The following is a 110,156-nucleotide window of genomic DNA, read 5'->3' as shown; positions in this document are numbered from 1 at the left end:
CCGGGCCAGTTGTCGACTTCGACGGTGGTGGTGAGCTGGCCACCGGCCTGCAGACCGGAAATGACCACGGGTTTGAGGTTGGCGCGGGCAGCATAAACCGCGGCGCTGTAACCGGCCGGGCCGGAGCCAAGGATGATCAGGCGTGAATGCTTCGCTACGTTCATCAAATACACCTCATAAGCCTTTGTCACAAAAGGTAATGCATGCTCAAATTGAACCGCAGCTTCTGCGCGCTTGGCTATGCTAAACACTGGGTTGCGAAGCATGGCATCAGACGCACAAACCCGTACAATGCCGGGCTGTTACAGAATATTCGCTGTGCGCCGTGTTTATAAAAGCCGCAGCGCAGTGTTAAAAGTAGTCTCAGTTGTGCCCGTCAACTTTTTTACCTGCCTGGATTGGGCAGTTTTTTATCGTCATTCAATAGATGGACGCGCCTCGGGCGCAGGAAAAGTAGCGTTTTGAAGAAATCCACCGCAGCACCAAAAACAGTTGTTCCGCTCTGGCGCCAACAGTTGCACTACCGGCTCAAGGAAGGTGCATTGATCGCCATCGGCGCCTTGTGCCTGTTCCTGATGATGGCTTTGCTGACCTACGGCAAGGACGATCCGGGCTGGAGCCATAACAGCAAGATCGACGATGTGCAGAATTTCGGCGGCCCGGCGGGCTCCTACAGCGCCGACATTCTGTTCATGGTGCTCGGCTACTTCGCCTATATCTTCCCGCTGCTGCTGGCGATCAAGGCTTATCAAATCTTCCGTCAGCGCCACGAACCGTGGCAGTGGAGCGGCTGGCTGTTTTCCTGGCGCCTGATCGGTCTGGTGTTTCTGGTGCTGTCCGGCGCTGCGCTGGCGCATATCCATTTCCATGCCGCGACCGGTCTGCCGGCCGGCGCCGGTGGCGCGTTGGGCGAAAGCCTCGGCGACCTGGCGAAGAACGCGCTGAATATTCAGGGCAGCACTTTGCTGTTCATCGCACTGTTTCTGTTCGGTCTGACGGTGTTCACCGACCTGTCCTGGTTCAAGGTGATGGACGTCACCGGCAAGATCACCCTCGACCTGTTCGAGCTGTTTCAGGGCGCGCTCAATCGCTGGTGGTCGGCGCGTACCGAACGCAAACAACTGGTCGCGCAACTGCGTGAAGTCGATGATCGCGTGCATGACGTGGTCGCACCGACGGTCACTGACAAGCGTGAACAAGCCAAAGTCAAAGAACGCCTGATCGAACGCGAGCAAGCCCTGAGCAAGCACATGTCCGATCGCGAAAAACAGGTGCCACCGGTCATTGCTCCGGCGCCAGCCAAGGCCCCCGAGCCAAGCAAACGCGTACAGAAAGAGAAACAGGCGCCGCTGTTCGTCGACAGCGCGGTCGAAGGCACTTTGCCGCCGATCTCGATTCTCGACCCGGCAGAAAAGAAACAACTCAATTATTCGCCGGAATCCCTGGCAGCGGTCGGCCATTTGCTGGAGATCAAGCTCAAGGAGTTCGGTGTTGAGGTCACGGTGGATTCGATCCACCCGGGCCCGGTGATTACCCGTTACGAAATCCAACCGGCCGCCGGCGTAAAAGTCAGCCGTATCGCCAACCTGGCGAAAGACCTCGCGCGTTCGCTGGCGGTGACCAGTGTGCGGGTGGTTGAGGTGATTCCGGGCAAGACCACCGTCGGTATCGAGATCCCGAACGAAGACCGGCAGATCGTGCGCTTCTCCGAAGTGCTGTCGACGCCTGAGTACGACAACTTCAAATCGCCGGTCACCCTGGCGCTGGGGCATGATATCGGCGGCAAACCGGTGATCACTGACCTGGCGAAGATGCCGCACTTGCTGGTGGCCGGTACTACCGGTTCCGGTAAATCGGTGGGTGTCAATGCGATGATTCTGTCGATTCTGTTCAAGTCCGGCCCGGAAGACGCCAAGCTGATCATGATCGACCCGAAGATGTTGGAACTGTCGATCTACGAAGGCATTCCGCATCTGCTGTGCCCGGTTGTGACGGACATGAAGGACGCCGCCAACGCCCTGCGCTGGAGCGTGGCCGAGATGGAACGCCGCTACAAGCTGATGGCGAAGATGGGCGTGCGCAACCTGTCCGGCTTCAACGCCAAGGTCAAGGAAGCGCAGGATGCCGGCGAGCCGTTGAGCGATCCGCTGTACAAGCGCGAAAGCATTCACGACGAAGCACCGCTGTTGCAGAAGCTGCCAACCATCGTGGTGGTCGTCGACGAATTCGCCGACATGATGATGATCGTCGGCAAGAAGGTTGAAGAACTGATCGCCCGTATCGCCCAGAAGGCGCGTGCGGCGGGTATTCACTTGATCCTCGCCACTCAGCGACCATCGGTGGACGTGATCACCGGCCTGATCAAGGCCAACATTCCGACGCGTATGGCGTTCCAGGTGTCGAGCAAGATCGACTCGCGAACCATCATCGATCAGGGCGGCGCCGAACAACTGCTCGGTCACGGTGACATGCTCTACATGCCGCCCGGCACCAGCCTGCCGATCCGCGTTCACGGCGCCTTCGTTTCCGACGATGAAGTACACCGCGTGGTCGAAGCGTGGAAACTGCGCGGCGCCCCGGAATACAACGACGACATCCTCAACGGTGTCGAAGAAGCCGGCAGCGGTTTCGAAGGCAGCAGCGGTGGTGGCGACGGCGATGATCCGGAAGCCGACGCGCTGTATGACGAAGCCGTACAGTTCGTACTGGAAAGCCGTCGCGCCTCGATTTCCGCGGTACAGCGCAAGCTGAAAATCGGCTACAACCGCGCCGCACGGATGATCGAAGCCATGGAAATGGCCGGGGTCGTCACGTCGATGAACACCAACGGTTCGCGTGAAGTGCTGGCCCCGGGCCCGGTACGCGACTGATTGCAAACGCAAGAGGCGGGACAATGATGTGCCGCCGCTCTCCCAACGAGTATTCAAGAGGACTCCCATGCGTCTTATCCGCATGCTGCTGCCAGTATTGGCTCTGACCACACTCACGGCCCACGCCGATGACAAGGACGTGGCGCGTCTGACCCAACTGCTGGAAACTTCCAAGACCCTGAGCGCGAACTTCTCGCAGCTGACCCTCGACGGCAGCGGCACGCAGTTGCAGGAAACCACCGGCGACATGACCCTGCAGCGTCCGGGCCTGTTCTACTGGCACACCAATGCGCCGGCCGAACAGACCATGGTCTCCGATGGCAAGAAAGTCACCCTGTGGGACCCGGATCTGGAGCAGGCAACCATCAAGAAGCTCGACGAGCGTCTGACCCAGACCCCGGCACTGCTGCTGTCCGGTGATGTGTCGAAGATCAGCCAGAGCTTCGACATCAGCGCGAAAGAGGCGGGCGGCGTGATCGATTTCACCCTCAAGCCAAAAACCAAGGACACCCTGTTCGACAACCTGCGTCTGTCGTTCCGTAACGGTCTGCTGAACGATATGCAACTGATCGACAGCGTCGGCCAGCGCACCAACATCCTGTTCACCGGGGTCAAGGCCAACGAGCCGGTACCGGCATCGAAGTTCAAGTTCGACATCCCCAAGGGTGCCGACGTGATCCAGGAATAAACCCAAAACCCTGTGGGACAATGATCTGCTCCAGATCAAATAGAGGTTTCAACGCTACGTGATGGATCTGTTTCGCAGTGCACCGATTGCCCAGCCACTGGCCGCGCGTTTGCGCGCAACCAATCTGGATGAGTACGTCGGTCAGGAACACCTGCTCGCTCGCGGCAAGCCTCTGCGTGAGGCGCTGGAGCAGGGTGCCCTGCATTCGATGATCTTCTGGGGCCCGCCGGGCGTGGGTAAAACCACCCTGGCGCGATTGCTCGCGGAAGTCTCCGATGCGCATTTCGAAACGGTCTCGGCAGTACTCGCCGGGGTCAAGGAGATCCGTCAGGCCGTTGAAATCGCCAAGCAGCAGGCCGGCCAGTACGGCAAGCGCACGATTCTGTTTGTCGATGAAGTGCACCGTTTCAACAAATCCCAGCAGGATGCGTTCCTGCCGTACGTGGAAGACGGCACGCTGATTTTCATCGGCGCCACCACCGAAAACCCTTCGTTTGAACTCAACAACGCTCTGTTGTCGCGCGCCCGTGTCTACGTGCTGAAAAGCCTCGACGAAGCAGCGCTGCGCAAACTGGTGCACCGTGCGCTCACAGAAGAACGTGGCTTGGGCAAGCGCAATCTGACGCTTAACGACGAAGGCTTCCAGATGTTGCTGTCGGCTGCCGATGGCGATGGCCGGCGTCTGCTCAATCTGCTGGAAAACGCCTCGGATCTGGCCGAAGACAACAGTGAGATCGGCACTGAGTTGCTGCAAAGCCTGCTCGGCGATACCCGTCGGCGTTTCGACAAGGGCGGCGAAGCGTTCTACGACCAGATCTCGGCGCTGCACAAATCGGTACGCGGCTCCAACCCCGACGGCGCGCTGTACTGGTTTGCGCGAATGATCGACGGCGGTTGCGACCCGCTGTACCTGGCCCGGCGCGTGGTGCGCATGGCCAGCGAAGACATCGGCAACGCCGACCCGCGCGCGCTGAGCCTGTGCCTCGCGGCGTGGGAAGTGCAGGAGCGTCTCGGCAGCCCGGAAGGCGAGTTGGCCGTGGCCCAAGCCATCACCTATCTGGCCTGTGCGCCAAAAAGCAACGCGGTGTACATGGGCTTCAAAACCGCTTTGCGCGCCGCCGCTGAAAACGGCTCGCTGGAAGTGCCGCTGCACCTGCGCAACGCGCCGACCAAGCTGATGAAACAGTTGGGTTACGGCGACGAATACCGTTACGCCCATGATGAGCCGGACGCTTACGCCGCCGGTGAAGACTATTTCCCGGAAGAACTCGACCCCATCCCGTTCTATCAACCGGTGCCGCGCGGGCTGGAGTTGAAGATCGGCGAGAAGCTCAACCATCTCGCCCAACTCGATCGTTTAAGCCCTCGGCAACGGAGAAAATAGTGCTTCCATTGATCATTGCGGTCTCCGCCGGCGGCATGGCCGGCACCTTGTTGCGCTTCGCCACCGGCAATTGGATCAGCGCCAATTGGCCGCGGCACTTCTATACCGCGACGCTGGCCGTTAATATCGTGGGCTGTCTGTTGATTGGCGTGTTGTACGGCCTGTTTTTGATACGCCCGGAAGTACCGATTGAGGTGCGCGCCGGGTTGATGGTCGGCTTCCTCGGGGGGCTGACGACTTTTTCATCCTTTTCACTGGATACGGTGCGCCTGCTGGAAAGCGGGCAAGTGCCGCTGGCCTTGGGCTATGCGGCACTCAGCGTATTCGGCGGGCTGCTCGCGACGTGGGCTGGCCTGTCTTTGACCAAACTTTGATAACGAGAAACCGACATGCTCGATTCCAAACTGTTACGTAGCAACCTTCAGGACGTAGCGGACCGCCTGGCTTCCCGTGGCTTTGCCCTGGACACCGCGCGCATCGAAGCGCTGGAAGAACAGCGCAAGACCGTCCAGACCCGCACCGAAGCACTGCAGGCTGAGCGTAACGCGCGTTCCAAATCCATCGGGCAGGCCAAGCAGCGCGGCGAAGACATCGCGCCGTTGATGGCGGACGTCGAGCGCATGGCGGGCGAACTGAGCGCCGGTAAAGTCGAGCTGGACGCGATCCAGACCGAACTGGACTCGATCCTGCTCGGCATTCCGAACCTGCCGCACGAATCCGTGCCGGTCGGCAAAGACGAAGACGACAACGTTGAAGTGCGCCGCTGGGGCACGCCGACGGCTTTCGATTTCGAAGTGAAAGACCACGTTGCCCTGGGCGAGAAATTCGGCTGGCTGGATTTCGAAACCGCTGCCAAGTTGTCCGGCGCCCGTTTCGCTCTGCTGCGCGGCCCGATCGCTCGTCTGCACCGCGCACTGGCGCAGTTCATGATCAACCTGCACGTCAACGAGCACGGCTACGAAGAGGCGTACACGCCTTATCTGGTTCAGGCACCGGCACTGCAAGGCACCGGTCAACTGCCGAAGTTCGAAGAAGACCTGTTCAAGATCGCTCGCGAAGGCGAAGCCGATCTGTACCTGATCCCGACCGCTGAAGTGTCGCTGACTAACATCGTTGCCGGCGAAATCGTCGATTCGAAACTGCTGCCGATCAAGTTCGTCGCGCACACTCCGTGCTTCCGCAGTGAAGCCGGGGCATCGGGTCGCGATACGCGCGGCATGATCCGTCAGCACCAGTTCGACAAAGTTGAAATGGTCCAGATCGTTGAGCCTTCGACCTCGATGGAAGCGCTGGAAGGCCTGACCGCCAACGCCGAAAAAGTCCTGCAACTGCTCGGTCTGCCGTACCGCACCCTGGCGCTGTGCACCGGCGACATGGGCTTCAGCGCGGTCAAGACTTACGACCTCGAAGTGTGGATTCCGAGCCAGGACAAGTACCGCGAAATCTCCTCGTGCTCGAACTGCGGCGACTTCCAGGCCCGTCGCATGCAAGCGCGTTTCCGTAACCCGGAAACCGGCAAGCCTGAGCTGGTGCACACCTTGAACGGTTCCGGCCTCGCGGTCGGTCGTACCCTGGTGGCGGTGCTGGAAAACTACCAGCAGGCCGACGGCTCGATCCGTGTGCCGGACGTGCTGAAGCCGTACATGGGTGGCCTTGAGGTCATCGGCTAAATGAAATATCTGCCGCTGTTTCACAACCTGCGCGGCAGTCGTGTGTTGGTCGTCGGTGGGGGGGAAATTGCCTTGCGCAAATCCCGCCTGCTGGCCGATGCCGGTGCGCTGCTGCGGGTGGTCGCACCTGAAATCGAAGCGCAACTGCGTGAACTGGTCGTCGCCTCTGGCGGTGAATGCCTGTTGCGCGGTTACGTCGAGGCCGATCTGGACGGTTGCGGGCTGATCATCGCCGCCACCGACGATGAGACGCTCAATGCGCAAGTTTCCACCGATGCTCACAAGCGTTGCGTGCCGGTCAATGTGGTCGATGCGCCGGCCTTGTGCAGCGTGATCTTCCCGGCGATCGTCGATCGTTCGCCGCTGATCATCGCGGTGTCCAGCGGCGGCGATGCGCCGGTGCTGGCGCGCTTGATCCGGGCCAAGATCGAAACCTGGATTCCGTCGACTTACGGTCAGTTGGCCGGGCTGGCTGCGCGTTTCCGTAATCAGGTGAAGAGCCTGTTCCCGGATGTGCAGCAGCGTCGTGGCTTCTGGGAAGACGTGTTTCAGGGGCCGATTGCCGACCGCCAACTGGCCGGGCAGGGCGCTGAAGCCGAGCGTTTGCTGCAAGCCAAGATTGATGGCGAAGCCATGGTCACCACCGGCGAGGTGTATCTGGTTGGCGCAGGTCCGGGCGATCCGGATCTGCTGACCTTCAAGGCCTTGCGTCTGATGCAGCAAGCCGACGTGGTGTTGTACGACCGTTTGGTTGCGCCGGCGATTCTTGAACTGTGTCGTCGCGATGCCGAGCGGGTTTACGTCGGCAAGCGTCGCGCTGATCACGCCGTGCCGCAGGATCAGATCAACCAGCAACTGGTCGATCTGGCCAAGGCTGGCAAGCGTGTGGTGCGGTTGAAGGGCGGCGATCCATTCATCTTCGGCCGTGGCGGCGAAGAGATCGAAGAACTGGCCGCTCACGGCATTCCGTTTCAGGTGGTGCCAGGTATCACAGCGGCCAGCGGTTGCGCGGCGTATGCCGGGATTCCGCTGACCCATCGTGATCACGCGCAGTCGGTGCGCTTTGTCACCGGGCATTTGAAGGACGGTTCCACCGATCTGCCATGGGCCGACCTTGTCGCGCCGGCGCAGACGCTGGTGTTCTACATGGGCCTGGTCGGGCTGCCGGTTATTTGCGAACAACTGATCAAACACGGTCGTTCAGCGGACACCCCGGCGGCATTGATTCAGCAGGGCACCACGGTCAATCAGCGGGTTTTCACCGGCACGCTGGCCGATCTGCCGCGATTGGTGGCGGAGCATGAAGTGCATGCGCCGACACTGGTGATTGTCGGTGAAGTGGTGCAACTGCGCGAGAAACTGGCGTGGTTCGAAGGGGCTCAGGCGCAAGTCTGAAAAACCGAGTCGCCCCCAATCGCTGGCAAGCCAGCTCCCACAGGTTTTGTGTTGAAGCTACAATCTTCAGTACCACCAAAATCCCTGTGGGAGCTGGCTTGCCAGCGATGGGGCCCTCAAAAACAATACAAATCTCAGCCCCGGCGCCAAACCCCTTTGCTGCTCAACCGCGCACGATCATGGGCCACGGTAAAGTCCTGCGCCGGCCCCTTCGGCACAACCCCTGTCGGGTTAATGGTCTTGTGACTGCCGTAGTAGTGATTCTTGATGTGCTGGAAGTCCACCGTCTCGGCAATCCCCGGCCACTGATACAGCTCACGCAACCAGTTCGACAGATTCGGGTAATCGGCGATCCGTCGCAGGTTGCACTTGAAGTGCCCGTGATAGACCGCGTCGAAACGAATCATCGTGGTGAACAGACGCACGTCCGCTTCGGTCAGGTATTCGCCGGTCAAATAGCGGTTGGCGCCTAACACGCGCTCCAGATGATCGAGTTCGGCAAACACCTCATCGAACGCTTCTTCATAAGCCTGTTGCGACGTTGCAAAGCCTGCGCGATACACGCCGTTGTTCACGGCTGGATAAATACGCTCGTTCAACGCATCAATTTCTTCGCGTAACGGCGCAGGGTAGAAATCGAGATCGTTGCCAGTCAAACCATCGAATGCGCCATTGAACATGCGGATGATTTCCGCCGATTCATTGCTGACGATACGCTTGAGCTTTTTGTCCCACAGCACGGGCACAGTGACGCGACCCGTGTAATCGGCAGTGTCGGCGGTGTACCGCTGATGCATGAAGTCGAAGCCGTCGAGTTTGTCGCCGGTCGAGCCGTGGGTCTTGTCGAAGGTCCAGCCGTTTTCCAGCATCAACCAACTGACCACCGAAACGTCGATCAGACTTTCCAGGCCCTTGAGCTTGCGCAGGATCAGCGTGCGATGCGCCCACGGGCAGGCGAGAGAAACATAGAGGTGATAGCGCCCGGCTTCAGCGGCAAAACCGCCTTCACCGCTCGGGCCGGGCTGGCCATCGGCGGTGACCCAGTTGCGGCGCTTGGCCTGTTCGCGCTGGAACGCGCCGTCCTTGCTGCTTTCGTACCACTTGTCCTGCCAGTGGCCATCGACGAGTAAACCCATGATCAAGACTCCGTAAACCAATAATCGTTGGAGTCGAGTCTATTCCGATGAGTTCGAACAAAAAGCGCAAAGATCGGGCGCGAATGATCGGTTAAATCGATTTGTTGCGCGCAGCCCAATATTGCTCCGCAGTGTCGAAGGCCTGCTCACGCGATTGGCCAAGGCCGCGCAGGGCCAGCGCCATCGTCGAGATCAGCGCCATTTGTGGGTAGCTGTCGACCACGTCACCGCGCCACACCGCTTTCAGGTGTTCCACGTCCAGAGTTGCCGGTTTGACGTGACGTTGCGCCGACAATTGCGGCCATTCCTCGTCCCAGCTATCGCCGCCGCTGGTGCCGTAGAGGTGGCTGTCGGCATCCGGGTTGATCTCGATTTCGCCGCCGTCACCCTTGACCACAATCGCCGTGTCGCCGAGCAAACCGCTGGCATCGCGGTGCACCGCCTGATAGCCCGGGTGGAAGATGCTTTGCAGGCCGCAACGCGCACGCAGTGGGTTGAGAATCCGTGCCAGCGAGTGGATCGGCGAGCGCAGGCCCATGGTGTTACGCAGGTCAATCATCTTTTGCAGCTGCGGCGCCCAGTCCATCAGCGGCATGAATGCCAGCTCGCCGTTATCCAGAGCGCTGCCCACCTGTTGCCAGGTGCGGCACAGGGGAATATTCAGCTCGCCGAGCAGTTGTTCGGTGTACAGCCGCCCAGCGGTGTGCGCGCCGCCGCCGTGCATGAAAATGCGCACGCCGTTCTGTGCCAGACACTTGGCCGCGAGCAGATACCACGGCAGATGGCGCTTCTTGCCGGCGTAAGTCGGCCAGTCCAGATCGACATTCAATGCCGGCGCCTGCAAGCGCTCGCGCAGGGCCTCGGTGAAACCGGCCATCTCCTCGGCGCTTTCTTCCTTGTGGCGCAGCAACATCAAGAATGCGCCGAGCTGGGTGTCCTCGACCTTGTCGTCGAGGACCATGCCCATGGCTTCGCGGGCTTCTGCACGGCTCAGGTCGCGCGCACCGCGCTTGCCCTTGCCGAGTATCCGCACGAACTGAGCGAACGGGTGCTCGGCAGGGGTTTCGAGGGTCAGTGCTGGAAAGTCGGTCATAAGCAATTCGTCGGTTTGGGCAGGCCCGCCAGTTTCGCGGCGAGTTTGGCGGGGGTGCCTTTGAACAGTCGGTTCAGGTGCAGGCTGTTGCCTTTGTCCGGGCCGAGTTTCAACGCGGTGTACTTGATCAGCGGCCGCGTGGCCGGAGACAACTGGAATTCTGCATAGAAGCTGCGCAGCAGTTCGAGGATTTCCCAGTGCTCCGGGGTCAACTCGATCTCTTCGGCAGCGGCGAGGGCGCTGGCGACATCAGCCGACCAGTCGCTGAGGTCGACGAGAAAGCCATCCTTGTCCAGTTCGATGGCGCGGGCGCCGACGGTCATGGAATTCATAGCCAGCTGTTGACCTTGTCGTGGTGAATCGACAGTTCGACGAAGGCCGGGTAATCGATGGCCTCGGCCCAGTCTGGAACCTCGATGGCGCGGGCCTGGGCATCCTCGGCAAGTACCAACAGTTTCAGCTGACGGCTTTGCAGTGCGCTGAATGGCGCGGTGCCCGGTTGCAACGCGTAGACCGCATCGCCGGACAACAACAAGGCATCCGTGCTACCGATCAAACGCAGGCAACTGTTCAGGCGATCGTCGCCAAACGGGGAATGAGACAACACGTGCAAGGTCGACATCAGAGGGTGATCACCTGGTCGTAACGGTCAATGAGGGCGGTGATGTGCTCGGCGGCGAGCGGTTGCGCCTCGTCCAGCGACAGGTCGCCGAGACCGCGCATGCTGGCGCTGTCGGCGCAGTAGAACAATTCTTCTACACCAAACATCGGCAGCGCCTGCAGGTTGGCGCTGAGATCTTTCTGTTGCAGCGCCTTGGCGTTCTGCCCGGCAGCCAGTTGCAACACGCCGTCATCGAGAAACAACAAACCGATCGGCAGATCGAACGCGCCACCGGCCAGCACGATGTCCAGCGCTTCGCGGGCGCCGGGGCCGGACCACGGCGACTGGCGGCTGATGATCAACAGCGATTTGGCCATCTCACGCACCTCCGAAGCAGATCAGGCGGTCAGCGTCTTGCACCGCATCATGCAATTGGCCGAGGCCGGACAATTCCCACGGCGCGCTGACCGAAACCGCTGCGCGCTGATAACGCTTGGCTTCTTCACCATTGAGCGCGCCACGGCGCAGGGCCGCGGCAATGCACACCACGCCGTCGAGCTTTTGCTCGCTGATGAACATGCGCCATTGTTTGGGCAGGTCCAGTTCGTCCTGCGGCGTGACCACCGCGTCGGAAGCGTTATAGACGCCGTCCTGATAGAAAAACAGCCGGACAATCTCATGCCCAGCGGCCAGCGCAGCCTGCGCAAACAGCAGGGCGCGGCGCGAGGAGGGCGCATGGGCGGCGGAAAACAGCGCAATGGCGAACTTCATGACGGACTCGATCAGCAAAACTGCGGCCATGATAAAGCTTTATCGAGGCCGCCGCGAAACCTTGTAGGCCCTCGCCTGCTCGCTCCAGAGATTTTGTTGTCCTCGGTTAGCGCGGCATATAGCCCAGTTGCCAGCGCCGCGGGATTTTCAGCGAGAGCAGCCCGATCATCGCCGCCAGCACACCGCTGACAAACATCGCTTTGAGCCCCAGATGATGTTCCAGCACAGCCCCCAGAATCGCGCCGATAAACATCCCGCTCCAGGGCACCAGTTGCACTCGCCAGCCGCTGCGCCGTTCGCCGAGCATCCAGCGGCCCAGTCCTCGTCCGAATCGCGACAGCGCGCCGGTGACATAGGTCAAACCGACCGGCAAGCCATTCACTTCTTCGACCGCCGCGTTGAGCATGCCCATCGCAATAATCGCCGCCAGCAACGCCGGCAGTTGTACATCGAATGGCCAGACCGCCGCCGCGCACAGCAGGGTGGCGATGCACAGCAGCAGGGGCAGCGCCCGACGTCCGCCGAGGCGCGCGACGACAACGCCCAAGGCATTACCGACAATAAAAGTCGCAACGAGGATCAGCAAACGCACGGTCAACCCGACATCGCCATCGCTGATCGCCACGGCGAGTCGGGTGGTATTGCCGCTCATGAACGAGACGAAGTCGCCGCTGGCCATAAAGCCGATGGCGTCGGTCATCCCGGCCAGTACCGAGAGGCTGGCAACCAGCGCCAGACCCACCCGTCCGCGCCACTTCTGTGTGTGCAGATGGCCGGGACTGGCGCGGTGAGTCGAGGCGGATGGCAGCATCGGTGGCGGGTATCCTTTTGCGACAATTACGGTTCTATGCCATACAAATCGCAATATTCCAGCCAATCCATTCCGGCCATCTCCGCGACTTCACGATGTACGTCCAAGCGCTGCGCCTGATACTCCTCAGGTGAATCAGCGGTCAGTTGCAAGGTCAACTCCCAGGCGAACAACCCAAGCTTTTCCGCTTCCTCTTCAAATGCTTCATGCAGTCGCTCTTCGCGATACTGCGCTTGCGTTTCGCCCTTGGCCTGGGCCAGCAACGGGTTGAGGTGATCGAGGGTTTCGCGCAGTTCGGGGCGCGCATCGAGAAACACTTTCAGAGCATGTTCATGTCGCTGGTCGGTAGGCGCCATGGGTTTTCCTTGTGGGGCTGATGACCTTAGGTTGCCGCAGCGGCTGGCGTGTGTCGCGCTATAAATGCAGTAAAGCAGAACGATTCCCGCTGCTGCGATGATACAGTCCGGTTTTTTCTGAATGAGCGAATGCAATGCGAATGCTGATGGTAGCGCTGGCCGCAACGGTATTGGCCGGTTGCGCGGGTTCGGTGATGGACGATGCTCGCACGAAAGCCCCGTACAAGGTGTTGACGTCGGACAAAGCCGAAAAAGACGTGGCGCGGTGCGTGCAGTTTGGCTGGCAGGACGAAGCTGTTTTTGACGTTGACGCGGCAGCGTACCTGGAGCCGCGCAAATCGGGCGGTACGACGGTATATACGCGTTCGGCAGAGTCGTTTGTCGACGTGATTACCGAAGCCTCGGGCACGACGCTGAATTACTACGCGCAGAAAGACGACTTTGTCGCCAAGCGCCGGTTGGCGGCGTTGGCGACCTGCCTCTGATCATGCGTTGAAACGGCTGCCACCTTCGTCGGAACGCTGCCCGGCGTTCCGACGAAGGGGCCGCAACATTCAACCGATCAATCGCTTCTGGAAAAAATGCCGTTTATGCCCCAGGGGGTAATCCAGAATCTCTCCGCATTCGCTGAATCCAAGCTTCTTGTAAAACTCCGGCGCCTGGAAGGAGAAGGTGTCGAGCCAGATGCCAACGCAGTCTTTTTCCCGTGCCAGATCTTCCGCCCTCTGCATCAACTGCGAGCCGATACCTTTGCCGCGACCCTGTTCCGGCACGGCCAGTAACTCAATGAACAGCCAACGATAAAACGTGTGGGCATACAAGCCGCCGAGGATCGCATCGTGTTCATCACGCACTAACAGAGCGATCGGCTCGAAGGTCGACGGTCCGGCTTTGGCTACGTTGTGCGCACGCAGCGGCGCGAGGATGGCTGTGCGTTCTTCTTCGGTCGGGTTTTGCGACAACTCGATACGCAAGTTCATGCAAGACTTCCTTGTGGTTTGAACCCGCAGACTATCCTGCCCGGCGCCTGTCTTCCAAGCCCTGCCTCAACCCGGTGGAACTGCCGCTTACACGCTGCGGTCTAGCCTTTACAGCGTCATTCCAGCACGCGGTTGATGAGGACACCCCATGAATATTTTCGAAGCCCTTCGCGAAAGCCATGACCGCCAGCGCAGCTACGCCAAAACCTTGATCGAGACCAGCGGCGATACGCCGGAACGGGTCGAAGCCTACAAGCAGCTCAAAGCCGAACTGCAAGCCCACGAAACCGCAGAAGAACGGCATTTCTACATCCCGTTGATGGAGTTCGACAACGGCGTCGATCTCAGTCGCCACGCGATTGCCGAGCACCATGAAATGGACGAGATGATGGAGGAACTCGACGAGACCGAGATGTCCAGCCCGGCGTGGCTTGCCACCGCGAAAAAGCTCTCCGACAAGGTTCACCACCATCTCAAGGAAGAAGAACAGAAGTTCTTCCAGATGGCCGGCAAGCTGCTCAACGAAAAACAGAAAGTACAGCTCGCCGGGCAGTACGAAAAGGAGTTCAAGGCGCAACTTCCGTGAGTCTCCAATGCAGGATTTCATGACCTCGACGTGTAGGCCTTTGGCTATAAGTCAGGTGCGAGGCTTCATAATGCACTGTGTTTATATACAGTGTTTTCGGTGTTTTACCGGGTGTGACCGATCAGCCTGCGACAAAACCGCCGATGGACAAAAAATCCGTCTCCGTTAGCTTGAAGGCCTCTCCTCGGAATGGAGAGTTCTTAAATCAACGGAGTGAAAAACATGAACCAACCACAAGCACACACCCAACTGCGACACGGTCGCGTGATCTCCCCGGCAAGCCGCGGTGCGGTGGCGATCGAGCAAGGATTGCTCGGCGCCTGGCAGGTCAACGAGATGGAAGGCGGGAAGAATTTTCCGGCACTGGCGGCGGGGCCATTTCCGGCGCCATACCAGAGCGACTCGGACAGCGTTACGCCACCGGCCGATGGCTACATTCTCAGTGGCGGCAAAACCGATGCCCGTGACTGCGTAAACTTCACCAGTGAAGAAATGAGCAATAAGCTCGGTCGCTCGTTCACCTGGCCGCTGCTCAACGTCACTCCCGGTCAAACCCTCGAGATCAAATGGGAATACACCGCGCCACACACCACGCGCGGCTATCGCTGGCTGATCACCAAGGACGGCTGGGATCCGAAACAACGCATTACTCGTGCGCAACTGGAGGCTCAACCTTTCCTGGAGGACTTCTACACTCAGGTGCCTTATTACAGCTACCCGAACGAGTTGAAGGCCAAGGTCAATCACGCGGTGAAACTGCCAGCTAACAAAAAAGGCCACCACGTCATCGTGCTGATGTGGATCGTTGCCAACACCGGCAACGCCTTCTATCAGGCGTTCGACGTCGACTTCAAATAAGCGGGCATTCGCCTCAATACACACGTTCTGAAGGATTAGAACATGTCAAAAATCGATTTCTCTTTAGTGCCAACCGCGGCGAGCGACGCCGCCTCGCTGATGCCGAGCATCGCCGGCAAGAAGATCCTCATGGGCTTCTGGCACAACTGGCCGGCGGGGCCGAGTGACGGTTATCGCCAGGGCCGCTTCGCCAGCCTCTCGCTGGAAGAAGTGCCGAAGGAATACAACGTGGTGGCGGTGGCCTTCATGAAGGGCAGCGGCATTCCGACCTTCAAGCCGTTCAACGTTTCCGATGCCGAGTTCCGCCGCCAGGTCGGCGTGCTCAACAGTCAGGGCCGGGCGGTACTGATTTCCCTCGGCGGCGCCGACGCGCACATCGAGTTGCACAGCGGCCAGGAACAGCCGCTGGCCAATGAAATCATCCGTCTGGTGGAAACCTACGGCTTCGACGGACTGGACATCGATCTTGAACAAAGCGCGATTGATTTCGCTGCCAACAAGACCGTCCTGCCGGCTGCGCTGAAACGGGTCAAGGACCACTACGCAGGTCAGGGCAAGCACTTCATCATCAGCATGGCCCCGGAGTTTCCGTACCTGACCAGCAGCGGTAAATATGTCGGTTACCTGCAGGCCCTCGAAGGCTATTACGACTTCATCGCGCCGCAGTTCTACAACCAGGGTGGTGACGGTGTCTGGGTGCCTGAGGCCAACAACGGCGCCGGTGCGTGGATCGCGCAGAACAACGATGTGCTGAAGGAGGACTTCCTCTATTACCTGACCGAAAGTCTGGTGACCGGTACTCGCGGCTTTACGCGGATCCCGGCAGACCAGTTCGTCATCGGCCTGCCGGCCAACAACGACGCGGCGGCTACCGGTTATGTGATCGACAAAACCGTGGTCGGCAATGTACTCAAACGTCTGGCGATCAAGGGGCTGCCGATCAAAGGCTTGATGACCTGGTCAGTGAACTGGGACAACGGCAGCAGCAAGGATGGCGTGCCGTACAACTGGGAATTCAGCCGGCGTTATGGACCGCTGATTCACGGGGCGGCGCTGTCTGATGAGGCTGCGGATACCGCAATGGCGCGATAGCGCTAGATGAACAAAGAGCCCGGTAGCGCTGCCGGGCTCTTTTTTTTTAAAAACCTTCGAGGCGGCCAGTCCCCGGCCGTTGCCCACCTTCCAGAACCAACAACCGCTCCTTGGCCTCAAGCCCACCGGCAAACCCGGTCAACTTCCCGGAGGCACCAATCACTCGATGACACGGCGCCACGATGGACAGCGGATTACGCCCGTTGGCGGCACCCACTGCGCGCACTGCCGAAGGATGACCGATCTGCTCGGCGATCTGGCTGTAGGTGCGAGTCTCGCCAAACGGGATGGTCAGTAACGCTGCCCAGACCTTTTTCTGAAATTCGGTGCCGACAAAATCCAGTTCCAGATCGAAGCCATTGCGCGTTCCGGCAAAATATTCTTCAAGTTGCCGGGCGGTTTTCATCAGCACCGGATTGTCCGGGGCCTCAACCATCGGCCCGAGGCGCACGCGATTCGGTTTGTCGTTTTCCCAGAGGATGGCCACCAGTCGTGAACCGTTCGCGACCAGCTTCAGTTCACCGACGGGTGAGGGCAGGGTGATGAACGTGCAGGACATGACGGCAGGCTCCGGAGCAAGGTGTGGACAGCGCTCAGCATACTGCCTGATGGGGGAGGCGCAATGCGCAAACCCGACCATACTGCTTGTTGCTCTTGAAGCGTTCCCCTCTGTTTTGCACAGACCCTAAAAACAAAAAAAGAGATCGACTCATGAAGTACGAACCTTTTGCCAAATCGCTGATAGCGACCTCGCTGGCGCTCAGCTGCCTCATGGCTCACGCCGCTTCGGTGGCGCCGGTCGCTGCGGAAAACGGCATGGTGGTCACCGCGCAACACCTGGCCACGCATGTCGGTGTCGACGTATTGAAAAGCGGCGGCAATGCGGTGGATGCCGCCGTTGCGGTGGGTTATGCGCTGGCGGTGGTGTACCCCGCAGCGGGCAACCTCGGCGGTGGCGGTTTCATGACCATTCAACTGGCGGACGGGCGCAAGACCTTCCTCGACTTCCGCGAAAAAGCCCCGCTGGCGGCGACAGCCAACATGTACCTGGACAAGGATGGCAATGTCATTCCTGATCTGAGTACCCGTGGCCACTTGGCCGTCGGCGTGCCGGGCACCGTCTCCGGTATGGAACTGGCCCTGAGCAAGTACGGCACCAAACCGCGCAAGGAGATGATCGCCCCGGCGATCAAACTGGCTGAAGACGGCTTTGCCCTTGAGCAGGGCGATGTCGAATTGCTGGAATACGCCACCGATGTGTTCAAGAAAGACATGCGCGATTCCGGCTCGATCTTCCTGCATAACGGCGAGCCGATGCAGGTCGGGCAGAAACTGGTGCAGAAAGACCTCGGCAAAACCCTGCGGAGCATTTCCGAGAAGGGCGCCGATGGTTTCTATAAAGGCTGGGTGGCCGATGCGATCGTCACCTCCAGTCAGGCCAACAAGGGCATCATCACCCAGGCCGACCTCGACAAATACAAGACCCGTGAACTCGCCCCGGTGGAGTGCGATTACCGCGGCTACCACGTGGTCTCGGCGCCGCCGCCAAGTTCCGGTGGTGTGGTGATCTGCCAGATCATGAACATCCTCGAAGGCTATCCGATGAAGGATCTGGGCTTCCATTCGGCCCAAGGCATGCACTACCAGATCGAAGCGATGCGCCACGCTTATGTCGATCGCAACAGCTACCTCGGCGATCCGGACTTCGTGAAAAACCCGATCGAACACCTGCTCGACAAAAACTACGCGACCAAACTGCGTGACGCGATCCAGCCACAGAAGGCCGGTGTCTCGGCTGAACTGAAGCCCGGCGTCGCGCCGCACGAGGGCAGCAACACCACCCACTATTCGATCGTCGACAAGTGGGGCAATGCGGTGTCGGTGACATACACCCTCAACGACTGGTTCGGTGCGGGCGTGATGGCGAGCAAGACCGGGGTGATCCTCAACGACGAGATGGACGACTTCACCTCCAAGGTCGGCGTGCCGAACATGTACGGTCTGGTGCAGGGTGAAGCCAACGCCATCGCCCCGGGCAAGGCGCCGCTGTCGTCGATGAGCCCGACCATCGTCACCAAGGACGGCAAAGTGGTCATGGTGGTCGGCACCCCGGGTGGTAGCCGGATCATCACCGCGACCTTGCTGACCATGCTCAACGTCATCGACTACGGCATGGGCTTGCAGGAAGCGGTCGATGCGCCACGCTTCCACCAGCAATGGATGCCGGAGGAAACCAACCTCGAAGACTTCGCCGCCAGCCCCGATACGAAGAAGATCCTCGAGAGCTGGGGCCACAAGTTTGCAGGTCCTCAGGATGCCAACCACATCGCCGCGATTCTGGTCGGCGCGCCGTCGCTGGGCGGCAAACCGGTCGGCAAAAACCGCTTCTATGGCGCCAACGATCCACGGCGCAATACCGGCTTGTCACTGGGTTACTGAGGGCGTAAAAAAGGGGCGGGCTTACGTCCGCCCCTGTCTCAAGGACTGATCAAGGAAGGCTCATCATGACCACCGCATTACTGATCATCGACGTCCAGCGCGCCCTCTGCTCGGGCGAATATCAGTGCCATGACATCCACCGCGTGATCGACACCCTCAACGGACTCAGCGCTCGCGCGCGCAAGGCGGGTGTGCCTGTTGTGTTGATCCAGCACGAAGAGAAGGACAGCCCGTTGGCCCATGGCGCTGAAGGCTGGCAATTGGCCGAAGGGCTTGAGACCTCAGCGAAAGATCTGCGCGTACGCAAGACCACCCCGGATGCGTTCTACCAGACCGACCTGGGCAAACTGCTGCCGAGTGAAGACTTCGAGCGCTTGGTCATCTGCGGTCTGCAAACCGATTACTGCGTCAACGCCACCGTGCGTCAGGCCCATCATCTGGGTTACGACGTGGTGCTCGCCGAAGACGCGCACTCCACCGTCGACAACGGCAACATGACTGCCGAAGACATCATCGCCGAACACAATAAGGACCTGGCCCACCTGACCGGCGCTACTGGCCGTATCGACGTCAAACCCGCAGCCGACATCACCTTCTGACAGCGCACACAAAGCCCTAAGGGTTTACGACATCAGGGATTTCCGGCAGCAGCGCTGGCATACTGCGCGCCGTCCGAAGAATGGAATCTCTCGATGTTCGCTACCTCCCTGCGTCACGCCTTGGTGCTGGCCGCTCTTGCGCTTGCCTGCACCGCCCACGCCAGCAGTTTCGATTGCGCCAGCGCCGCCAGCAAAACTGAAAAAGCCATTTGCGCCGAGGCGGATCTCTCGCAACTCGACGAGCAACTGGCAGAGCGCTGGCGCTCAACCCTGGCCAAGGTTCCCGATCCGCAAGCGCTGAAGACCGATCAGCGCCAATGGCTGAAAAGTCGTAACGCCTGTGGCGACCGGACGGCCTGCTTGCGCCGCCAGTATTTGATGCGTCTGAGCGAACTCGAACACGCGACCCAGCCCTTCAGTTGGGACGCGACCTGGCAACTGATCCCGCCAGGCACCTCCACGGCGGCGACCCTGACCACTCGGCGTCGTGATGCTGCCCACATCAGCTTTGACATTGAGGCGGCCGAGGGGGCCAACTCCGGAAATCTCGACGGCTTGGCCACGCTGAAAAACGGCGAAGCGCATTACGTGAAGGGTGAGTGCGCATTGAACTTCACCCCCATCAATGGCGTATTGAATATTTCGCAAGCTGGCGCGGATGCCGATTGCGGCGGCGGAATGGGCGTGTACTACTCCGGCACTTATGTCGCATCGCAGCAAGCGCTGACGCTGGATTACGACATGCTCAGCCTGGGCCTGGCGCGCACACCGGCGGAGAACCAGATGCTGCACACGTTACTCAAGGGCGATTATCAAACGCTGGTGGAAAAATCCGGCTCGTTGATGGCCGCTGAACCTTCAAACGACGTGCCGGGCAGTGAAGTTGCCGAGATGTGGATGCGCGGCCTGGGCGCCACCGGCGTTGTAATGAGAGCCAGCGACGCGCGTTTCTGGGTGCTGTTGGTGACTTACGACGAAACCGGGCACTCGCGCCTGCGCTACTACACCAACGCAGCGCCGTGGAAAACCCGCCTGCCTGAGGCCTTGCAAGCGTGGCATGAACGCATGAAAGATCATCTGCAACTGCCCGTGGACTTCATGCCCTGAGGCGCACTCACGTCGCAAACAAAACCCCGCGAATCTCGCCGGCCCGCGGCGCCATCACCACGCCCTCCAATACCATTCGGGTAATCGTGTCCGCCGCAGTCTGATAATCCTCATCCTGCGGCTCGGGCCGCCCGGTGATGCAGCCCATCTGCCAGCCAATGTTGGTGTAGGTGCGCGTCGCCGACCAAATGAACAGCATCAGATGCTCCGGATCCACCGGCGCCAGCAAGCCGCGCTCGATCCAGCTGCGTAAACACTCGACGTTGCGCCGTGCCTCGGCGTGCAGCAGGTCGCGACATTCGTCGGGCAACTGGCGGCCGCCCAGCAGCAATTCACCACTGAACACCTTGGCAATCGCCGGATGCTCACGGGCAATGCGAATCCGCGCGGCGACGTAGGCGCGCAAGCCAATCAGCGGGTCATCGCTTTCGCGCAACACCGCCGAGGCTTCCAGCAACGGTTCGACAAACCCCAGCAGCACTTTGCCGTAAAGGTTTTCCTTGGTCTGGAAGTAGTAATACAGATTGGCCTTGGGCACCCCGGCGCGGGCCGCGATGTCGCGGGTCTGGGTGGCGTCGAAGCCGTTGGCGGCGAATTCTTCGCTGGCGGCGGCAAGGATCAACTGCTCGTTGCGCACTCGTATGGCGCTCATGGAAACACGGAATAAATGGACGGCATGGCAAGGTTCTGACGATTTTGGTTTCGTAATATACAAAACTATATAGCGGTCGATCCAGCGAAGTCGACGGGCAGCGCTATGCTGGTTCGATCATTTAATGGCAAACGAGGCGCGGACATGAGTATTCAGGTACAGCGGGCGAGCTCGGCACAGCTGGAAGCTGTCGCGCAATTGTTCGATGCGTATCGGGGCTTCTATGAGCAACTGCCGAACCTTGAGCAATCACGCGCTTTCATCGCCGAGCGCATGGCCGGCAATGAATCTGCGATTTTTCTCGCCCTGGATGACAGGGGTGCCGCGTTGGGATTCGTCCAACTGTACCCGACGTTTTCCTCTATCGACGCCCATCGCACCTGGCTGCTCAGCGACCTGTTCACCGCTCCCGCCGCCCGAGGGCAGGGCGTCGGACGGTTGCTGATGAACACCGCGCGGGACTTTGCCCGGCAAACGGGGGCCAAAGGACTGGTGCTGGAAACCGCCACCGATAACGTCACCGCGCAAGGTTTGTATGAGTCATTGGGGTATGTGCGCGATACGGGCTATTACACCTATCTGCTCGACTTGCGTCAGGGTTGAGTCGCCTCGGTCAACAAGCGCTCGATCTGCGCCAGTTCCCAGGTGCTGAGCAAACTCACCGGATCGGTGCCGTAACGCTGCCAGGTATCGAGCGTGCCTTGCTGGCCAGCGCAACTGTGGGCAAATTCACAGTGATGTAACCGACCACCGGCAAAATCCAGCAGCAGGCGCCAACCCTCGATGTCGACCGTGACCATTGCGGTTTCGCCAGGTGCCTGGCAGACCTTGAACTGCAACACGCCCAACGCCGCGTCACGCAAACGCTGCGACACTTGGCGGGCAGTCAGAAAAGACGACATGTTTGCACTCAATGGCTGTTCCAGCGCGTCAGCATAAAGCGCAGATCGACAAGTGTCAGCGATCACTGGCCCGCTCCCCGACAATTCCGTAACATTCGCCACCCCTTTTTTGCGAACACTCGCGGTCGCGCTCGTCGGCCGCTCAGTCAGGTAAACCATGAAACCGATCCGTCTGCGCGCCGATGTCCTGGCCGGACTCACCACCTCGTTTGCCCTGTTGCCCGAATGCATTGCGTTTGCGCTGGTGGCTCACCTCAACCCGCTGATGGGCCTGTACGGCGCCTTCATCATTTGTACGTTGACGGCATTGTTCGGCGGCCGGCCGGGCATGGTCTCCGGTGCGGCGGGCTCGATGGCGGTGGTCATCGTCGCGCTGGTGGTGCAACACGGCGTGCAATACCTGCTGGCGACGGTGCTGCTGGGCGGTTTGATCATGATGGCCTTTGGGTTGCTGCGCCTGGGCAAACTGGTGCGCATGGTGCCGCACCCGGTGATGCTCGGCTTCGTCAACGGCCTGGCGATCATCATTGCGCTGGCGCAGCTGGAACATTTCAAGAACGGTGAAGCGTGGCTCAGTGGCACGCCGCTGTACCTGATGACCGGGCTGGTGCTGCTGACCATGGCCATCGTTTATATCCTGCCGCGCCTGACCCGTGCAGTGCCGCCGGCACTGGTGGCGATTCTTGGCGTCGGTCTGCTGGTCTACCTGTTCGGCCTGCCGACGCGCACCCTCGGCGACATGGCGCACATCGCCGGTGGCTTGCCGACCCTGGCGTTGCCGGACATTCCATGGACTTTTGAAACCCTGCGCATCATTGCGCCTTACGCAATCCTGATGGCGCTGGTCGGTCTGCTGGAAACCCTGCTGACCCTCAACCTCACCGATGAAATCACCGAAAGCCGTGGCTACCCGGATCGCGAGTGCGTGGCACTGGGCGCGGCGAACATGGTCAGTGGCGCGTTCGGAGGCATGGGCGGTTGCGCGATGATCGGCCAGACCGTGATCAACCTCAGCTCCGGCGGGCGCGGGCGTTTGTCGGGTGTGGTCGCTGGCGTGCTGATTCTGCTGTTCATCCTGTTTCTGTCGCCGCTGATCGAGCGAATCCCGCTGGCGGCGTTGGTCGGGGTGATGTTCGTGGTGGCGCAGCAGACCTTCGCCTGGGCCTCGTTGCGCGTGATCAACAAAGTGCCGCTCAACGATGTGCTGGTGATCATCGCGGTGACCACCATCACCGTGTTCACCGATCTGGCCACGGCGGTGCTGTGCGGCATCATCATCGCCGCGCTGAACTTTGCCTGGCAGCAGGCGCGCGAGTTGTATGCCGATGAACATCTGGAGGCCGACGGCAGCAAACTCTATCGCCTGCACGGCACGTTGTTTTTCGCCTCGACCACGCCGTTTCTCAATCAGTTCGACCCGGCCAATGATCCGGCCAAGGTGACGCTGGACTGCCGGCATTTGAGCTTTGTCGATTACTCGGCGATTGCCGCTTTGCAAACCCTGCGTGAGCGCTACGCCAAGGCGGGCAAGCATTTGCAGGTGTTTCATCTGTCCGAACGCTGCAAGAAACTGCTCAAGCGCGCGGGTGAAGTACACCAGTAATTAAGGGTGGGAACGAGCCTGCTCGCGAAGGCGGCCGGTCATTCAACATTGATGTTGGCTGATCCGACGCTTTCGCGAGCAGGCTCGCTTGGTTTGTGTATTTCAGATGCTGTTGTCGATGGCCGGGAAGTCGATGTCGGTCAGCGCCGCATTGTTCAGGTAGTTGGTCAGGCTCTGCACCGCGACCAGTGCGATCACTTCAATGATCTTCACGTCGTCGATACCGGCAGCGCGGGCCGCGGCTATCTGCTCGTCACTCAAATGGCCGCGGCCTTCGGTCAATTGACGGGCGAGGGCGGCGTAGGCGTTGAGTTCACCGTGACGCGCCGCAACAATATCGTCTGCCGACAAACCGGCCTTGCCGGCAAACAGCGTGTGCGCCGCCAGGCAATAATCGCAACCGTTGACCTGCGACGTGGCGAGGTACACCGCTTCTTTTTCCTTGGCGCTCAGCGAGGTTTTGCCGAGGATCGCCGAAGCCTGCACGTAGGTTTCCAGGGCCACCGGGGCCTTGGCCAGTGTGGTGAAGACGTTGGGCAGGAAACCGATTTTCTTCTTCACGCCTTCCAGCACAGGGCGGCTGGCGTCGGTGGCGGTGTCGAGGCTGATAGCGTGGATGCGGCTCATGGTGATGCTCCGAAAGTCCGGTGCGAAGTGCGCCGGGGATGGAGGCCATGTTATGGGTCGAAGCTGGCGCATTGGCGGCAAATCGTCGAGGATATGCGGCAGATCGTCCAGATATGTTTGTCGGAGTCACCCATGGATCGCCTGTCTACGTTACTCAGCCACTTCGGCGTCAATGCCGGCACTTTCCACAGCGGCACGTTGTGCGGCATCGCGGTTCATGAAGACGAGCCGGTCGGGCATGTACACCTGTTGCGGGCCGGTGAATTGCTGGTCAAACCCGGCCATGAACGCGAGATCAGGCTCAGCGAACCGTCGCTGATCTTCTTTCCCCGACCCTTTCCCCATCGGATGTTTGCCGACGAGGCCATGCACAGCGAAGTGGTCTGCGCGACGCTGACCTTTGACGGCGGTTCCGGCAATGCTTTAGCGGCGGCGCTGCCGGATTATCTGGTGCTGAAACTCACGGAAATTCCAGAGCTGACGGGCACCCTCGAATGGCTGTTCAAGGAGGCCTTCGAAGCCCATTGCGGGCGGGTGGCGGTGATGGATCGGCTGTTCGAATTGCTGGTGATTCTGCTGCTGCGCCACCTCATCGGCCGCAGCGAGCAATCGCCGGGGATGATGGCCGGGCTGGCCGACCCGCGCCTGTCGCGCGCCCTGAATGCGATGCACGAACAACCGGAAAAACCTTGGAGCGTGGCCGAACTGGCGGCCATGGCCAACTTGTCCCGCGCCGGTTTTGCCGAGCAGTTTCGCCGTGTTGTCGGGCAAACCCCGGCCGATTACCTGCTGAGCTGGCGGGTCAGCCTCGCGCAGAAACGTCTGCGCGAGGGCAGGCCGATGGCGTTGATCGCCGAAGAGGTCGGCTATGAAAACCCTTCGGCGCTGGCCCGGGCGTTTCGCCGCAAGACCGGGCTCAGCCCGCGAGAATGGAAGGCCGGTTCCTGAGGGATTATCTGGCGAATTTCTTCGCCCCGGCGACACAGCCGATGACGCCCAACGTCACGGCCAGCATGCCGGCGCTGACGTGTTCGTGCAGCAGCGTCGCGGCCAGCGCCAAACCGAAAAACGGTTGCAGCAACTGCAACTGACCGACCGCCGCGATACCGCCCTGAGCGAGGCCGCGATACCAGAACACAAAACCGATCAACATGCTGAACAGCGAGACGTAGCCCAGGCACAACCACGCGGACAGGCTGATAGCGCTGAACGAAGCGGGCGCCAGCCACAGACTCAGCAGCGCCATCGCCGGCAGCGACAACACCAGCGCCCAGCAGATCACCTGCCAGCCACCGAGGGTGCGCGACAGTTTTGCGCCTTCGGCATAGCCGAGGCCGCAGGCCAGAATCGCCGCGAGCATCAACAAATCACCGGTCGGCGAAGCACGCAAACCTTGCGACAGGGCGAAGCCAACCACCAGTGCGCTACCGAGAATCGAGAAGATCCAGAACACCGGACGCGGTCGTTCACCGCCACGCAGTACGCCGAAAATCGCCGTGGCCAGCGGCAGCAACCCGACAAACACAATCGAATGCGCCGACGTCACGTGTTGCAGCGCCAACGCGGTCAGCAACGGGAAACCGAGCACCACGCCGAGCGCGACGATCACCAACGACCACCACTGCTGACGCGCCGGGCGCCGTTCGCGAAACAGCCACAACAGCGCCACTGCGCACAGCCCGGCGATGGCTGCGCGCGCCACCGTGAGAAACACCGGGTCGAACTCTAGCACCGCCAGGCGCGTGGCCGGCAGTGAGCCGCTGAAGATCACCACACCGATAAAGCCATTGAGCCAGCCGCTGGTTTTTTCCATGGCCGGGTCGGTCAGATTCGAGGTTCGTTCCATACGCAGTTGTGCTCGGAAGTGGGGTTGCGTTGCAGGTATCTTGGGACCGAGAATCAGCACAATCAAAAAATTGTCATGGATACATCTCGACATGCCGCGCGCTCGCTACAAGACACTGGTAGATGCTTACGCAGCGGACATCCGCGCGGGGCGATTGGCACCGGGCACACGCTTGCCGACGCACCGTGAACTGGCGGCCAGCGCAGGCCTGGCGTTGGTCACCGCCTCGCGGGTGTACGCCGAGCTGGAGGCGATGGGCCTGGTCAGCGGTGAAACCGGACGCGGCACCTTCGTGCGCGAAACCGCGTTGTCACCGGCGCAGGGCATCGACCAGAAGGACGTGGCGGTCGGCATGGTCGACCTCAACTTCAACTACCCGTCGCTGCCCGGTCAGGCCGAACTGTTGCGCACCGCGTTGCGCCAGTTGGCTCTGTCCGGCGACCTTGAAGCGTTGTTGCGTTATCAGCCGCACGCCGGTCGCCAGCACGAACGCGCTTCGGTGGCGCGACACCTGCTGAGCCGCGGGGTGTGCGTCGACGCCGGGCAAGTGTTGATCGTCAACGGCGCGCAGCAGGGCCTGGCGGTAACGCTGATGGCCCTGCTCAAACCTGGCGATGTGATCGCAGCGGATGCGCTGACCTATTCCGGCTTCAAGGTGCTGGCCGAAGCGCTGCATCTGGAGGTGGTGGCGATCCCGGTCAATAACCACGGTCCGGACCTTGCCGCGCTGGAAAAGCTCTGCCGCAGCCGTTCGGTACGTGCCGTTTACAGCATGCCGACTCTGCACAATCCGCTGGGGTGGGTCATGCCCAGTGAACAGCGCGAGCAACTGGTGGCGATTGCCCGCCGGCATGACCTGACGATCATTGAAGACGCGGCCTACGCCTTTCTGGTGGACAACCCGCCGCGTACGCTGATCGACATGGCGCCGGAGCGCACGGTGTACGTTTCCGGGCTGTCGAAAAACATCGCTACCGGTTTGCGCGTCGGCTTCATTGCCGCGCCGATCGAAACCGTGCCGGCGCTGGAACGGATCATTCGCGCCACGACTTGGAACACCCCCGGGGTGATGACCGCAATGGCCTGCGGCTGGCTCGACGACGGCACGGTGATCCTGCTTGAAGAGCAAAAACGCAACGACGCCAGAGCCCGTCAGGCGTTGGCCGCCGAGTTATTGCAAGGCTTGCCGTGCATCGGCCACCCGTCCTCATACTTTCTATGGCTGCCGTTGCCGGAAGATGTGCGTGCCGATCAGATTGTCATGGAGTTGATGCACGAACAGATTTCGGTGACCACGGCCGAACCGTTTTCGGTGTCGGCGCATGTGCCGCATGCGATCCGTCTGGCACTCGGTTCGGTGGCGTTGGACGTGTTGCGCCAAGCACTGACCACGGTCAGAAAAGTCATTGCCGCTTACCTGTAAAAAGCCACCCCGGCGGCGCGAGCACAAGCGGCCCCGCCACAAATGGTAGCCTTGCCACCTTTGCACGACATTGTTTGGATTGCCCGATGAAAAACACCGTTGCTCTGACGCTTACCCTGATCTTCACCGCAGGCCTGTTCAGCACATCCGCCGACGCCGCCGGCGACCCGGAGGCCGGGGGAAAAATCTTCCCGCGCTTGTGCGGTGGCTGCCATCAGGTCGGCGAGTCCGCCCGTCCGGGATTCGGCCCGCAACTCAACGGCATCATTGGCCGCAAGGCTGGCACTTCGGCGAACTACGTGTATTCCGATGCGATGAAAAACTCCGGCCTGACCTGGGACCGGGAAACGCTGACGGCGTACCTCAAGGACCCGAAAGCTGTGGTGCCGGGCACGCGGATGATTTTCTGGGGGCTCAGCGACGAGGAAAAACTCGACAACCTGTTGGCGTATCTGCAGAGCTTTTCGCCGGCGGACGTGCAGCAGGTCCCATAATCCTCGCAAGCGCAGGCCGATCCTACTGGGGCAGGCTGGTGTTTTCCTGGCAAGCCACCTGGTTGCGACCTGCCGCTTTCGCCTGATACAGCAATTGATCGGCGCGCTTGATCAGGGCCGTGGGGCTGTTGTCCGCCGGGTCGGTCAGGGCCACGCCGATGCTCACGGTGACCCGTTCGACGACCGGGAAGTGCGCGCCGGCAATCGCCGCGCGAATCTTTTCCGCAACCACTTCTGGCGTGTCGGGTTGCGCGATTTCCGGCAGCAGCACGGCGAACTCTTCACCGCCATAACGCGCAACGAAATCGGTGGTGCGCAGGGTGCTGCCAATCAACGCGGCCAATTGCTTGAGTACGTCATCGCCCACCGCATGGCCGTGGTTGTCGTTGATGCGTTTGAAGTGGTCGGCGTCGATCAACAGCAGCGCGAACGGGCGCCCGGTGCGGCGTGACAGCAGGGTGTATTCGGTGAGTTTTTCGTCGAAGCGCCGACGGTTGTAAACGCCGGTCAGCGCGTCGTGCGTCGCCAGGCTGAGCAGTTCGGCATTGGCTTGCATCAGGTCGGCGGTGCGTTGCGCCACGGTGGCTTCCAGCGATGCATTGGCCTCTTGCAATTCGCGCTCCTTGCCGAGCAACGATTGCGTCATGGCGTCGATTGACTGGCCAAGTTGGGCAATCTCGCGCACCGGATGCTGCAACGGGAAGTGCGCGCCGGGCTGATTGTTCTGCACCTGCTTGGCCGAGCGCGCGAGTTGCTCGATCGGACGGCTCAAGTACAACGCCAGGTAATAGGCGACCAGACCGAACAGCACAGCGGCGAACACACCCAGCGAGAGCAATTTATACAGCAGCAGACGCGCCGGTTGCAGGGCGGTTTCCAGAGGCTGGCGTACCGCGATCGACCACGACAGCGCGGTGCCCGACGGTGTCGGCACGGTGACCATGCTGGTCAGATAACCATTGCCCACCGACCAGCCGGGCGCCCGTGAGTCAGTCACTGGCAACTGCTGGCCCATCAGTGCTTCGGGGTACAACACTTTACCGTCGTGATCGACGATCAGCGCTTCGATGTCCGGCGCGCTGTTTTTATGCGAGAGCGCTGCCGATTCGACAATGCGCGTCACCCAACTCCAGTGTGCATGCGCGCCCAGCACACCGATGACTTGCCCGTCAGCGTTACGGATCGGCGCGGCAAAATCGATGAAACGCAACGGTTCGCCGTTCGGCGTTCCCGGCAGCAATTTGGCCAACAGCACCGCTTCATGCGGGTCACCGGTGTATTCGCCACGCACACCGGCCTGAAACCATGGTCGCTGCGCCACCGATTGACCGACCAGCAAACCGTTCACCGCTTGATGCACGTTGCCGTCAGCGTCGGTGACACCCATCCATGCATACTCGGCGCGGGCCTGGGTGCGCAGTTGCATCGATTTGAGAATCGCCGGGTTATCCAGATCGCCGCGTTCCAGGTGCGGCGCGCGGCTGAGCAGATACACCTCCAGTTGCCGTTCGCGCAACTGTTCACCCAACAACGAGGCGGCCGAGCGCGCGGTATTGAGCAACGCATTGCCGCTGGCCTGCTTCATTTGTTCGGTGGCGATATGACCAACGTAAAAGCCCACGCTCAACAGCGTCAGCAAGGACAAACCGGCAAACCACAGGGTGAGATGGCTACGCAGACTGGCTTTGAGCATGGGCGAGGTCTGTTCTTATTAAAAAGTGCGGCCATGGTATGCGACATCGTCAACCGCCTGCCAGCCAACGGCTTGATGAAAACTCGCCAGCATTGATGTTAATGAGCCAGCATTTTCGGTAGAGTGTGCGCCGCTCGAGAGATGGATCCCGGGCGTTTTCCCATGGAGTTTTGCAGTGAAATACCTCAGCAAAGTAGTCGCCGCCGCACTGTTCGGTGTGGTTCTGGCAGGTTGCACCGGCACCCCGATGAACACCCAGCATTACGACAGCAGCCAATACACCGTGATTGGCCATAGCGAAGCGACCGCCACCGGCCTGCTGCTGTTCGGCGTGATCCCGATCCAGCAGAACAGCCGCTTCGTCCGCGCACAGAATGCCGCGATCAAAGCCAAGGGCGGCGACGCAATGATCAACACTCAGGTTCAGGAAAACTGGTTCTGGGCATGGGTTCTGACCGGTTACACCACCAAGATCTCCGGTGACGTGGTCAAGCTGAAAACCGTGCAATAAGCACCGTTTGAACGCAAAAAAGCCCGGCTGATCAGGCCGGGCTTTTTATTGGGATTGCGCTTGAAACAGTGATTCAAGCGACGCGACGTTCGAGCAGACGATCCGAACCACCTTCAGCAACGCGGCGTTCCAGCAGACGATCCGAGCCACCTTCGGCAACGCGGCGTTCCAGCAAGCGATCCGAGCCACCTTCAGCGACGCGGCGTTCGATCAGACGATCCGAGCCACCCTCGGCAACACGACTTTCAATCAACTTGTCCGAGCCGCCTTCAGCGACCATGGTATGAGCCGGGGTTGCGGCAAATGCGTTAACTGCGAAAACCGAGAATGCGATGCCGAGAAGGGTTTGGCGTTTCATGATCGTGTGCTCCAGGGTAGTTGTTTGTCTGGAGCCGATGTTACGCCGCGGATTTTTTATGAGAACTTCATTGCCGTGATGGTGAACATCGACAGCAATGATGGTTGCCCGAACCCGCGGCAAGCGCGTGCAGGAATGGCTTCAGGCTGTGGCTCAGGACGGCTTCACCGCTCGCACACACAACTCCCCCGTCGCACGCACCAGCGCCAACTCATGCAGCGCATCCCGTGTCAGGCCACGACGCGCCTCGGCCAGCCACACCGGGCATTGCGGATCATGCCGATACGGCGCGAAGTCAGCGTATTGCTGCAACAGCCGGGTTTGCAGCTCATCCAGCCGTGGGCGAATCTGTTTGCCGAGATCCGGGCGCTGTGTATCCGGCGCTGCGCCTGCTGCTTGCCATTGCGCCAACAGGCCGTATTGCACCAGTTTATTGGCCTCCATTTGCGCCGCGAGCAATGGCGCGACATCCTCGGGATCGAGCGCATGCTCGGCGGCGAGCGCGCGGGCATTGGCCAGCACTTGCGCCTCGCGCGGTGTGTCCTGAATCGGCTTGCCACTGTCCCACTTGGTCAACGCCACCAGGTCGCCGATGTTCAGGCGCTCGTTCAGCGTCGTCAGCAATGGCAGCAGCGACTGGGGCGCGGGGGCGGCATGAGCGGTGCTGGCGACCAGTGCGAGCAAGGCGCCGCTCAGCAGGCGTGACGGTTGCAACATGGGCAGGATCTCGATTGGCCTTCAAGGGCGTGTTGTTTATCACGGTTTCGCGGGTGAGGGCATCAACGTCTTTCCCTCAACTGATGGCGCCTGCGACCGATACAGACTTGTCACAACGCCACGATCGATGTTGATTTCTCCACAGAGCCAGGAAGCACAATGTCCCGAATACTCATGCTGTTGATGGTTGCGCTGTTCTGTTCCAGCGCTGTCGCGCAAGCCACCGCACCCGGAAGTCAGGCCTTCGATCAGTTCCAGACGGCGTTTTGGCAGTGGCAGGGCAACGTACAAACGCTGGTGGCCATGGCGGCGGAAAAAACACCCGACAAAGCCAAGGGACTGGCCCTGGTTGAACAGATCAAGCAGGACAAGATCGAGACCGATCGTTACTTGCAGCAAGCCATTGACGACGGCAGTGCGGCGGCTCTGTATACCAAGGCGCGCATGGTCCTGTTCGCTGATCCGGGCAACCTCGATCTGACCAAAAAGCGCGAAACCGCGTGTGGGCTGTATGGCGAAGCGGCGCAGAAAGGCCTGATCATCGGCGCCATCGCTTACGTGAACTGCAGCAACACGATCCCGAAGACCTCGCGCTACGACGAGAGTCGAACCTTGCTGCGCAAAGCGTTGAACGCCGGCGATGTTTATCAGGACGTTTATCCGTTTGCGATCAATCATGCGTACTGTTTCGAGCGAGTCATCGAACCGCTGAAGGAGGGCGAAGACGCTCTGGAAAAAATGAAGGTCTGGGCTCAGCCGACCCTGCTGGAAGCCGAAGAGGCGCGGGCGGAAGGTTTCTACTTGCTGGCCGCTGACTATTCCTCGCCGACCAGCCAACAGTCGCAGGAGGATCTGGACAATGCCTGGCGTGCCGGTTGCAAGACCGATGGTCTGCGCCTGAAACCGAAGCGTTGAAAGGGCAGCTGATCGGCCTGTGCGGGGTTTGAAAACCGGCCCTGATGCGCCGGCCCGTGATCGGCTGTCTTGCCATGTCAGCTTCACGCCGGGTTTATCAGGAAATATAAACGCCGCGCGGAAATGTTAATTGCACCGCGTCGGCATCTCACCGAAGCTATCCTCCAGTTAGCCCTTCAGCCGTCGAGATGGACCTCCATTCAAATGCAAATCCCCACCGCTGGCAAACCGCTCTGGCACACCTACCTGCTGTTTCTGGCGCCGATGGTGTTGTCCAACTTCCTGCAATCGATGTCGGGCACGGTCAACAGCATCTACATCGGCCAGATGCTCGGGACCCAGGCATTGGCGGCGGTGTCGGGCATGTTCCCGATCGTGTTCTTTTTCATTGCTCTGGTGATTGGCCTCGGCGCTGGCGCGGGTGTGTTGATCGGTCAGGCCTGGGGCGCGCGTGAAGCGCACACGGTGAAAGCGATCGCCGGGGCGACGTTGCTGCTCGGGGTGTTGATCGGTCTGCTGGCCGCGGTGCTCGGCAGTGTCTTCGCGCGACAGGCGTTGGCGGGGTTGGGGACGCCGGCCGATGTCCTCGACGATGCGGTGGCGTATGCGCATGTGATGATGTGGATTTTGCCGTCGATGCTGGTGTTCGTCCTGTTCACTCAACTGCTGCGCGGCGTCAGCGATACGCTGTCGCCGTTGCTGGCGCTGATCGTCTCGACGAGCGTCGGCCTGGCGCTGACGCCGGCGTTGATCCGTGGCTGGTTCGGCTTGCCGCAGATGGGCATTCAGAGCGCGGCGTATGCGGGGCTGGCGGGTAACCTGGCCGCGATGGCGTGGCTGGCGTGGCGCTTGATTCGCAAGGGCCATCCACTGGCGCCGGACCGCGAGTTCTTCGCCGCGTTGCGTCTGGATGGCGCAATCCTCGGCAAGGTGTTGCGCATCGGTTTGCCGACCGGCGTGCAGATGATCGTGCTGTCGTTGTCCGAACTGGTGATTCTGGCGCTGGTCAACCAGCACGGCTCGCAAGCGACAGCGGCTTATGGCGCGGTCACGCAAATCGTCAACTACGTGCAGTTCCCGGCGTTGTCGATCGCCATTACCGCGTCGATCCTCGGTGCACAGGCCATTGGCGCCGGGCGCCTGGAACGACTCGGACCGATCCTGCGCACCGGGCTGTTGATCAACGTGTGTCTGACCGGTGGTTTGATCGTGCTGGGCTATTTGCTCTCGCACTGGCTGCTGGGCCTGTTCCTCACCGAGGATTCGACGCGCGCAATGGCTGAGCATCTGCTGCACATCATGCTGTGGAGCCTGTTGGTATTTGGTTTCCAGGCGATCATCGGCGGGATCATGCGCGCCAGCGGCACCGTGCTGGTGCCGGTGGTCATCGCGATTATCTGTGTGGTCGGCGTGCAGTTGCCGGCTGCGTACTGGCTGGATGGGCAGTACGGTTTGCAGGGTGTGTGGATGGCGTTCCCAGTGGCGTACCTGGGCATGCTGGTGCTGCAGACCCTGTATTACAAACTGGTCTGGCAGCATCAGAAAATCGAACGTCTGGTTTGATCGACTTGCAGAGTGGGCTCGTGTCTGCGCGCGTTAAGGCTGTGGAAGTGGCATAACCGCACAATGTTTGCTTAAGTCAATCGAGACCCCCGACGACCAAGCGCTGCCCGGAGAACCCCATGTCGATCCGCATGCTGCTGGCAGTCGCGTTAACCCTGTGCGTTATCCCCGCCGCGCAGGCCGTCGAATACACCCGGGTCAACACTAACGCCAGTCAGATCAGTTTCACTTACAACCAGATGGGCTCGCGGATGTACGGGACATTCGGCAAGTTTGAGGCGACGCTGGACTTCGACACCGACAACCTCGCCAGTGCCCACACCAGCTTGCACATCGATCTCACCAGCATTGACGCCGGCAGTGAAGACGCCAATACCGAGTTGGTAAAACCGGCGTGGTTCGACACGGAAAAATTTCCCGTGGCGGTGTTCGAGTCGAGCCGTTTCACACAGCTTGCCGAGCACCGTTATCTGATCGCCGGCCAGCTCACCCTCAAGGGCATTACCCGCGAAGTGCAGGTGCCGGTGGAGTTGAAGCCGGACAGCAACATCGGCATTTTCGACGGTGAACTGCTGCTCAAACGCGACGAGTTCGGTCTGGGCGCGGGGGAGTGGGCGGACAGCGTGGTGTCCAAGGACATCGCCATCAAGTTCAAGGTGGTGGCGCCACAGCAGTGACGCCACCTGCCCGATCAATATGCGTCGCGAGCCGATCGAATCATCAACGCACCCAATGCCCTTCAACCCAGAACCAGTTCGGCCCGCGTGCCTGCCAGTGCCCCGGCTTCCAGCGCGCGCCATATCTCACCGGCTGCCAATGCCCGGGCATCCACACATAACCGCGTCCTTGCCAGCGCCAATGGCCCTGGTCCCAGACATAACCGGGACGCGCGCCGGGCATCACTTCCATGCGCATGGGCGGCGGGGCCTGCTGCACGATCACCACCGGTTGCGCAAACACCGGCGCGCTGGCCAGCGTCGCCAGGGTCAGCGGCACCCACAGCAAGGTTTTTCGCCATTTGGACAGGGAACGCAAAACGCTCATGACAACTCCTCAAGGCCTGCGTCGCAAAAGTGAACGCAGCTGAACAGTTGGACGCCGAATCGGCAAAAGATCCTGCCGGCCGCGGATGAAATTTTTGTCAGGCGCCACGACAACCCCAGTGGGAGCGAGCCAGCTCGCTCCCACCTTCGATTTGTCGTTGCCAATGCGGGCTGGCTCAGCCCACAGGGTATGATGTCGCGGTTTTCCGCCGGAGTTCAGCTGTCATGCCACGCATCACCCATTACCAATCCCCATGCCCCGAAGGCGTCAACAGCCAGATTCTGCAGATGGTCGTCGACTACCTGACCGACATCAGCGCGGTCGGCCTCGGCCCGAGCAACCTGCTGTACAACGTCTATCAGTACGCGGTTGGCTATGAGGTGCATCTGTATCTGGAAGCGTTGAATGGCGAGAAGGGCACCGAGGTGCAATTGCTGGTGGCGACTGCTGATGACGATCCCGAGCAAGTGACTGGTTTTCTGCTGTACCTGCCGGTGCAGGGTGATTGGGAGGCGTGCAGCGTGGCCTATATGGCAGTGCGCGAAGGGCATCGTCGCCAAGGCGTGGCGCGGGCGCTGATTGCTGAAATGGTCGCGCGTTTTCCCCATGTCGAACTGGCCTGTACGGTTGGCAAAGTGCCGTACTTCGAAGCGCTGGGTTTTCAAGTGATCGGCCAGCGCGAGACGCAAGTGCTGATGAGTACCCGCCATTACCGCAGCAACGGCTTGCGTGGATTTATCGATACCACGCCGATCTACCGCTCGTTGGAAGTGCAGCAGATCCACACGTATCTCCTGCAGAAAAACGGCAAGCGCGCGATGCTCGACGCCGAGAAACAGCGCGACCGCCACCTCGATCAAACCACCCGTCACACCGAAGAATTCGTGCGTCAGCGCCTCACCGTGCACTGATTGCTTATGCCTCAAAAAGCTGATTTGCGCAGACAAAAAAACAGCCTCAAAGCTCTTTGATGGGAGGAAGTGGAGAGCGTGAGGCTCAAGTACCGCCAGTCGCATGGTTCGCGGCACGCCGACGCGCCGGATGTTCACATGATTCCTTGTGGGAGCAAGCTTGCTCCCACAAGGAAATGTGGTGTTAGCGAGCGCCGGGCCAGCCGGACTTGGCGAGGGCGGCGAGCAGGGTTTGGGCATCGAGTCCCGGCACCGAATGGCCATTGCCCTCGGCGCTGTCGCTGGCGAGCAGGGCGTTGATGATTGCTTCTTCAACCGCCTCGGTCGCGGCGAGGAACAACTCGCTGATGTGGTCGTTGTTGACCATGCGCAAGCCGTCGCAGGTCGGTGCACCTTTACCTTCGTAGGCCGCCGGCGGCACGTGATCATTACCGATGGCGAAAGCGATAAAGATGTCGCCGCTGTGGTCTTCATTGCCACCGCCGGTACGCGCCAACCCCAGGCTGGCCCGTTGCGCCAGACGCGTGCATTGATGCGGCAACAGCGGCGCATCGGTCGCCAGACAGACGACGATCGAGCCCATGCCCGGATGCGGCAGCGCGGCGCGCAGGAACGGCGAATCCTTCTGTTCCATATAACGCCCGACCGGGTAACCGTCGACGCGCAATTCACTGCGAATGCCGTGGTTGGCCTGGACGATGGCGCCGACTGTCCAGCCCCCCTGAGCCTCGCTTAAACGGCGCGAGGCAGTGCCGATGCCGCCCTTGAATTCATGGCAGATCATCCCGCTGCCACCGCCGACGGCACCTTCCTCGACCGGGCCGTCGACAGCGGCGCCCAACGCTTCGGCGACGTGTTCAGGCTGGACGTGAAAGCCGTTGATGTCGTTGAGCAAACCGTCAAAGGTTTCCAGCACCACCGGCATGTTCCAGTAGAGCCGACCGTCATCGGGTTGCTGCTGGCGATCCAGGGCAATCAACGCATCGCGCACCACACCGAGGCTGTGGGTGTTGGTGAAGGCGATCGGACTGGTCAGCAAACCAGCCTCGCGAATCCACTCAAGCCCGGTGGCATCACCGTTGCCGTTGAGCACATGCACACCGGCGAAACACGGTTGCTGGTTGGTCGAACCCCGGCGCGGTTCGATCAGCGTGACGCCGCTACAAATGTCGCGGCCGGCGCTGCTGCGCCCGCGCACATTGCTGTGGCCGACGCGCACGCCGGGAACATCGGTGATCGCATTGAGCGGGCCGGGTGGCAGTTGACCGATGCGAATGTTGAGGTCGCGGGCACGAGGTTTCATCGATTTCTATCTCTCTAAAAGAAGTGGGTTGTTCACCGACTCTGTGGGAGCGAGCTTGCTCGCGAATGCGGCCGCGCAGTCGACATCCATGTTGAATGCCAGATTGCTTTCGCAAGCAAGCTCGCTCCCACAGGGGGAAATGCGTTGTTCTACTGGCCGTTCTTGACCTTGCTCCACACTCGCGTACGCACGCGTTCCGTGGCTTTGGGCAAAGGTTCGAGGGTGTACAACGTGGCCATCGCCGCCGCCGAGGGATAAACCGCCGGGTTGTCGCGAGTCGCTTCGGCCACCAGCGGCGTGGCCGCGCGATTGCCGTTGGGGTAGGACAGATGATCACTGACCGGCGCGATCACTTCCGGGCGCAACAGGTAATCAATGAATGCCAGGCCCTGAGTGCGATTCGGCGCGTCCTTGAGCAACACCAGCGTGTCGAACCACACCGGCGCGCCTTCCTTCGGCAGGCTGTAGGCGATCTTCACGCCGTTGCCGGCCTGCTCGGCATTGGTCTTGGCTTCGAGCATCGCGCCTGACCAGCCGACCGCCACGCAGATGTTGCCGTTGGACAGGTCACTGATGAATTTCGAGGAGTTGAAGTAGGCGATGTGCGGGCGCAGTTTGAGCAGCAGCGCCTCGGCTTTCTTGTAGTCCTCGGGGTCGGTGCTGTTCGGCGGCAAGCCCAGATAGTGCAGGGCCACGGGGAGCATTTCCGAGGGCGAGTCGAGCATCGCCACGCCGCACTGGCCAAGCTTGGCGAGGTTGTCTTCGTTGAACACCAGGTCCCAGGAATCCACCGGCGCCTTGTCGCCCAGCGCCGCGCGGACCTTGTCGACGTTGTAGCCGATGCCGTTGGTGCCCCACAGATAAGGCACCGCGTATTGGTTACCGGGATCGTTGTTGGCGAGTTTTTTCAGCAGGTCGCTGTCGAGGTTCTTCCAGCCCGGCAACTGCTCGCGGGGCAGCGGGGCGAGGGCGCCAGCCTTGATCAGCGTCGGCAGGCTGAAGTTGCTCGCCACCACCACGTCGTAACCGCTGCGGCTGGTCATCAATTTGCCTTCGAGCACTTCGGCGCTGTCGAAGGTGTCGTACACCGGCTCGATACCGCTGTCGCGCTTGAAGTCGGTCAGCGTGTTCGGGCCGATGTAGTCGTACCAGTTGTAGACATGCACGCTCGGCGCATCCGCGGCCATGACGGACGCCGAGGCGCCCAGACAGGCGAGCAAGCTCAAGTTGATATAGCCACGGTGACGACGCATGATGCGGCACTCCTGGCCTGTGCAGGCCGGTGATGAACAGGAGTGCTCAGCCTATCGGGGCGGTCACGTCTGACCCATTCCCATCATGGGTTACTCAAAAGGGGTAGTGCGTGGACGCGTTGTTGCAGGAATTGCCGGTGCATCAAAGCCTGGCGCGGATGTTCAGCTGCGTCGGCCAGGACGGCTTCTGGCGCGCGCTGGTCGATACGTTGCGCTTGCTGGTGCCGTTCGACAATGCGCTGGTGGCCGTGATGCAGGCCGGTCAGCCACCGCAATTGCTGATCGACTTCGACAGCAAAGGCGGCACCGACGAGCAGGCCGAACTGGCCGGCTACAGCGCCGGGATGTACTTGCTCGATCCGTTTTACCAAGCCGCCTCGACCGGCATTGGCGATGGTTTGCACAGCCTGGCCTCGGTGGCGCCGGACCAGTTTCTGCACAGCGAGTATTACCTGAGCTATTTCCGTTCGGTGGTCGGCGAGGATGAGTTGCAGTTCATGCTCAACGTCGAGGCCGGCGTGCTGGGTTTGTCATTGGGCCGGGCGACGACCTTCGAACTGGCCGAGCAGGGCCGGCTGCTGTGTCTGCGCGATTGGGTGTTGGCGGCGATGCGCCGGCATGTGCAACTGCTGCCGCCGCAGGGCCCCAGCGCCGAAGCGCCGGTGGGCGATCTGGCGACCTTGCTCGATCGCTTTGACGCGCGCCTGACGGTGCGCGAGATCGACACGGCGCGCCTGATCCTGCAGGGCTTCTCCAGCAAAGCGATGGCCCAGCAAATGGGCATTTCCCCGGAGACGGTCAAAGTGCATCGGCGCAATCTGTATCACAAGCTCAATGTCACCGGGCATGGTGAGCTGTTTGCGCTGGTGTTGCGCCCTCACTAAAGATCATCGGTCGTACACATAAATCTGTGGGAGCGTGTTGTTCAGGGGATCTTCGGGGTGTCAGGGAGTGCGTTGGAAGACCAGGGCCTTGAGGCCGCTTTGCGGGTCGATGTCGGGGAACTCCGGCGGATTGTCCAGACGCTGCTCAAAGCGCAAAGTCGGCGCTTCCTGCGTCACGCCATCAATCAAGAAGTCCGCGCCAAACGCCGGATCATTCATGCACGCCAGCACCGTGCCTTGCGCTGTCAGCAATTCCGGCAGCCGCCGCAGCACCCGCTGATAATCCTTGGTCAGCAGAAAACTGCCTTTCTGAAACGACGGCGGATCGATGATCACCAGATCGTATGGACCACTGTTGATCACCTTGCCCCACGACTTGAACAGGTCGTGGCCGAGGAAACTGACTTTGCTCAGGTCATGGCCGTTCAAACGGTGATTGTCACGGCCACGGCTCAGCGCCGCGCGCGACATGTCGAGGTTGACCACATGGCTGGCGCCACCCTCGATGGCGGCCACGGAAAAACCGCAGGTGTAGGCGAACAGGTTCAGCACGCGTTTGCCGTTGGCCTCTTCGCGCACCCAGTTGCGCCCGTAACGCATGTCGAGAAACAGCCCGGCGTTCTGCTTGCGACCGAGATCGACGCGATACTGCAAGCCGCCCTCGACGACGGTCATTTCGTCGATCTCATCCCCCAGCAACCATTCGGCGGTGCTTTGCGGCAGGTAGCGATGCTGGATCAGCAGAGTATGCGCGCCCGATTGCTTCCATTCGTCGCCGGCGCTGATGTCCAGCAGCAACCCTTTGAGATGATCCAGTTGATCAGGAGCAGGCTCTTTGAACAGCGAGACCAGCACCACGCCTTGCAGCCAATCGACGGTCAACTGCTCCAGCCCCGGCCAGCAACGTCCGCGCCCGTGGAACAGGCGGCGGGTTTCGCTCGGTGCGGCCGCGAGTGCCGGCAGCAGATGGGCGTGGAGGGTGGCGAGGGCTTCAGGGTTCATCGGTCACGGTCGGCAAGCAAAAGGGCCGGCATTTTAACCACAATTACGCCGCCGCGAACGATTGCCGCTGACGGGCAAAAATACGGTTTCGCAAAAGACCTGTATCAAAAATGAATTTCTGCAGAGCCCGCCGCTCATACCAGATAAGCAGCGGATTCAAGCCGCTAAATCGTTAATGCAATTCAGGGAGTGCAGTTCCATGTGCCCAACACCGACGGCGGACGCGCACCTTCCTGACGGATTGATTCTGGTGGTTGAGGATGATCCGTTGATTCTGGAGTTTCTCTGCGAAATTCTTCAGGAGGAAGGTTTCAAGGTCGAGCCGCAGACCAGCGCGGACGCGGCTTCGCAATATCTTGAGGAGCACGCGCCGGAAGTGGCGCTGTTGCTGACCGACATCACCATGCCCGGCACGCTCAACGGAGCTGATCTGGCCAATCTGGTCGGCGATCGCTGGCCGGAAAAACCAGTGATGGTGATGTCCGGTTATGAAACGCCGGAGACCTCCGGGGTCAAGCATTCGGTGGCGTTCATCAAGAAGCCCTGGGCCATCGGCCAGTTGCTCGACTGCGTGGACAGTGCGTTCAAGTCCAAGGCACCGCGCCTGCACTGACAAGTGCTACATTGCCGGGCACATTTGCCCGGTCCCTTGCCAGAGGAAGCGAACTTTTGCCTGCACACGACACCGTTTTCAATCGCCCATTCGCCGCGTTTCTGTTCGACATGGACGGCACTGTCCTTAATTCCATCGCCGCCGCCGAGCGCATCTGGTCCGCCTGGGCCGTGCGCCACGGCGTGGATGTCGAGACGTTTCTGCCGACCATTCATGGTGCGCGCGCCATCGACACGATCAATCGCCTGAACCTGCCGGGTGTCGATGCCGAGGCGCAAGCGGCGTTCATTACCACAGCGGAAATTGCAGACGTTGAAGGGATTGTCGAGATTCCCGGGGCGGCGGCGTTTCTCAAGTGTCTGCCGGCGGATCGTTGGGCCATGGTGACGTCGGCGCCAAGGGATCTGGCGTTGCGGCGGATGGCGGCGGCGGGGATTACGGAACCGGCGGTGATGATTACCGCCGAAGATGTGAAGGCGGGCAAACCAGATCCGGCGGGCTATTTACTGGCGGCCAAACGCCTTGGCGTGGAACCGCGTGATTGCCTGATCTTTGAAGATGCTGCCGTGGGTATTCAGGCTGCCGAAGCGGCTGACGCGACGCTGATGATCATCACGACGACGCATCAGCATCCGCTGCAAACGGCCCATGCGACGTTGGCCAGTTATGCTGCGGTGCAGGTCAAGGTCGACAGCGACGGCAAACTTCACCTGCAAAAAAACTGACACAACACTTAACCCTGTGGTCAGTAAATCCCCGGCACCAAACGCCAACTCCGCGCGCAGTAAGCATCGTACTCCGCCCCAAACTGCCCCCGCAGCAGCGCTTCTTCGGAATGAATCCGCGCGATCAACGGGATCAGCGTCAGCGCTGCCAGCATCAAGCCCACCACCGAACGAAACGCCAACGCCCAGCCCACGGCATTGATCACCAGCCCTAGATAACTCGGATTACGCAGCCGCTGGTAAATCCCGTCGGTGACCAACCGATGCCCCGGCTGAATCGCCACCAGCCCGCTGAAGCGCCGCCCCAGGACAAACACCGGCCACAACCGCAGCGCGCCGCCGACAATAAACAACAAGGCGCCAAGCCAACGCATGCCTTCACCGCCCACCGTCCAGAAATTCACCCGGTCGCAATACGCCGGCAAAAAACCACTGGCCAGGCCAATTACCCCGAATGCCGGAAGCACCCAGCGATTGGCGCGATCCTCACGCTCGCCGGAACTGAGGTTGACCTCGCTGAACAGCGAGACGATCACCATCGCCACCGTTGCCAATGCCACGATCACCAGCGACCCGTGGGAAAAGAACAGCGCCACACCGCCAATGCCCCACACCGCCAGGCCCAGATAGGCGAGGGTGGCGAGGACTGCGACGACGGTCATTTGCGCAGACATTTTCATGGCGATCTCTCGGCAGATGGCTGATCCTTTGAGTGTAGAACGCTCGAGGGCAATGGTTGTGGCTGCTGGCCTCATCGCGGACAAGCCCGCTCCCACAGGGATTTGCGGCGTATACAAAGTTCAGGCTCACCCAAGAACCTGTGGGAGCGGGCTTGCCCGCGATGAGGCCCTTTCAGTCAGCGGAAATCTCATTACCCGTCAAAACGGTGCGGAAGGTCTCGACCAGCGGCCGCAAATTGATCCGGTGCCACGCCGCCCACAACGGGGTGGTCAATGTCAGCCACGGCAATTCACGCAACACCACACCCGGCGGCGCATTGTGGCTCAAGCCTTTCTGAATCATCGCAATCCCCAACCCCGACGCCACCAGCCCCAATGCGGTAAACGGCTCGGTCGCCTGCATGCGCACGTCCGGGGTGAAACCTGCACGGATGCAGGCGCTGACGAATTCATCGCTGGCATCCTGCCGCGGCTGCACACCGATCCATTCCTGCTCGGCCAGATCCTCAGGGTTTAACGCGGCTTGCTGTGCCAGCGGATGTCGTTCGGGCAGCGCCAGCAGCATCGGGTCATCGAGCACCTGGAAGCCCAGCAGGTCCGGATCGTCATCGGTCGGCGGCTCACTCACCAAGGCGATATCGAGACTACGCTGTCGCAAGCCTTCCAATTGCTCGACCGAACTGAGGTTGTACAGCGCGACATGCACATTCGGCCGATCCACGCGCAGTACGCGCAAGGCATTGGGCAGGACGCCGGCGTGCATGGCGTTCTCGATATAGCCGATGCACAGGCCGCCTTCTTCACCGCGACCGAGGCGTTTGCCAAGGGATTCCAGGCGATTGGCATGGGTGAGCAGGGCGCGGGTTTCGGCGAGAAAGGTCTGCCCATCACGGGTCAGACGGATGCGTTGCTGGCTGCGCTCGAACAGCGTCAGGCCCAGACGTTCTTCGAGCTGGGCGATCTGCCGGCTCAGCGGCGACTGGGAAATGTGCAGCCGTTCGGCGGCACGGCCGACGTGTTCTTCCTCGGCGACTACAACGAAGTAGCGCAATTGGCGGATGTCGATCATGTCAGACCTATAGGGACTCAAGTGCTGCGCATTATGTCTTGGACGGTCTCGGTGTCGCAATCTAGGATCTGCTCAACGGTCACACAGACCCAGAACCTATCGAGGAAAAACCAATGAGCTTGAAAGACAAACTGCCCGGCCAACTGGGCTTCGGCACCGCACCACTGGGCAACATGTTCCGCGCCATTCCCGAAGAAGAAGCACAGGCCACCGTGCATGCCGCGTGGGATGCCGGCGTGCGCTACTTCGACACCGCGCCGTTCTACGGCTCGGGCCTGTCGGAGATCCGCCTCGGCGAAGCGCTGAAGCAATACAAGCGCGACGACTACGTGCTCAGCAGCAAGGTCGGCCGGGTGATTCTCGATGAGGTCGAAGACGCCGCCGCCCGCGATCTCGGTGAAAAAAGTGGCGTATTCGAACACGGTCGCCCGAACAAGATCGTCAACGACTACAGCGCCGACGCCACCCTGCGCTCGATTGAAGACAGCCTCAAACGCCTGCAAACCGATCGTCTCGACATCGTCTGGGTGCACGACATCGCTCAGGATTTCTACGGTGATCAATGGCTGGAATACTTCAACCAGGCCCGCACCGGCGCGTTCAAAGTGCTGACCCGCTTGCGCGAAGAAGGCGTGATCAAGGGCTGGGGCCTGGGCGTGAACAAAGTCGAGCCGTGTGAACTGACCCTCGACCTCACTGAAGCGCAACCGGATGGCTTTCTATTGGCTGGCCGCTACACGCTGCTCGACCACGAACGTCCGTTGCAACGGCTGATGGATTCGGCCCTGGCGCAAAACGTTGAAATCGTCGTCGGCGGCCCTTACAGCTCGGGCATTCTCGCCGGCGGTTCGCACTTCGAATACCAGCAGGCCAGCCCTGAAGTCATCGCCAAAGTGGAGCAGATCAAACGCATCGCCGCTGCTTACAACGTTGATATCAAAGCCGCTGCGCTACAGTTCTCGCTGGCCAATCCTGCGGTTGCGGCGGTGATTCCCGGCGCCAGCAAACCCGGCCGAATTGCTGAAGACGTCGCCGCACTGTCAGCCGTTATTCCTGCCGGTTTCTGGCAGGCGATGCGCGACGCCCAACTGGTTTCTGAACGTGCACCATTGCCAATCGATGAGGTGAAAGCATGAAGATTGATCTGAGTGGAAAACTGGCCATTGTCAGCGGCAGCACTGCTGGTATCGGCTTGGGCATCAGCCAGTCGCTGGCCGAAGCGGGCGCCACGGTGGTGGTGATCGGCCGCGACACTGGCAAAGTTGAACAGGCGTTGGCGAGTATTCGCGAGAAGGTGCCGGGTGCGCAGTTGCGTGGTCTGGCTGGCGATCTGGGCACAGCGGAGGGCGCGCAAAAGCTGTTCGCCGCTGAACCGCGCGCGGACATTCTGGTGAACAACCTCGGCATCTTCGACGCCGTCGATTTCTTCGAAGCGCCGGACAGCGAGTGGACGCGTTTCTATGAGGTCAACGTGATTTCCGGCGTGCGCCTGGCACGGCATTATGTGCCGGCGATGGTCGAGCAAGGCTGGGGCCGGGTGATCTTCCTGTCTTCGGAATCCGGCGTGGCGACACCGGCTGACATGATCAACTATGGCGTGACCAAAAGTGCCAATCTGGCGGTGTCCCACGGTTTGGCCAAACGTCTGGCTGGCACTGGTGTGACGGTCAATGCGATCCTGCCGGGGCCGACCTTCACCGATGGTCTGCAAGACATGCTCAAGGATGCCGCCGCCGAATCCGGGCGCAACCTGCGCGATGAAGCCGACGCCTTTGTGCTCAAGGCCCGCCCGACCTCGATCATCCAGCGTGTGGCGGATGTTGAAGAGGTCGCGCATCTGGTGACCTACATTGCTTCGCCGCTGTCCTCGGCCACCACCGGCGCCGCATTGCGCGTCGATGGCGGCGTGGTCGACAGCCTGACCATCTGAATTCTGGAGAGACGTTTATTTATGCCAACAGCATCCGCAACCATCGACATTCCGGCCTCGGCCGATCAGGTCTGGCAATTGATCGGCGGCTTCAACACGCTGCCGGACTGGCTGCCGTTCATTCCCAACAGTGAGCTGAGCGACGGTGGCCGTGTGCGCACCTTGCAAACGGCCGACGGCGCTGTGGTGATCGAGCGTCTGCAAGCGTTCGACAACACAGCGAAGACCTACAGCTATTCGATCGAACAGGCGCCGTTCCCGGCCACTGATTACCTGGCGACGATCAAGGTCGAAGCCCAGGGGCAGGGCGCACGGGTGACGTGGTCGGGGCGCTTCAACGCCAAAGGCGTGAGTGATGAGGAAGTGGTGGCGCTGTTTCGCGGCATCTATCAGGGTGGACTTGAGGCACTGCGAGCCAATTACCCAACCTGAGTTGATGATCGTTCCCACGCTCTGCGTGGGAATGCAGCCCGGGACGCTCCGCGTCCCTTTCGCAAGCTGGAACGCGGAGCGTCCCTTGAGGCATTCCCACGCAGAGCGTGGGAACGATCATGTCGGGAATCAGGAATTCTCGATCAGGCTCTGCCGGCAATCGAGCGCCAGTTTCGCCCCGCCCAGATCACTGCTGCCGACTTCAAGACTGAAGCCATGCAAGCTGACAATCGCCGCGACAATCGACAGTCCCAAACCAAAACCACCCTGCGGTTGCCCGCCCTCAGCGCGATAGAACCGCTGGAACACCGCCTCACGCTCCGCCTCGGGAATGCCTGGCCCGGAGTCGTGCACTTCAATCCGCGTCTGCCCGCCCGCATTCACCCCACGCAACAGCACCGTGCCACCGACCGGGGTGAACTTGATCGAGTTGCTCAGCAGATTCGCCAGCGCCTCGAATAACAATGCCCGATCGCCATTGAGCGGCGGCAACGTCTCCGGCATGTTCAGTTCAAAACGCAGCTCGCCTTCTTCAGCCAGCGGCAGGTAAAACTCATGCAATTCTTCCAGCAATTGCACCGGATCCAGTTCGACAAAACCCGAGCGCCGCTGCCGATCCTCCAGCTCGGAAATTCGCAACAAGCCGCGAAACCGCGCCATCAGCGTGTCCGCTTCAGCCAGCACCAGATCCAGTTGCGCCGCTTCCTGCGAGCCTTCGCCGGCCTGCTGCTGCATGCGATACAACTGCGCGCGCAGGCGCGTCAGCGGGGTGCGCAAGTCATGGGCGATGTTGTCGCAGACGCCTTTGACTTCGTTCATCAAGCGTTCGATGCGCTCAAGCATGGCGTTGACGATGGCGGCGAGCATGTCCAGTTCGTCACGGCGATTGGACAGCGGCAAACGATGGGTCAGGTCGCCGGCGACAATCGCCTGGGCGCTGGCCTGAATCGCGCGGATGCGCCGCAACGGCCGGCGCCGCAGCAAGTGCCAGCCGGCAATCCCCGGCAGAATCGTCAGCGACACGCCCCAGAACAACGCATGCAAAATGATCCGCGTAACGGCGAACAACGAGCCATTGTCACGCAGCAACACCAGCCAGCGGCCGTCGCGGGTTTGCGTGGCGACCGCATCGCAACTGTCATTGGGCAGGGTCGGGTCATCGGAGTCGGCGCATTCGGCGAGCATGTGGATCTTGCCGTCCAGCGGCAGGCCTTCGGGGATCTGCTGGAGCGCGCCGCCGAGGTACACGCCGTCGGCGTCGAACAGGCCATAGGCGTCGATGCCGCGAATGTCGAAGGTCATGCTGGCGGCGAGCGCTTCTTCCAGTTGCTCACCGCGAAAGTGCGAAAACAGATGCTGACGTTGCATCAGCGAATGTTTGGCGAGGTTGTCGAGGTAGCCGGACACCTCGTAATACATGACCCCCATGAGGATCGCGCTCCAGGCCACGAACAGCGAACTGTACAGCGCCAGCAAGCGGCTGCTGGAGGAACGCCAGCCGTCAGACGGGTTCGGCAATGACATAACCCGAGCCCCGTACCGTGCGGATCAGCGGCACATTGCCGGCCGCGTCGATCTTCTTGCGCAGACGGCCGATGTGCACGTCGATCAGGTTGGTGCCGGGGTCGAAGTGATAACCCCAGACCTCTTCGAAAATCATCATTCGCGAGAGGATCTGGCCGCTGTTGCGCATGAGGAATTCGAGCAGTTTGTATTCGGTCGGCAGCAGCGTCAGCACTTGCTCGGCGCGGCGCGCTTCGTGGCTGATCAAATCCAGCTCAAGGTCGGCCACTTGCAAGGTCGTCGCCTGAGTCGCGCCGCTGTTCTGCCGACGCAACAACACTTCGACCCGCGCGGCCATTTCGTCGGTGGCGAAGGGTTTGGTCAGGTAATCATCGCCGCCGGCACGCAAGCCGCGCACGCGCTCGTCGACATCGGAGAGGGCGCTGATCATCAGAATTGGCGTGGCCACGCCCATGGTGCGCAGGGTAGTGACGATGGCCAGGCCATCGAGTTCGGGCAGCATGCGGTCGAGGGTGATCAGGTCGTAATTGCCGCTGACGGCGCGGTCGAGGCCTTCGCGGCCATTGTCGACCCAGTCGACGTCGAGCCCGTGGCTGCTCAGTTCGGCGACGATCTCCCGGGCGGTCACGGCGTCGTCTTCGATGGTCAAGATACGAGTCATAGGCAGGCCTGCTGATCGGTTCAAACGGAATGGCTGCATTTTGCCAAGAAAATCCGCTGACGCTTTAAATTAACTTTCATGTTGACCTGTCACAAACGCAAATTTCGCGCGCTAACGATAGAGGAGGCTAATGCATAAAACCCGCTGTTATCGGGCAGTTGTTGCAATTTGCATGGTCCTGGGAAGTTCATTCTTTGTAACTGATTGAAATCAAACGACTTATTTTATTTCTACGACTGGCACGGTCGCTGCAATTCCTCTCATGACGAGTTGTAACACCATTTTTCATGCCTGGAGCAGAACAACAATGAATAGATCCCCTGATGGGTTTTATCCCGCCGTTGAAGAGTCGAGCAGCGTTTCGGGCGTGTCCTGGGGCGCGATTTTCGCCGGTGCTGCGGCTGCCGCTGCCCTGTCGATGATTTTGGTCCTGCTCGGGTTCGGTTTGGGTTTCTCTGCCGTTTCACCGTGGGCCGGAGAGGGCGTCAGCGCCAAGGGCCTGGGCATTTCAACGATTGTCTGGCTGGCATTGACGCAAATCATCGCTTCCGGCATGGGCGGTTACATCGCCGGTCGTCTGCGGGTGAAGTGGGCGAACATGCACGGTGACGAAGTGTATTTCCGCGATACCGCGCACGGCTTCCTGGCCTGGTGTGTGGCGACGCTGGTCACCGCCGTTCTGGTGGTCGGCTCGGTCAGCAGCGTGATCAGTGGTGGTGTGCAGGCCGGTGCCAGCGTTGCTGGCGGTGCTGCCAGTGCCATGACTCAGGCGGCCGGCACTGCCGCGGCCAACACCGACAGCAACCAGTACGGTTACTACATCGACAGCCTGTTCCGCGATGACCGTCCGGCGTCCGTCAGTGACGATGCTGCACATGGCGCCGTGGCCCGTATCTTCGCGCAAAGCCTGGCCAACGGTCAGTTGAGTGCCGAAGACCGTACCTACCTTGCGCAACTGGTCGCACAACGGACCAACCTGACTCAGGCCGACGCTGAACGTCGTGTTGATGAGATCTACGCTCGCACCCAGAAAGCCCTGGCCGACGCCAAGCTGAAAGCTCAACAAGCGGCTGACACCGCTGCGAAAGTCGCTGCCTTGACCTCGCTGTGGATGTTCGTCTCGCTGTTGGCCGGTGCGTTCTTCGCCAGCTTCGCGGCCACCTTCGGCGGTCGTCGCCGGGATGCGGTCGAGTACGTTGAAGTCGACACCTACACCACGACCACTCCGGTCCGTTAAACAAGGAGAACCACCATGCGCTCACTTCTGCTGTTTTTCCTCGGCGTACCGATCCCGATCATCATCCTGATCGCCCTGTTCGTGCACTGATTGCTCCATTGAGGCCCATGCCTCGGCCGCTTCCACCTTCGGGTGGAAGCGGCTTTTTGCTTTCTGCGGGGCCAACGGCGAGAATCGCCGCCGGAAGTGGATTGGCCGCTTTTATCTCTCTTTAAGGATGAACACGTTGGACAAGAAGGAAATCAAACGCCAGTTGGTGGAAATGCTCGAAGCCGGTCGGTCGAAAACCGAAACGTTCAAAGCGTTATCGGGCGGTGCGGTCAAAGATCGCGTGTTGGCAGCCTGGATTGGGGGGCGTCCCGATCCGGCCCTCAGAGCAAAGCATTCACTCAAAGTCACTCTGCTGGTCGTGTTGACCTGTATCCAGGCATTGATCGGTGCAGCCATCGTTTTCTTCATGTTCAATGACGCAGGCGCCGGTTGGGCACTGACCATGTTGCTGATCGCGGGTGGCATTCCGTTGTTGTTTGCATGGGGTTTCTACAAGAACGTTGCGGCGGCTTACACCGTTTACGTCATCCTGACCATCAGTCAGATTTCACGCATGTTCAAGGGCTATGAGGAAGATCCACTGTCGACGGTGATTGCCGTCGGTATCACTCTGGCCATTGTGTTCTACGCCGCCTGGATCAAATCCCTGCTGTTCCCGGACCTGGGTTTCATCGGTGCGAAAAAGATCAAGGGGCAGTTCGTCTTTTCCAACTGATCGTTGGACAATCCAACCGCTTTCACTGGCCTGGATCAATATTTGCTGCGGCGAGATCGCCTAACGTAAATGATCCCGGCCTTTGCTGAGGTATGAACTACAGTGCTTCACGCGCACCTTGTTGCGCTGACGAAGTCCCCGCGTCGACGCCGCAATCACAGCAACAATAAAGGCGTCGACACGCTGTAGTGCAGCAAGGAGCTGACATCACCTCAACCGAACCTTCACGGATGAACATCGCAATGCACTGCCAACAAAGAACCTTCGATATCCAGCCCTTGGCGCAGGCGGATATGACCGTGCACATCAACGGTCAAGCGGTCACCGCTGCTATCGGCGAAACCGTACTCAGCGTCATTCAATCCCTCGGCGTACGCCAGATTGCCCGCAACGATCATGATCAGATCACTGGCGCCTACTGCGGCATGGGCGTGTGCCAATGCTGCCTGGTGAAAATCAACGGCCGGCACAAGCGCCGCGCCTGTCAGACCGTGGTGCGTGACGGCATGCGCATCGAAACCCAGGTCAACCGCATCACCGCGCAGGAGGTCGTATGAACCTGCAACCGGTGATTGTCGGCGGCGGCCCGGCGGGAATGGCAGCGGCCATCGAACTGGCCCGTCATGGCGTGCGATGCACCTTGCTGGAAGAGGCTTCGCGCCTCGGCGGGGTGGTCTATCGCGGGCCGCTGCGTGACGGCGTGCAACTGGATTATCTGGGGCCGCGCTACTCCGAGGCACTGGGCAAACTGCACGGTGATTTTCAGGAACAGGCCGGGTTGATCGACGTGCGCCTCAACCATCGTGTGGTCGGCGCCGAAGGCACTCGCGCCTTGGTCGTGCTCGATGGCGACGAGCGACTGCACGAGATCGAGTATCCGCAGTTGTTGCTGGCCGCCGGTTGCCACGAACGCAGCGTGCCGTTTCCCGGCTGGACCTTGCCGGGCGTGATCATGCTCGGCGGTCTGCAACTGCAAATCAAAAGTGGCGTGGTCAAGCCGCAAGGGCCGGTGATCATCGCCGGCACCGGGCCGTTGCTGCCGCTGGTGGCGACCCAGCTGCATGCTGCTGGCGTCACTGTCGCGGGCGTGTATGAAGCCTGTGCGTTCGGCAAGATCGCCCGCGAAAGTCTGGCGCTGCTGAACAAGCCGCAACTGTTTCTAGATGGCTTGAGCATGCTCGCCTATCTGAAGTTGCACGGCATCCCGATGAACTACGGTTGGGGCGTGGTCGAGGCCCATGGCGAAGGCGAGCTGAAAAGCGTCAGCGTCGCGCCATACTCGGCGACGTGGGAGCCGGATATGAGCCGCGTCGAGCGCTTCGAAGCCAAGACCTTGGCGGTCGGTTACGGCTTTATTCCGCGCACGCAACTGAGCCAGCAAATGGGCCTGGATCACGGTTTCAGCGACGACGGTTACCTGCGTGCCAATGCCAACATCTGGCAGCAAAGCAACGAACCTCATGTGCACATGGCCGGTGACATGGGCGGGATTCGTGGCGGTGAAGCAGCGATGCTCGCCGGCAAGATCGCCGCGACCTCGATCCTGTTGCAGCGTGGCGTGCTTGAAGAAGAACTGGCGCGGGTGCGTCGCGACCGCTACTTGAGCAAACTCAAAGCCATCGTGCGTTTCCGCGCCGCCGTGGATCGCTACACCGAACGCGGCGTCGGCCAGACCGCACTGCCTGCCGCCGACACGGTGATCTGCCGCTGCGAACACGCGACTCGCGCCGACATCGATCTGGCCCTGGAGCAGGGCGTGCAAGACATCGCCAGCCTGAAAATGCGCACCCGCGTGAGCATGGGCGATTGTCAGGGGCGCATGTGCGTCGGCTACTGCAGCGACCGCTTGCGCCAGGCCACCGGACGCAAGGATGTCGGTTGGCTGCGCCCGCGTTTCCCGATCGATCCGATTCCCTTTTCCGCATTCCAGTCCATCGGCACGGAGGCCGCTGCCCATGAGTAAGTTCTATGACGTGATCATCGCCGGCGGCGGCGTGATCGGGGCGTCCTGCGCCTATCAATTGTCCAAGCGCAAAAACCTCAAGGTTGCGGTCATCGATGCCAAACGCCCGGGCAACGCGACCCGCGCCTCGGCCGGTGGTTTGTGGGCGATCGGTGAGTCGGTCGGGCTTGGCTGCGGGGTGATTTTCTTCCGCATGATGTCGGCCAACCGCAAGCGTGAAACCCAGGGCGCGGCGGTGGCGGTGGATGCGAGTACGCCGCACATTCTGCCGGAGTCGTTTTTCGATTTCGCCTTGCAGTCCAACGCGCTGTACCCGGCGTTGCACCGCGAGCTGAAAGACCACCACGGGATGGATTTCAAGTTCGAAAAGACCGGGCTGAAGTTCGTCATTTATGACGACGAAGACCGGCTCTATGCCGAGCACATCGTCAGCTGCATTCCGCACCTCGCCGACCAGGTACGCTGGCTCGATCAGGCGGCGTTGCGCGAGGCCGAGCCGAGCGTCAGCCATGAGGCGCGCGGGGCGCTGGAATTTCTCTGCGACCATCAGGTCAGCCCGTTCCGCCTCGCCGATGCCTATGCCGAAGGCGCGCGACAAAATGGCGTCGACTTTTACGTCAATACCAACGTCACCGGCGTGTTGCATCACGGCACGCGCGTGACCGGCGTGCAAACGGCCGAGGAGGGCGTGTTCCACTGCAAGACGCTGATCAACGCCGGCGGTGCCTGGGCGGCTGATCTGAGCGAATGGGCGACGGGCATTCGCATCCCGGTGAAACCGGTGAAGGGCCAGATTCTGCTCACCGAGCGCATGCCGAAGATTCTCAACGGCTGCCTGACCACCAGCGATTGCTACGTGGCGCAAAAGGACAACGGCGAGATCCTGATCGGCAGCACCACCGAAGACAAAGGCTTCGATGTCACCACCACCTACCCGGAAATCGCCGGGCTGGTGCAGGGCGCGGTGCGCTGCCTGCCGGAACTCAAAGACGTCAATCTGAAACGCACCTGGGCCGGGCTGCGGCCGGGCTCGCCGGATGAGTTGCCGATCCTCGGGCCGATGCGTGGCGTGGAAGGCTATCTGAATGCCTGCGGACACTTCCGCACCGGCATTCTGACCTCGGCGATTACCGGTGTGCTGCTGGACAAACTGGTCAACGATGAGCCGTTGCCGCTGGATATCACACCGTTTCTGGCGGACCGCTTTGAAGTGGCATCGGTCAAACCGACACCCGAACTCGAACTGGCCTGACATAAGTCCCTTGTGGGAGCGAGCTTGCTCGCGAATGCAATCTGTCAGTCATTTAGATGTTGACTGACACACTGCCTTCGCGAGCAAGCTCGCTCCCACACGGGGTTTTGTGTGTGGCTCAGGTGTTGCGGGATTCTTCTTCCAGTTGATCCGATTCAAACAACCGCGCCAATTCCGCCCGGGCTTCCTGGGCGGTTTGCAGGACTTTGGCGGCGTCGTCGTAAACCGCGTGCTGTGCCTCCAGCACCTGTTCGTCGTGGTGCTTGAAGCGCTTGATTCGCGCATCGGCCTGGGCCTGGGTCAGACCGAGGCCGACCAGCGTGCGTCGGCTCATTTCCAGGCTTGAATAGTAGGTCTCACGAATCGCCTCCGCGCCAACGTCCACCAAGCGATGCACGTGCTGACGGTTGCGGGCGCGGGCGATGATCTTCATGTGCGGATAGAGCTTGCGCACCACCTCGGCGGTCTTGATGTTGGTCTCCGGATCATCCGTGGCAATCACGAAGTACTCCGCCTCACCGACCTTGGCCGCATTGAGGATTTCCGGGCGCATCGGGTCGCCGTAAAACACCGGCACACCGCCAAAACTGCGCGACAGTTCGATGGTTTCCACCGACGTATCCAGCGCGACGAACTTGATGTTCTGCGCACGCAGAATCCGCGCGACGATCTGGCCCATCCGGCCCATGCCGGCGATCACCACGCGTGGGGTTTCAGTGTCGATCTGACGGAAATTCTCCGGCACTTCCACCGGCTGCACTTTCGGGCTGACCAGCCGCGCGCAGATCAACAGCAGCAGCGGCGTCACCGCCATCGACAAGGTAATCGTCAGCACCAGCAGGTCGTACAGACGCGGTTCGAACAGACCCTGATCACGCCCGATCTTGAACACCACAAAGGCAAATTCACCACCCGCCGCCAAGACGATACCGAGGCGAATCGCACTGACCTTGTTCAAGCCACCGGCCAGACGCCCGACGACGAACAGCAGCGGCAATTTCAGACCGATCAACAGCAGCGTCAGCCCCAGCACGGTGACCGGCGCACTGAGCAGCAAACTGAGGTTGGCGCCCATGCCGACGCTGATGAAAAATAGCCCGAGCAGCAGACCTTTGAACGGCTCAATCTGCGCTTCCAGTTCATGGCGATATTCCGAATCCGCCAACAGCAAACCGGCAAGAAACGCCCCCAGCGCCATCGACACACCGACCAGATCCATCAACCACGCCGTGCCGATCACCACCAACAACGCCGTGGCGGTGGACACTTCCGGCAAACCGGTTTTCGCCACCACGCGGAACACCGGGCGCAACAGATAACGGCCACCGACCACCACCACGGCGATACCGCCGAGGACCTGCAAACCGTGATTCAGACTGCCGGCGTTGCTGGTGTCGTGAGCACCACCGGCAAGCATCGGCACCAGCGCGATCAACGGGATCGCCGCGATGTCCTGGAACAGCAAAATCGCAAACGCCAGACGTCCGTGCGGGCTGGTCAGTTCTTTGCGCTCGGCAAGGCTTTGCAACCCGAATGCCGTCGAGGACAGCGCCAGGCCGAGACCCAACACAATCGCGCTGTTCAGCGGCTGGCCAAACACCGAAAGGGCCAGCACGCCAATCACCGACGCCGTCAGCAGCACCTGCGCCAGACCGACGCCGAACACCGATTTGCGCATCACCCACAAACGTCGCGGCGATAACTCCAGGCCGATGATGAACAGCAGCAACACCACGCCCAGCTCGGAGATGTGCGCCACGCTCTGCGGGTTGCCGATCAGGCCCAGCACCGACGGGCCGATGATCACCCCGGCAAACAGATAACCGAGCACCGCGCCCAGTTGCAGACGTTTGGCCAAAGGCACGGTTAGCACGGCCGCGAACAGAAAGACGACGGCGGCTTGCAACAGATTGCCTTCATGGGGCATGGGGGGTTACTCCTGACAACGGTACGGCGGGGGTGACAAGGATAAGGGTTACAAAGACCTATAGGCCACTGGAGATCCAATGTGGGAGCGAGCTTGCTCGCGAAAGCGGAGCGTCAGCCAATAGTGTTTTCACTGACAGATTGCATTCGCGAGCAAGCTCGCTCCCACAGGGGATTTGATGTCGAGTCTGTAATAATTTGCATCAATTGGTTACATTCATAACCTCTACGTATCAATCTCCCGAGTCTCGCCATGGCCATCAACTTCGACCTCAACGACCTGCAAGCCTTTCGCGCCGTGGTCGAGCAGGGCAGTTTCCGCAAGGCCGCCGACACCGTGCGCCTGTCGCAACCGGCGCTGAGCCGGCGCATTGAAAAACTCGAAGACGCCCTCGGCGTCAAACTCTTCGAACGCACCACGCGCAAGGTCAGCCTGACCCAGGCCGGGCGCGGTTTCATGCCCAGCGTCGAACGTTTGCTCGATGATCTCGACGTGGCGCTGTTGGGCATCAGCGAAGTCGGCTCGACGCGTTTGGGCCACGTCACCGTCGCCTGCGTGCCCTCGGCGGCGTACTACTTCATGCCCCGGGTGGTCGCGCGCTATCACCAGCAATTCCCGCGCATCAAAGTCAAAGTGCTCGACTCCAGCGCCCATGACGTGTTGAGCGCAGTGGTCAACGGCGAGGCGGATTTCGGCTTGAGTTTCTTGGGCACGCAGGATGCCAAGGTTGATTTCGAAGCGCTTGTGCAGGAGTGCTACGTGGTCGCCTGTCGTCGCGATCACCCGTTGGCCGGGCGCAGCAGCGTGACGTGGGACGAGTTTTACCAGCAGGATTACATCTCGCTGGACAAGACCTCCGGCAACCGCTTTCTGCTCGATCAGGCGTTGAGCAGCGTGACGCCGCAGCGCCAGAGCATCTGCGAAACGCGGCATGTGACGACGATGATTGGTTTGGTGGAGGCGGGGTTGGGTGTGGCGGCGGTGCCGCTGATGGCGATGCCCGGGCCGGATCATCCGATCCTGACGCGGGTGCCACTGACCGATCCGCAAGTGATGCGCAGCGTTGGCATCATCAAGCGCCGGGGTCGTACGTTGACCCCGGCGGCACTGGAGCTGGAGCGGCTGGTGGTGGAGATGAAAGTCCAGCCGCCAACGATCAGCGCTTGACCGAGTCCAGCCCGGTGGCCTGCACGTCCGCTTGTGCGGCGGGCGCGGCGAGGTAGGCGAGCAAGGCTTTGGCTTCTTGTGGATGTTGCGCGCCGACCGGAATGCCGGCGGCAAAGCGCGTTACCGACTGCACCGATTCCGGAATCTTCGCGACGAAACTCACCCCCGGCACCGGCAGCAATTCGCTGACCTGCTGGAAGCCCAATTGGTAGTCGCCAGTGGCAACCACCGAGCCGACCGGGATTTTCGCGATCATCTTGGCCTTCGGTTTCAGCTGATCTTCGATGCCCAGTTTTTTGAACAACTGCTGCTCGATGTAGACGCCGCTGGCGCTGTCGGAGTAAGCCACCGACTGTGCGTCGAGCAGGGTTTTCTTCAAGCCGTCGACGCTGCTGATGTCCGGTTTCGGTGCGCCTTCACGCACCACCAGACCGATCCGCGAATCGGCCAGTTCAACACGCGAGGCCGGGTCGACCTTGCCTTGTTTGATCAGGTCATCGAGGGCGTAGCCGACCATGATCACCACGTCGGCGTGCTCGCCGCGCGCGAGGCGATTGGGGATCGCCTCCGGCGCCTTGCCCATCGACGGGCCGAGGCTGGTGGTCAGCGTGTTGCCGCTGGCGGCGGCGAATTTCGGGCCGAGAATCTTGTAGGCAGCGGTGAAGCCGCCGGAGGTCATCACGCTCAATTCTTCGGCCTGGGCCGCGAGGTTGAACGCGAGACCGGCGAGCAGGGCGGTGACAGTCAACAGTTTTTTCATGGCGAGTTTTCCTCAGGCCGCGACAGGTTGCAGACGACCACCGGCACGGCGGTACAGGTAAAGAGTGGCGCACAACGCGCACAGCGCGCCGATGCTCATCCAGTAACCCGGCGCGGCTTTGTCGCCGGTGTACTGAATCAGGAAAGTCGACATCGCCGGAGTAAACCCGCCGAAAATCGCCGTGGCCAGGCTGTAGGCGAGGGAGAAACCGGCAACCCGCACTTCCACCGGCATGATCTCGGTCAGCGCCGGAATCATCGCGCCGTTGTACAAACCGTAGATAAACGACAGCCACAACAGCGACAGCAGCATGTGGCTGAAACTCGGCGCCTGCACCAGATACGACAGCGCCGGATAGGTGGTGGCCAGGGCCAGCAACGACATCGCGATCAGCACCGGACGACGGCCGATACGGTCGGACAACATGCCGCCAATCGGCAACCAGAAAAAGTTCGACACACCGACCAGCAAGGTCACCAGCAGCGCATCGGACGTGCTCAGGTGCAGCACGGTTTTACCGAAGGTCGGCGCGTACACGGTGATCAGGTAAAACGCGGTGGTGGTCAGCGCGACCATCAACATCCCGCCGAGTACCACGCCCCAGTTTTGGCCAAGGGTGCGGAACACTTCGCCCATGCTCGGACGGTGTTTGCGTGCGGCGAACTCTTCGGTTTCCGCCAGGTTACGGCGCAGGAAAAAGATGAACGGCACGATCATGCAGCCGACGAAAAACGGAATCCGCCAGCCCCAATCGGCAATCACGTCCGGCGCCATCCACGCGTTCAAGGCGTAGCCCAACGCGGCGGCGACAATGATCGCCACTTGCTGACTGGCCGACTGCCAAGCGGTGAAGAAACCCTTGCGACCCGGTGTGGCGATCTCGGCGAGGTACACCGACACACCGCCCAATTCCGCGCCGGCGGAGAAGCCTTGCAGCAGGCGCCCGATCAACACCAGCGCCGGTGCGAACAGGCCAATGCTTTCGTATCCGGGCACCAGCACAATCAGGATCGTGCCGCTGGCCATGATCGACAGCGTGACGATCAGACCTTTACGCCGCCCGACATCATCGATGTACGCACCGAGCACGATGGCGCCCAGCGGACGCATCAGAAAGCCTGCGCCGAACACCGCAAACGTCATCATCAGGGAAGCGAACTCACTGCTCGCCGGAAAGAACACCGCCGCGATCTGCGTGGCGTAGAAACCGAACAGAAAGAAGTCGAACTGTTCGAGGAAGTTACCCGAGGTCACCCGGAAAATGGCGCCGGCCCGCGAGCCGCCGTGTGGGATTGAGGCTGTCATAGCAAAGGACTCCACCGCTTTTATGACGTGCGCCACGGAGAGGCAGCGCACGGTTCTTATTGAGGCGGATGGTGGCCTAGGTGTAACTGGATGTTAATTGCATTATTGGCATGGATTGATGTGCGAAGCGGATCAATCCCTTGGATCTGCGCAACACCGGTTCCCCTGTGGGAGCCAACCTGCTGGCGATAGCGGCTTGTCAGCCAATGAAAATGTTGCCTGTACCGACGCCATCGCTGGCAAGCCAGCTCCCACATTGTCTGCGGTGTGCCTTCTATTCTTGGCAATACGACAAAACCCTGTGGGAGCCAGCCAGCCAGCCAACCTGCTGGCGATAGCGGCTTGTCAGCCAATGAAAATGTTGCCTGTACCGACGCTATCGCTGGCAAGCCAGCTCCCACACTGTCTGCGGTGTGCCTTCCCATTCTTGTCAACCCCACAAAACCCTGTGGGAGCTGGCTTGCCAGCGATGGCGGCCCGACTGACGACTACAATCCCTCCAGCCATCCAAGGCAAAAAATCAAGGAATGATTTCCGAACCCGGCAGTCCGAGTTCAGGTATCACACATCAATGGAGGTTCACCGATGAACAGCAAAACCCTAATCGCCAGCCTGGCCCTCGTCGCCGGCATTGCCGGGATCAGCCCACTTGTTCAAGCGGCGCAAACCTCAAACGACCAGGCCGTCCAGTCCCCGACCAGCGACCGCGAACTAAAGGTCAATGACCGCGCCCCGGACATTTATCAACGCAGCGAAAAAGCCATCGACTGGAAAACCAAAGGCCTGAAAAAACCGGTCGATCAGGCACAGTGGGTGCAAATCAATGACCAGTACGTCATGGTGATGATCACCAACGGCACCATTGTCGAGATGAAACCGGTTCCGCGTTAAGCCCAGGGTTTCAAAAGCCCTGCGCGTTCAGACGCGCGGGGTTGTCTCCCCCCAACCGATACTGATTATTGCCACTGCGCTTGGCCTCATACATCGCCAGATCGGCAATGTGCAGCAGCCGGTCCATCGCGGTCGCATGATCCGGGTACACCGCGACCCCAAGGCTGGTGCCGATGTGGCGTTGTTCGTTGCCGATGCTGATCGGCGGGGACAGTTCGACGAAAATTTTCTGACAGATGCGCCGGGCCTCGTCCTGCAGATCGAGGCCCGGGGCCAGGCCTTGCAGGATCACCACGAACTCGTCGCCACCGATGCGCGCGACGGTGTCGGTGCTGCGCAGCACGCGTTTCAGGCGGGTGGCCATGGTGATCAGCACGCGGTCGCCGGCGGCGTGGCCGAAGTGATCGTTGATGGTTTTGAAACCGTTGAGGTCGACGAATACCAGTGCCGCCCGGGTATTGGTCTGGCGAGCGTGCTCCAGTGCGTCGGCCAGGCGCTCTTCCAGCACCAGCCGATTGGGCAACCCAGTCAATGGATCGAAGTGAGCGAGGTGCTGGAGATAACTGGCCGAGGCTTTTTCTTCAGTGATGTCGCGCACCACGCCCATCATCTTGATCACCGCGTCGTGATCGTTGCGCACCACGTTGCCGGTTTCCCGTAGCCAGCGAATCGTGCCGTCGGGCCAGACCACGCGGTATTCCTCGTCATGGTTCTCGCCAGTTTCCAGACAACGCAATTCACCGTCGCGCACCCTGACGCGGTCATCCGGGTGTACGCAGGAGCAGAAGAGGGCGTAGGACGGCGTGACCTCACCGATCTTGAAACCGAACATGCCGTAGATCGCGTCCGACCAGTACAGCCGATCCGTGTCGACCTCCCAGTCCCACGTGCCGATGCGGGCAAAGTACTGGCTACGCTTGAAGCGTTCGGCGTCGGCGTCCTGATGAATATTCCGACCCTCGGCCGCACGGCTGAGCAGGTCACGGTATTCGGCGAGTTGCCGACGTAAACCACGCTCGCGACGGATCAGTACGGCAATCACGGTCAACATCGCCGCGCCCACGACAAGGCCGATCCAGAGTTGAATCATCGAGAAGCTGCCGGCATTGCGAATCGATCCGTGGAGTGGTGGCGGTTGGCTATGTTAATGCTTCATCACTCAGTGCGGATACAGGGTTGATCTGCGCGTGCGGGTTGCCAATGACCGGCAATTCTGGGAAAACGGCGGCCTGCTGAACAATAGAGTGAATGTTATGAATGATGAACTGCAGGTAATCGATATTCAGGTGGGCGAAGGCAAAGCCGCGGTCAAAGGCGCGCTGATCACCACCCAATACACCGGCTGGCTGGAAGACGGCAGCGAGTTCGATTCTTCCTACAGCCGTGGCAAACCTTTTCAGTGCGTGATTGGCACCGGCCGGGTCATCAAAGGTTGGGATCAAGGGCTGATGGGCATGCAGGTGGGCGGCAAACGTAAATTGCGGGTGCCGGCGCATCTGGGCTATGGCGAGCGGACGATGGGCAAGATTCCACCGAATTCGAATTTGCTGTTCGAGATTGAGTTGCTGGAAGTGCTGACGCGGGAGGATTGATCAACAGGACATCGTTCGGGAGACGGATAAATGGATGTTGATCAGATTATTTACAAGGCAGTCGCGTGGCTGAGTCAGGGGCATGAAGGGCGGCGAGGTCCGATTCACAACATCGAAATCGTGTTGATTGTGGCGGCGTGCATTTTCGCATGGGTCGTATCGAAAAATGCCTTGGCACAACGCAAAGCTTTTACGGCCAGCACTGAGCAGATCTTGAAAGTGGCAACCCTGAAGGCGACGTCCTTTACCGAGAAAAGTGGACAGCGGGTCAAAATTTCAGGCGAGTTGCTTGAGGAGAATGACGCCTACATCGTCAAGGTGTCGCACGACGATGAAGAGGGTAAAACCGAATCCAGTGATTTACTCCCTTCGCTGGAAGATGTCGAAGCTTATCTCAGGGCCCATACGCCGTTCATCCTGGCGGATTTTCGGCGGTGAATGCGCCGATATCGTCAAGTGTGTCCTCGATAGACCCGATCAGAGAGGGAAATTTCCCCTTGGTTATTTCGAGCGCTTGGTTAACCGCCATGCCGATTTTTTGAGCTTGATCGGGTGTCAGCAACCACTCGCCGTCGGGACTTTCACCTAGGGTTTTCCAGCCCATTGCAGCCAGGACTGCGGATTCAAATTCCAGCCCAACTGTCAGTTCGTATTTTAAGGCGTCGCCTTCGTCGTCACCTTTCAAGAAACCGCTAATCCATAAAAACATATGAAGACTCCTGTTTAAGAACGCTTTCGCGAGCAAGCTCGCTCCCACATTGGAGCGACGGTGTACTCAAATGCTGTGAGCCACCGAGAAACTGTGGGAGCGAGCTTGCTCGCGAAGAACGATTACGCGGTCAATCAGGCTGCGTGCGCCATCTCGGCCAGTGTGTCGGCCACGGTTTTTTGCAGTGAGGGGAACCGGCGGGTCACGCGGCGCAGTGCGGGTAGCACGGCGTCGATTTCCAGTTCATCGAGTTGGGGAAGGACGGTGACGGCGGAGACGACGATGGATTCGCGTTCGCTTTCGAAGAGCACCAAGCAGGCGTTCTGTGCCCAGCGTCCGTCCCGCTCGTTGAAACCCATGGCCACCAGTGCCGCGACGACTTGTGCATCTGTTTTGTGGGTCATGGTTATTGCCTCAGGGCGGGGTCGATTTTGTCGAGGGCGCGGTTGACCGCGAGTTCGCCGAGCATGACCACTTGCTGGATGCCGAGCACGGTGTTGCGGTAGGGCGAGTCGAGCAGGGCGGCGAAGTCGCTGAGCATGACGCTGGCCGAAGCCATTGATTCGCAGGCATGGGCCATGAGGTCTTCGGCGCCGGTGTTGGGGTCGACGAGGAACATGGTGCTGGGTCTGCGCGGTGGTGAAGGCGGTGTGGGTTTCAGGTAGTGGTCGAGGGCGCGTTCGGCGGCTTCGTGGAGTTTTCTGGAGCCCGGTGTGGAATAGGGGGACGTTGGATTTGGATCGATTTCCGCGTCTGTTTCGGGCGGATTTGGCGTTATCTTGAACATATGCTGGGAACCTCAATGAGGCTGACACCGTTCTGCGACTAAACATTAGGTGGCAGCTATACGCAGGTTAGTCGACCGGCATCCCAAGCATTACCGGCGCGCTCGAAAGCGCCCTGCGCACAGCCGCCATTGAGTGCAGGCATCGAAATGCCAGACTGAATAACAGCTTGCGAACTTGAGAAAACACCGAGCGACTAAACCCGATCACTGAACATTCAGTGACGCGAACCAAGTTACCGGCGACCCCCAAGCCGCACAAGCGGCGGATTCTGGCTTAGTTGTAGGCAAAGGCGCAAGGCGCTGTAGCCTGCTGGATGATGCCGAAATGATGCTGCGTTTTTCCGCTCGCCAGCGCCGAGCACATAGCTTCAGACACCACAAAAACCTGTGGGAGCGGGCTTGCCCGCGAAGGGGCCGGCACATCCAGCATTTATAGCGTCAGACCCACCGCTTTCGCGGGCAAGCCCGCTCCCACAGGGATTGAAGTCGTTCACAACGTCCCGTTCCTGACCCGAACTTCTCGTCGATCTTGCGATGGATGCTGCAATTGACGATCATCCTTGCCATATCAGGGGTAGCGTTCAGGCGATCGAGAAGGCGCTGGAGGGCAAGGCCTTGAGGAGTCGCTGCGAGCAATCCTTCGTTTCTCCAAATAGAGCGCAAACATCATGACATTGACTCCCAAGGCTGACCGCTTCAGCCACGATCACCAGTTTCTCGGCGCCTCGCACGATGAAAACGCCCGCCGCACGCTGTGGGTGGTGGTGCTGACTTTTGTGATGATGATTGCCGAGATCGCCGCCGGTTACATCACCGGTTCCATGGCCTTGCTGGCCGACGGTTTTCACATGGCAACCCACGCTGGCGCCTTGGGGATCGCGGCGGCGGCTTATGGTTTCGCCCGACGCCACGCCAACAATCGGCGCTACAGTTTCGGCACCGGTAAAGTCGGCGATCTGGCCGGTTTTGCCTCGGCGATGATTCTCGGGCTGGTGTCGCTGGGCATCGCCGGTGAATCCGTTTTGCGTCTGTTCCAGCCAACCACGGTGGCGTTTGGCGAGGCGACGGTGATTGCGATCGTGGGCCTGGCGGTAAACCTGATCAGCGCTTTTCTGCTGATGGGCCAGCATGGCCACGACCATGGACACTTGCATGATCACGGCCACGATCATCACCATCATCACGACAACAATCTGCGTTCGGCCTATGTCCATGTGCTCGCCGATGCCTTGACCTCGGTGCTGGCGATTGCCGCACTGTTGGCCGGGCGTTATCTGGGCTGGGTCTGGCTGGACCCGGTGATGGGCATTGTCGGCGCCATCGTCATTGCCAAGTGGGCGTACAACCTGATGCGCGACAGTGCGGCCGTGCTGCTCGACGCCACCGATGAGCCGGTCGCGGCGCAGATCCGCGAGCTGCTGGAAACCTCGAATGATGTGCGCATCAGCGACCTGCACGTGTGGCAAGTCGGCCCGCAGGCGCGGGCGGCGATCGTCAGTGTGGTCGCGGCAGCAGGTGTCACGGCGGAGGTGATTCGCGAACGGCTGGCGCCGGTGCATGAGCTGTCGCACCTGACCATCGAGCTGCGCAGCGCTTAAGCCGTTGCCTCGCTGAACATCGGGATGCGGCCGTTGAGTGACGGGCGGTAATGCCAGTTCAGCCGGTTCAAGTCGACCCCGTGGGCGAGGATTTCACTCACCGTGGCGCTGGCGATGCTCATTGCCAGCGCCTGCCCCGGACACTGATGCCGGGCACTGCCAAAACTGAAACTGCGCCGGTTCGGCCGCTCCAGCAAAAACTCATCGGGACGTTCATTGAGGGCCGGATCGCGATTGGCCGAGGCCAGCAGCACGAGTATCACGTCCCCCGCTTCGACGCGCACACCGTCAATTTCGCAAGGCTGAACGACAAAGCGCCGGGTGTTCTGCACCGATGGATCGAAGCGCTGAACTTCAGCCAACAGAGCATGCATTGGGGCCGTGCCCAACGCCGGTTGCCGCCGCAGCGCCACCAGCGTATTGCCGATCAACCCGGCCGTGGCTTCATGGGTCTGCGAACACAGGCCAATCAGATTGGCGATCAGCGTGTCCTCGTCGCCCTCAAATCGCTGCTCAATAGCCGTCAACAAATCGCTGTTCGATTCGGCGAGCAACTCGATGAAATACCCGCGCAATTGCTCTGCCGCTGCATGCGCCGCTGCCAGTTGCACATCGTTGCTCAGCGGCGACAGGCACGCGACGAAGTCCGCCGTCAGCTCACTGATCGCCCGGCCCTGCGCCGGCGTGAAACCAAGCAGCGCCGCCACCACGCAGACCGGCCCGCGAAACATGGCTTTATAGAGGCCGTCGGCGTCTTCGGTGAGCAGGCGCGCCGCCACCAGTGCGCGAATCTGCGCCGGATCAATCAAGCCCAGCGCGGGCTCGATCGCCGAGCGTGGGCAGCGCTGACGTTCGCCATCATTCATCCGCATCAACTGCCCAAAGACCTTGCCGGCCATGCCCGAGGTGATCGCCTTGGGCACCGGCTCCTGAGGCGGACGCACCCTGCACTCGGCACTGGCCAGCACGGCACACACCGAGCGGGCGCTGCTGGCGACCCACAATTTAAGGTCGTGATGAAAGGACAGTCCGCCCTGAGCACGCAGTTCCGCGTAATAAGGATAAGGGTCGGCATGAGTCGCAGCGATGATCGGGTCCATGGTTCGCAGCCTTGTCGTCGGGAAAGTGATGCGAGTATCTTCAGTGGGCAACAACGACGATTCGTCCGGGAGCGAAATATGCACGCAGAACATCAAGACATCGGCGTCTCGCAAGTGGCGGCGGCCATCGCGGAGCCGGCGCGAACCAAAATCCTCTGCTCGCTGATGGACGGTCACGCTCGCACCAGCACCGAATTGGCGGCCATCGCCGAAGTCAGCGCCTCCACTGCCAGCGCGCATTTGGCCAAACTCAAGGACCTGGCGCTGGTGCGCCTGCACGTGCAGGGCCGCCATCGTTATTACAGCCTCGCCGATAAACGCGTGGCTCAGGCCCTCGAAGCCCTGATGGTGATCGGCCAGAGCGCCGCGCCGACCTTCAAGCCGCACACGCCGGATCGACTGCAATTCGCCCGCACCTGTTACGACCATATGGCCGGCACCCTCGCGGTGTTGCTGCATGATCGGTTGATTGAGGCGGGGTGGTTGCTGGAGACGGACGAGCAGGTGTATCGCTCGAGTGAGAGGGGCGAGGCGTTGTTTGAAGGGCTGGGTATTGAAGTGCAGGATTTGAGTACGTTGCGGCGCAAGTTTGCCTGCCCGTGCCTGGACTGGAGCATGCGCCGGCCGCATCTGGGTGGGTCGCTGGGTGCGGCGCTGTTGCAAGCGGCGTTGAAGCGCAAATGGCTGACGCAGGATCTGGACAGTCGGGCGTTGGCATTGACGGCGCTGGGCAGAAAGGAAATCGGCGCGCGGTTTGGTTTGGCGTTGCCTGCGGCTGACGCGCTGAGGGTGTCGGGCAGTCGGACGTCCGTTGCTGCAACGATCAACGTTAGGTAGATAAAATCGCCTGACCGACGAAGGGCAAAATTTGCCCTTGAACCCTGCACGCGGGCTCTATACTGTATATGCACACAGTATAGAGCCCGCGCCATGCAAATCATCGACAAGCTGAGCATCCTCGCCGACGCCGCCAAGTACGACGCCTCTTGCGCCAGCAGTGGCGCGCCCAAGCGCAGTTCCGAGGGCAAGAGCGGGCTGGGCTCGACCGATGGCATGGGCATCTGCCACAGCTACACGCCGGACGGGCGTTGCGTCTCGCTGCTGAAGATCTTGCTGACCAACTTCTGCCTCTACGATTGCCAATACTGCGTCAACCGCCGGTCCAGCGATGTGCCGCGCGCCCGTTTCACCCCTGAAGAAGTCGTGGCGCTGACCATGGATTTCTACCGCCGCAACTGCGTCAGCGGGCTGTTCCTCAGTTCCGGGATCATCCGCTCGGCGGACTACACCATGGAGCAATTGGTGCGGGTCGCCAAGCTGTTGCGCGAAGAGCATGAGTTTCGTGGCTACATCCACCTCAAGACCATCCCCGAAGCGGATCCGGCGTTGATCGAGGAGGCGGGGCGCTACGCCGATCGTCTGAGCGTCAACATCGAATTGCCCACCGACGCCAGCCTGCAAGTGTTGGCGCCGGAGAAGGACATCGCTTCGATCAAACAAGCGATGAACACCATCTACACCGGCGTGCAGACCGTGTTGAACGAGCCGCGCTCGGCGAAATTCGCCCCGGCCGGGCAGAGCACGCAGTTGATCGTCGGTGCCGATGACACCGACGACAGCACGATCTTGCACAGTGCCCAGTCGCTGTACGGCAATTTCCGTCTACGCCGGGTCTACTATTCGGCCTTCAGCCCGATCCCCGACAGCCCGAAAAGCGTGCCGCTGGCCGCACCACCGCTGATGCGCGAGCACCGTTTGTATCAGGCCGATTTTCTCTTGCGCAGCTACGGTTACAGCGCCGATGAATTGCTCAAGGGGCCGGGTAATCTGGCCTTGGACATTGACCCGAAACTGGCCTGGGCGCTGCAGAATCGCGAGGTGTTCCCGCTGGATCTCAACCGCGCCGACGCGTCGTTGATCGCGCGTATTCCCGGCATCGGCTTGCGCACCACCGAACGCTTGGTCGAGCTACGCCGACAGCGGCGGATCCGCTACGAAGATGTCGCGCGTATGCGCTGCGTACTGGCCAAAGCCAAGCCGTTCATCATCACCAGCGATTACCACCCGCAGCAGGCCGAGGTCACCAGCCATTTGCTCTATCAGCAATTGCGCGACCGGCCGATGCCGCAGCAGATGGGGCTGTGGGGATGATCAACCTCGATTGCGACGACCTGTTCGACACCTGGCGGCAACAGGCGCGCTGGCTGCTCAGCCATGAAGTCGACCCCAGTCTGGTCAGTTGGGCCTCGGAAGGCGTGGGTGATTTGTTCGCCAGTGATGACCCGCTGCCTGAAGGGCAGGGGCCGTTTATGGCGCGCATTCCGCGCGTGCTGCTCGACACGCTGGCACAAGCCGCGCAATACCGAGGCGAGCAACGCTGGAGTTTGCTTTACGAGGTGTTGTGGCGCGTCAGCCACGGAGACCGCACGGCGATGATGGCCGGCGACAAACTGGGCAGCGAATTGCAGCGGCGAATTAAACAGGTGAATCGGGAAGCGCACCACTTGCATGCGTTTGTGCGCTTCATCGAACGCCCGTCATCCAGCGCAGGCCCGCAATATGTGGCTTGGCACGAGCCGGCCCATGACATCCTGCGCAGTGCCAGTGAGCATTTTGTCGGGCGCATGGGCCGCCACCGTTGGTTGATCGCCACGCCGCGCGACGGGGTTTATTACGATGGCGAGCAACTGATCCATCAGCGGCAATGCCCACTGGAATGGCAGCAACTGGCGCAGAACGTCGACGATCCCCATGGTGATCTGTGGCTGACCTATTACAGCCACATCTTTAACCCGGCGCGGTTGAACGAGAAGGTCATGCAGGGGCATCTGCCGGCGCGGTTCTGGAAGAATCTGCCGGAGGGGGAGTTGATTCCCGGGTTGATTACGCAGGCGCGGATGGGCAAACAGCAGAATGGGCAGGCGAGCGGGATTGCTGATCGGCTTGGTAAACGGATTGCCTTGAAGAGCGAAAAGCCTACCCTCACCCCAGCCCTCTCCCGGAGGGAGAGGGAGCTGACCGAGGTGTTCTCCCGCCCTACATCGACCTGAAGGTTCGCGTCGAACTTCTGTCTGGAGAACAACCGAGATCGGCCCCCTTTCCCCTCGCCCCCTTGGGGGAGAGGGCTGGGGTGAGGGGGAAAAAATCTCCAGCCTTACCCAAATAAAACCAACAACCACCATCAAAAAAGCCCCCCACCAATCACTCGGTGGAGGGCCTTTCTACATCAACCGCCGTCAGATCAAACCTTGACGATCCAACCCGCTGGCGCTTCGATGTCGCCGGTCTGCACGCCCGTCAGCTCTTTATAGAGCTTCTGAGTCACCGGACCCACTTCAGTTTCACTGTGGAACACATGCAGATGGTCGTTGTAGCTGATGCCGCCAATCGGCGTAATCACCGCTGCGGTACCGCAAGCGCCGGCTTCTTTGAAGTCCGACAGCTTGTCGATCAGCACGTCGCCTTCAACCACTTCCAGGCCCAGACGCGATTTCGCCAGTTCGATCAGCGACAGGCGGGTGATGCCTGGCAGAACGGACGGCGAGTTCGGGGTGATGAACTTGTTGTCGTGGGTGATCCCGAAGAAGTTGGCCGAGCCGACTTCTTCGATCTTGGTGTGGGTCATCGGGTCCAGGTAGATCGCGTCAGCGAAGTTGGCTTTCTTCGCTTTCGAGCCCGGCATCAGGCTGGCCGCGTAGTTGCCACCGACCTTGGCCGCGCCGGTGCCTTGTGGGGCGGCGCGGTCGTAGCTGGAGATCTGGAAGTTGTGCGGGGTCAGGCCGCCCTTGAAGTAGGCGCCGACCGGGATGCAGAAGATCGAGAAGATGAACTCGGGTGCGGTGCGCACGCCGATGTTGTCACCCACGCCGATCACGAACGGGCGCAGGTACAGCGCGCCGCCAGTGCCGTAAGGCGGGATGAAGCGCTCGTTGGCACGCACCACTTCTTTACAGGCTTCGATGAACTGCTCGGTGTCGACCGTCGGCATCAGCAGACGCGCGCAGCTGCGTTGCATACGCAGGGCGTTCTGGTCCGGGCGGAACAGGTTGATCGAGCCGTCCTTGCAACGATAGGCCTTCATGCCTTCGAAGCACTGCTGGCCATAGTGAAGGGCCGTCGAGCCTTCGCTTATGTGCAGCACGTTATCTTCGGTCAGGGTGCCTTTGTCCCACTCGCCATCGCGAAAGTACGACAGATAGCGTTTGTCGGTCTTGATGTAGTCAAAACCCAGCTTGTCCCAATTGATGCTTTCGTTACCCATGACACCCTCTATCACTGAACAACCGCCGAAACGGTTCAAGGCTTCTGACGTTTTTTGGATGGGCACAACAATACTTCATTCTTGAGCGGTTTCGCAGCCCGGACTATCGGATGACACACAGATAAATCGTGTTGCCCTCAGGAATTCGCGAGCAAGCTCGCTCCCACAGGGGAATGCATTCCAAATGTGGGAGCGAGCTTGCTCGCGAAGGGGCCTACAGGTGCAATGCATGCCCGAGGGCCCGCAACGCCGCTTCCTGCACCGCTTCACCCAAGGTCGGATGCGCATGAATGGTGCCGCCGATGTCTTCCAGCCGCGCGCCCATTTCCAGGCTTTGCGCAAACGCCGTCGACAACTCCGAAACACCTACACCCACTGCTTGCCAGCCGACAATTACATGGTTATCCCGACGAGCGACCACGCGCACGAAGCCGCTTTTCGACTCCAGCGTCATCGCCCGGCCATTGGCGGCGAACGGGAAACTGGAGACGATGCAATCCAGCCCCGCAGCCTTGGCCTCGTCCGGGGTCTTGCCGACTACCACCAGTTCCGGGTCGGTGAAGCACACGGCGGCAATGGCAGTCGGGTTGAATTCACGGGTTTTACCGCTGATCAACTCGGCGACCATTTCGCCCTGCGCCATGGCACGGTGAGCGAGCATCGGCTCGCCGCTCAAGTCACCAATGGCGTAAACGTTGCGCATGCTGGTCTGGCAGCGGGTGTCGATCTTGATTGCCGAACCGTTCATGTCCAGATTCAGCGCTTCGAGGTTCCAGCCCTGGGTATTCGGTTTGCGACCGACCGCGACCAGTACCTGATCGGTTTCCAGATTGAGGGTTTCGCCTTCCGGATCGCGCACCTGTAAGGTGCCGTCGAAACCCAGCACGCTGTGTTTCAGATACAGCTTCACACCCAGTTGCTTCAACGCGTCATGCACCGGTTGCGTCAGTTCAGCGTCGTACGCCGGCAGAATGCGATCCTGTGCCTCGACCACACTGACTTCAGCGCCGAGCTTGCGATAAGCAATGCCCAGCTCCAGACCAATGTAACCACCGCCGACCACGACCAGACGTTTCGGCACGGATGTCGGCGCCAGCGCTTCGGTGGAGGAGATGACCGGCCCGCCAATCGGCAGAATCGGTAGATTGACGCTGGTCGAACCGGTGGCCAGCACCAGGTGCTCGCACTGGATGCGCGTATCGCCGACGTCGACGGTTTTGCCGTCGATGACTTTGGCCCAGCCATTGATGACCTGAACCTTGTTCTTCTTCAGCAGCGCAGCCACGCCGGTGGTCAGGCGATCAACGATGCCGTCCTTCCACTCGACGCTTTTAGTGATGTCGAGCGTCGGCGCGGAAACGCTGATGCCCAGTGCCGAATGCTGACTGTGATGTTGCGTCTGGTGAAACTGCTCAGCCACATGGATCAGCGCTTTCGACGGAATGCAGCCGATATTCAGGCAGGTGCCGCCCAACGATTGGCCTTCGACCAGAATCGTCGGGATGCCCAGTTGCCCGGCGCGGATCGCCGTCACATAACCGCCGGGGCCGCCGCCGATGATCAGCAGCGTAGTGTTCAGAGATTGCATGCGCGCCTTACTCCACAAACAAAGTGGCAGGTTGTTCGATCAAGCCGCGAATGGCCTGGATGAAGAGTGCCGCGTCCATGCCATCGACCACGCGGTGATCGAAGGAGCTGGAGAGGTTCATCATCTTGCGAATCACCACCTGGCCTTTGACGACCATTGGCCGTTCGACGATTTTGTTGACGCCGACGATCGCCACTTCCGGCAGGTTCAGCACTGGCGTGCTGACGATGCCGCCCAGCGCACCGAGGCTGGTCAGGGTGATGGTCGAGCCGGACAGCTCATCGCGACTGGCTTTGCCATTGCGTGCGGCGTTGGCCAAACGCGAGATTTCCGCAGCGCTGTCCCACAGGCTGCGCGCCTCGGCGTGACGCACCACCGGCACCATCAGACCGACATCGCTTTGCGTGGCGACACCGACATGCACGGCGCCGAGGCGGGTGATGACTTGGGCTTCGTCATCGTAACGGGCGTTCATCTGCGGAAATTCGCGCAGGGCGACGACCAGAGCGCGGACGAGGAACGGCAGCAAGGTCAACTTGCCACGGCTCGCGCCGTGTTTTTCATTCAGGTGTGCACGCAGTTCTTCAATCGCAGTGACGTCGATTTCTTCGACATAGCTGAAGTGTGCGGCACGCTGAGTGGCGTCCTGCATACGCTGGGCGATCTTGCGGCGCATGCCGATCACTTGAATCTGTTTTTCGTCATCACGCTGTGCGTAAGCAGCGGCAACCGGCGCCGAAGCGTTCGACTGACCTTGTGCGAGATAAGCCTCAAGGTCTTCGTGCAACACACGGCCGGCCGGGCCGGAACCGCGCACCAGGCGCAATTGAATCCCCAGATCCAGCGCATGTTTGCGCACGGCTGGCGAAGCGAGTGGGCGTTCGTCCGCTTCGCGAGCAACCATCGGGCCTTGGCAAGCAGCAGCCGGACGCGGGGCGGCTGGAGCAGGTTTGTTCTCAACGACTGCTTCAACTTTCGGCGCAACCGGCGCTTCTTTGGCTGGAGCAGGCGCGGCCGATTCTTTCAGATTGCCGGCACCCTCAACCTCGATGCTGATCAGCACACTGCCAACCGCCATCACTTCACCCGGCTGACCGCCGAGGGCAATCACCTTGCCGTGCACTGGCGACGGAATATCGACCATGGCCTTGTCGGTCATCACGTCCGCCAGCACCTGGTCTTCAACCACCAGATCGCCAACCTTGACGTGCCACTGCGACAGTTCTACTTCTGCGATGCCTTCGCCGATGTCCGGCATCTTGATAACGTGCGTGCCCATTCAGACCTCCATAACCCGTTTCAACGCCGCGCCCACTCGGGACGGCCCAGGGAAATACGCCCACTCTTGCGCGTGCGGGTAGGGGGTGTCCCAACCGGTGACGCGTTCGATCGGCGCTTCCAGATGATGGAAGCAATGCTCTTGCACCAGCGACACCAGTTCGGCGCCGAAACCGCAGGTGCGGGTGGCTTCGTGAACCACCACGCAGCGGCCGGTTTTCTTCACCGACTTGACGATGGTGTCCAGGTCCAGCGGCCACAGGCTGCGCAGGTCGATGACTTCGGCATCCACGCCGGATTCTTCGGCAGCGACTTGTGACACGTAAACGGTGGTGCCGTAAGTCAGCACCGTCACGTCCTTGCCCGGACGGGTGATGGCGGCAACGTCCAGCGGTACGGTGTAGTAACCGTCCGGAACCTGCGCTTGCGGGTGTTTCGACCACGGGGTTACCGGGCGGTCGTGGTGGCCATCGAACGGGCCGTTGTACAGGCGTTTTGGCTCAAGAAAGATCACCGGGTCATCGTTTTCGATGGAGGCGATCAGCAGGCCTTTGGCGTCATACGGGTTGGATGGCATGACCGTGCGCAAGCCGCAAACCTGAGTGAACATCGCCTCGATGCTCTGGCTGTGGGTCTGGCCGCCGTAGATGCCGCCGCCGCAGGGCATGCGCAGAGTCATCGGCGCGGTGAACTCGCCGGCCGAGCGATAACGCAGGCGCGCGGCTTCGGAAATGATCTGGTCGGAGGCCGGGTAGACGTAGTCGGCGAACTGAATTTCGGCGACCGGACGCAGACCGTAAGCCCCCATGCCGACGGCGACGCCGACGATGCCACTTTCCGAGATCGGCGCATCGAACACGCGCGAGGTGCCGTACTTGGTTTGCAGGCCTTCGGTGCAACGGAACACGCCGCCGAAGTAGCCGACGTCCTGACCGAACACGACGACGTTGTCATCACGCTCAAGCATCACATCCATGGCCGAGCGCAGGGCCTGGATCATGGTCATGGTGGTCGTGGTCATGGCGGTTTCCAACTGAATATTGTTGTTGTGATCGTTCATGTCAGATCCCCAACTGCTGACGCTGGCGCTTCAAGTGCTCCGGCATCTCTTTGTAGACGTCTTCGAACATGGTTGCGGCGCTTGGAATCTGGCCGCCGGCGAGGGTGCCGTACTGTTCGGCCTGTTTCTGCGCGGCAATCACTTCGGCTTCGAGCTCGGCGCTGACGGCAGCGTGCTCTTCGTCCGACCAGTGACCGACCTTGATCAGGTGCTGTTTCAGACGCGCGATCGGGTCGCCGAGCGGGAAGTGGCTCCAGTCATCGGCAGGGCGGTATTTCGATGGATCGTCGGAGGTCGAGTGCGGGCCGGCGCGGTAGGTGACCCATTCGATCATGGTCGGGCCGAGGTTGCGGCGGGCGCGTTCGGCGGCCCAGGCAGAGGCGGCGTAGACCGCGTAGAAGTCGTTGCCGTCCACGCGCAGCGAGGCGATGCCGCAACCGACGCCGCGTCCGGCGAAAGTCGTGGCTTCACCACCGGCGATGGCCTGGAAGGTGGAAATCGCCCATTGGTTGTTGACGACGTTGAGGATCACCGGCGCCCGATAAACGTGAGCGAAGGTGAGGGCGGTGTGGAAGTCCGATTCGGCGGTAGCGCCGTCGCCGATCCACGCCGAGGCGATTTTGGTGTCGCCCTTGATCGCTGAAGCCATGCCCCAGCCCACGCCCTGAATGAACTGCGTGGCGAGGTTGCCGGAAATAGTGAAGAAACCCGCGTCCTTGACCGAGTACATGATTGGCAACTGCCGGCCCTTGAGCGGATCGCGCTCGTTGGACAGCAGTTGGCAGATCAGGTCGACCAGCGGCACATCGCGGGCCATCAGAATGCTTTGCTGGCGATAGGTCGGGAAGCACATGTCGTCGATGTTCAAGGCCAGCGCCTGAGCACTGCCGATGGCTTCTTCGCCAAGGCTCTGCATGTAGAACGACATTTTTTTCTGCCGCTGGGCGACGACCATGCGGTTGTCGTAGATGCGCGTCTTGAGCATGGCGCGCATGCCTTTACGCAGGATCTCGACCGGCACGTTTTCAGCCCAAGGGCCGAGGGCGTTGCCCTGATCGTCGAGCACACGAATCAGCCCACGCGCCAGGTCGGCGGTGTCGGCTGGTTCTACATCGACAGGAGGTTTGCGCACCGTACCGGCATCGGTCAGATGCAGGTAGGAGAAGTCGGTTTTGCAGCCGGGACGGCCCGAGGGTTCAGGGACGTGCAGGCGCAGCGGTTCGTACGCTTGGGTCATGGCTTCTACGCTCGATCTTGTGAATTTCTTGTAGTGAGCTGGCAGTCATTCTTCGGTAGAAGAAATCTTGTCCTACAACAATCATAGGCCCGGGCAAGAAGAATATTTATCTCTGTTTCGTTGCGCTGGAGATGATTTGCAGATAGAAATTCTGCATAAACATAAAAAACAGGTGGTTTTGTCTCATGCGCAAACTGGACCGTACCGACATCGGCATTCTCAACAGCCTTCAGGAGAACGCGCGCATCACCAACGCCGACCTCGCGCGCTCGGTGAATCTGTCGCCGACGCCGTGCTTCAATCGGGTCAAGGCGATGGAAGAATTAGGCCTGATTCGCGAGCAGGTGACGCTGCTTGATGCCGACCTGCTGGGGCTGCACGTGAACGTGTTCATTCACGTCAGCCTGGAAAAACAGGTGGAGGAAGCGCTGCAGCATTTCGAGGAGGCGATTTCCGATCGCCCCGAGGTGATGGAGTGCTACCTCATGGCCGGAGACCCGGACTACCTCATCCGGGTCCTGGTGCCGACGATTCAGTCGCTCGAACGCTTCATGATGGATTTCCTGACCAAAGTGCCGGGCGTGGCGAACATTCGTTCGAGCTTTGCGCTGAAGCAGGTGCGCTACAAGACGGCACTGCCGTTGCCGGCGAATGGCTTGACCTTGGGCAGTTGAGCGTCAGACCTCGTCGTAATGGTAGTCGAGCTCAGTGGTGTAGAGGGTTTGTTGAACGGTGTAGGTCTGTGCCCAGGGCGGCGGTTCATTGACCGGGTGGAAGACCAGCAGCGTGTCGCTCATGTCCGGCAAGCCCGCCGCGCTGGCAAACCCCGGTGTGGTGGGATGTTGATGTTTCCAGCGCTCCCACAGCAGATCGAGATAACAGTGGTGCAGGAAGAATATCGGGTCGTTGGGAGAGGTCGCTTGCGCCATGCTGCCACCCATCCAGGCATGAACCGGATTGTGCAGTTCGCTTTCCGAAAAGTTCTCCCAACCCGGCCAGTAAGGCGTCCTGTTAAGCGCGGCGATGACCTGCAGCGGCGTGGGCAGCGCGCCGGCCGCCCCAAGGTTGCGCAGAATGCCTGAATTACCGATGCCTTCGTCCCAGACATTTACGACGAACTGAGACTGCTCCCTGGAAAACGGGCCACTGGTGACGCGCTGTTCTTGCAGGCTGTCGCCGTTTGAACCCATGAAGTTCGAGGTGAAGGGGTTGTCGGCCCCGCTCAGTTGCCAGTTCCAGTAGGGCAGCGTGATGTTCCGATCATTGGCCGCGGATTGCAGGGCCAGTTCGAATTGGCGGATCAGAATTCGGTGCCACGGATAGAACAGGGGACTTTGATGGGGGTTGGGGACCAGCGGATTGCCGCGGCCCATCGAATTTTTGTGGATCTGCACAAAATCATCGTAGCGGCTTTGCTGTCCCGGTCGCAGCACGCTGTCGACGTTGTTTTTCAGGATCAGGATGGCCTCGATGAACGAAGACTTCTGTTGCGGGGTCATGTCACGGTGATTACGACGGATATCCATATTGCGAAAACTCCATTGAATGTTTGCCCAATGGAGTCTGATCGCTGTGCGGATTTTCACCAGTTCATCGCTATCGCCAGCGTTCGTAGGAAAAATAAACGGGCAGCCGCGCGAGTGGTTTTTTCCTATAGGGAATTGAGCGGAATCTTCAGGTAAACCACGCCATTGTCTTCCGCCGCCGGCAAATTCCCCGCCCGCACATTGACTTGAATCGCTGGCAGCAACAGCGTCGGCATGCCGAGCCCGGCGTCACGCTTTGTGCGCATCTCGACGAACGCCGCCTCATCGATCCCGTCATGTACATGAATATTGCTTTTGCGCTGTTCGCCAACCGTGGTCTGGCACTGCGATTCGCGGCCTTCTGGCGGGTAATCGTGGCAAACGTAGAGCTTCACACTGGCCGGGAAGGCCAGCAGTTTGTGGATCGAGGCGTACAGTTGATGGGCGTTGCCGCCGGGAAAGTCGCAGCGCGCGGTGCCGACATCGGGCATGAACAGCGTGTCGCCGACCAGAATCTGCTCGCCGTCGATCAAATAAGCCATGTCCGCCGGCGTATGCCCGGGCACATGCAGGGCGGTGGCTTTGAGGTTGCCGATGCGGAAAGACGCGTTCGGCGCAAACAGATGATCGAACTGCGAGCCATCGACGCAAAACTCCGGCTCGAGATTGAATAGCGCCTTGAACACGTTCTGCACTTTGCTGATCGACTCGCCAATGGCGATTTTGCCGCCCAGTTCCCGGCGCAGGTACGGCGCGGCGGACAGGTGATCGGCGTGGGCGTGGGTTTCCAGCAGCCATTGCACTTGCAGGTTGTGTGCGCGGACGAAGGCGATGATTTTGTCGGCCTGCGCGGTGCAGGTGCGGCCGGCGGCGCCGTCGTAATCGAGCACCGGGTCGACGATTGCGCACTGTCCGCCATCGTCTTCATAGACCACGTAGCTGTAGGTCGAGGAGGCGGGGTCGAGGAAAGCTTCAATCTGTGCGGGCATGGACACCAACCTGAACAAGGAAAATGGGTTGCAACACTTTATCTAAAAACATAATGTTCGCAGCTTAAGTGACCTTGAAGGCCTCGTGCAAATGCAATCCAGTCTGACCGAATGTGAAGTCGCCCAACTGCGCGCCTCGGCCTCCAAGGCCTGCGCATTGCTCAAGGCCCTGGCCAATGAGGATCGCTTGTTGATCCTCTGTCAATTGACCCAGGGCGAACGCAATGTCGGCGAACTGGAAAAAATGACCGGCGTGCGCCAGCCGACCCTGTCTCAGCAACTGGGCATTTTGCGTGACGAAGGGCTGGTCGCGACCCGGCGCGAAGGCAAGTACATTTTTTACGGCCTGGCCAGTCATGAAGTGATTCAGGTGATGAAGACTCTTTCAGGGCTGTATTGCGGCGCTGTTCTCAAGAGCTGGGAACTGCAATAAAAAGTCAGCCAGATCACATTTCCACTGTGGGAGCGATGTATTGGCTGAGAAATCCTTGCGTGCAGCAAAAGGAACAAGCAATGAACAACGATCAACACTGGGGCCCATCCATCAGTGCAGACATCGTGGTCATCGGCGGCGGTACGGCCGGCATCGGTTTCGTCGCCAGCCTGCTCAAGCGTGACCCGAGCCTCAACATCACGGTGATCGAGCCGAGTACCCACCATTACTACCAACCGGCGTGGACGCTGGTCGGCGGTGGCGCCTATGACGTGAAAAACACCGCCAGACCAATGAGCAAGGTCATGCCCCGGCACGCGAACTGGCTGCAAGCGGCGGTCACCGCGATCGACCCGGACAAACGCCAACTGACCCTCAACGATCAACGCACGGTCAGCTATCAGAACCTGATCGTCTGCTCCGGCCTGCGCCTGGCCTGGGAGAAGATCGAAGGCCTGCAGGAGAGCCTCGGTCAGCACGGCGTCACCTCCAACTACAGCTATCAGCACGCACAATACACCTGGGATCAGGTGCAGAAACTGCGTGGTGGCAAGGCGCTGTTCACCCAACCGGCGATGCCGATCAAATGCGCCGGCGCACCACAAAAGGCGCTGTACCTGTCCTGTGATCACTGGCGCAAAACCGCCGTGTTGAACAACATCAATGTCGAATTCAATCTGGCCGGCGCTGCGCTGTTCGGGGTGGCGACGTTCGTGCCGCCGTTGATGAAGTACATCGAAAAGTACAACGCGCAACTGGCGTTCAATTCGAATCTGGTCAAGGTCGACGGCCCGGCGAAAACCGCCTGGTTCGAGATCAAGGACGCCGACGGCAACGTCAGCCGCCTAGCAAAAACCTTCGATCTGTTGCACGTGGTGCCGCCGCAGGTTTCGCCGGATTTCATCGCGCAAAGCGCATTGGCCGATGCGGCCGGCTGGTGCGAAGTCAATCCGCACAGCCTGCAGCACCCGCGTTATCCCGAGGTGTTCGCGCTGGGTGATATCTGCGGCACCAGCAATGCGAAAACCGCCGCAGCCGTGCGCAAACAAGTTGTGGTGGTCGCGGAAAACCTGCTCGCCCTGCGCAAACACCAACCGCTGCCGCTGAAGTACGACGGTTACGGCTCCTGCCCGCTGACGGTTGCGAACGGCAAGGTGATCCTCGCCGAGTTCGGTTATGCCGGCAAGTTGCTGCCGACCCTTCCCGATGGACCCGACCGTGGCCCGGCGTTCGGCGTGGTTTCTCAAGGCAACCTTGCTGCCGTGGTTCTACTGGAACGGCATGCTCAAGGGTCGCGAGTGGCTGACAAGCCTGTCCAAGGTCGACTGAGAAAACCCTATGTTGCTGGCAAGTCTGTTTGGCGTGGTGATGGGGTTGGTGCTCGGCTTGACCGGCGCCGGCGGCGGCATTCTCGCGGTGCCGGCGCTGGTGCTCGGGCTGGGCTGGACGATGACCCAGGCCGCGCCGGTGGCGTTGTTCGCGGTGGGCAGTGCGGCGGCGGTCGGTGCCATCGACGGCCTGCGCCATGGCCTGGTGCGCTATCGCGCGGCGCTGCTGATTGCCGCGTTGGGCGCAGTGTTTTCGCCGCTGGGGATCTACTTTGCGCATCAGTTGCCGGAGAAAATCCTGATGATTCTGTTCAGCCTGCTGATGGTCATGGTCGCCTGGCGCATGCTGCGGCGCGAGCGTCAGCAGGAGGGGCCGAGCGATCACGGGCATGCCAGTTGGGGCCAGAAGAATTGCATGCTCAATGCCGAAACCGGGCGCTTCGACTGGACCGCCAAATGCACCGCGACCTTGGCTGCTTTGGGTGCGATAACTGGCGTGGTCTCCGGATTGCTCGGCGTCGGTGGCGGTTTTCTGATCGTGCCGGCGTTCAAGCAACTGACCGACGTGCAGATGCGCGGGATTGTCGCGACGTCGTTGATGGTGATCAGTCTGATTTCGGTGATTGGCGTGATCGGCTCGTTTCACGCCGGTGTACGGATTGACGGGCAGGGGGCGGCGTTTATCGTTGCCAGCATCGTCGGCATGATCATCGGCCGCAAGCTGTGCGCACGGGTGCCGGCGCGGGCGTTGCAGGTGGGATTTGCCAGTGTCTGTCTGGTGGTGGCGGGGTATATGTTGTTGCGGGCTTGAGTCTCAAAAGAAACCGCAGCCCATCAAAGGCTGCGGTTTTTTATTGGCTTACAACACCAGATGCGGCAACCACAGCGAAATCGCCGGCACGTAGGTCACCAGCATCAACACCAGAAACAGCACCGCGTAAAACGGCAGCAGCGCCTTCACCGTGCTTTCAATGCTGACCTTGCCCACCGCCGAACCGACAAACAACACCGCGCCCACCGGCGGCGTTATCAAGCCGATGCCCAGGTTGACCAGCATGATCATGCCGAACTGCACCGGATCGACACCGATGCCGAGAATCACCGGCATCAGGATCGGCGTGAGGATCAGGATCAGCGGCGCCATGTCCATCACGGTGCCGAGCAACAGCAGCATGACGTTGATGCACATCAGGATCACGTAGCGGTTGTCCGACAGGGTCAGGAACAGCGTGGTGATCTTCGCCGGGATCTGCATCAGCGTCATGATGTAGCCGAAGCTCGCCGCGAAGCCGATCAGGATCATCACGATCGAAATCGTCCGCACGGTGCGGTGCATCAGTTTCGGCAGTTCGCTCCACTTGTAGTCGCGGTAGATGAACATGGTGACGAAGAACGCCCAGAGCACGGCGATCGCTGCCGACTCGGTCGCGGTGAAGATCCCGGACAGAATCCCGCCGAGGATGATCACCATGGCCATCATGCCCCACAGCGCTTCGCCGACGATTTTCAACGCCTGGCGCATCGGGATCACTTCACCCTTGGGGTAGTTGCGTTTTTTCGCGAAGATCAGGCACAGCACCATCAGGCAGGCGCTCATCATCAGTCCGGGGACGATGCCGGCCATGAACAGCGAGGCAATCGAGACCGTGCCGCCGGCGGCCAGCGAGTAAAGCACCGAGTTGTGGCTTGGCGGGGTCAGCAGCGCTTGCACCGAACCGCTTACAGTCACGGCGGTGGAGAAATCCCGTGGATAGCCCTTGCGTTCCATTTCCGGAATCAGCACCGAACCCACCGATGCGGTGTCGGCCACCGATGAACCGGAGATCGCGCCGAAAAAGGTCGAGGCGACAATGTTGACCAGTGACAGACCGCCGCGGACAAAACCCACCAGCACCCCGGCACACGCCACCAATCGACGGGACATGCCGCCCTCGGCCATGATCGCCCCGGCCAGCACGAAGAACGGAATGGCCAGCAGCGAGAATTTGTTCACCCCCGACGCGACCTGAATCATTACCGCCTGGAACGGAATGTCGATCCACCATGCACCGATCAGCGCCGCCGCGCCGAGCGCGTAGGCGACCGGCATGCCGACCAGGATCAATACGATAAAACTGCCCAGCAGAATCAGAGCGTCCATTAAGCGGCACCTTCACTTTCTTCAACCAGATCGAACTGCACGACCCGCCGTTTGCTCTGGTCACCGAGCAAGAGTTTTTCCAACACAAAAACCAGCGTCAGCAAGCCGCCCACGGGAATCGGCAAGTAGGTCACGCCAACACGCAGATCGGGCAGGGACGCCATGAACTGGTTCCAGGTGGACATGCACAGCTTGGCGCCCCAGATCGTCATGAAGATGCAGATCGCCGCCATGAGCAGCTGTGAAAATATCGCCGCTGCAGATCTCAGTTGTGCAGGCATGCGATCGGTGAGCATGGCCACGGCCATGTGCGCGCCGGCGCGGTAACTGGCGGCGGCGCCGATGAAGGTAAACACCATCATCAGCAGGATCGCCGTGGGCTCGGGCCAGCTCGAACCGGTGCCCAGCACGTAGCGGGCGAACACGCCCCAGGGAATCATCAGGGAAATCGCCAGGACGGAAAGGCCGGCGACCCAGATGCACGTCATGTAGATCTTGTCGTTGATACGCAGCAGTAGATTCTTCATCGGGTTCCACCGTAACCGGGTGCGCCGCAGTCATCGGGCGCACCGGGCCTTGTTCATGAGGACGGAGCGGGAGGCGTTACTGAACGGCTTCGATTTTCTTGATCAGGTCGGCATACTTCGCGCCGTACTTTTCCCGCACCGGTGCGGTGGCGTCGTAGAAGGGTTTTTTGTCGACCTCGATGAACTCGACGCCGGCGGCCTTGAGTTTTTCTTCACTGGCAGCGGACTTCTTGTCCCACAGCACGCGCTCTTCGGCCTGGGCAGCCTTGGCGGCTGTTTTGACCAGCGCCTGTTGATCCGGCGTCAGTTTTTCCCAGGTGATTTTCGACATCACGATCGGCTCTGGCAGGATCAGGTGACCGGTCAGGCTGTAGTACTTCGCATTCTGGAAGTGGTTGTGTTCGAGCAAGGTTGGCGGGTTGTTTTCCGCGCCGTCGATCACGCCGGTCTGCAGGGCACTGAAGATCTCGCCGGTGTCCATGGCAATACCGTTACCGCCCATGGCGTTCATCATGTCGATGAACATCGGGTTGCCTTGCACGCGGATTTTCATACCCTTGAGGTCTTCGAGCTTGCGTACCGGTTTTTTGGTGTAGATGTTGCGCGTGCCGCCGTCCATCCAGGCCAGGGCCACCAGGCCGAACTCAGAGTTGGTGATTTTGTCGAGGATCTCGTCGCCCACTGCGCCGTCGATGACGTTACGCATGTGTTGGTGATCGCGGAAGATGAACGGCATGTTGAACACGTTCACGTCCGGAACCACCGGGCCGACGATCCCCAGGCTGACGCGAGACAGCTGTACGGCGCCGACTTGCATCTGCTCGATGACTTCTTTTTCGGAGCCCAGCACACCGCCGGGGAAGTATTGGAAGGTCAGTTCGCCGTTGGTCTCCTTGGTCAGTGTCTTGCCCATGTTTTCTTCGGCCACCACGGTTGGATAACCGGCGGGGTGAATGTCGGCGAATTTGAGTTGCAGTGCCTGAGCGGCGCCAGTGAAGGTAAACATCAGCGGAAGTGCAGCGGCCAGCAAGGTGCGTTTGAAGTCCATTGGGGGTGTCTCCAGTCTTGTTATTGTTGTGTTCAAGGCGCAGCGGTGCAGCAGAGGCGGGTGTTACAGCAAAGCGTCGAACATCGGCTCCGGCAGGCCTTTGACGTTAGGGTTCAGGGCGAACACGCCACCGGCCAGGGATTGCGGATCGTGGTCGTCGCCGGGGCGAATCGAGGTCACGAAGAGGGTGTCCATGCGGCTGCCGCCGAAGGCACACATGGTCGGTTTTTTCACCGGCACGGCCAGCGAGAAGTCGAGTCGACCGTCCGGCGCGAAGCGGTGTATCAGGCCGGCGTCGTTGGCGCAGATCCAGTAGAAACCTTCGGCGTCCACGGCGGCGCCATCGGGCCGACCGGGGAAGTGGTTCATGTCGACGAAGACGCGACGGTTCGACGGCGTGCCGCTATCGGTGTCGTAATCGAACGCCCAGATCAGTTGTACGTCGGGGTGCGAATCGGACAGGTACATCGTCTTGCCGTCAGGGCTGAAGCCGAGGCCGTTGGGCACGATGAAACCGTCGAGCTGTGCTTCGATCACGCCAGACTGCCCGGCGCCGTAGCGGTAGAGGCGGCCTTCGGGCGCATTCAGTCCCATGTTCAAGACCATGCTGCCGGCCCAGAACCGGCCCTGACGGTCGCAGCGACCATCGTTGAGACGCATGTCTTCGCGGCTGTGTGCAACGCGGGCGAGTTGCTCACTGTCGAGGCTGCCGTCGCTGTGCGGCTGTAGATGAAAGAAGCCGCTCTCCATGCCGGCCACCCAGCCTCCACCACTATGGCGGGTGATACAGGCGAGCATTTGCGGGGTTTTCCAGGCATGTACGTGGCCGCTGTCAGCGCTCCAGCGTTGCAGGCCGCCGTTAGGTATGTCGACCCAGTAAAGTGCGTTTTCCTCTGCTACCCAGACCGGGCTTTCGCCCACGGCGTTGCGCGCATCGACGATCAATTCGGCTTGCATACTCATTCCTTTGCGTCGTTGTCAGAGTGATCAGTCGCCAAACGGACCGGCCGCGACAAACGCGCCGCCCTGATAGATCCGCGCCGGGTCATCGGTCGCCGGCATCGGCTGCGCCTCGACTTTTTCGCGGAACACTTCGGAGCTGTCCTTCGCCTCGAAGCCGAGGTGGCTGGCGAATGTGTTGTCCCACCAGACGTCCTTGTTGGCGGACATGCCGTAGACCACGGTGTGGCCGACGTTCTCGGTGTACAGCGCGCGCTCGAGCAATTGCGTGAGGTCGTCGAAGCTCAGCCAGGTGTGCATCATTCGGCGGTTTTGCGGCTCGGGGAACGAGGAGCCGATGCGAATGCTGACGGACTCGATGCCGTAGCGATCGAAATAGAAACTGGCCATGTCTTCGCCGTAGGACTTGGACAAACCGTAGTAGCCGTCAGGTCGGCGCGCCGAGCTGGCGTCGAGTTGTTCGTCCTGTTTGTAGAAGCCGATAACGTGGTTGGAACTGGCGAAGATCACTCGCTTGACGCCATGGCGGCGCGCCGCTTCGTAGATGTGAAACACGCCACAGATGTTGGCGCCGAGGATTTCTTCGAATGGCCGCTCGACGGAGACACCGCCAAAATGCAGGATCGCGTCGACGCCTTCGACCAGTTGGTGCACGGCGTGTTTGTCGGCCAGATCGCAGACGACAATTTCTTCGCGATCATCGACGGCCGGGGCGAGGGTGGCAATGTCTGACAGACGCAGGACATTGGCGTAAGGGCGCATACGTTCGCGCAGGACTTGGCCCAGGCCACCGGCAGCGCCGGTCAGCAGCAGGCGATTGAATGGAGCGCGGGGAGTAGAGGTAGACGTCATGGCAATCCCTGGACACATTGTTATTAGGTTTGTTGTAGGTTGTCGTATGACTGCGCTGAAGTATCGGTAGGGTTTCCGGAACTTGTCAACGCGACTTTCGGTGTAAATGACGGAAGGCCTAGCCCAGTCTTCAATCACCACAATTGCCTGTTTGGTAATGCAACTCCACTGTGGGAGCGAGCTTGCTCGCGAAAGCGGTGCGTCATTGAAAGATGAATTGACTGACTCAACGCATTCGCGAGCAAGCTCGCTCCCACAGGGAAACCCGGTGTGGCGACTGGCTTTACAACAACGAAATCGGATAACTGATAAAGATCCGGTTCTCGTCAAACTCGTTGGTGCTGAAGTCACGGCGCATGGTCGCGTTGCGCCATTTCACGTTGAGGTTCTTCAGTGGCCCGCTCTGCACCGTGTAGGCCAGTTCCGATTCGCGGCCCCATTCCTTGCCGTCAGTGATAGTGCCGGTGTGCACGTTGTCGCCGCTGATGTAGCGGTTCATCAAGGTCAGGCCGGGGATGCCGAGGGCGACGAAGTTGTAATCGTGGCGCAACTGCCAGGAGCGTTCCTTGGCGTTGTCGTAACTGGCGTTGTAACTGTCGTTGGCGAGGGTGCCGCCGCTGGTGCCGTTGACCCGCATCCAGGCATCGTCGCCGCTGAGTTTTTGCAGGCCGACGTAGAAGGTGTTGCCACCGTATTTGGCCGAAAGCAGGGCGAATGCGGTCTTGTTGTCGAGATCGCCGGCCTGGGCGCTGCCGTCCTCCTTGCCGGTGAAGAAACCGAGGTTGGCGCCCAGGGTCCAGTCGCCCAGCGGCTGGCTGTGGCTGAGGTTGAAATACTGCTGTTGGTAGATGTCGCTGAGTTCGGCATACCACACGCCGACCAGGGTGCGCTTGTCGTTGAAGCTGTATTCACCGCCGCCGAAGTTGAAGCGATCCGAAGTGAACGCACCGCGGCCGTTCATCGACATGTCTTCCATGCTCGCGTCGTTGCGCGGGCTGTTGCCACGGAACTGGCCGCCGTAGACGGTCAGGCCGTTGATCTCGGTGGAGGTGATCTGGCCGCCGCGAAAGGTCTGCGGCAGGGAGCGGCCATCGTCGGAGCGCAGGATCGGCAGCACCGGCATCCATTCGCCGACCTTCAGTTCAGTCTTCGACACCTTGGCTTTCAGCGCCACACCGAGGCGGCCGAAGTTGTCCGCCGGACGTCCGTCATCGTGGATCGGCAATAGCTGCGTGCCGCCCGTGCCTTTGCCGCCATCGAGCTTTTGCGAATACAGCCCCAGTACATCGAGGCCGAAACCGACGGTGCCCTGAGTGAAACCGGACTTGGCGTCGAGGATAAAGTTTTGCGTCCACTCCTCAGCCTTGCCCTGCGGGTTGGCCGGGTTGACGAAGTTACGGTTGAAGTAGGCGTTGCGCAGGTTCAGCGTGGCTTTGCTGTCTTCGAGAAAGCCTTCGGCATCGGCGCTCATCGGCAAGGCCAGAGCCAGGCTGCTGCAGCCGATCAGACTTAGCGTGGAACGCGGACGAAGTGTGCAAAAGCGGGAAGGGCGGACGGAATTGCGGACGAGTGTGCTCACTGTGACGTTCCCTGTTTCGTTTGTTGTTTTTATTATTTGTCATACGTCGTCGTACAACATGGTTGCGGATATTTCCTAGGTTTTACGGGAATGTCAACAGCAAGTTATACGATGACTCCCAGTCATCACACCGAACCCTTGTGGGAGCGAGCTTGCTCGCGAATGCGGACTTTCATCCGCCGATGTTGTCGACTGACACACCGCTTTCGCGAGCAAGCTCGCTCCCACAGGGGGAAAAGTGTTTTAGCAATGAATTTGCGGCAAACTTCACCCACCTACCGCACAAGGCCTTTCAATGGACCAATACGCCCCGCGCAACTGGCAGCCGCACGAGAAGCCCAGTCTGCCCGGTTCCCCCTCGACACCGTTGCACTCCACCCCCAAGCGCCTGGCCTATGCGCTGGTCGGCGTGCTGGTGGCGGTGACCGGTGGCTTGGGCAACTCGCTGGTGGTGGCCAACCTGCCTTATCTGCAAGGCGCGCTCGGCGCGACCACGGCGGAAATGGCCTGGCTGCCGGCGGCGTACGTGATGACCAACGTGTCGATGAACCTGCTGCTGGTGAAGTTTCGCCAGCAGTTCGGTTTGCGCGCGTTCACCGAGGTGTTCCTGGTGTTGTATGCGCTGGTGACCTTCGGCCATCTGTTCGTCAACGACCTGAATTCAGCGGTGGCGGTGCGGGCGGCCCATGGCATGGTCGGCGCGGCGCTGAGTTCTCTGGGGTTGTATTACATGGTCCAGGCGTTCCCGGCGAAGTGGCGGCTGAAGGCGCTGGTGCTCGGCCTCGGCACTTCACAACTGGCGCTGCCCTTGGCGCGATTATTTTCCGAAGACTTGCTGCAGATCGCCGAATGGCGCGGCTTGTATCTGTTTGAATTGGGCATGGCGCTGCTGTCGCTGGGTTGCGTATTGATGCTCAAGTTACCGCCCGGTGACCGCTTCAAAACCTTCGAAAAACTCGATTTCCTGACCTTTGCCATTCTCGCGACCGGCGTGGCGTTGTTGTGTGCGGTGTTGTCGCTCGGGCGCATCGACTGGTGGCTGGAGGCCGACTGGATTGGCGTCGCGCTGGCCGCGTCCATCGCGCTGATCCTCGCCGGTCTGGCCATCGAACATAACCGCAGCAACCCGCTGCTGATGACCCGTTGGCTGGGTAGCGGCACGATGATCCGTCTGGCGCTGGCGGTGACCCTGATTCGCATGGTCACCTCGGAGCAATCCACCGGTGCAGTCGGCTTCATGCAGAACCTGAACATGGGCTATGAGCAGTTGCACAGCCTGTACGTGGTGATGCTGATCGGCAGCATCGCGGGGCTGTTGACCAGCGCACTGACGATCGACCCCAAACACCTGCTGATGCCGTTGATCATCTCGCTGGGTCTGATGGCCACCGGGTCGGTGATGGACAGTTTTTCCAACAACCTGACGCGCCCGGAAAACCTCTACTTCAGTCAGTTTCTGCTGGCCTTCGGCAGCACGTTTTTCCTCGGCCCGACCATGGTTTTCGGCACGCGCAACGTGCTGACCAATCCACGCAATCTGGTGAGTTTTTCCGTGCTGTTCGGGATCTGCAATAACCTCGGCGGCCTGCTCGGTGCGGCGCTTCTGGGCACCTTCCAGATCGTCCGGGAAAAATTTCATTCCAGTCACATCGTTGAGCACCTGACGTTGTCTGACCCCTTGGTGGCTGCGCGCGTGCAGAGCGGCGGCTCGGCGTACGGCTCGCTGTTGGCCGACCCGAGTCTGCGCAACCTTGCGGGGATTCGCAGCCTGGCCAACGCCGCCACCCGTGAGGCTAACGTGCTGGCCTATAACGATGTGTTCATGCTGATCGCCGTGATTGCGCTGCTGACCATGATCTGGCTGTCCATTCGTGCGCTGTGGCTGATGAGCACCACCAAAGCCGTCGCCCCAGCGCCATCCACACCTTCGAGCGGTGCCCCTTCTTCATGACCGAACCGACCACCACAACCACCAATGCCATCGCTGCCACGCCCGAGGGTGTGGCGCCGCCGTCATCGCCGAACACCGAGCCACGCTCGCTGCGGGTGCGGATCATCTCTTCGCTGGGCTTCGCGGCGATTGCCATCGTCGGTGTGTTGATCGTGCTGTATGCCTGGCAATTGCCGCCGTTCAGCAGTGCGGTTGAAACCACCGAAAACGCGCTGATTCGTGGGCAAGTGACGATCATCGGCCCGCAGCTCGCCGGTTATGTCTATGAGGTGCCGGTGCAGGATTTTCAGTACGTGAAGGCCGGGGATTTGTTGGTGCGTCTGGACGACCGCATCTATCAGCAGCGCCTCGATCAGGCGCTGGCGCAACTGGCGGTACAAAAAGCGTCTTTGGCCAATGTGGTGCAGCAGCGCAACAGCGCCGAGGCGACGATTAAATTGCGTCAGGCGGTGCAGGCTGACAGCGAAGCGCAGTTGCGTAAAAGCGAGGCCGATCTGCGCCGGAATCAGGAGTTGGTGCGCGACGGCTCGGTGTCGAAACGCGAGATGGATGTGGCGCTGGCAGCCAATGCGCAAAGCGTTGCGGCAGTGGCGCAGGCCAAGGCCAATCTGGAAATCGCCCGCCAGGACCTGCAAACGGTGATCGTCAATCGTGGCTCGCTGGAGGCGGCAGTGGCCAGCGCCGAAGCGGCGGTGCAACTGGCGCGGATCGACCTGTCGAACACCCGCATCCTCGCGCCGCGTGACGGTCAGCTCGGGCAGATCGGCGTGCGCCTCGGCGCCTACGTCAATTCCGGCGCGCAGTTGATGGCGCTGGTGCCGAACCAGAAATGGGTGATCGCCAACATGAAGGAAACCCAGATGGACAACGTGCGCGTCGGGCAACCGGTGCGCTTCACCGTCGATGCGTTGAACCACCGCAAATTCACCGGGCATGTGCAGCATATTTCGCCGGGGACGGGGGCTGAATTTGCGCTGTTGCAGGCGGACAATGCGACCGGCAACTTCGTCAAAATCGCCCAGCGCGTGCCGGTGCGGATCACCATCGATGCGGATCAGCAGGAAGAGGAGCGCTTGCGGCCGGGGATGTCGGTAGTCGTCAGCATCGACACCGCAGCAGGCGACACCCAGCCTCACTGATCAACAGATAACCCTGTGGGAGCGAGCTTGCTCGCGAAAGCGATGTATCAGTGACATTTCTTTATCTGACACACCGCCTTCGCGAGCAAGCTCGCTCCCACATTTGAACTGTGTTTATCCCGCGATCATCGGGGGCAGGGTGCCCAGCAGCGAAACGGCCGCCACCGCGCCAATGCCGAGCAGCCATTCGAGCATCACACTGCACCTGAGCGTGCCCATGCGCTGTTCGCAATCATCAATCCGCAAGCGATTGAACAGCGCCAATCCGAGCATGGCCAACACCAGCATTGCCTTGATCAACAGAATCAAGGCAAATCCGCTGAACAACGGCGTCGGCCACCACTGGCCGGTCAGCACGCGGACGTTGATCAAACCCGTAATCAGCAGCCCCGCGACCAGCGCATAACCGACTCCGCTGAAACGCCGCAACACTTCACGCATCGGTTCCGTCGGCTGAAGCAGAATCAGCACCAGCACCAACAACCCGCCAAGCCACGCCGCCACGCAGGTCAGATGAACGATCTGATTGAGGATCAGCAATTGCCCGCTCAGACCATCGAGCATCGCGCCATGCCCGACCGGTGCCAACGTCGCCAGCAGCAAGCCACTCAAGCCCAGCCGCAACGGCATGCTTGAACGCCAGGGCGTGAACAGTAGCGCCAACAACAATGCGTTGATCAGCAGATGCCAGCGCCACACCTGACCGAAAAACGTGCTGCCCAACACCAGTGCAATAGTCTCCGGGTCAAACGCCGCAGCCGTCGAACCGGCCATGCTCGCGGTGATCAACAGCGCCCAGGCAATGCCACTGACCAGCGCCACAGCGGCCAGCCCACGCGCCAGTCGCGCCAGGCGCCGATCCACTTGCGGCGCTTCATCCTTGAGCAGCAACGGCCTGAAGAGCCAGGCCCCGAACAGCATCAACACCACGATGAAATGCACGAAGCGGCACAGCACCAGCGCTTCACTCATGAATTACTGGCCCACCTTGAACTGATAGGCGCCTTCGCTTTTGTGCGTATCGACCGACACTGCGTGCCATTCGACTTTGTAGTCGCCAGCCGTCAGCGGTGCAGCGGGGGTGACGATCAGGGTTTTCTTGTCGCCTTCGGTGGTCAGCGGCTTGATCGCGACTGCTGCGCCATCCTTGGTCACGGTGACTTTGGTGAAACTGGCCTCGACACCTTCGGAAAAGGTCAGGCGCAAATCGGCCGGGGCGGCGACGGTGCTGTCGGCGGCCGGGGTCTGGCTTTTCAGGTGGGCGTGGGCAAATACGGAAGATGCGGCGAACAGCGAAGCGAGCAGGGCAGTGGTGGTCAGGACGTTCTTGAACAGCATCGCAAATACCTCTGAGGCAGGATCAAAGAACCGTCAGTTTAGCCATCCGCTCGCCGCTGTACGAAGTTTTGTTTGCAGCGGTCGCCCGCGCACCAGAGCGGATGCTAGTCTTGGGCAACGCTGTTGTCAGGGAGCCCTCATGGGCAATCACAAGATCGAGATTCGTCGCAGTAACGTCGAGAAAATCCTCCTGGCGGCGGAAAAGGTTTTCGCCGAAAAAGGCTTCGGCGGCACGGCCATGGCCGACATCGCGGCTGAAGTGCAACTGCCGCGTTCCAACCTGCATTACTACTTCAGCACCAAGAGCGAGCTGTACAGCGCGGTGCTGTTCGATCTGCTGGAAGTGTGGAAGCAGGATGCGTTGTGCTTTGAGATGTTCGACGATCCGCGCGTGGTGCTGAGCAGCTATATTCGCGCCAAGATGAACCACTCGCGCAGCCGGCCGTACGGTTCGAAAGTCTGGGCCAACGAAATCATCCACGGCGCGCCGACCTTGGGCGAGGCGCTGGATGTCAGCCTGTATGACTGGGCGAAGATGAAGGAAGCGAAGATTCGCCAGTGGGTCGAAGACAAGCGGATCTTGCCGGTGGAGCCGTCGAGTTTGCTGTACATGATCTGGGCGTCGACGCAGCACTACGCTGACTTTGATCATCAGGTGAATATTCTGAATGAACATCAGCCGTTGTCGGACATGCAGTTTGAGCGGGCGGTGCAGACGGTGACGAGTGTGATCTTGCGTGGGATCGGGCTGGAGCCTTGAAGAGCAAGATCAAAGGCTGACCCTCACCCCAGCCCTCTCCCGGGGGGAGAGGGGGCCGACCGAGGTGTCTCTCGGGTTACATCGACCTGAAAGATCCAGTCGATTATGGATTTAAAACCTTCCGAGTTTGTGCCCTGTATCGATTATGGATTCAAAGCAAATCGTTCACGTCGGTGGATTTCTGCAGCATCCCCCAATCAGTCCCCTCTCCCTTTGGGAGAGGGTTAGGGTGAGGGGGCTGTTGGATCAGTCGGCGATCTAGACCGCAACGTGATACGGATTCCTCGGATCATGATTCCAGTCCAGAAACGGTTTCCCCGTCTCCATCGGCACCATCTCGATGCAATCCGCCACCGGACAAGTGATCTGGCACAAGTTACAACCCACACACTCCTCATCAATCACTTCATATTTATGCGTGCCGTCCGCCTGCTTCAGACTGCCAATCGCCTGATGTGAAGTGTCCTCGCAAGCAATGTGGCAACGCCCGCAACCAATGCACGCGTCCTGATCAATCTTCGCGATCACCTGATAGTTGATGTCGAGGTACTTCCAGTCGGTGGTATTGCCCACCGCACGCCCGGCAAACTCACTGATGCTGGCGTAACCCTGACTGTCCATCCACCGCGACAACCCATCCTTCATCTCTTCGACAATGCGGAACCCATGCAGCATCGCCGCCGTGCACACCTGCACCGCGCCGCTGCCCAGCGCCATGAATTCTGCCGCATCACGCCAACTGCCAATGCCGCCAATCCCGCAGATCGGCAAGCCCTGGGTCTGCGGATCGCGGGCGATTTCGGCGACCATGTTCAGCGCAATCGGCTTCACCGCCGAGCCGCAATAACCGCCGTGGGTGCTTTTGCTGCCGACGGTGGGCAGGGCGACCATGTGCTCGAGATCGACGCTGGTGATCGAGTTGATCGTATTGATCAGCGACACCGCATCGGCACCACCACGGTGGGCCGCGCGGGCGGCGACGCGGATGTCGGTGATGTTCGGCGTCAGTTTGACGATCACCGGCAGCGAGCAATAGGTCTTGCACCAGCGCGTGACCTGCTCGACGTACTCCGGCACCTGACCGACCGCCGCGCCCATGCCGCGCTCAGGCATGCCGTGCGGGCAACCGAAATTCAGCTCGATACCGTCAGCGCCGGTGGCTTCCACCAGCGGCAGGATGTGTTTCCACGATTCCTCCACGCACGGCACCATCAGCGAAACGATCAGCGCGCGATCCGGCCAGTCCTTCTTCACCTGAGTGATTTCGCGCAGGTTGATCTCCAGCGAACGGTCGGTGATCAGCTCAATGTTGTTGATGCCCAGCACTTCGCGGTTATTGCCGTAATGCGCCGAGTAACGCGACGAGACGTTGACCGCCGCCGGATCCTCACCGAGGGTTTTCCAGACCACGCCACCCCAGCCGGCTTCAAAGGCGCGGACCACGTTGTAGGCTTTGTCGGTCGGCGGCGCGGAGGCCAGCCAGAACGGATTTGGCGCTTTGATGCCAGCGAAGACTATCGACAGATCGGCCATTTACGCAGCCTCCACGTTGAGCATCAGTTGAGCGTTGATCGCCTCGGCGGCGCGTTTGCCATGTTGCACGGCTTGCACGGTGAGGTCTTGATCGAGGCTGGTGCAGTCGCCGCCGGCATACACGCCGGGGATGCTGGTGCGCAGGTGTTCATCGACCTGAATGCGTTCGCCCTGACGCTTGAGTTCGCGGGCCAGCGGGTCGGCGAGGGCGCTGCCATCGAAGGCCTGGCCGATGGCTTTGAAGATCGCATCGGCGGCCAATTCGAAGGTCTCGCCGGTGGTTTGCAGGCGACCGTCGACCAGATCGGTGCGGGCGAAACGCATGCCGCGCACGTGGCCCTGATCGTCGAGCAGGATTTCTTCCGGTTGCGCCCAGGTCAGCAGGCGCACCTGATTGGCTTTGGCGATGTCTTGCTCATGACCGGTAGCGCCCATGTCGGCGGCGCCGCGGCGATACACCAGATTGACGTCGCGGGCGCCGAGGCGGGCCATTTGCACGGCCATGTCGATCGCGGTGTTGCCGGCGCCGAGGACGATGCAGCGTTCGGCCAGCGGCAGTTGCGTGAGGTCATCGGCCTGGCGCAGTTCGCGAATGTAATCGGTGGCAGCGAGCAGACCGGGTGCATCTTCGTGGGCCAGACCGAGTTGTTTGCTGGCATTGAGGCCGAGTCCGAGGAACACCGCGTCGAACTGTTGATGCAGTTCGCTGAGGCTCAGGTTTTCTCCGAGTTTGTGCCCGTGACGAATTTCGATGCCGCCGATCTGCAGGAGGAAATCCAGTTCCTTCTGCGCGTAGTCGTCGACCAGTTTGTATTTGGCGATCCCGTACTCATTGAGGCCGCCAGCCTTTTCCCGAGCTTCGAAAATCACCACGTCGTGACCGTGCATGGCACTGCGATGGGCGCAGGACAAACCGGCCGGGCCGGCACCGACCACGGCAATGCGTTTGCCGGTGGCGGCAGCGCGCTGGAACGGGTGTTCGCTGAAGTGTGCGTTGTCCACAGCGTAGCGTTGCAACAGGCCGATCAACACCGGCGCGCATTCGTGGGCGTTGTTGCGCACGCAGGCTTGCTGGCAGAGGATTTCTGTCGGACAGACGCGGGCGCAACTGCCACCGAGGATGTTCGCCGAAAGGATTTTCTGCGCCGCACCCGGAACGTTGTCCTGATGGATATTACGGATGAACGACGGGATGTCGATCTCGCTCGGGCACGCATTCACGCACGGCGCGTCGTAGCAGTACAGGCAGCGCGAGGCTTCCAGATGCGCCTGCCGGTCGTTGAGCGGCGGCGCCAGATCGGTGAAATGCCCGGCGAGGGCGGCCGCGCTTTCGTGCGGGTGGGGGAGATGGTTCAGGGTCTCGATCACGGTTTTGTGCCTCACGGTTATTGAGGTTCTCTGCCTCTGTCGGGCAGTGGTTGATCGTTCCCACGCTCTGCGTGGGAATGCCTCTAGGGACGCTCTGCGTCCAGTGACGCGGAGCGTCACGGGCTGCATTCCCACGCAGAGCGTGGGAACGATCATTTATGAGGCCGAAGGCCTGGATTTCAGCGTTTCACAGCAACTGGCTTGTGCAACTCAGCCCGCTTGCTCAACAAATCAAACACCGCCGGATACGCCGGCCGTTCGATGTACCGCCCGGCACCGCGCTCGGCGCGCAGGTCGCCATCGGCCCAGACCACCCGGCCCTGGCTGACGGTATGGCTCGGCACGCCGCGCACGGTCTTGCCTTCGAAGATGTTGAAGTCGACCTGCTGATGGTGGGTCTTGGCGGAAATGGTGCGGGTGCCTTGCGGGTCCCACAGCACCAGATCGGCATCGGCGCCGACGCGAACCGCACCTTTGCGCGGATAGAGGTTGAAGATCTTCGCGGTGTTGGTAGAGGTGAGGGCGACGAAGTCTTGCATCGACAAACGCCCGCTGTTGACGCCTTCATCCCACAACACCGCCATGCGATCTTCGATTCCGGCGGTGCCGTTGGGAATCTTGCTGAAGTCATCACGGCCGGCGGCTTTTTGCTCGGCGCAGAAGCAACAGTGGTCAGTCGCGGTGGTGTGCAGGTTGCCGTTTTGTAGCCCGTGCCACAGCGCCTCTTGATGACCACGCGGACGGAACGGCGGGCTCATCACATAACCGGCAGCGGTCTGCCAGTCCGGGTGTTGATAAACGCTGTCGTCGAGCAGCAAATGCCCGGCGAGCACTTCGCCGTACACCGGTTGGCCCTTGCTGCGCGCATAGGTGATTTCGTCGAGGGCTTCCTTGGTCGAAACGTGTACCAGGTACAGCGGCGTGCCGATGGTTTCGGCAATGCGAATCGCCCGGCTCGCCGCTTCACCTTCAACCTGCGACGGCCGCGACAGCGGATGCGCCTCCGGCCCGGTGATGCCTTGGGCCATCAACTTGCGTTGCAGGTGATAGACCAACTCGCCGTTTTCCGCGTGCACGGTCGGCACGGCACCGAGCTCAAGGCAACGCTCGAAGCTCGCCACCAGCGTGTCGTCAGCCGCCATGATCGCGTTCTTGTAAGCCATGAAATGCTTGAAGCTGTTGATGCCGTGATGGCTGACCAGTTCGGCCATTTCCTCGCGCACCTGCTCGCTCCACCAGGTGATTGCAACGTGGAAGCCATAGTCGGACGCGGACTTTTCCGCCCAGCCGCGCCACTGATGAAACGCTTCCATCAGCGACTGCTGCGGATTGGGAATCACAAAGTCGATGATTGATGTGGTGCCGCCGGCAAGTCCAGCCGCCGTGCCACTGTAGAAATCCTCACTGGCCACGGTGCCCATGAACGGCAGTTGCATGTGGGTGTGCGGATCAATGCCGCCGGGCATCAGGTATTGGCCACTGCCGTCGAGGACTTCGGCGCCGGCGGGAATATCAAGGTTTTCACCGATGGCTTTGATCACGCCGTCGGCGCAATAGACGTCGGCGCGATAACTTTCATCATGGGTAACAACGGTGGCGCCACGGATCAACAGAGACATTCCGAGTTCCTCGCAGGCATTGACCGACTTGTGTCGGTTCTAGATGTTTTATTGATGTACGGCGTTGCAAGGTGTATTCCTGTCAGCGCTGTCAGGAATAGAAACTAGTCGCAGATTTGCAATAGATCAAGATTATTTTTTATAAGCTTATGACTGTTTTAAGTGTTTGAAAAATAACGATAAAAAAAGAAAAACACCAAAATGGTGAGGCCGTTCACCATTTTGACGCACTTGACAGGATGGAAATATGAGCAAGATTTCCTATGTGAAATCAGCCGCTTGAAGTTGAGCTGCGGCTGCTCGCTCACGATGAAAATAAATGCAGTGCACCAGTTTGAGTCCTGTCTGTTCGGACAACTTGCCAAGTGTTTAGCCTGAGCACCCAGACAAGTTTCCGCGAACTCCTCCGGTGAATAATTAAAACTGATGAATATCAGAAAGTTGCAAAGCGTTTAACCCTCGGCCCGATGCGTAAGCGGGGCACCCGGCACGTTTATTGATGCCGCCGCTGACACCATGGCCGGTGCACGAAAGTTGTCAGTTCCTCCGGCCATCGTCCGGTTCGTACCCTCGGGTGCAGCCGCCTGATGAGCAAAAAATAATCAGAAGAACAATGGAGCGGCCATGCAACAGAACAGATCGCAAGTGACCGAGCGCGACGGCTTGTACGAGCTTGAAGCCGGCAGCGACGTCCTCGACAGTCCCCGTTACAACCACGACATGGCACCGACCAAGGTGCGCGAACGCACCTGGAACAAATGGCACATCACCGCGCTGTGGGTCGGCATGTCGATCTGTGTGCCGACTTATACCCTCGGCGGGGTGCTGACGGCTTACTTCGGTCTGACCGTCGGCGAAGCGCTGCTGGCGATTCTGTTCGCCAACGTCATTGTCCTGATTCCGCTGACGCTGAATGCGTTTCCCGGCACCAAGTACGGCATTCCCTTTCCCGTGTTGCTGCGCTCGTCGTTCGGCATTCTCGGTTCCAACGTGCCGTGCCTGATCCGCGCACTGGTGGCGTGTGGCTGGTTCGGTATTCAGACTATGTTTGGCGGGCTGGCGATTCACCTGTTTCTCGGCTCGGTGTTCGAGGGCTGGAAATCCCTCGGCGGCACGGGGGAGGTGATTGGCTTCATGATCTTCTGGGCGCTGAACCTGTGGGTGGTGATTCGTGGCGCCGAGTCGATCAAGTGGCTGGAGACGTTGTCGGCGCCGCTGTTGGTGGCGGTCGGCATCGGCTTGCTGGTGTGGGCGATGCCCAATGTGTCGATGACCGAACTGCTGGCGATTCCGGCCAAGCGTCCGGAGGGTGCCAGCGTGGTCAGTTACTTCGCCGCCGGGCTGACCGCGATGGTCGGTTTCTGGGCGACGTTGTCGCTGAACATTCCCGACTTCAGCCGTTACGCCAAGAGCCAGAAAGACCAGATTCTCGGGCAGATTTTTGGCTTGCCGCTGACGATGTTTCTGTTCGCCTCCCTCGGCGTGATCATGACGGCCGCGTCGGTGAAACTGGTCGGTGTGACCGTCTCCGATCCGGTCAGTCTGATCGGGCATATCCAGAGCCCGGTGTGGGTCGCGGTGGCGATGGCGTTGATCATCATCGCCACGCTGTCGACCAACACCGCCGCCAACATTGTTTCGCCGACCAATGACTTCCAGAACATCGCACCCAAAGTCATCAACCGCACCAAAGCGGTGTTGCTGACCGGGTTTGTCGGACTGTTATTGATGGGCCATGAACTGCTGAAAAAACTCGGTCTGATCGTTTCCGATGTCAGCCTGGAAACCGTGTATTCCAACTGGCTGTTGGGCTATTCGAGCCTGCTCGGGCCGATCGCCGGGATCATGGTGGTGGACTATTTCCTGATCAAGAAACAGCAACTGGACCTGGCCGGGTTGTACCGCGACGACGTCTACCCGGCGTGGAACTGGGCCGGGTTTCTCGCCTTTGGGGTGCCGGTGGTGCTGACGTTGCTGTCACTGGGTAGCGATGCGTTCAGCTGGTTCTACAGCTATGGCTGGTTCACCGGCTCGGCGCTGGGCGGGATTATTTATTACGGGTTGTGCGTGATGCGTGCGCAACCCTCGGTCGTTAAATCAGCGGTGTAACTCATGATCGTTCCCACGCTCTGCGTGGGAATGCAGCCCGGGACGCTCCGCGTCCCAACAGCGGACGCGGAGCGTCCATGGATAATTTCCCACGCAGAGCGTGGGAACTATCGGTATCAGCACTGAGGAGATCCCCATGAACGCAGCCGTAGACGTTCTGCAATCGACCCATCAGCACATCAACCGCGACCGCCTGTGGGCTTCGCTCATGGAACTGGCCAAACTCGGCGCGACGGTCAAGGGCGGGGTCTGTCGCCTGGCCCTGACCGATCTCGACCGCCAGGCCCGCGACCTGTTCGTGCAGTGGTGCAAGGACGCCGGATGCAGCGTCACGGTCGATGCCGTCGGCAACATTTTCGCCCGTCGCCCGGGGCGCAATCCCGACCTGCCGCCAGTGATGACCGGCAGCCACATCGACACCCAACCGACCGGCGGCAAGTTCGACGGCTGCTTTGGCGTACTCGCTGGCGTCGAAGTTCTGCGCACCCTCAATGACCTGAAAGTAGAAACCGAAGCGCCGCTGGAAGTGGTGGTCTGGACCAACGAAGAAGGCTCGCGCTTCGCCCCGTGCATGATGGGCTCCGGTGTGTTTGCGGAGAAATTCACCCTCGAAGAAACCCTCGCCAAAGTCGATGCCGACGGCGTCACCGTTGGCGAAGCGCTGAACGCCATCGGCTACGCGGGTCCGCGTAAAGTCAGCGGGCACAAGGTCGGCGCCTATTTCGAAGCTCACATCGAACAAGGCCCGATCCTCGAAGACGAGCAGAAAACCATCGGCGTGGTGCTGGGCGCGCTGGGGCAGAAGTGGTTCGACCTCAAGCTGCGCGGCGTCGAGGCGCATGCAGGCCCGACGCCGATGCACCTGCGTAAAGACGCCTTGGTCGGCGCCTCGGTCATCGTCGGTGCGGTCAACCGCGCCGCCCTCGGTCATCAACCACACGCCTGTGGCACCGTCGGCTGCCTGCAAGCCTATCCCGGCTCGCGTAACGTCATCCCCGGCGAAGTGCGCATGACTCTCGACTTCCGGCATCTGGAACCGGCGCGCCTCGATTCGATGATCGCTGAAGTGAAGCAAATCATCGACGCCACCTGCGAAGAACACGGCCTGACCTACGAGCTGACCCCGACCGCCGACTTTCCGCCGCTGTATTTCGAAAAAGGCTGCGTGGAAGCCGTGCGCGGCGCGGCGAAAGGGCTTGGTTTGTCGAATATGGACATCGTCAGCGGCGCCGGACATGACGCGATTTTCCTCGCCGAACTCGGCCCGGCCGGGATGATCTTCGTGCCGTGCGAAGGCGGCATCAGCCACAACGAAATCGAGAACGCCGCGCCGGATGATCTGGCGGCCGGCTGCGCGGTGTTGTTGCGGGCGATGCTGGCCGCTTCGGCGATGGTCGCGGCCGGTAAAGCCGCCGCATAAAGACAAAGGATCGCAGCGCTGCAGGCGCTACCGCAGGCTGCGATCTTTTCCTGTCACCCAAACGTCATAAACCTGTGCGATGTTGCCGGCCCATGAAAATCATCACCTCCGGCGCGTCCTACCTGGACATCGACGCCTACGCCTGTTGCATCGCCTACGCCGAACTGTTCAATCGGCAAGGCATTGCCGCCCGCGCCGTCAGCAGCGCGCCAGCCAATGCCAGCGTTTCACCAAGCGTGCTTGGCTGGGCTTCAGCTTTTCACGAGTACGTGCCGACATCCGACGATGAATTCGTGTTGGTCGATGTCTCGGACTATCACCATTTCGACCCGTTGGTGGTGCTCGAACGGGTGGTAGAAGTCATCGATCATCATCCGGGGTATGAGCATTACTGGGCGCAGAAGCTTGGGACTGGCGCCGATATTCGTCCGATCGGCGCTGCGGCAACCCAAATCTTTCAGCGCTGGGAAGGCGCAGGTTTGCTATCCGCCATCAGCTCGCACAGTGCGGCATTGCTGGCCACCGCGATTCTCGACAATACGCTGAACTTCACCGGACAGATGACCACTCCTGCCGACATCAAGGCCTACGCCGACCTCGCTTCACGGGCAAAACTGCCGGCAGACTGGCCCCGGCAGTATTTTCTCGAATGCCAGGCCAGCATCGAATCGGACCTGGCCGCTGCGTTGGCGGCCGACTCGAAACGAATGAAGCCCGACAGCAACCTGCCGGGCTTCTTCGCACAAATGACCGTGTGGGATGCTGACGCTCTGCTGCAAAACCACCGGCCGATGATCAAACGCTGGATGGCCGAGCAGGGCGACGACTGGCTGCTCAATGTGATCAGTATCCGCGACCGCAAAAGCTGCTTTCTGGCGCCAGCCGAGGTCAGCCAACAAAAGCTCAATCATTTATTGCCACTCGACTGGCAGGCCGGGCAGGCCGTTCGCGCGCCGTCAATGCTGCGCAAGGAACTGTTGAAATTGGCACTGGACGCTGCCCTTCACTGCGCACCAAACACCATCGTCCAGTAAACCCCTTCAGCACTGCGCGCCTCACTGGCAAACCCGGCACCGACCTGAGTGAACATCGGGTTCATCAAATTGGCGCAATGTCCGGGGCTGGCCAGCCATCCGGCCATGGCCTTGCCCGGCGAACTCTGCCCGGCGGCGATGTTTTCGCCGATTTGCCGGCCACGATAACCCGCCGCGCGGGCGCGATCGGCGGGCAGGTCACCGTCCGGATCCTGATGGGCGAAATAGTTGCCGTAAGCCATGGCTTTGCTGTGCCCTTGGGCAGCGGCGCCCAATGCGGCATTCCAGCTCAATGGTCGGGCGGCGGCGAATCGCTGACGTCCGCACATCTGTGGTCGCGCACGTGCGGCATTGACCTCGGCGAGCAGGGCCTTGCCGACGCTGCGGTTATCGCCAACGCGGCTGTCGAACACCGGTTGCGCCAACACCACTTGCCACTCATTGCGCGACCGGCTGACGCCGATGTCGGCGTAGCTCGCATCCAGCAGCGCGGCGCAGTGGTCGTTTTGCAGCAGGTCGAAGGCCTCTTCGGCATCCTCGGCGCCAACCACGCGAATACTGCGCACCGCGACGGCGGAATACCCGGACGATTTCAGCGCTTCTCGCATGCCACCGGCGTAGCGATAACCGATCGGCAAGGCCAGATTCGACTTCAACGCCAACGGCGCCAGCCGTTGCGCCGGGCGCCGATCGCAGCGTTGCGGATGGGCGCGATAGTCGTTGATGGCAGCTACCAATTGTCGCTCCGCACCGGCATGGGCGGTTGCCGCGAACAAGGGTGAAAGGATCAGCAGGCACAACGAAACCAAGCGAGACGAACGAACGGCGTGGCGCATGAGACGGGCAGCTCTGAAGAGGACAGCGCAAAGGAGTGAACCGCAGAACGCGGCGCGGGTAGGACTGAGGAATCGGGACTTGGTTCACCGATTCAACACATTCCCCATCCACTGCAAATACTGCGCACGGTCGGAAATCGAGTTATGCCCCGAATCCGGCACCACCCTCAACGTCGCCACGCCTTGCGGGAAACTCTCCAGCAAACGCTGCGTGCTGGCGCGGGGAATCACCTCGTCGTCACTGGCCGCGAGCAACAACGTCGGCACGCGGATATGCGCGGCGTACTTGCCTGATTCAAAGCGATCCTTGAGCAACCACTTCACCGGCACCCACGGATACTGCCGCGCCGCAATTTCTTCGAGGCTGTTGTAAGGCGTCACCAGAATCAGCTGTTGCACCGGCCGCTGACTGGCCAGGCGCACCGCGACGCCGGAACCAAGACTGCGCCCGACCACGGCCACCTGCGGATGACTGGCATAGACCTGATCGAACAGCGCCAGCGCATCCTCGGCAATCGCCTCCTCGGACGGTGAGCCGCCGCTGCCACCGAAGCCACGATAGTTGAGCAGATACACCGCGTATTCAGGAAGCGCCTCGGCAAACTCCGGCAGATTGCGCGAGACGTCCTCGGCATTGCCGCCGAAATAGATCAGCGCCCGCGATCCGGCGCGCTCGCGAGTGACCACCGAAACCTGCGCATCCGGCATCGCCAGTGTCATCCGTGAATCGGCGCCGTTGACCGAGTTGGGTTGCGGAAAATAGATCAGCGAACGCTGAAAAAAGAACAGCGCCGCGCACAGCACCAGATACACGGCAACGATCAATACGACGAGTGACATCAGGGTTCGGGACATTCGGCTACTTTTAACGGTGTGTGAAAGTTGGCTGTCGCAGTGTAGTCCAGCCCTGCCACCGGGCCGCTCGCACACACAACATGCAACAGATCCACGCAGCAGGGGAACCAGCATGAGCCACACTGAGGGTTACTCCCGTCGCCGATTGCTCACGCTGGCTGCCGGGGTTTCGGCGGTCTTCACCTTTGATCGGGCGTTGGCCACTGCCACGACACCCGCGACCACCGGAGGCCACGCCATGCAGACCCGCGCCATCCCGTCCAGCTCCGAGTCGTTGCCCATGGTGGGTCTTGGTACTTATCGCGGTTTCGACGTCGCCCCGGGTGATCCGGCCTACCGGCAATTGCCGGCTGTGCTTGATGAGCTGTTTGCCAAGGGCGGTACGCTGATCGACAGCTCACCGATGTATGGCCGCGCCGAACAGACCACCGGCGAATTGCTGTCCATCCACGAGCCGCGTTCACCGGCGTTCCTGGCGACCAAGGTGTGGACGCGCGGGCGCGCGGAGGGCGTCGCGCAGATGGAGCAGTCGTTCAGCCTGCTGCGTACCGAACGCATCGACCTGATGCAGATCCACAACCTGCTCGACTGGCAAACTCATCTGCCAACCCTGCGCGAATGGAAAGCGCAGGGGCGCATTCGTTACATCGGCATCAGCCATTACACCGCGTCCGCCTACGAAGAAGTCGAAGCGGTGCTGAAGGCTGAACAATTGGACTTCCTGCAAATCAACTACGCCCTCGATGACCGCGGCGTCGAAAAACGCATTCTGCCGTTGTGCCGCGAGCGCGGCGTGGCGGTGATCTGTAATCGGCCGTTCGGGGGCGGGGGATTGCTGGCGCGGCTCAAGGGCAAACCGCTGCCGGCGTGGGTGTCGGATGTGCAGGTCAACAGTTGGCCGCAACTGGCGCTGAAATTTCTGCTTTCGCATTCGGCGGTGACCTGCGTGATCCCCGGCACGGGCAATCCACGCTACATGGCCGATAACGCCAGGGCCGGGTTCGGGCCGATGCTCACCGATGCGCAGCGGCATCAGTTGATTGCGTTGGTGGGCTGACGATCTCGCCGGCGACCGCGACTTGGCGTTGGTTCCTCAACACTTTAATTTCCAAATGGTCTGAAGGACTGTCATATCTGACAGTTGGAAGGCTTTTGCTGGCGAGCAATCATGGAGACTCCTGTTTCGCCGAAGAAGAACAATCATGGACGTGCACAGCCGCAGATGTGCTTATTTCACTGGGGTTTGCCTCGCATTGATTGTGTTCGCGGCCTACGCCTTCGACGAACAGTATGTGTGCATGGGCATGCAACGCGGACAGATTGCGACGGTATCTGCCAGCTCGGTGGAGGTGGCAGTCAAAATTGCCAAGGCGTGCTGGGGCGCTGCGGGTTGTTATAAAAAGTGACTAGCCCTCAACCGCGATAGCGCAGCGCCTCCAGCAACAACGCAAACGCCGGCGCAGCCTGACGTCGGCTCGGGTAATACAGGTGATACCCGGCAAACGTCGGGCACCAATCTTCAAGCACCTGCAGCAGACGGCCGTCGGCCAGATACGGCGCGACGATGTTTTCCGGAATGTAGCTCAGGCCGAAACCGTCCACTGCAGCGTCGCGCAGCGGGTAGACGCCATTCAAGGTGACCTGCCCGGAAACCCGCACTTTCAGGCTTTCGCCAGCCTTCTCGAACTCCCACGTGTACAACCCGCCATTGGTCGGCAGGCGCAGGTTGTTGCAGGCATGCTCGGTCAGATCGCGTGGGGTTTGTGGCCGGGGGCGATGGGCGAAATAGGCGGGTGAACCGACCACGGCCATGCGCATGTCGGGGCCGATACGGGTGGCGATCATGCCTTGCGCGACGTCCTCGCCGAGGCGCACGCCGGCGTCGAAACCCTGACCTGCGATGTCAACGAAGCCGTAATCGCTACAGACCTCGACGGCGATGTCCGGGTACTGCGGCAGAAATTCCTTGAGCACCGGGCGCAGCAGCCAGTCCAGCGAGTGGTCGGTGGCGCTGAGGCGAATCTTGCCGGCAGGGGTGTCGCGCAGGTTGCTCAGCGCCGTCAGTTCCCGTTCGATTTCTTCGAAGCGCGGGCCGATGGTTTGCAGCAGATGTTCACCGGCCTCCGTGGGCGAGACGCTGCGGGTGGTGCGCGTCAGCAGGCGCAGGCCCAAACGGGCTTCAAGGGCACGGATGGTATGGCTCAGTGCCGATTGCGAAACGCCGAGTTTGGCCGCCGCTTTGGTGAAACTGCGCTCGCGGGCCACGGCGAGGAAGGCGAGCAGGTCGGTGGCATTTTCACGCAGCATTGATGAGTTTCCTGCATAAGTTTTTTCGAATTTTAGTCGATTATCTGAACAGTGGGCGTCGTTAGAGTGGTGGCATTGTTTATCTGGAGGAATTGCCATGAACCCGATTGCCGCTTCTGCGCTGAGCCTTTCCCTGCTGGCGGGTGAGGTGCAGGCCAATGAGCCCCCGCGAGTGACGGTCACACCCAATGGTTCGCAACCGTCGGCCAAAGGCCCGGCGGACTGGTTCACCGGCACGGTCCGCGTCGATGCGCCGTTCAAGGGCACCGATGAGGCGCGGGTCAGTGGTGCGACGGTGACGTTTGAACCGGGCGCGCGTACCGCTTGGCATACACATCCTTTGGGACAGACCTTGATCGTCACGGCCGGTTCCGGGTTTGTGCAGGAGTGGGGGCAGCCGGTGCGTGAGATTCGTCCTGGCGATACGGTGTGGATTGCGCCGGGGGCCAAGCATTGGCATGGGGCGGCCGCGACCACGGCGATGACGCATATCGCGATTGCCGAAGTGCTCGATGGCAAAGTGGTGGAGTGGATGGAGCAGGTGAGTGCTGAGCAATATCCGCGATCCGAGTGAAGCGCTTCCCTCACCCCAGCCCTCTCCCGGAGGGAGAGGCGGTCGACCGCTGTGTCTTGCGTCTTACATCGACCTGAGAGACCGAGTCGATTATGGATTTACAGCAAAACGCTATCCGTCGACCTGAAAGTGCTGTGTCGATTATGGATTCACAGCAAGACTTTCAGGTCGGTGAAATTCTCCAATATCCCCGGATCAGTCCCCTCTCCCTCTGGGAGAGGGCTAGGGTGAGGGCTCTATTCAGGCGTTCAGATCATCTCCGGCAGTGAAGAGAGGATTTTATCGAGGGTGATCGGATAGTCCCGCACCCGCGCCCCCGTGGCGTTGTAAATCGCATTCGCCACCGCCGCACTGACCCCGCAAATCCCCAACTCACCGACACCCTTGGCCTTCATCGGCGAAGAAATCGGATCAGTCTCATCGAGGAAGATCACCTCCTGATGCGGAATGTCGGCATGCACCGGCACTTCATAGCCCGCCAGATCATGATTGACGAAAAACCCCAGCTTCTTGTCCACCGCCAACTCTTCCATCAACGCCGCACCGACGCCCATGGTCATCGCGCCGATCACCTGACTGCGCGCCGCTTGCGGGTTGAGAATGCGTCCGGCCGCGCACACCGCCAACATCCGGCGCACCCGCACTTCACCGGTTGCGGCATCCACCGCCACCTCGACGAAGTGCGCACCAAAGGTCGACTGCTGATACTGCTTGGCGAGGTCGCCAAACTCGATGCTGTCCTCAGCCTCCACCACGCCGTTTTGCGCAGCATTGCGCAGCGGCACGTGCTTGTCGCCAACCCGCACCTGACCGTCGACAAACTCCGCCTGATCCGCCGCCATGCCCAGCTTGCCCGCCACTGCCTCACGCAGTTTCATGCACGCGGCATACACCCCGGCAGTCGAGCAGTTGGCGCCGAATTGCCCGCCGGAACCTGCCGACACCGGAAAGTTCGAATCGCCCAGATGCACACTCACATCCTTCAAACCAACGCCCATCATCTCAGCGGCGGTCTGCGCGATGATCGTGTAACTGCCGGTGCCGATATCGGTCATGTCGGTTTCCACCGTGACCTTGCCATCGCGCTCCAACCGCACCCGCGCGCCAGACTTGACCAGCAAGTTGTTGCGAATCGCCGCGGCCACGCCCATGCCGATCAGCCAGCGGCCCTCGCGTTGTGAGCCCGGTTGCGGATTGCGCTTATTCCAGCCGAATTTCTCCGCACCGGTTTGCAGGCATTCGATCAAGCGCCGCTGCGAAAACGGCCGCTCGGTTTTCACCGGGTCGACCTGAGTGTCATTGAGAATGCGGAACTGGATCGGATCGAGTTTGAGCTGTTCGGCCATCTCGTCCATGGCAATTTCCAGCACCATCAATCCCGGGGTTTCGCCGGGCGCGCGCATGGCGTTGCCTTCGGGCAAATCAAGCGGAGACAAACGCATGCTGACCTGCCGATTTTCCGCCGCGTACAACAACTGACTCGGTTGCGCAGCGACTTCGACTTTGCCTTCCGCCAGATTGCCCGACCAGCCTTCGTGAGCGATCGCCGTGAGTTTGCCGTCCGCCGTCGCGCCCATGCGAATGCGCTGAATGGTCGCCGGGCGGTGAGTGGTGTTGTTGGCGATCTGCGGGCGGGCGAGGGCGACTTTCACCGGTCTGCCAGCCATGCGCGCACCGAGGGCGGCAAGGATCGCATCGGCGCGCACGAACAGTTTGCCGCCGAAGCCGCCACCGATGTACGGCGAGATCAGCCGGACTTTTTCCTTGGGCAAACCGAGGGTGGCGGCGATGTCGTCGACGCTCCAGGCGATCATCTGGTTCGACGTCCACAAGGTCAGTTGATCGCCTTTCCACGCCGCCAGTGTGGCATGCGGTTCCATCATCGCGTGGGACTGATCCGGCGTGGTGTAGGTCTGGTCGAACTGCACTGGCGCTGCGGCGAACGCTTTGGCGAAATCACCGTGAGTGACATCGGGCAATTCCTCTTTTGGCTCGACACCTTTATCGCGCACGCTGGCCAGATCGAATTCGCCCTTAGCGGCGACATAATCGACCTTGACCATTTGCGCAGCGGCGCGCGCCTGTTCAAAGGTCTCGGCGACCACCAGCGCAACGGCCTGGTGATAGTGCTGAATCTGCGGCCCGGCCAACAAATGCGCGGCATTGTATTTGCCCTTGCCGAGTTTGCCGGCGTTGGCGGCGGTGACGATGGCGAGCACGCCGGGCGCGGCTTTGGCGGCCTCAAGATCGATGTTATTGATCCGCCCCTTGGCGATGGCCGAGCCGACCATGACGCCGTAAGCCTGATGGGCCACCGCCTCATGCTGCTCATAGGCGTATGGCGCCTGACCGCTGGTTTTCAGTGGGCCTTCGATGCGCTCGGTGGGATGGCCGATGACCTTCAACTGGTCGATCGGGTTGGTGGTGGCGGGCGTGTCGAATTTCATGCTGGCTCCCTCGCTTGCGCCAACACCGCACCGAGCGTGCGCTCGACCAGGGTCAGTTTGAATTGGTTGTCGTGGGTCGGTGTAGCGCCGTCGAGCAGGCGCTCGCTGACGGCTTTGGCGCCTTTCGGTAGCAACGCTTCGGCGGCTTCGACCCGCCATGGTTTCGGCGCGATACCGCCGACGGCAACGCGACCGCTGCCGTCCTGTTGCAGGATCAGACCGACCGACACCAGCGCGAACGCATAGGACGAGCGATCGCGCACCTTGTGATAGATGTGCGTGCCGCCGAGCGGTGCGGGCAGTGTCACCGAGGTGATGAACTCGCCGGGCGTCAGGCTGGTTTCGATGTTCGGCGTGGTGCCGGGCAATTGATGAAAATCAGCCATGGCGATACTGCGGGTGCTGCCGTCGGGTTTCACCGTTTCAATCTGCGCATCGAGGGCACGCATGGCGATGGCCATGTCGCTCGGGTGCGTGGCGATGCACGCGTCGCTGACGCCGATGATGCCCAACTGCCGACTGACCCCGCCAATTGCCGCGCAGCCGCTGCCGGGTTGGCGTTTGTTGCAGGCCTGATTGGTGTCGTAGAAGTACGGGCAGCGCGTGCGTTGCAGCAGGTTGCCAGCGGTGCTCGCCATGTTGCGCAACTGCCCGGAAGCCCCGGCGAGCAGGGCGCGAGAGAGCAGAGCGTAGTCTTTTCTGATCCGCGCGTCGGCCGCCAGATCGGTGTTGCGCACCAGTGCGCCGATGCGCAAGCCGCCTTCGGGCGTGGCTTCGATCTGGTCCAGACCGAGGTGATTGACGTCGATCAGTTGCAGCGGCGTTTCGATGTCGAGTTTCATCAGGTCGAGCAGGTTGGTACCGCCGGCGATGAACCGCGCGCCTTCAAATTGCGCGGCTTGTGCGGCGGCAGCGGCGGGGGAGTCGGCGCGGCTGTAATTGAACGGTCTCATGCCGGCACCTCCGCGACTTCAGTGATCGCTTCGATGATGTTCGAGTAGGCGCCGCAGCGGCAGATGTTGCCGCTCATGCGCTCTTGAAGCTCGCTGGCAATCAACTGCGGCGCCTCGGTGAGGCGTTCACTGACGTGGCTGGGAATGCCATCGCGGATCTCTTTGATGACCGCCACCGCCGAGCAGATCTGCCCGGGTGTGCAATAGCCGCACTGATAGCCGTCATGTTTGATGAACGCGGCTTGCATCGGGTGCAGATTGTCGGGCATGCCGAGGCCTTCGATGGTGGTGATTTCACGGCCTTCGTGCATCACCGCCAACGTCAGGCAAGAATTGATCCGTCGGCCATCGGCGATCACCGTGCAGGCGCCGCACTGGCCGTGGTCGCAGCCTTTTTTACTGCCGGTCAGGTGCAGGTGCTCGCGCAGGGCATCGAGCAGGGTGGTGCGGTTGTCGACGTCAAGCGCACGCGGCTTGCCATTGACGTTGATGGTCACTTTACTCATGGCCGGTTTCTCCAGATTGGCGGCGTAGGCCTTGAGGCTGATAAACGGAGGCATTGCGAACGCCGTCGCGGTGACGGCGCCGAGGATCAGAAATCTGCGTCGGGAAATCGTCATGGTTCGATTCCTTTTCTCTCTTCATCAGGGCAGCAGGGTCATGGATGGCCCAAGCGGGCAGCCAGCGTCATCGCCGGTCTCGTTAAGGAGTGACTGCCGGGAAGAGGAAAAGGTTTTGTCGGATTTGCGCTATAGAGTTATGTGCACAGTTCATCAATCCAGGGAGCAACACAAACTACTGTGGGAGTGAGCTTGCACGCGATAGCGTCTAGTCAGTCAACATGAGTGTTGAATGACAGGGCCTCATCGCTGGCAAGCCAGCTCCCACAGGTTTCCATGGGGTGAATGGACTCGTGTTTACAGCATGAATCCCTGTGGGAGCTGGCTTGCCAGCGATGGGGCCAGATCATCCAGCCTCAATGCCCGCCAACCACCATGTGTGTAAACGGCGCCACATACGCCTGCAACGTCACCAGCCCACCCACCAGAATCGCCAGCACAATCGAGTGGAAGAACACATAACGCAGAATCTCGCCCTCATGCCCATACCAGCGAGTCGCGGTGGAGGCGACCACGATCGACTGCGCATCGACCATTTTGCCCATCACCCCGCCAGAGCTGTTCGCCGCCGCCATCAGGATCGGGCTGATCCCCAATTGTTCCGAGGTAACCCGTTGCAAGCCGCCAAACAACACGTTCGACGCCGTATCGGAACCGGTCAACGCCACCCCCAGCCAACCGAGCAGCGTGCCGAACATCGGGTAGAAAATCCCCGTCGCCGCAAACGCCAGCCCCATGGTTGCGTCGAGTCCCGAATAGCGCGTGAGAAACCCCAGCGCCAGCATCGCCGCAATGGTGATCAGCGAAAACCGCACCACCCACAACGTGCGCAGGTATTGCTTGATCAGTTGCGGGATCGAATAGCCCATCAGCAAACCACCGACGATCGCCGCCAGCAGAATCCCGCTGCCGGTGGCGGTGAACCAGGTGAATTTGTACACCGCTTCTTCCGCTTTCGGCGCGGCAACCACGGGCGGGACTTTTTCGATCTGTAGGTGCAGGGTGGTGAAGGTCACCGCCGGCGCGAAGATCGGATTGGCTTCATTCAGCGGTTTACCTGTGAGGTCGAGTTTGGCCGAGTGCGTAACCGGATCGATCGCCGGGCGCACATCGAACATATTCTTGAAGCCCTGCGTGCCCCAGGCAAACACGAACACGGTGAGGATGATCCACGGCATCCACGCACGCATGACCGCCGGGCGCGCCTGATCGCTGAACGCGGCGCTGGCGGTGACTTTTTCTTCTTCGACTTTGGAGTTGTCGACGCGCCCTGACAGCGCTGCCGAGGTGTGAATGGTCGCCGGTTTCCACACCTTCAAAAACAACGTCAGACAGGCCATGGAAATCAGCGCGGCAATCACGTCCACCAGCATCGGCCCGTGGTAGTTCGACACCAGAAACTGCGGCACGGCGAAACTCACCCCGGCCACCAGAATCGCCGGCCAGATCTCCAGCATCTTGCGCCACCCGGCGAACGCCCAGATCAACCAGAACGGCACCAGCACCGAGAAGAACGGCAACTGCCGACCGACCATCATTGACAGTTCCATTTCATCCAGGCCGGTAACCTTGGCCAGCGTGATAATCGGTGTGCCCAACGCGCCGAACGCCACCGGTGCCGTGTTGGCAATCAGCGCCAGACCGGACGCGGCCAACGGCGAG

Annotated in this window: 112 protein-coding genes and 2 pseudogenes (2 of these 114 cut by a window edge); 55 read left to right on the top strand and 59 right to left on the bottom strand. The window is 60.6% G+C overall.

What is annotated here, in order from left to right; genetic code table 11:
• A protein-coding gene (gene trxB / locus WA225_RS05095) for a thioredoxin-disulfide reductase (RefSeq protein WP_422607103.1) crosses the window boundary here: on the bottom strand, window positions 1-164 show its start. It extends 796 nt beyond the left edge of the window; 164 of the gene's 960 nt are visible here — the first part of the coding sequence; it begins with the start codon at window positions 162-164; the stop codon falls past the left edge of the window.
• Between the two features lie 297 nt (window positions 165-461).
• Here trxB and WA225_RS05090 point away from each other — a divergent pair, with 297 nt between their 5' ends.
• The 6 genes from WA225_RS05090 (at window position 462) to cysG (ending at window position 8,007) form a co-directional block, all read left to right on the top strand.
• Window positions 462-2,870 carry a DNA translocase FtsK gene (locus tag WA225_RS05090; RefSeq protein ID WP_422607102.1) on the top strand — a complete coding sequence of 803 codons (2,409 nt, stop codon included), beginning with the start codon at window positions 462-464 and terminating at the stop codon, window positions 2,868-2,870.
• Window positions 2,871-2,937: 67 nt separating this feature from the next.
• A complete protein-coding gene (gene lolA / locus WA225_RS05085) occupies window positions 2,938-3,558 on the top strand; it encodes an outer membrane lipoprotein chaperone LolA (protein ID WP_008087013.1) in 621 nt (206 codons plus the stop codon).
• A 61-nt stretch (window positions 3,559-3,619) separates the two neighbouring features.
• A complete protein-coding gene (locus WA225_RS05080) occupies window positions 3,620-4,942 on the top strand; it encodes a replication-associated recombination protein A (protein WP_422607101.1) in 1,323 nt (440 codons plus the stop codon).
• Window positions 4,942-5,316, top strand: coding sequence for a fluoride efflux transporter CrcB (crcB, locus tag WA225_RS05075; RefSeq protein ID WP_422607100.1), 375 nt, complete (start codon window positions 4,942-4,944; stop codon window positions 5,314-5,316). The genes WA225_RS05080 and crcB overlap by 1 nt, the downstream gene beginning before the upstream one ends.
• A gap of 15 nt (window positions 5,317-5,331) precedes the next feature.
• On the top strand, window positions 5,332-6,612 hold the full coding sequence (serS, locus tag WA225_RS05070; protein WP_007908080.1) for a serine--tRNA ligase: 1,281 nt from the start codon (window positions 5,332-5,334) through the stop codon (window positions 6,610-6,612).
• On the top strand, window positions 6,613-8,007 hold the full coding sequence (gene cysG / locus WA225_RS05065) for a siroheme synthase CysG (protein ID WP_422607099.1): 1,395 nt from the start codon (window positions 6,613-6,615) through the stop codon (window positions 8,005-8,007).
• Between the two features lie 134 nt (window positions 8,008-8,141).
• Here the strand turns inward: cysG and WA225_RS05060 are convergent, their stop codons facing one another.
• The 8 genes from WA225_RS05060 to WA225_RS05025 all read right to left on the bottom strand — a co-directional run bounded on the left by WA225_RS05060 (window position 8,142) and on the right by WA225_RS05025 (window position 12,775).
• Complete coding sequence (locus WA225_RS05060) at window positions 8,142-9,143, bottom strand: glutathione S-transferase family protein (protein WP_422607098.1); 1,002 nt, start codon at window positions 9,141-9,143, stop codon at window positions 8,142-8,144.
• A 91-nt stretch (window positions 9,144-9,234) separates the two neighbouring features.
• Window positions 9,235-10,236 (bottom strand): glycosyl transferase family protein, encoded by a 1,002-nt coding sequence (locus WA225_RS05055; protein WP_422607097.1) that lies wholly within the window; start codon window positions 10,234-10,236, stop codon window positions 9,235-9,237.
• Complete coding sequence (locus WA225_RS05050; RefSeq protein WP_401043115.1) at window positions 10,233-10,568, bottom strand: TusE/DsrC/DsvC family sulfur relay protein; 336 nt, start codon at window positions 10,566-10,568, stop codon at window positions 10,233-10,235. Before WA225_RS05050 ends, WA225_RS05055 begins: the two co-directional genes overlap by 4 nt.
• Window positions 10,565-10,858 (bottom strand): sulfurtransferase complex subunit TusB, encoded by a 294-nt coding sequence (gene tusB / locus WA225_RS05045; protein WP_422607096.1) that lies wholly within the window; start codon window positions 10,856-10,858, stop codon window positions 10,565-10,567. Before tusB ends, WA225_RS05050 begins: the two co-directional genes overlap by 4 nt.
• Complete coding sequence (gene tusC, locus WA225_RS05040) at window positions 10,858-11,214, bottom strand: sulfurtransferase complex subunit TusC (protein WP_422607095.1); 357 nt, start codon at window positions 11,212-11,214, stop codon at window positions 10,858-10,860. The genes tusB and tusC overlap by 1 nt, the downstream gene beginning before the upstream one ends.
• A gap of 1 nt (window position 11,215) precedes the next feature.
• Window positions 11,216-11,608: a sulfurtransferase complex subunit TusD gene (tusD, locus tag WA225_RS05035; protein ID WP_422607094.1), complete on the bottom strand. Its 393-nt coding sequence runs from the start codon at window positions 11,606-11,608 to the stop codon at window positions 11,216-11,218.
• A gap of 106 nt (window positions 11,609-11,714) precedes the next feature.
• Complete coding sequence (locus WA225_RS05030; RefSeq protein ID WP_422607093.1) at window positions 11,715-12,419, bottom strand: YoaK family protein; 705 nt, start codon at window positions 12,417-12,419, stop codon at window positions 11,715-11,717.
• Window positions 12,420-12,445: 26 nt separating this feature from the next.
• Complete coding sequence (locus WA225_RS05025; RefSeq protein WP_422607092.1) at window positions 12,446-12,775, bottom strand: DUF6388 family protein; 330 nt, start codon at window positions 12,773-12,775, stop codon at window positions 12,446-12,448.
• 134 nt (window positions 12,776-12,909) lie between these two features.
• Here WA225_RS05025 and WA225_RS05020 point away from each other — a divergent pair, with 134 nt between their 5' ends.
• Complete coding sequence (locus WA225_RS05020) at window positions 12,910-13,260, top strand: hypothetical protein (protein ID WP_064117810.1); 351 nt, start codon at window positions 12,910-12,912, stop codon at window positions 13,258-13,260.
• 69 nt (window positions 13,261-13,329) lie between these two features.
• On the opposite strand, the gene WA225_RS05015 is transcribed toward WA225_RS05020, so the two are convergent.
• Entirely contained in the window at window positions 13,330-13,755 is a 426-nt protein-coding gene (locus tag WA225_RS05015; RefSeq protein WP_064390654.1) for a GNAT family N-acetyltransferase, read from the bottom strand.
• 148 nt (window positions 13,756-13,903) lie between these two features.
• Here WA225_RS05015 and WA225_RS05010 point away from each other — a divergent pair, with 148 nt between their 5' ends.
• From WA225_RS05010 to WA225_RS05000, 3 genes are all read left to right on the top strand, one after another.
• Complete coding sequence (locus tag WA225_RS05010; protein WP_422607091.1) at window positions 13,904-14,341, top strand: hemerythrin domain-containing protein; 438 nt, start codon at window positions 13,904-13,906, stop codon at window positions 14,339-14,341.
• Window positions 14,342-14,563: 222 nt separating this feature from the next.
• The gene (locus WA225_RS05005) at window positions 14,564-15,199 is read left to right on the top strand and encodes a lytic polysaccharide monooxygenase auxiliary activity family 9 protein (RefSeq protein ID WP_422607090.1); all 636 of its coding nucleotides are present in this window, start codon (window positions 14,564-14,566) and stop codon (window positions 15,197-15,199) included.
• 42 nt (window positions 15,200-15,241) lie between these two features.
• Complete coding sequence (locus tag WA225_RS05000) at window positions 15,242-16,291, top strand: chitinase (protein ID WP_422607089.1); 1,050 nt, start codon at window positions 15,242-15,244, stop codon at window positions 16,289-16,291.
• 46 nt (window positions 16,292-16,337) lie between these two features.
• Here the strand turns inward: WA225_RS05000 and WA225_RS04995 are convergent, their stop codons facing one another.
• Complete coding sequence (locus WA225_RS04995) at window positions 16,338-16,850, bottom strand: methylated-DNA--[protein]-cysteine S-methyltransferase (protein WP_422607088.1); 513 nt, start codon at window positions 16,848-16,850, stop codon at window positions 16,338-16,340.
• 152 nt (window positions 16,851-17,002) lie between these two features.
• Between WA225_RS04995 and ggt the strand changes: the two genes are divergently transcribed.
• The 3 genes from ggt (at window position 17,003) to WA225_RS04980 (ending at window position 20,436) form a co-directional block, all read left to right on the top strand.
• Window positions 17,003-18,730, top strand: a complete 1,728-nt coding sequence (ggt, locus tag WA225_RS04990; RefSeq protein WP_064120952.1) for a gamma-glutamyltransferase — start codon at window positions 17,003-17,005, stop codon at window positions 18,728-18,730.
• A gap of 65 nt (window positions 18,731-18,795) precedes the next feature.
• A complete protein-coding gene (locus WA225_RS04985; RefSeq protein ID WP_422607087.1) occupies window positions 18,796-19,329 on the top strand; it encodes a cysteine hydrolase family protein in 534 nt (177 codons plus the stop codon).
• Window positions 19,330-19,422: 93 nt separating this feature from the next.
• Entirely contained in the window at window positions 19,423-20,436 is a 1,014-nt protein-coding gene (locus WA225_RS04980) for a lysozyme inhibitor LprI family protein (protein WP_422607086.1), read from the top strand.
• Between the two features lie 7 nt (window positions 20,437-20,443).
• Here the strand turns inward: WA225_RS04980 and WA225_RS04975 are convergent, their stop codons facing one another.
• Window positions 20,444-21,088, bottom strand: a complete 645-nt coding sequence (locus tag WA225_RS04975) for a TetR/AcrR family transcriptional regulator (RefSeq protein ID WP_422607085.1) — start codon at window positions 21,086-21,088, stop codon at window positions 20,444-20,446.
• A gap of 144 nt (window positions 21,089-21,232) precedes the next feature.
• Between WA225_RS04975 and WA225_RS04970 the strand changes: the two genes are divergently transcribed.
• Window positions 21,233-21,691, top strand: coding sequence for a GNAT family N-acetyltransferase (locus WA225_RS04970; RefSeq protein ID WP_422607084.1), 459 nt, complete (start codon window positions 21,233-21,235; stop codon window positions 21,689-21,691).
• On the opposite strand, the gene WA225_RS04965 is transcribed toward WA225_RS04970, so the two are convergent.
• On the bottom strand, window positions 21,682-21,990 hold the full coding sequence (locus tag WA225_RS04965) for a DUF7693 family protein (protein WP_422607083.1): 309 nt from the start codon (window positions 21,988-21,990) through the stop codon (window positions 21,682-21,684). The two genes, WA225_RS04970 and WA225_RS04965, sit on opposite strands and share 10 nt — an antisense overlap.
• Before the next feature lie 157 nt (window positions 21,991-22,147).
• Here WA225_RS04965 and WA225_RS04960 point away from each other — a divergent pair, with 157 nt between their 5' ends.
• Window positions 22,148-23,593: a SulP family inorganic anion transporter gene (locus WA225_RS04960; RefSeq protein WP_422607082.1), complete on the top strand. Its 1,446-nt coding sequence runs from the start codon at window positions 22,148-22,150 to the stop codon at window positions 23,591-23,593.
• A gap of 102 nt (window positions 23,594-23,695) precedes the next feature.
• Here the strand turns inward: WA225_RS04960 and WA225_RS04955 are convergent, their stop codons facing one another.
• Window positions 23,696-24,220: a carboxymuconolactone decarboxylase family protein gene (locus tag WA225_RS04955; RefSeq protein WP_422607081.1), complete on the bottom strand. Its 525-nt coding sequence runs from the start codon at window positions 24,218-24,220 to the stop codon at window positions 23,696-23,698.
• Between the two features lie 132 nt (window positions 24,221-24,352).
• Here WA225_RS04955 and WA225_RS04950 point away from each other — a divergent pair, with 132 nt between their 5' ends.
• The gene (locus WA225_RS04950) at window positions 24,353-25,168 is read left to right on the top strand and encodes a cupin domain-containing protein (RefSeq protein WP_422607080.1); all 816 of its coding nucleotides are present in this window, start codon (window positions 24,353-24,355) and stop codon (window positions 25,166-25,168) included.
• Window positions 25,169-25,172: 4 nt separating this feature from the next.
• Here WA225_RS04950 and WA225_RS04945 read toward each other — a convergent pair whose 3' ends face one another.
• Complete coding sequence (locus tag WA225_RS04945; RefSeq protein ID WP_422607079.1) at window positions 25,173-26,066, bottom strand: DMT family transporter; 894 nt, start codon at window positions 26,064-26,066, stop codon at window positions 25,173-25,175.
• Window positions 26,067-26,157: 91 nt separating this feature from the next.
• On the opposite strand from WA225_RS04945, the gene WA225_RS04940 reads away from it, so the two are divergent.
• Both WA225_RS04940 and WA225_RS04935 read left to right on the top strand, forming a co-directional pair.
• Window positions 26,158-27,489 (top strand): PLP-dependent aminotransferase family protein, encoded by a 1,332-nt coding sequence (locus WA225_RS04940; protein ID WP_422607078.1) that lies wholly within the window; start codon window positions 26,158-26,160, stop codon window positions 27,487-27,489.
• Between the two features lie 86 nt (window positions 27,490-27,575).
• Window positions 27,576-27,983: a c-type cytochrome gene (locus WA225_RS04935; RefSeq protein WP_422607077.1), complete on the top strand. Its 408-nt coding sequence runs from the start codon at window positions 27,576-27,578 to the stop codon at window positions 27,981-27,983.
• A gap of 22 nt (window positions 27,984-28,005) precedes the next feature.
• Here WA225_RS04935 and WA225_RS04930 read toward each other — a convergent pair whose 3' ends face one another.
• Window positions 28,006-29,676: a sensor domain-containing diguanylate cyclase gene (locus WA225_RS04930; protein ID WP_422607076.1), complete on the bottom strand. Its 1,671-nt coding sequence runs from the start codon at window positions 29,674-29,676 to the stop codon at window positions 28,006-28,008.
• A 175-nt stretch (window positions 29,677-29,851) separates the two neighbouring features.
• Here WA225_RS04930 and WA225_RS04925 point away from each other — a divergent pair, with 175 nt between their 5' ends.
• On the top strand, window positions 29,852-30,187 hold the full coding sequence (locus WA225_RS04925; RefSeq protein WP_064120934.1) for a hypothetical protein: 336 nt from the start codon (window positions 29,852-29,854) through the stop codon (window positions 30,185-30,187).
• 76 nt (window positions 30,188-30,263) lie between these two features.
• Here the strand turns inward: WA225_RS04925 and WA225_RS04920 are convergent.
• A pseudogene (locus WA225_RS04920) lies at window positions 30,264-30,545 on the bottom strand (hypothetical protein); the annotation flags it as partial.
• 153 nt (window positions 30,546-30,698) lie between these two features.
• On the bottom strand, window positions 30,699-31,262 hold the full coding sequence (locus WA225_RS04915; RefSeq protein ID WP_422607075.1) for a chorismate mutase: 564 nt from the start codon (window positions 31,260-31,262) through the stop codon (window positions 30,699-30,701).
• Between the two features lie 159 nt (window positions 31,263-31,421).
• On the opposite strand from WA225_RS04915, the gene WA225_RS04910 reads away from it, so the two are divergent.
• The 3 genes from WA225_RS04910 (at window position 31,422) to WA225_RS04900 (ending at window position 34,417) form a co-directional block, all read left to right on the top strand.
• Window positions 31,422-32,177: a hypothetical protein gene (locus WA225_RS04910; RefSeq protein ID WP_422607074.1), complete on the top strand. Its 756-nt coding sequence runs from the start codon at window positions 31,422-31,424 to the stop codon at window positions 32,175-32,177.
• A 204-nt stretch (window positions 32,178-32,381) separates the two neighbouring features.
• Window positions 32,382-33,740 carry an MATE family efflux transporter gene (locus WA225_RS04905; RefSeq protein ID WP_422607073.1) on the top strand — a complete coding sequence of 453 codons (1,359 nt, stop codon included), beginning with the start codon at window positions 32,382-32,384 and terminating at the stop codon, window positions 33,738-33,740.
• A 119-nt stretch (window positions 33,741-33,859) separates the two neighbouring features.
• A complete protein-coding gene (locus WA225_RS04900; protein WP_422607072.1) occupies window positions 33,860-34,417 on the top strand; it encodes a YceI family protein in 558 nt (185 codons plus the stop codon).
• A gap of 43 nt (window positions 34,418-34,460) precedes the next feature.
• Here WA225_RS04900 and WA225_RS04895 read toward each other — a convergent pair whose 3' ends face one another.
• The gene (locus WA225_RS04895) at window positions 34,461-34,784 is read right to left on the bottom strand and encodes a YXWGXW repeat-containing protein (RefSeq protein WP_064120928.1); all 324 of its coding nucleotides are present in this window, start codon (window positions 34,782-34,784) and stop codon (window positions 34,461-34,463) included.
• 224 nt (window positions 34,785-35,008) lie between these two features.
• On the opposite strand from WA225_RS04895, the gene WA225_RS04890 reads away from it, so the two are divergent.
• Window positions 35,009-35,695: a GNAT family N-acetyltransferase gene (locus WA225_RS04890; protein ID WP_422607071.1), complete on the top strand. Its 687-nt coding sequence runs from the start codon at window positions 35,009-35,011 to the stop codon at window positions 35,693-35,695.
• A gap of 184 nt (window positions 35,696-35,879) precedes the next feature.
• Here the strand turns inward: WA225_RS04890 and WA225_RS04885 are convergent, their stop codons facing one another.
• Together WA225_RS04885 and WA225_RS04880 are read right to left on the bottom strand one after the other, a co-directional pair.
• Complete coding sequence (locus WA225_RS04885; protein WP_422607070.1) at window positions 35,880-36,998, bottom strand: P1 family peptidase; 1,119 nt, start codon at window positions 36,996-36,998, stop codon at window positions 35,880-35,882.
• Window positions 36,999-37,147: 149 nt separating this feature from the next.
• Window positions 37,148-38,251, bottom strand: coding sequence for an extracellular solute-binding protein (locus WA225_RS04880; RefSeq protein WP_422607069.1), 1,104 nt, complete (start codon window positions 38,249-38,251; stop codon window positions 37,148-37,150).
• 110 nt (window positions 38,252-38,361) lie between these two features.
• On the opposite strand from WA225_RS04880, the gene WA225_RS04875 reads away from it, so the two are divergent.
• Window positions 38,362-39,135 (top strand): helix-turn-helix transcriptional regulator, encoded by a 774-nt coding sequence (locus WA225_RS04875; protein WP_422607068.1) that lies wholly within the window; start codon window positions 38,362-38,364, stop codon window positions 39,133-39,135.
• 60 nt (window positions 39,136-39,195) lie between these two features.
• On the opposite strand, the gene WA225_RS04870 is transcribed toward WA225_RS04875, so the two are convergent.
• Window positions 39,196-40,137 (bottom strand): class I SAM-dependent methyltransferase, encoded by a 942-nt coding sequence (locus tag WA225_RS04870; RefSeq protein ID WP_422607067.1) that lies wholly within the window; start codon window positions 40,135-40,137, stop codon window positions 39,196-39,198.
• A 199-nt stretch (window positions 40,138-40,336) separates the two neighbouring features.
• Here WA225_RS04870 and WA225_RS04865 point away from each other — a divergent pair, with 199 nt between their 5' ends.
• Together WA225_RS04865 and WA225_RS04860 are read left to right on the top strand one after the other, a co-directional pair.
• Window positions 40,337-40,750 carry a response regulator gene (locus tag WA225_RS04865; RefSeq protein WP_422607066.1) on the top strand — a complete coding sequence of 138 codons (414 nt, stop codon included), beginning with the start codon at window positions 40,337-40,339 and terminating at the stop codon, window positions 40,748-40,750.
• Window positions 40,751-40,806: 56 nt separating this feature from the next.
• Window positions 40,807-41,475, top strand: coding sequence for an HAD family hydrolase (locus WA225_RS04860; RefSeq protein ID WP_422607065.1), 669 nt, complete (start codon window positions 40,807-40,809; stop codon window positions 41,473-41,475).
• Window positions 41,476-41,495: 20 nt separating this feature from the next.
• Here WA225_RS04860 and WA225_RS04855 read toward each other — a convergent pair whose 3' ends face one another.
• Entirely contained in the window at window positions 41,496-42,155 is a 660-nt protein-coding gene (locus WA225_RS04855; RefSeq protein ID WP_422607064.1) for a methyltransferase family protein, read from the bottom strand.
• A 172-nt stretch (window positions 42,156-42,327) separates the two neighbouring features.
• On the bottom strand, window positions 42,328-43,224 hold the full coding sequence (locus WA225_RS04850; RefSeq protein ID WP_422607063.1) for a LysR substrate-binding domain-containing protein: 897 nt from the start codon (window positions 43,222-43,224) through the stop codon (window positions 42,328-42,330).
• Window positions 43,225-43,337: 113 nt separating this feature from the next.
• Between WA225_RS04850 and WA225_RS04845 the strand changes: the two genes are divergently transcribed.
• Genes WA225_RS04845 through WA225_RS04835 form a run of 3 tightly spaced genes read left to right on the top strand, consistent with a single transcriptional unit; the run spans window position 43,338 to window position 45,586 of the window.
• Complete coding sequence (locus WA225_RS04845; protein ID WP_422607062.1) at window positions 43,338-44,360, top strand: aldo/keto reductase; 1,023 nt, start codon at window positions 43,338-43,340, stop codon at window positions 44,358-44,360.
• Window positions 44,357-45,154: an SDR family NAD(P)-dependent oxidoreductase gene (locus WA225_RS04840; RefSeq protein WP_422607061.1), complete on the top strand. Its 798-nt coding sequence runs from the start codon at window positions 44,357-44,359 to the stop codon at window positions 45,152-45,154. The genes WA225_RS04845 and WA225_RS04840 overlap by 4 nt, the downstream gene beginning before the upstream one ends.
• A gap of 21 nt (window positions 45,155-45,175) precedes the next feature.
• A complete protein-coding gene (locus tag WA225_RS04835) occupies window positions 45,176-45,586 on the top strand; it encodes an SRPBCC family protein (RefSeq protein WP_422607060.1) in 411 nt (136 codons plus the stop codon).
• A gap of 129 nt (window positions 45,587-45,715) precedes the next feature.
• Here WA225_RS04835 and WA225_RS04830 read toward each other — a convergent pair whose 3' ends face one another.
• Both WA225_RS04830 and WA225_RS04825 read right to left on the bottom strand, forming a co-directional pair.
• On the bottom strand, window positions 45,716-47,110 hold the full coding sequence (locus WA225_RS04830; protein ID WP_422607059.1) for a sensor histidine kinase: 1,395 nt from the start codon (window positions 47,108-47,110) through the stop codon (window positions 45,716-45,718).
• Entirely contained in the window at window positions 47,088-47,771 is a 684-nt protein-coding gene (locus WA225_RS04825) for a response regulator transcription factor (RefSeq protein ID WP_064120914.1), read from the bottom strand. Before WA225_RS04825 ends, WA225_RS04830 begins: the two co-directional genes overlap by 23 nt.
• A 307-nt stretch (window positions 47,772-48,078) precedes the next feature.
• Between WA225_RS04825 and WA225_RS04820 the strand changes: the two genes are divergently transcribed.
• From WA225_RS04820 to hcnC, 5 genes are all read left to right on the top strand, one after another.
• The gene (locus WA225_RS04820; RefSeq protein ID WP_422607058.1) at window positions 48,079-49,008 is read left to right on the top strand and encodes a hypothetical protein; all 930 of its coding nucleotides are present in this window, start codon (window positions 48,079-48,081) and stop codon (window positions 49,006-49,008) included.
• A gap of 226 nt (window positions 49,009-49,234) precedes the next feature.
• Window positions 49,235-49,774, top strand: coding sequence for a hypothetical protein (locus WA225_RS04815; RefSeq protein WP_150775063.1), 540 nt, complete (start codon window positions 49,235-49,237; stop codon window positions 49,772-49,774).
• A gap of 242 nt (window positions 49,775-50,016) precedes the next feature.
• Entirely contained in the window at window positions 50,017-50,331 is a 315-nt protein-coding gene (hcnA, locus tag WA225_RS04810) for a cyanide-forming glycine dehydrogenase subunit HcnA (protein ID WP_422607057.1), read from the top strand.
• On the top strand, window positions 50,328-51,737 hold the full coding sequence (gene hcnB / locus WA225_RS04805) for a cyanide-forming glycine dehydrogenase subunit HcnB (protein ID WP_422607056.1): 1,410 nt from the start codon (window positions 50,328-50,330) through the stop codon (window positions 51,735-51,737). The genes hcnA and hcnB overlap by 4 nt, the downstream gene beginning before the upstream one ends.
• Window positions 51,730-52,989 carry a cyanide-forming glycine dehydrogenase subunit HcnC gene (gene hcnC / locus WA225_RS04800; RefSeq protein ID WP_422607055.1) on the top strand — a complete coding sequence of 420 codons (1,260 nt, stop codon included), beginning with the start codon at window positions 51,730-51,732 and terminating at the stop codon, window positions 52,987-52,989. The genes hcnB and hcnC overlap by 8 nt, the downstream gene beginning before the upstream one ends.
• Window positions 52,990-53,107: 118 nt before the next feature.
• On the opposite strand, the gene WA225_RS04795 is transcribed toward hcnC, so the two are convergent.
• Window positions 53,108-54,916 carry a monovalent cation:proton antiporter-2 (CPA2) family protein gene (locus WA225_RS04795; RefSeq protein ID WP_422607054.1) on the bottom strand — a complete coding sequence of 603 codons (1,809 nt, stop codon included), beginning with the start codon at window positions 54,914-54,916 and terminating at the stop codon, window positions 53,108-53,110.
• Between the two features lie 252 nt (window positions 54,917-55,168).
• Here WA225_RS04795 and WA225_RS04790 point away from each other — a divergent pair, with 252 nt between their 5' ends.
• Window positions 55,169-56,083 carry a LysR family transcriptional regulator gene (locus WA225_RS04790; RefSeq protein ID WP_422607053.1) on the top strand — a complete coding sequence of 305 codons (915 nt, stop codon included), beginning with the start codon at window positions 55,169-55,171 and terminating at the stop codon, window positions 56,081-56,083.
• Here WA225_RS04790 and WA225_RS04785 read toward each other — a convergent pair.
• Both WA225_RS04785 and WA225_RS04780 read right to left on the bottom strand, forming a co-directional pair.
• Window positions 56,073-56,843, bottom strand: coding sequence for a substrate-binding domain-containing protein (locus WA225_RS04785; RefSeq protein ID WP_422607052.1), 771 nt, complete (start codon window positions 56,841-56,843; stop codon window positions 56,073-56,075). The two genes, WA225_RS04790 and WA225_RS04785, sit on opposite strands and share 11 nt — an antisense overlap.
• A 12-nt stretch (window positions 56,844-56,855) precedes the next feature.
• Complete coding sequence (locus WA225_RS04780) at window positions 56,856-58,148, bottom strand: MFS transporter (protein ID WP_422607051.1); 1,293 nt, start codon at window positions 58,146-58,148, stop codon at window positions 56,856-56,858.
• A gap of 585 nt (window positions 58,149-58,733) precedes the next feature.
• Between WA225_RS04780 and WA225_RS04775 the strand changes: the two genes are divergently transcribed.
• A complete protein-coding gene (locus WA225_RS04775) occupies window positions 58,734-59,039 on the top strand; it encodes an RcnB family protein (protein ID WP_422607050.1) in 306 nt (101 codons plus the stop codon).
• Window positions 59,040-59,049: 10 nt separating this feature from the next.
• Here WA225_RS04775 and WA225_RS04770 read toward each other — a convergent pair whose 3' ends face one another.
• The gene (locus tag WA225_RS04770) at window positions 59,050-60,129 is read right to left on the bottom strand and encodes a diguanylate cyclase domain-containing protein (protein WP_422607049.1); all 1,080 of its coding nucleotides are present in this window, start codon (window positions 60,127-60,129) and stop codon (window positions 59,050-59,052) included.
• A gap of 163 nt (window positions 60,130-60,292) precedes the next feature.
• Here WA225_RS04770 and WA225_RS04765 point away from each other — a divergent pair, with 163 nt between their 5' ends.
• Both WA225_RS04765 and WA225_RS04760 read left to right on the top strand, forming a co-directional pair.
• On the top strand, window positions 60,293-60,631 hold the full coding sequence (locus WA225_RS04765; RefSeq protein ID WP_422607048.1) for an FKBP-type peptidyl-prolyl cis-trans isomerase: 339 nt from the start codon (window positions 60,293-60,295) through the stop codon (window positions 60,629-60,631).
• A gap of 30 nt (window positions 60,632-60,661) precedes the next feature.
• The gene (locus WA225_RS04760) at window positions 60,662-61,069 is read left to right on the top strand and encodes a hypothetical protein (RefSeq protein ID WP_422607047.1); all 408 of its coding nucleotides are present in this window, start codon (window positions 60,662-60,664) and stop codon (window positions 61,067-61,069) included.
• On the opposite strand, the gene WA225_RS04755 is transcribed toward WA225_RS04760, so the two are convergent.
• The 3 genes from WA225_RS04755 to WA225_RS04745 form a co-directional block, all read right to left on the bottom strand.
• Entirely contained in the window at window positions 61,044-61,340 is a 297-nt protein-coding gene (locus WA225_RS04755; RefSeq protein ID WP_422607046.1) for a pyocin S6 family toxin immunity protein, read from the bottom strand. The genes WA225_RS04760 and WA225_RS04755 overlap by 26 nt on opposite strands.
• A 134-nt stretch (window positions 61,341-61,474) precedes the next feature.
• Window positions 61,475-61,744 (bottom strand): hypothetical protein, encoded by a 270-nt coding sequence (locus tag WA225_RS04750; protein ID WP_064120896.1) that lies wholly within the window; start codon window positions 61,742-61,744, stop codon window positions 61,475-61,477.
• A 2-nt stretch (window positions 61,745-61,746) separates the two neighbouring features.
• Entirely contained in the window at window positions 61,747-62,127 is a 381-nt protein-coding gene (locus WA225_RS04745) for a DUF6124 family protein (protein ID WP_064120895.1), read from the bottom strand.
• Between the two features lie 668 nt (window positions 62,128-62,795).
• Here WA225_RS04745 and dmeF point away from each other — a divergent pair.
• Entirely contained in the window at window positions 62,796-63,725 is a 930-nt protein-coding gene (gene dmeF, locus WA225_RS04740; RefSeq protein WP_422607045.1) for a CDF family Co(II)/Ni(II) efflux transporter DmeF, read from the top strand.
• Here the strand turns inward: dmeF and WA225_RS04735 are convergent.
• Window positions 63,722-64,825: a cytochrome P450 gene (locus WA225_RS04735; RefSeq protein WP_422607044.1), complete on the bottom strand. Its 1,104-nt coding sequence runs from the start codon at window positions 64,823-64,825 to the stop codon at window positions 63,722-63,724. The genes dmeF and WA225_RS04735 overlap by 4 nt on opposite strands.
• A gap of 78 nt (window positions 64,826-64,903) precedes the next feature.
• Here WA225_RS04735 and WA225_RS04730 point away from each other — a divergent pair, with 78 nt between their 5' ends.
• The 3 genes from WA225_RS04730 to WA225_RS04720 all read left to right on the top strand — a co-directional run bounded on the left by WA225_RS04730 (window position 64,904) and on the right by WA225_RS04720 (window position 67,875).
• On the top strand, window positions 64,904-65,662 hold the full coding sequence (locus WA225_RS04730) for an ArsR/SmtB family transcription factor (protein WP_422607043.1): 759 nt from the start codon (window positions 64,904-64,906) through the stop codon (window positions 65,660-65,662).
• Window positions 65,663-65,755: 93 nt separating this feature from the next.
• On the top strand, window positions 65,756-66,976 hold the full coding sequence (locus tag WA225_RS04725) for a putative DNA modification/repair radical SAM protein (RefSeq protein WP_422607042.1): 1,221 nt from the start codon (window positions 65,756-65,758) through the stop codon (window positions 66,974-66,976).
• On the top strand, window positions 66,973-67,875 hold the full coding sequence (locus tag WA225_RS04720; RefSeq protein ID WP_422607041.1) for a TIGR03915 family putative DNA repair protein: 903 nt from the start codon (window positions 66,973-66,975) through the stop codon (window positions 67,873-67,875). The genes WA225_RS04725 and WA225_RS04720 overlap by 4 nt, the downstream gene beginning before the upstream one ends.
• A 191-nt stretch (window positions 67,876-68,066) precedes the next feature.
• Here the strand turns inward: WA225_RS04720 and WA225_RS04715 are convergent, their stop codons facing one another.
• The 5 genes from WA225_RS04715 to WA225_RS04695 all read right to left on the bottom strand — a co-directional run bounded on the left by WA225_RS04715 (window position 68,067) and on the right by WA225_RS04695 (window position 74,249).
• Window positions 68,067-69,086, bottom strand: coding sequence for a branched-chain amino acid aminotransferase (locus WA225_RS04715; RefSeq protein ID WP_053121443.1), 1,020 nt, complete (start codon window positions 69,084-69,086; stop codon window positions 68,067-68,069).
• A 214-nt stretch (window positions 69,087-69,300) separates the two neighbouring features.
• A complete protein-coding gene (gene lpdA, locus WA225_RS04710; RefSeq protein ID WP_422607040.1) occupies window positions 69,301-70,674 on the bottom strand; it encodes a dihydrolipoyl dehydrogenase in 1,374 nt (457 codons plus the stop codon).
• Window positions 70,675-70,681: 7 nt separating this feature from the next.
• Window positions 70,682-71,953, bottom strand: coding sequence for a dihydrolipoamide acetyltransferase family protein (locus WA225_RS04705; RefSeq protein ID WP_422607039.1), 1,272 nt, complete (start codon window positions 71,951-71,953; stop codon window positions 70,682-70,684).
• Complete coding sequence (locus WA225_RS04700) at window positions 71,954-73,012, bottom strand: alpha-ketoacid dehydrogenase subunit beta (protein ID WP_064390582.1); 1,059 nt, start codon at window positions 73,010-73,012, stop codon at window positions 71,954-71,956.
• A gap of 1 nt (window position 73,013) precedes the next feature.
• Window positions 73,014-74,249, bottom strand: coding sequence for a 3-methyl-2-oxobutanoate dehydrogenase (2-methylpropanoyl-transferring) subunit alpha (locus WA225_RS04695; protein WP_422607038.1), 1,236 nt, complete (start codon window positions 74,247-74,249; stop codon window positions 73,014-73,016).
• A gap of 185 nt (window positions 74,250-74,434) precedes the next feature.
• Between WA225_RS04695 and bkdR the strand changes: the two genes are divergently transcribed.
• Complete coding sequence (gene bkdR, locus WA225_RS04690) at window positions 74,435-74,923, top strand: Bkd operon transcriptional regulator BkdR (protein ID WP_016985245.1); 489 nt, start codon at window positions 74,435-74,437, stop codon at window positions 74,921-74,923.
• A 3-nt stretch (window positions 74,924-74,926) separates the two neighbouring features.
• Here the strand turns inward: bkdR and WA225_RS04685 are convergent, their stop codons facing one another.
• Window positions 74,927-75,775, bottom strand: coding sequence for a tyrosinase family protein (locus tag WA225_RS04685; RefSeq protein ID WP_422607037.1), 849 nt, complete (start codon window positions 75,773-75,775; stop codon window positions 74,927-74,929).
• A gap of 125 nt (window positions 75,776-75,900) precedes the next feature.
• Window positions 75,901-76,764 (bottom strand): MBL fold metallo-hydrolase, encoded by an 864-nt coding sequence (locus WA225_RS04680; protein WP_422607036.1) that lies wholly within the window; start codon window positions 76,762-76,764, stop codon window positions 75,901-75,903.
• 91 nt (window positions 76,765-76,855) lie between these two features.
• Between WA225_RS04680 and WA225_RS04675 the strand changes: the two genes are divergently transcribed.
• From WA225_RS04675 to WA225_RS04665, 3 genes and pseudogenes are all read left to right on the top strand, one after another.
• Complete coding sequence (locus WA225_RS04675) at window positions 76,856-77,197, top strand: ArsR/SmtB family transcription factor (protein WP_422607035.1); 342 nt, start codon at window positions 76,856-76,858, stop codon at window positions 77,195-77,197.
• 80 nt (window positions 77,198-77,277) lie between these two features.
• Window positions 77,278-78,526, top strand: a pseudogene (locus WA225_RS04670) (FAD-dependent oxidoreductase).
• 9 nt (window positions 78,527-78,535) lie between these two features.
• Window positions 78,536-79,336, top strand: a complete 801-nt coding sequence (locus tag WA225_RS04665; protein ID WP_422607034.1) for a sulfite exporter TauE/SafE family protein — start codon at window positions 78,536-78,538, stop codon at window positions 79,334-79,336.
• 48 nt (window positions 79,337-79,384) lie between these two features.
• Here the strand turns inward: WA225_RS04665 and WA225_RS04660 are convergent, their stop codons facing one another.
• The 6 genes from WA225_RS04660 to WA225_RS04635 form a co-directional block, all read right to left on the bottom strand.
• Window positions 79,385-80,665 (bottom strand): TRAP transporter large permease, encoded by a 1,281-nt coding sequence (locus WA225_RS04660; RefSeq protein WP_422607033.1) that lies wholly within the window; start codon window positions 80,663-80,665, stop codon window positions 79,385-79,387.
• Window positions 80,665-81,192: a TRAP transporter small permease gene (locus tag WA225_RS04655; RefSeq protein WP_331691409.1), complete on the bottom strand. Its 528-nt coding sequence runs from the start codon at window positions 81,190-81,192 to the stop codon at window positions 80,665-80,667. Before WA225_RS04655 ends, WA225_RS04660 begins: the two co-directional genes overlap by 1 nt.
• A gap of 76 nt (window positions 81,193-81,268) precedes the next feature.
• Window positions 81,269-82,240, bottom strand: coding sequence for a TRAP transporter substrate-binding protein (locus WA225_RS04650; RefSeq protein ID WP_422607032.1), 972 nt, complete (start codon window positions 82,238-82,240; stop codon window positions 81,269-81,271).
• 63 nt (window positions 82,241-82,303) lie between these two features.
• Complete coding sequence (locus tag WA225_RS04645) at window positions 82,304-83,197, bottom strand: SMP-30/gluconolactonase/LRE family protein (RefSeq protein WP_422607031.1); 894 nt, start codon at window positions 83,195-83,197, stop codon at window positions 82,304-82,306.
• A gap of 30 nt (window positions 83,198-83,227) precedes the next feature.
• The gene (locus WA225_RS04640) at window positions 83,228-84,052 is read right to left on the bottom strand and encodes an NAD-dependent epimerase/dehydratase family protein (RefSeq protein WP_422607030.1); all 825 of its coding nucleotides are present in this window, start codon (window positions 84,050-84,052) and stop codon (window positions 83,228-83,230) included.
• A gap of 283 nt (window positions 84,053-84,335) precedes the next feature.
• Window positions 84,336-85,631: an OprD family porin gene (locus WA225_RS04635; RefSeq protein WP_422607029.1), complete on the bottom strand. Its 1,296-nt coding sequence runs from the start codon at window positions 85,629-85,631 to the stop codon at window positions 84,336-84,338.
• A gap of 295 nt (window positions 85,632-85,926) precedes the next feature.
• On the opposite strand from WA225_RS04635, the gene WA225_RS04630 reads away from it, so the two are divergent.
• Window positions 85,927-87,582: an MFS transporter gene (locus WA225_RS04630; RefSeq protein WP_422607028.1), complete on the top strand. Its 1,656-nt coding sequence runs from the start codon at window positions 85,927-85,929 to the stop codon at window positions 87,580-87,582.
• Complete coding sequence (locus tag WA225_RS04625) at window positions 87,579-88,721, top strand: HlyD family secretion protein (RefSeq protein WP_422607027.1); 1,143 nt, start codon at window positions 87,579-87,581, stop codon at window positions 88,719-88,721. Before WA225_RS04630 ends, WA225_RS04625 begins: the two co-directional genes overlap by 4 nt.
• A 114-nt stretch (window positions 88,722-88,835) precedes the next feature.
• Here the strand turns inward: WA225_RS04625 and copD are convergent, their stop codons facing one another.
• Together copD and copC are read right to left on the bottom strand one after the other, a co-directional pair.
• Entirely contained in the window at window positions 88,836-89,693 is an 858-nt protein-coding gene (gene copD / locus WA225_RS04620; RefSeq protein WP_422607026.1) for a copper homeostasis membrane protein CopD, read from the bottom strand.
• Window positions 89,694-89,696: 3 nt separating this feature from the next.
• Complete coding sequence (gene copC, locus WA225_RS04615; protein WP_422607025.1) at window positions 89,697-90,059, bottom strand: copper homeostasis periplasmic binding protein CopC; 363 nt, start codon at window positions 90,057-90,059, stop codon at window positions 89,697-89,699.
• A 139-nt stretch (window positions 90,060-90,198) separates the two neighbouring features.
• On the opposite strand from copC, the gene WA225_RS04610 reads away from it, so the two are divergent.
• The gene (locus WA225_RS04610; RefSeq protein ID WP_038365564.1) at window positions 90,199-90,819 is read left to right on the top strand and encodes a TetR/AcrR family transcriptional regulator; all 621 of its coding nucleotides are present in this window, start codon (window positions 90,199-90,201) and stop codon (window positions 90,817-90,819) included.
• A 258-nt stretch (window positions 90,820-91,077) separates the two neighbouring features.
• On the opposite strand, the gene preA is transcribed toward WA225_RS04610, so the two are convergent.
• From preA to hydA, 3 genes are all read right to left on the bottom strand, one after another.
• Window positions 91,078-92,352 carry an NAD-dependent dihydropyrimidine dehydrogenase subunit PreA gene (gene preA, locus WA225_RS04605; protein WP_422607024.1) on the bottom strand — a complete coding sequence of 425 codons (1,275 nt, stop codon included), beginning with the start codon at window positions 92,350-92,352 and terminating at the stop codon, window positions 91,078-91,080.
• Entirely contained in the window at window positions 92,353-93,720 is a 1,368-nt protein-coding gene (locus WA225_RS04600) for an NAD(P)-dependent oxidoreductase (RefSeq protein ID WP_422607023.1), read from the bottom strand.
• A gap of 179 nt (window positions 93,721-93,899) precedes the next feature.
• On the bottom strand, window positions 93,900-95,339 hold the full coding sequence (gene hydA / locus WA225_RS04595; RefSeq protein WP_422607022.1) for a dihydropyrimidinase: 1,440 nt from the start codon (window positions 95,337-95,339) through the stop codon (window positions 93,900-93,902).
• A 624-nt stretch (window positions 95,340-95,963) separates the two neighbouring features.
• Between hydA and WA225_RS04590 the strand changes: the two genes are divergently transcribed.
• The 3 genes from WA225_RS04590 (at window position 95,964) to WA225_RS04580 (ending at window position 99,902) form a co-directional block, all read left to right on the top strand.
• Window positions 95,964-97,448, top strand: coding sequence for an NCS1 family nucleobase:cation symporter-1 (locus tag WA225_RS04590; RefSeq protein ID WP_422607021.1), 1,485 nt, complete (start codon window positions 95,964-95,966; stop codon window positions 97,446-97,448).
• 136 nt (window positions 97,449-97,584) lie between these two features.
• Complete coding sequence (locus WA225_RS04585) at window positions 97,585-98,868, top strand: Zn-dependent hydrolase (RefSeq protein WP_422607020.1); 1,284 nt, start codon at window positions 97,585-97,587, stop codon at window positions 98,866-98,868.
• Between the two features lie 92 nt (window positions 98,869-98,960).
• A complete protein-coding gene (locus WA225_RS04580; RefSeq protein ID WP_422607019.1) occupies window positions 98,961-99,902 on the top strand; it encodes a DHH family phosphoesterase in 942 nt (313 codons plus the stop codon).
• On the opposite strand, the gene WA225_RS04575 is transcribed toward WA225_RS04580, so the two are convergent.
• Window positions 99,872-100,738, bottom strand: a complete 867-nt coding sequence (locus tag WA225_RS04575; RefSeq protein WP_422607018.1) for a CAP domain-containing protein — start codon at window positions 100,736-100,738, stop codon at window positions 99,872-99,874. The two genes, WA225_RS04580 and WA225_RS04575, sit on opposite strands and share 31 nt — an antisense overlap.
• A gap of 84 nt (window positions 100,739-100,822) precedes the next feature.
• A complete protein-coding gene (locus WA225_RS04570; RefSeq protein WP_422607017.1) occupies window positions 100,823-101,593 on the bottom strand; it encodes an alpha/beta hydrolase in 771 nt (256 codons plus the stop codon).
• Between the two features lie 112 nt (window positions 101,594-101,705).
• Between WA225_RS04570 and WA225_RS04565 the strand changes: the two genes are divergently transcribed.
• Together WA225_RS04565 and WA225_RS04560 are read left to right on the top strand one after the other, a co-directional pair.
• Window positions 101,706-102,650 (top strand): aldo/keto reductase, encoded by a 945-nt coding sequence (locus WA225_RS04565; protein WP_422607016.1) that lies wholly within the window; start codon window positions 101,706-101,708, stop codon window positions 102,648-102,650.
• 145 nt (window positions 102,651-102,795) lie between these two features.
• Window positions 102,796-102,999, top strand: a complete 204-nt coding sequence (locus WA225_RS04560) for a hypothetical protein (RefSeq protein WP_422607015.1) — start codon at window positions 102,796-102,798, stop codon at window positions 102,997-102,999.
• Between the two features lie 7 nt (window positions 103,000-103,006).
• Here the strand turns inward: WA225_RS04560 and WA225_RS04555 are convergent, their stop codons facing one another.
• The gene (locus tag WA225_RS04555) at window positions 103,007-103,900 is read right to left on the bottom strand and encodes a LysR family transcriptional regulator (RefSeq protein ID WP_422607014.1); all 894 of its coding nucleotides are present in this window, start codon (window positions 103,898-103,900) and stop codon (window positions 103,007-103,009) included.
• Window positions 103,901-103,997: 97 nt separating this feature from the next.
• Between WA225_RS04555 and WA225_RS04550 the strand changes: the two genes are divergently transcribed.
• Window positions 103,998-104,474: a (R)-mandelonitrile lyase gene (locus WA225_RS04550; RefSeq protein WP_422607013.1), complete on the top strand. Its 477-nt coding sequence runs from the start codon at window positions 103,998-104,000 to the stop codon at window positions 104,472-104,474.
• Between the two features lie 248 nt (window positions 104,475-104,722).
• On the opposite strand, the gene paoC is transcribed toward WA225_RS04550, so the two are convergent.
• The 4 genes from paoC to WA225_RS04530 form a co-directional block, all read right to left on the bottom strand.
• Window positions 104,723-106,921, bottom strand: a complete 2,199-nt coding sequence (gene paoC, locus WA225_RS04545; protein ID WP_422607012.1) for an aldehyde oxidoreductase molybdenum-binding subunit PaoC — start codon at window positions 106,919-106,921, stop codon at window positions 104,723-104,725.
• A complete protein-coding gene (locus WA225_RS04540; RefSeq protein WP_422607011.1) occupies window positions 106,918-107,874 on the bottom strand; it encodes an FAD binding domain-containing protein in 957 nt (318 codons plus the stop codon). The genes paoC and WA225_RS04540 overlap by 4 nt, the downstream gene beginning before the upstream one ends.
• On the bottom strand, window positions 107,871-108,494 hold the full coding sequence (gene paoA / locus WA225_RS04535; RefSeq protein WP_422607010.1) for an aldehyde dehydrogenase iron-sulfur subunit PaoA: 624 nt from the start codon (window positions 108,492-108,494) through the stop codon (window positions 107,871-107,873). The genes WA225_RS04540 and paoA overlap by 4 nt, the downstream gene beginning before the upstream one ends.
• Before the next feature lie 356 nt (window positions 108,495-108,850).
• Window positions 108,851-110,156: the 3' portion of an L-lactate permease gene (locus WA225_RS04530; protein ID WP_422607009.1), read on the bottom strand. 449 nt of this gene lie beyond the right edge of the window; the window shows 1,306 of its 1,755 coding nt (coding positions 450-1,755); its start codon lies beyond the right edge, outside the window — the gene reads right to left on this strand; its stop codon occupies window positions 108,851-108,853.

Source organism: Pseudomonas sp., assembly GCF_049300855.1.
Classification (GTDB): Bacteria; Pseudomonadota; Gammaproteobacteria; order Pseudomonadales; family Pseudomonadaceae; genus Aquipseudomonas.
The sequence above is the reverse complement of the archived record's forward strand: the minus strand, read 5'-3'. Positions and strand labels throughout refer to the sequence as shown.

What these genes read in the sequence shown, in the direction of transcription:
- WA225_RS04965 (WP_422607083.1), bottom strand. Translation starts at nt 21,990, where the DNA reads ATGTCGTCTTTTCTGACTGCCCGCCAAGTGTCGCAGCGTTTGCGTGAC.
- WA225_RS04540 (WP_422607011.1), bottom strand. Translation starts at nt 107,874, where the DNA reads ATGAGACCGTTCAATTACAGCCGCGCCGACTCCCCCGCCGCTGCCGCC.
- paoA (WP_422607010.1), bottom strand. Translation starts at nt 108,494, where the DNA reads ATGACGATTTCCCGACGCAGATTTCTGATCCTCGGCGCCGTCACCGCG.
- WA225_RS04715 (WP_053121443.1), bottom strand. Translation starts at nt 69,086, where the DNA reads ATGGGTAACGAAAGCATCAATTGGGACAAGCTGGGTTTTGACTACATC.
- dmeF (WP_422607045.1), top strand. Translation starts at nt 62,796, where the DNA reads ATGACATTGACTCCCAAGGCTGACCGCTTCAGCCACGATCACCAGTTT.
- WA225_RS04630 (WP_422607028.1), top strand. Translation starts at nt 85,927, where the DNA reads ATGGACCAATACGCCCCGCGCAACTGGCAGCCGCACGAGAAGCCCAGT.
- tusB (WP_422607096.1), bottom strand. Translation starts at nt 10,858, where the DNA reads ATGTCGACCTTGCACGTGTTGTCTCATTCCCCGTTTGGCGACGATCGC.
- WA225_RS04780 (WP_422607051.1), bottom strand. Translation starts at nt 58,148, where the DNA reads ATGACAGCCTCAATCCCACACGGCGGCTCGCGGGCCGGCGCCATTTTC.
- WA225_RS04840 (WP_422607061.1), top strand. Translation starts at nt 44,357, where the DNA reads ATGAAGATTGATCTGAGTGGAAAACTGGCCATTGTCAGCGGCAGCACT.
- WA225_RS04950 (WP_422607080.1), top strand. Translation starts at nt 24,353, where the DNA reads ATGGATCGCCTGTCTACGTTACTCAGCCACTTCGGCGTCAATGCCGGC.
- WA225_RS04590 (WP_422607021.1), top strand. Translation starts at nt 95,964, where the DNA reads ATGCAACAGAACAGATCGCAAGTGACCGAGCGCGACGGCTTGTACGAG.
- WA225_RS05050 (WP_401043115.1), bottom strand. Translation starts at nt 10,568, where the DNA reads ATGAATTCCATGACCGTCGGCGCCCGCGCCATCGAACTGGACAAGGAT.
- WA225_RS04565 (WP_422607016.1), top strand. Translation starts at nt 101,706, where the DNA reads ATGAGCCACACTGAGGGTTACTCCCGTCGCCGATTGCTCACGCTGGCT.
- WA225_RS04830 (WP_422607059.1), bottom strand. Translation starts at nt 47,110, where the DNA reads ATGTCATTGCCGAACCCGTCTGACGGCTGGCGTTCCTCCAGCAGCCGC.
- WA225_RS04720 (WP_422607041.1), top strand. Translation starts at nt 66,973, where the DNA reads ATGATCAACCTCGATTGCGACGACCTGTTCGACACCTGGCGGCAACAG.
- WA225_RS04745 (WP_064120895.1), bottom strand. Translation starts at nt 62,127, where the DNA reads ATGTTCAAGATAACGCCAAATCCGCCCGAAACAGACGCGGAAATCGAT.
- WA225_RS04980 (WP_422607086.1), top strand. Translation starts at nt 19,423, where the DNA reads ATGTTCGCTACCTCCCTGCGTCACGCCTTGGTGCTGGCCGCTCTTGCG.
- WA225_RS04945 (WP_422607079.1), bottom strand. Translation starts at nt 26,066, where the DNA reads ATGGAACGAACCTCGAATCTGACCGACCCGGCCATGGAAAAAACCAGC.
- tusD (WP_422607094.1), bottom strand. Translation starts at nt 11,608, where the DNA reads ATGAAGTTCGCCATTGCGCTGTTTTCCGCCGCCCATGCGCCCTCCTCG.
- WA225_RS04835 (WP_422607060.1), top strand. Translation starts at nt 45,176, where the DNA reads ATGCCAACAGCATCCGCAACCATCGACATTCCGGCCTCGGCCGATCAG.
- WA225_RS04730 (WP_422607043.1), top strand. Translation starts at nt 64,904, where the DNA reads ATGCACGCAGAACATCAAGACATCGGCGTCTCGCAAGTGGCGGCGGCC.
- lolA (WP_008087013.1), top strand. Translation starts at nt 2,938, where the DNA reads ATGCGTCTTATCCGCATGCTGCTGCCAGTATTGGCTCTGACCACACTC.
- WA225_RS04995 (WP_422607088.1), bottom strand. Translation starts at nt 16,850, where the DNA reads ATGTCCTGCACGTTCATCACCCTGCCCTCACCCGTCGGTGAACTGAAG.
- WA225_RS04560 (WP_422607015.1), top strand. Translation starts at nt 102,796, where the DNA reads ATGGACGTGCACAGCCGCAGATGTGCTTATTTCACTGGGGTTTGCCTC.
- WA225_RS04785 (WP_422607052.1), bottom strand. Translation starts at nt 56,843, where the DNA reads ATGAAAAAACTGTTGACTGTCACCGCCCTGCTCGCCGGTCTCGCGTTC.
- WA225_RS05005 (WP_422607090.1), top strand. Translation starts at nt 14,564, where the DNA reads ATGAACCAACCACAAGCACACACCCAACTGCGACACGGTCGCGTGATC.
- WA225_RS04585 (WP_422607020.1), top strand. Translation starts at nt 97,585, where the DNA reads ATGAACGCAGCCGTAGACGTTCTGCAATCGACCCATCAGCACATCAAC.
- WA225_RS04725 (WP_422607042.1), top strand. Translation starts at nt 65,756, where the DNA reads ATGCAAATCATCGACAAGCTGAGCATCCTCGCCGACGCCGCCAAGTAC.
- WA225_RS04700 (WP_064390582.1), bottom strand. Translation starts at nt 73,012, where the DNA reads ATGAACGATCACAACAACAATATTCAGTTGGAAACCGCCATGACCACG.
- WA225_RS04890 (WP_422607071.1), top strand. Translation starts at nt 35,009, where the DNA reads ATGCCACGCATCACCCATTACCAATCCCCATGCCCCGAAGGCGTCAAC.
- WA225_RS04580 (WP_422607019.1), top strand. Translation starts at nt 98,961, where the DNA reads ATGAAAATCATCACCTCCGGCGCGTCCTACCTGGACATCGACGCCTAC.
- WA225_RS04550 (WP_422607013.1), top strand. Translation starts at nt 103,998, where the DNA reads ATGAACCCGATTGCCGCTTCTGCGCTGAGCCTTTCCCTGCTGGCGGGT.
- hydA (WP_422607022.1), bottom strand. Translation starts at nt 95,339, where the DNA reads ATGTCTCTGTTGATCCGTGGCGCCACCGTTGTTACCCATGATGAAAGT.
- WA225_RS04660 (WP_422607033.1), bottom strand. Translation starts at nt 80,665, where the DNA reads ATGGACGCTCTGATTCTGCTGGGCAGTTTTATCGTATTGATCCTGGTC.
- WA225_RS04985 (WP_422607087.1), top strand. Translation starts at nt 18,796, where the DNA reads ATGACCACCGCATTACTGATCATCGACGTCCAGCGCGCCCTCTGCTCG.
- WA225_RS04975 (WP_422607085.1), bottom strand. Translation starts at nt 21,088, where the DNA reads ATGAGCGCCATACGAGTGCGCAACGAGCAGTTGATCCTTGCCGCCGCC.
- WA225_RS05080 (WP_422607101.1), top strand. Translation starts at nt 3,620, where the DNA reads ATGGATCTGTTTCGCAGTGCACCGATTGCCCAGCCACTGGCCGCGCGT.
- paoC (WP_422607012.1), bottom strand. Translation starts at nt 106,921, where the DNA reads ATGAAATTCGACACGCCCGCCACCACCAACCCGATCGACCAGTTGAAG.
- WA225_RS04650 (WP_422607032.1), bottom strand. Translation starts at nt 82,240, where the DNA reads ATGGACTTCAAACGCACCTTGCTGGCCGCTGCACTTCCGCTGATGTTT.
- WA225_RS04870 (WP_422607067.1), bottom strand. Translation starts at nt 40,137, where the DNA reads ATGAACCCTGAAGCCCTCGCCACCCTCCACGCCCATCTGCTGCCGGCA.
- WA225_RS05025 (WP_422607092.1), bottom strand. Translation starts at nt 12,775, where the DNA reads ATGGCGCCTACCGACCAGCGACATGAACATGCTCTGAAAGTGTTTCTC.
- WA225_RS04910 (WP_422607074.1), top strand. Translation starts at nt 31,422, where the DNA reads ATGTCCCGAATACTCATGCTGTTGATGGTTGCGCTGTTCTGTTCCAGC.
- WA225_RS04865 (WP_422607066.1), top strand. Translation starts at nt 40,337, where the DNA reads ATGTGCCCAACACCGACGGCGGACGCGCACCTTCCTGACGGATTGATT.
- WA225_RS04960 (WP_422607082.1), top strand. Translation starts at nt 22,148, where the DNA reads ATGAAACCGATCCGTCTGCGCGCCGATGTCCTGGCCGGACTCACCACC.
- WA225_RS04750 (WP_064120896.1), bottom strand. Translation starts at nt 61,744, where the DNA reads ATGACCCACAAAACAGATGCACAAGTCGTCGCGGCACTGGTGGCCATG.
- WA225_RS04885 (WP_422607070.1), bottom strand. Translation starts at nt 36,998, where the DNA reads ATGAAACCTCGTGCCCGCGACCTCAACATTCGCATCGGTCAACTGCCA.
- WA225_RS05055 (WP_422607097.1), bottom strand. Translation starts at nt 10,236, where the DNA reads ATGACCGACTTTCCAGCACTGACCCTCGAAACCCCTGCCGAGCACCCG.
- WA225_RS04850 (WP_422607063.1), bottom strand. Translation starts at nt 43,224, where the DNA reads ATGATCGACATCCGCCAATTGCGCTACTTCGTTGTAGTCGCCGAGGAA.
- WA225_RS04655 (WP_331691409.1), bottom strand. Translation starts at nt 81,192, where the DNA reads ATGAAGAATCTACTGCTGCGTATCAACGACAAGATCTACATGACGTGC.
- WA225_RS05020 (WP_064117810.1), top strand. Translation starts at nt 12,910, where the DNA reads ATGCGAATGCTGATGGTAGCGCTGGCCGCAACGGTATTGGCCGGTTGC.
- hcnC (WP_422607055.1), top strand. Translation starts at nt 51,730, where the DNA reads ATGAGTAAGTTCTATGACGTGATCATCGCCGGCGGCGGCGTGATCGGG.
- WA225_RS04880 (WP_422607069.1), bottom strand. Translation starts at nt 38,251, where the DNA reads ATGCGTCGTCACCGTGGCTATATCAACTTGAGCTTGCTCGCCTGTCTG.
- WA225_RS04795 (WP_422607054.1), bottom strand. Translation starts at nt 54,916, where the DNA reads ATGCCCCATGAAGGCAATCTGTTGCAAGCCGCCGTCGTCTTTCTGTTC.
- WA225_RS04820 (WP_422607058.1), top strand. Translation starts at nt 48,079, where the DNA reads ATGAATAGATCCCCTGATGGGTTTTATCCCGCCGTTGAAGAGTCGAGC.
- WA225_RS05000 (WP_422607089.1), top strand. Translation starts at nt 15,242, where the DNA reads ATGTCAAAAATCGATTTCTCTTTAGTGCCAACCGCGGCGAGCGACGCC.
- cysG (WP_422607099.1), top strand. Translation starts at nt 6,613, where the DNA reads ATGAAATATCTGCCGCTGTTTCACAACCTGCGCGGCAGTCGTGTGTTG.
- WA225_RS04705 (WP_422607039.1), bottom strand. Translation starts at nt 71,953, where the DNA reads ATGGGCACGCACGTTATCAAGATGCCGGACATCGGCGAAGGCATCGCA.
- WA225_RS04665 (WP_422607034.1), top strand. Translation starts at nt 78,536, where the DNA reads ATGTTGCTGGCAAGTCTGTTTGGCGTGGTGATGGGGTTGGTGCTCGGC.
- WA225_RS04735 (WP_422607044.1), bottom strand. Translation starts at nt 64,825, where the DNA reads ATGGACCCGATCATCGCTGCGACTCATGCCGACCCTTATCCTTATTAC.
- WA225_RS04935 (WP_422607077.1), top strand. Translation starts at nt 27,576, where the DNA reads ATGAAAAACACCGTTGCTCTGACGCTTACCCTGATCTTCACCGCAGGC.
- lpdA (WP_422607040.1), bottom strand. Translation starts at nt 70,674, where the DNA reads ATGCAATCTCTGAACACTACGCTGCTGATCATCGGCGGCGGCCCCGGC.
- WA225_RS04955 (WP_422607081.1), bottom strand. Translation starts at nt 24,220, where the DNA reads ATGAGCCGCATCCACGCTATCAGCCTCGACACCGCCACCGACGCCAGC.
- WA225_RS04790 (WP_422607053.1), top strand. Translation starts at nt 55,169, where the DNA reads ATGGCCATCAACTTCGACCTCAACGACCTGCAAGCCTTTCGCGCCGTG.
- WA225_RS04610 (WP_038365564.1), top strand. Translation starts at nt 90,199, where the DNA reads ATGGGCAATCACAAGATCGAGATTCGTCGCAGTAACGTCGAGAAAATC.
- preA (WP_422607024.1), bottom strand. Translation starts at nt 92,352, where the DNA reads ATGGCCGATCTGTCGATAGTCTTCGCTGGCATCAAAGCGCCAAATCCG.
- WA225_RS05015 (WP_064390654.1), bottom strand. Translation starts at nt 13,755, where the DNA reads ATGAACTTGCGTATCGAGTTGTCGCAAAACCCGACCGAAGAAGAACGC.
- WA225_RS04900 (WP_422607072.1), top strand. Translation starts at nt 33,860, where the DNA reads ATGTCGATCCGCATGCTGCTGGCAGTCGCGTTAACCCTGTGCGTTATC.
- hcnA (WP_422607057.1), top strand. Translation starts at nt 50,017, where the DNA reads ATGCACTGCCAACAAAGAACCTTCGATATCCAGCCCTTGGCGCAGGCG.
- WA225_RS04760 (WP_422607047.1), top strand. Translation starts at nt 60,662, where the DNA reads ATGGATGTTGATCAGATTATTTACAAGGCAGTCGCGTGGCTGAGTCAG.
- WA225_RS04915 (WP_422607075.1), bottom strand. Translation starts at nt 31,262, where the DNA reads ATGTTGCAACCGTCACGCCTGCTGAGCGGCGCCTTGCTCGCACTGGTC.
- WA225_RS04575 (WP_422607018.1), bottom strand. Translation starts at nt 100,738, where the DNA reads ATGCGCCACGCCGTTCGTTCGTCTCGCTTGGTTTCGTTGTGCCTGCTG.
- WA225_RS04905 (WP_422607073.1), top strand. Translation starts at nt 32,382, where the DNA reads ATGCAAATCCCCACCGCTGGCAAACCGCTCTGGCACACCTACCTGCTG.
- WA225_RS04680 (WP_422607036.1), bottom strand. Translation starts at nt 76,764, where the DNA reads ATGCCCGCACAGATTGAAGCTTTCCTCGACCCCGCCTCCTCGACCTAC.
- tusC (WP_422607095.1), bottom strand. Translation starts at nt 11,214, where the DNA reads ATGGCCAAATCGCTGTTGATCATCAGCCGCCAGTCGCCGTGGTCCGGC.
- WA225_RS04555 (WP_422607014.1), bottom strand. Translation starts at nt 103,900, where the DNA reads ATGCTGCGTGAAAATGCCACCGACCTGCTCGCCTTCCTCGCCGTGGCC.
- copC (WP_422607025.1), bottom strand. Translation starts at nt 90,059, where the DNA reads ATGCTGTTCAAGAACGTCCTGACCACCACTGCCCTGCTCGCTTCGCTG.
- WA225_RS04765 (WP_422607048.1), top strand. Translation starts at nt 60,293, where the DNA reads ATGAATGATGAACTGCAGGTAATCGATATTCAGGTGGGCGAAGGCAAA.
- WA225_RS04675 (WP_422607035.1), top strand. Translation starts at nt 76,856, where the DNA reads ATGCAATCCAGTCTGACCGAATGTGAAGTCGCCCAACTGCGCGCCTCG.
- WA225_RS05010 (WP_422607091.1), top strand. Translation starts at nt 13,904, where the DNA reads ATGAATATTTTCGAAGCCCTTCGCGAAAGCCATGACCGCCAGCGCAGC.
- hcnB (WP_422607056.1), top strand. Translation starts at nt 50,328, where the DNA reads ATGAACCTGCAACCGGTGATTGTCGGCGGCGGCCCGGCGGGAATGGCA.
- serS (WP_007908080.1), top strand. Translation starts at nt 5,332, where the DNA reads ATGCTCGATTCCAAACTGTTACGTAGCAACCTTCAGGACGTAGCGGAC.
- WA225_RS04685 (WP_422607037.1), bottom strand. Translation starts at nt 75,775, where the DNA reads ATGGATATCCGTCGTAATCACCGTGACATGACCCCGCAACAGAAGTCT.
- bkdR (WP_016985245.1), top strand. Translation starts at nt 74,435, where the DNA reads ATGCGCAAACTGGACCGTACCGACATCGGCATTCTCAACAGCCTTCAG.
- WA225_RS04970 (WP_422607084.1), top strand. Translation starts at nt 21,233, where the DNA reads ATGAGTATTCAGGTACAGCGGGCGAGCTCGGCACAGCTGGAAGCTGTC.
- WA225_RS05060 (WP_422607098.1), bottom strand. Translation starts at nt 9,143, where the DNA reads ATGGGTTTACTCGTCGATGGCCACTGGCAGGACAAGTGGTACGAAAGC.
- WA225_RS04755 (WP_422607046.1), bottom strand. Translation starts at nt 61,340, where the DNA reads ATGTTTTTATGGATTAGCGGTTTCTTGAAAGGTGACGACGAAGGCGAC.
- WA225_RS04930 (WP_422607076.1), bottom strand. Translation starts at nt 29,676, where the DNA reads ATGCTCAAAGCCAGTCTGCGTAGCCATCTCACCCTGTGGTTTGCCGGT.
- WA225_RS04895 (WP_064120928.1), bottom strand. Translation starts at nt 34,784, where the DNA reads ATGAGCGTTTTGCGTTCCCTGTCCAAATGGCGAAAAACCTTGCTGTGG.
- WA225_RS04770 (WP_422607049.1), bottom strand. Translation starts at nt 60,129, where the DNA reads ATGATTCAACTCTGGATCGGCCTTGTCGTGGGCGCGGCGATGTTGACC.
- WA225_RS04825 (WP_064120914.1), bottom strand. Translation starts at nt 47,771, where the DNA reads ATGACTCGTATCTTGACCATCGAAGACGACGCCGTGACCGCCCGGGAG.
- ggt (WP_064120952.1), top strand. Translation starts at nt 17,003, where the DNA reads ATGAAGTACGAACCTTTTGCCAAATCGCTGATAGCGACCTCGCTGGCG.
- WA225_RS04625 (WP_422607027.1), top strand. Translation starts at nt 87,579, where the DNA reads ATGACCGAACCGACCACCACAACCACCAATGCCATCGCTGCCACGCCC.
- WA225_RS04570 (WP_422607017.1), bottom strand. Translation starts at nt 101,593, where the DNA reads ATGTCCCGAACCCTGATGTCACTCGTCGTATTGATCGTTGCCGTGTAT.
- WA225_RS04940 (WP_422607078.1), top strand. Translation starts at nt 26,158, where the DNA reads ATGCCGCGCGCTCGCTACAAGACACTGGTAGATGCTTACGCAGCGGAC.
- WA225_RS04640 (WP_422607030.1), bottom strand. Translation starts at nt 84,052, where the DNA reads ATGACGTCTACCTCTACTCCCCGCGCTCCATTCAATCGCCTGCTGCTG.
- WA225_RS04845 (WP_422607062.1), top strand. Translation starts at nt 43,338, where the DNA reads ATGAGCTTGAAAGACAAACTGCCCGGCCAACTGGGCTTCGGCACCGCA.
- WA225_RS04645 (WP_422607031.1), bottom strand. Translation starts at nt 83,197, where the DNA reads ATGCAAGCCGAATTGATCGTCGATGCGCGCAACGCCGTGGGCGAAAGC.
- copD (WP_422607026.1), bottom strand. Translation starts at nt 89,693, where the DNA reads ATGAGTGAAGCGCTGGTGCTGTGCCGCTTCGTGCATTTCATCGTGGTG.
- WA225_RS04695 (WP_422607038.1), bottom strand. Translation starts at nt 74,249, where the DNA reads ATGACCCAAGCGTACGAACCGCTGCGCCTGCACGTCCCTGAACCCTCG.
- WA225_RS04775 (WP_422607050.1), top strand. Translation starts at nt 58,734, where the DNA reads ATGAACAGCAAAACCCTAATCGCCAGCCTGGCCCTCGTCGCCGGCATT.
- WA225_RS05030 (WP_422607093.1), bottom strand. Translation starts at nt 12,419, where the DNA reads ATGCTGCCATCCGCCTCGACTCACCGCGCCAGTCCCGGCCATCTGCAC.
- WA225_RS04855 (WP_422607064.1), bottom strand. Translation starts at nt 42,155, where the DNA reads ATGAAAATGTCTGCGCAAATGACCGTCGTCGCAGTCCTCGCCACCCTC.